This window comes from Nostoc sp. ChiQUE01b (genome assembly GCF_034531255.1).
Taxonomy (GTDB): Bacteria; Cyanobacteriota; Cyanobacteriia; order Cyanobacteriales; family Nostocaceae; genus Nostoc.
In genome coordinates this window covers 1-115,343 of sequence record NZ_JAVRBM010000016.1, presented here as the reverse complement: position 1 = coordinate 115,343, position 115,343 = coordinate 1, and the positions used below count along the sequence as shown (strand labels likewise).

The window sequence follows — 115,343 nt, the reverse complement described above, 5'->3', positions numbered from 1 at the left end:
GCAAACAGCTTTAGGAATTGTGCTATCCACCGCCACTAACAATAAACTTGCTGGTGCTTTTGGTTCCTTTGGCTGGAGTGGGGAAGCGGTCGATTTAATTGAGGGTAAATTAAAAGATGCTGGCTATCGGTTTGGTTTTGACACCATCCGCGTAAAATTCAAACCCGACGATGCTACCTTACAATTATGTGAAGAAGCTGGAACCGACTTTGCCCAAGCACTGAAGAAAGCGAGAAAAGTGCGATCGCCAAGTCAACCTGCAACAAATGTAGAACAAGCAGTTGGTCGGATTGTCGGTTCTCTTTGCGTTCTCACAGCCAAAGAAGGCGATCGTTCCAGTGCCATGTTAGCCTCGTGGGTGTCTCAAGCTAGCTTTAGTCCCCCTGGTTTAACCATTGCCGTTGCCAAAGACCGCGCAGTAGAAACACTGACGCATACAGGAAACAAATTTGTCCTCAATATTCTGAAAGAGGGGAATCACTTGGGATTGATGAAGCACTTCCTCAAACCTTTTGGCCCAGGACAAGACCGATTTGCTGATGTTGCCGCCGAAGAAGCTGAAAGCGGTTCTCCCATACTTACTGATGCTTTAGCATATCTTGAATGTTCCGTACAAAACCGGATGGAATCTGGCGACCACTGGCTAGTTTATGCAACTGTCGATAATGGCAAACTGTTAGATACTGATGGCGTCACAGCCGTGCATCATCGCAAAACGGCAACTCATTATTAATTAGGGACTGGGTACTGGGGATTGGGAAATTCTTCCCCAGTGTCTATTACGTACAGCTTTGTGCTTCCCGTAGACTATTAATAATTATGAATTAATATTAGACCTTTCTGGAAAATAACGTATCAGAAAATCTTGTGGTGTCAAAATGGAAATTCCATTAAACTCTATTAAAACCAATAAATCTAAATCACCAGTAATAATTGCTTCAGCATTTGCAGCAATAGCCGCAGCCAGAACTATAGTATCTTTTGGATCGCGTAATTGAGGAGCGCTGACAGAAACAGTTAGACAAAATTGGAGTACATCTTTTGTAGCATTAATTATATCTTCTACTCTTAAATTTAAAGACTCGATTTTAGACTGAAATTTTGGACGGCGCAAAGTAGTTTCTAACTCTAAAAGTAAAGCATCAGATGCAAATATAGTTATTTTCTGCTCCTCTGCCAGTAGCAAAACTATATCTGGCACTCCTCCCCAAAGTAATGCTGAAATCCAAACATTTACATCAACTACAACCCTCATGTTTCAGTCCAAAGTTCTTGCCTAACTTCCTTGACTATTTGATTAATTTCTTCGAGAGTTGGTTGATTTGGATCTGAACCAGCCTGCATCACTTGTTGCCTTAATTCTTTTAGTGTTAATCGGTTGTTTGTTTTTTTAAACACAATTTCATTTTCGGTAACAAATACTTCATATTCTGTACAAGGCTGAAGCTTTTCCAAAACCTCTGGAGGAATTTCTAGCTTTCCATCAGCTGTTACTTTGGCAATAATAGTTGTGTTCATAATCTCAATCTTCAGGTTTGATTCGATTTTATCCTTTTCTTGGTCTACATTTAGTGATTAAATAGGAACCTCAACTTCTGCCACAAAAGCTTCTCGAACTGGTGATTCCTTTTCTAAAACCTCTTGACCAAATGTCTCGATATGGCAGTGGATAGCAGATTTAACATCAGCTAGTGCTTGTTCATAGCTGTCACCTTCGCCAACTACAACCCCCTTGATACCCAAGGGATAGGCTACGTAACCGTCATTATGTTTTTCAACAATAATTTTGATTGCTCTCATTGTCATATAAAAGAACGGCTGAAAAGTTTAGGAGGACTGTAGGACTTACACACAATAAATCCTCCAATCCTTAAAAATTTAGTTGGGTTTTAGGGTTGTGACTATTTGCTAAAGCTGTAAATTTGTTGCGTCTCCAAGCGATCGCTAATTGATGAAGGTAGTGTACCATCGGCGAATGTCTGCCGATCTAGTTGGACTTGTAAATTACTCAAAGGATCGCAACCAGAAGAAATCAGAAATTCTAGTTTCTGGATGTATGGCACTGTTGCGAGGTTGTCCAGAATTTGGAAGATAGCTTGTATATAAGGATGACCACTTTGGCGATACCAATCACAGCTAGCAACTTTTGCCTGATCGAAACCCAAGTGTACTGTTAAAGATGGCTCGTCAAATAGAGCGATCGCCAAGGGACGCGCTTCTTCCTGTAACAACAGATCGTTACTTTTCGCTAAGTGTCGCAGTTTTTCTAAGCGTTCATAACGTTCCGTCACAGCTTCCGGGTCATCTTGCCAGTGGATTGCTACTGTCACCAGATAAGTCTGTAACAGCATGTGACCCAGCTTTTTCGCCTTTGTCGCTAGATAATAAGAATTGTAGTCGTTTGCCTCAATTAACAATGGCACGCGATCAACTACTTCCAACCCATAGCCCTTGACACCAGCAATTTTACGGGGATTATTCGTGATTAGGCGAATCTTTTTGATGCCCAAATCCATAAGCATTTGTGCCCCCATCCCGTAGTCTCGCAAGTCAGCAGGAAATCCCAAACGCTCATTTGCTTCTACTGTATCTAGTCCCATATCCTGCAACGAGTAGGCTTTCAGCTTGTTAATCAAGCCGATTCCCCGTCCTTCTTGACGCAGGTATACAACTACACCTTGACCAGCAGACTCAATCATTTTGAGTGCGGCTACAAGCTGCATCCGACAGTCACAGCGCAAAGAACCCAATGCATCACCAGTTAGGCATTCTGAGTGCATCCGCACCATCACTGGCTCATCTTTGAAATTAGCTGGATCGCCCTTGACAATTGCAACGTGTTCTGTATTATCCAGGGTATGGCGATAGGCGTAAATTTCAAACTGACCGAATTGACTAGGCAGTTTGGTAATAACCTCACGATACACTAGGCGATCGTGCTGTAGGCGATAACTGATTAAATCCGCAATACTAATAATTTTTAAATTGTGACGTTTAGCGTATTCAACTAACTGCTGCAACCGCGCCATTGAACCATCGGAATTTTGAATTTCACAAATTACCCCCGCCGGGTATAGCCCTGCTAGCCTAGCTAAGTCCACAGCCGCTTCCGTATGTCCTGCCCGTTTGAGTACGCCTCCAGCCTTAGCCCGAATCGGAAAAATATGACCAGGGCGACGTAAATCAGTAGGTTTTGTGGCTGGGTTGAGAGTAACCTGGATAGTGCGGGCGCGGTCTTCTGCTGAAATGCCAGTGGTTACACCTAATTCTGTCCCAGCATCAATACTGACAGTGAAGGCAGTTTGGTTAGTATCTGTAATGTTGCTTACCATCAAGGGTAAGTCTAGTTCGTCTAAGCGATCGCCTGTCATTGCCAAACAAATTAGTCCTCTTGCTTCCACCGCCATGAAATTAATCATGTCGGGTGTGGCAAATTGGGCAGCACAAATTAAGTCACCTTCATTTTCTCTATTTTCATCATCTACCACTACAATGACGCGACCAGCTTTTAGGTCTGCTAAAGCGGCATCAATCGAATCAAATTTAAAAGCTTGGGTAGGATTAGTCTGTGACACAGAAAGATTTCCAGCTATAAACGTAAATTTTTTTAACAATTTCTTCTTTTAGATTGTAGCTCCTTTATAAGGCAGAGAAGTAGACTAGCAATGATTTGATAACGGGGCAAAAATTTTTGCCATAAAAAGTGGGGATAAAGTGCAGCGACAGTAAAGGATGAAGGCGATGAAGAAGAATAATAATCGTTTGTTTGCTCCCCCATCTTCTCAGAACAAAGTAGAGGGGTTTAAGACCTTTTGTGCGCTGTGCGTCTGGTCGCTGATATTGTTGATAGCTGAGAACGAATTAACCATTCATGGGATAAGGATTTCAGATCATGGGCAAATTTAGACGCGTACCCGTTGGGATTGTTGGCGCGTCGGGCTATGGTGGAGTGCAGTTAGTACGACTACTGATGGATCACCCAGAAGTCGAAATGGTTTATTTAGGAGGTGAGACTAGTATCGGAAAATCTTTTGGGGATCTCTACCCGCATCTGGCTCATGCAACTAACCTGCTAATAGAAGCAGTAGAACCAGAAATAATTGCTCACCGCTGTGAAGTAGTTTTTCTGTCTTTACCAAATGGTCTGGCTTGCCAAATAGCGCCCAAATTGTTGGAAAAAGGATGTAAAGTACTAGATTTGAGTGCAGACTATCGGTTTCGTGATTTGACAACTTATACAAATTGGTATGGTACAGAGAGAAGCGATCGCACAATTGCAGCGACAGCAGTTTATGGATTACCAGAACTTTATCGCGATCGCATTGCCGAAGCTCAACTTATTGGCTGTCCTGGTTCCTATCCTACTGCCAGTCTCCTTGCACTTTCGCCACTTTTAAAGCAAGGCTTAATCAGACCAGAAACAGCTATTATCGATGCCAAGTCTGGCACATCTAGCAGTGGACGACAACCTCAAACTCATTTATTACTAGCTGAAGCAGACAACTCCATAACAGCTTTCAATGTTGGTCGTCATCGTCATACCCCAGAAATTGAGCAAATTTGCAGTGACTTAGCTGGTCACGAACTCACGATTCAATTTACACCACACCTTATCCCAATGGTACGCGGTATTTTGGCAACAGTATATGCCACAATGAGCGATCCCGGTCTAGTGCGAGATGATTTAATCACTATTTTCTCAGCCTTCTACCGTAACTCTCCTTGGGTGAAAGTGTGCGGTAGCGGCGTTTACCCCCAAACCAAATGGGCGAATGGTAGTAATCTTTGTTACATCGGTGTAGAAGTTGACCCACGCACAGGTCGCGTGATTGTCATGTCAGCAATTGACAATCTAATTAAAGGACAGGCGGGCCAAGCTATTCAGTGTTTGAACCTGATGATGGGCTGGGATGAAACCTTGGGGTTGCCCAAGTTGGGGTTTTATCCGTGATAAATGGGGAGTGGGGAGTGGGGAATGGGGAATGGGGAATGGGGAATGGGGAAAGACCTTACTCCCTACTCCCTATTCCCTACTCCCCCTATTCCCTACTTCGGCCCTAACCCCACAGCACCAGCATAAACGGCGCGATCGCCTAGTTGATCTTCAATTCGCAGCAAGCGATTATATTTTGCTACTCGTTCGCTGCGACACAGAGAACCTGTTTTGATTTGACCGGCACGGGTTGCTACGGCTAAATCAGCGATCGTTGTATCTTCTGTTTCACCAGAACGATGGCTAATTACTGAACGGATACTATTGCGAGTTGCCAAATCAATCGTTTCCAAGGTTTCGGTGAGTGAACCAATTTGATTGAGTTTAATCAAAATGGCATTGGCGGCTTTTTCCTGGATGCCTCTTTGCAAGCGAGTAGCGTTCGTTACAAACAAGTCATCCCCTACCAATTGCACCCGCGAACCTAACTTCTGGGTCAACAATTGCCAACTTTGCCAATCTTCTTCGTGTAAGCCATCCTCAATTGACACAATTGGGTATTGGTCAACTAGTTGTCCTAAATAATCAATAAACTCAGTCGGGGCGTGAGGTTTAGCATCATAAACATACTGCCCATTCTTGTAAAACTCGCTAGCCGCCACATCCAACGCCAAAGCTACTTGTTCCCCTGGCTTGTAACCAGCTTTCTTAATGGCAGCAACCAACAATTCCAAAGCCACCTGATTAGACTCTAGGTTAGGGGCAAAGCCGCCTTCATCGCCTACACCAGTCAGCAAACCCTTTTCATCTAACACCTGACTAAGGGTAGCAAACACCTCTGCACCCCAGCGCAACGCTTCCTGGAAGGAAGTTGCACCAATTGGGACAATCATAAACTCTTGAAAATCCACGTTATTTGATGCGTGTGCGCCACCGTTAATCACGTTCATCAACGGCACTGGGAGCAAATTCGCTAAAGGGCCACCCAAATAGCGATATAAAGGAATTTCTAGAGACTCAGCACCAGCTTTAGCAGCTGCTAAGGAAACCCCCAAAATCGCATTAGCCCCTAAATTGGATTTGTTAGCAGAACCATCTATCGCAATCATTGTGCGGTCTAGCAGTTCTTGATTAAGGACATCCAAGCCTAACAATTGTGGTGCGAGTGCTTCCTTGACGTTTTGTACTGCCTTGAGTACGCCTTTACCCCCATAACGGCTTTTATCACCATCACGCAGTTCGTGAGCCTCAAAACTGCCAGTAGAAGCACCACTGGGAACTTGCGCCAGTCCGACAACACCGTTAGCTAAATGCACTTCGGCTTCAATTGTCGGTCTACCGCGAGAATCAAGAATTTCACGGGCTGCGATCGCCTCAATGGCAGTATCTAGAAATTTACTCATCTGTACTTTATCCTTTATTCGAGTGTGTTACGCATCCAGTCCAGTTGCCTAACCCAATCGCTAGCATAGGCGGTTAAGAGACTTTCTCGGCTGAGATTAAAGAAGATTTTCATTATAGGGATAGTGAGCAATGCCAAGAATGGATAATTGTTTATGAAGAAAATTTAGGTTCAAAACCGAACTTCGTCCCGCTACGCTAACGCTTGCAAGTGGCGCGAAAGAATCCCTGTATCCCAAGGTAGGTAGAAACCCCCACCTGCAAGTGGCGTGACTGTATTTAATTTTGAATGCGTGAATTTTGAATTGATTCATCCTGTCCTTTCGGCTTTTAATTCTTTCTGTGACGGCATTTTTACCTTAAGACTTTGAGCTAGGTAAAATGTTTGCAGAGAATAACACTAAATCAATTACAGAGAAAAGGTCAATATGCGATTACTACACACAATGCTGCGGGTGGGCAACCTTGAAGAATCCTTAAAGTTCTACTGTGAAATTCTAGGGATGAAACTGCTGCGCCGAAAAGATTATCCAGGAGGAGAATTTACCCTGGCTTTTGTTGGCTATGGCGAGGAAAGCGACAACTCGGTGATCGAACTAACCTACAACTGGGGTGTGGAAAAGTACGAATTAGGTAATGCTTACGGTCACATTGCCCTTGGCGTTGATGATATTTACGCTACGTGTGAAGAAATTCGCAATCAGGGCGGTAAAGTCGTGCGCGAACCAGGGGCGATGAAACATGGTTCGACGGTAATTGCTTTTGTAGAAGATCCAGATGGGTATAAAATTGAACTGATTCAACTGGGAACTCAAGGTTCAGCAGTCAAACAGGAATCACAAGAGCAACTTGTGAGTCAATAATATTATCAGGGATTTCCAAAAAATTAATTATCCGGTAAGGTGGTATGTCATTTATAGGACTTACGCACACTCTACGAATTCTTCTCTTCGAGACGCTGCGCGAATGCGTTCTTGGCGTCTTCTCTACGAGATGCTGCGCGTTGGCGGAAGCCTCTCGTAGAGAAGGCGGTTCGATAAATTAAGCTTTTCGGCAATTTTTGCGTAAGTCCTGATTTATTTAAGCTAGATTCAGATCCTCGACTTCTTCAAAAAGCCGGTAATCTGGGCAGCAACTTGTGCTTAAGAGCCATAGGAAAATCCACACAGATGTCTTAAAAAGTTGAGCTAGAGAGAGATTGGATTTTTCCTGCACACTGTCGTCTCGTGTCAGTAAACCCAGAAGACGCGCGAGACTTTTCCCTTTTTAGGCGGGTTAGGGCATTTCCTCTACGTAAATCCTATTAGTATTACCCCAATACTGTCCTTGATGAGCAACACTAATAGCAAGTCCGCGAACGCGAGTGCGTCTCGTAGAGAGCGTCATAGCCCCTCGTAGACATCGCTCCAATAATACCATTGGGGAAAGTTCTGCTCATAACAGTATTTTCGTTTTAAATTAGGAAATAGGCAATGGATTAAACTATCATCAATTGCCAAGCCCAAATTGCCACCGGAGATACACGCGGATAAAACGCTCTTGAATGTTTGGATAATTAAGGACTGGAGATGGGGAAGATGAGGGGAGAATTCCTAACTCCTAACTCCTAACTCCTAACTCAGGACTCCCAATCTTCAATCCCTAAACTAAAAATCAAAATTTCAAAATTTTAAAGATGCAACCTACAGATCCAAATAAATTTACTGATAAAGCCTGGGAAGCAATTGTTAAATCTCAGGATATAGTCCGTGCTTATCAACAACAGCAACTAGATGTTGAACATTTAATTATTGCCCTGTTAGAAGAACCCACTAGTCTAGCAATACGTATCCTGGCTCGATCTGAGGTCGATCCAATCCGCTTGCAGCAGCAGCTAGAAGCTTTTACCCAACGCCAGCCGAAAGTTGGTAAAAGCGATCAGCTTTACCTTAGCCGCAATTTAGATATTTTACTAGACCGAGCCGAGGAAGCTAGAGCCAGGATGAAAGACTCCTACATTTCCGTGGAACACATACTTTTGGCCTTTGCTGAAGACGATCGCATTGGACGAAAGATACTCAAAGGCTTGAATGCAGATGCACCTAAACTCGAAGCTACTATCAAAACTATTCGTGGTAGCCAAAAGGTAACAGATCAAACCCCAGAATCCCGCTATGACGCCTTACAAAAATTCGGCAGAGATTTGACAGAACAGGCAAAAGCGGGAAAACTCGACCCAGTAATTGGGCGGGATGACGAAATTCGACGGGTAATTCAAGTATTGTCTCGTCGTAGCAAAAATAACCCCGTACTCATTGGTGAACCTGGGGTAGGTAAAACTGCGATCGCCGAAGCATTAGCACAACGGATGGTAAACGGTGATGTTCCTGAATCTTTAAAAAACCGCCAACTCATCTCTTTAGATATCGGTAGTTTAATTGCTGGGGCAAAATTGCGAGGAGAATTTGAAGAACGCCTGAAAGCTGTCCTCAAGGAAGTTACGGAATCTAACGGTCAAATTGTCTTATTTATTGACGAACTACATACTGTAGTCGGTACAGGTTCCAGCCAACAAGGGGCAATGGATGCGGGAAATCTGCTCAAACCAATGCTGGCGCGGGGAGAATTGCGTTGTATTGGTGCAACTACCCTAGATGAGTTCCGCAAACACATTGAGAAAGATGCCGCCCTAGAACGCCGCTTTCAGCAAGTATTTGTCGATCAGCCAACTGTAGAAAATACTATTTCGATTCTGCGGGGATTGAAAGAACGCTATGAAGTGCATCACAACGTCAAAATTTCTGATTCGGCTTTGGTAGCAGCAGCAACTCTGTCAGCCCGTTATATTAGCGATCGCTTTTTACCAGATAAAGCGATCGATTTGGTAGATGAAGCAGCAGCACAGTTGAAAATGGAGATTACCTCCAAACCAGCCGAATTGGAAACAATCGATCGCCGCCTCATGCAGTTAGAAATGGAAAAGCTGTCATTAGCTGGCGAAGAAAAGGGTACTCTCCAAACGAAAGAACGTTTGCAGCGCATTGAGCAAGAAATCGCCAATTTAACCGAAAAACAGCAAATATTTAATGAGCAATGGCAAGGTGAAAAGCAGATGTTGGAGGCGATAAGCGCCTTAAAGAAAGAAGAAGATGCGTTGCGAGTGCAAATTGAACAGGCGGAACGTGCTTATGACCTAAATAAAGCTGCCCAACTGAAATATGGCAAATTGGAAGGAGTACAGCACGAACGCGAAGCCAAAGAAGCCAGCCTTTTAGAAATTCAAAACCAAGGTTCCACATTGCTGCGAGAACAAGTCACCGAAGCCGATATTGCCGAAATCGTTGCCAAGTGGACAGGAATCCCCGTTAATCGCTTGTTGGAATCGGAACGACAAAAATTACTGCAATTAGAAAGTCATTTGCATCAACGAGTCATTGGGCAAGAAGAGGCTGTAGAAGCAGTAGCAGCCGCGATTCGCCGCGCCCGTGCGGGGATGAAAGATCCCTCTCGTCCCATTGGTTCATTTTTGTTCATGGGCCCCACAGGTGTGGGTAAAACCGAACTCGCCCGTGCTTTAGCTCAGTTTCTCTTTGATTCTGATGATGCATTGGTGCGCTTGGATATGTCTGAGTATATGGAAAAACACTCAGTTTCTCGCTTAGTGGGTGCGCCTCCAGGATACATAGGATATGAAGAAGGTGGTCAACTTTCCGAGGCGATTCGCCGCCGTCCTTACTCAGTGGTGCTGTTGGATGAAGTGGAAAAGGCGCACCCCGATGTGTTCAATATTTTATTGCAGGTGTTGGATGATGGGAGAGTTACTGACTCTCAAGGAAGGACGGTAGATTTTCGTAACACTGTCATTGTGATGACCAGTAACATTGGTAGCGAACATATCTTAGATATATCTGGTGATGATTCCAAGTATGAAATGATGCAAAAGCGGGTAATGGATGCTTTGCGATCGCATTTCCGCCCCGAATTTCTCACCCGCCTTGATGATATTATTCTCTTCCATACCTTAAATCGCACGGAAATGCGGCAGATCATCCGTATTCAACTCAAGCGAGTAGAAAATCTCCTCCGCGAGCAAAAAATCTTCTTTGAAATATCCCAATCAGCCTGCGATCACCTTGTTGAATCAGGCTATGACCCAGTTTATGGTGCCCGCCCACTGAAACGGGCAATTCAGCGAGAAGTAGAAAACCCCCTCGCCACCAAATTATTGGAAAATACTTTTATCTCTGGAGATACGATTATCATTGACAAAAATGAGAACGGTCTGTCTTTTAGCAAAAAAATGCCGGTGAAGGTGTCAGTACCACAAATTGCTACATAGCACCTGGCGTCTCCCCTTCACTCAACGGGAGGGGCTAGGGCGTGTTTTCAAAGTCTTAGATCCCCCCAACCCCCTTTAAAAAGCTATGCATTATAAACATCTTTCGTAACAGAAAAATTGACAAAAGCAAGCAGTTATCTAGGGGAGAATGGAGAAAAAAATCACCAGAGACTTGAGAAGATGGCTACGAGAATTAACAGAGCTTGAAAAAGTATCATTTTCTCATGACTACCTTGGTGTAAAAAACTAATGTAATTCCTGATGGGCAGAAAAAGCATTCTCAAACGGCAATTCCAACTCCATCAATCGCAAGAAAAATGCCTTCATCTGCATATTTAATTTCTAGAAATGTCTCAGGTGAGATGCTCCCTGCAAGATAAAAGCATATCTATGTTTATCATAAAATATGAACGAGTTAGTTACTACAATTAGTACAGGGTCACTTGCGTTCATTGCCACTAACATTGATGATATTGTTATTCTATTATTGTTTTTTTCTCAAATAAATGCTACCTTTCGCCGCAGGCATATAGTTGTCGGTCAGTTTCTAGGTTTTACAGTTTTGTTAATCCTTAGCCTTTCTGGTTTATTTGGTGGGTTAGTTTTATCAAAAAGCTGGATTGGATTACTTGGGTTACTACCAATTGCCATAGGTATTAGCAGCTTAGTCAATCAGGAAGAAGATGCATTAGAAGAAGTTGTAGCTACAACGGAAGAAACTGAAACATCAACAATTAGTAGTTTTCTATCTCCTCAAACTTACAGTGTGGCAGCCGTTACAGTTGCAAATGGTAGTGACAATATTAGTGTCTATGTGCCGTTATTTGCTAGTAGCAATTTAGAAAGTTTTTTAATAATTATCGGATTATTTTTTCTCTTGTTAGGAATTTGGTGCTATGCAGCATACAAATTAATTAAATACAGAGTAATAGCTGATGTATTGACTCGCTATGGTAATAATATTGTGCCTTTTGTTCTTATAGGATTAGGGGCTTTTATTGTGTTAAAAAGTGAAGCTTTGAGTCCAATAAAGTTAGCTGCTAGTTGTTGTTGTTTAACAGTTTTGGTGAAAAATAATAAAAGTGGCGTGTAAGGCTTAAAAGTTTGCTCAAATTCCCAACCTCAGGTCGATATACCAAACTCAGTACTATTGCTGCCATCACGGGTAGGGTTAGTACCCGCGATGCCGAAGGCGAGCTGCACCTACGCAAACGAGCTAAGTACAACTTTGCATAAAATCGTGGCGAATTGAGGGTTGAAATTTAAACGCATAGGCGCTTCTCTACGAGACGCTACGCGAACGCCTTCCCGTAGGGTAGGAGCGCAAAGGTACGCAAAGAATTCGGTACGAATTAAAGAAAGGCAATACCTTGCAATGCCAATGCATCCCGATACAATGTTAATGCGTCCCTCTGCAATGCCATTGCATCTCGATACAATGTTAATGCGTCCCTCTGCAATGCCATTGCATCTCGATACAATGTTAATGCGTGCCCTTACAATGCCATTGCATCCCCCTGCATTAAAAACGCTACGCTTTTACGCAAAATTGTACTAAGGCTATTTCGTTAAGTTAAACTTCTCAGTATCTAATAATGAGTGCCAGTTTTCCGATGGTTGATGGCAGTAACAGCATCAGGCTTGAGTAATTTCCCTTCGTCCACAGTTGCATACACAACCCAATGATCGCCACATTCCAGACGTTGGTTGACTGAGCATTCCAAATATGCTAATGAATCAGTGAGGATGGTACAGCCGTTATCTGCAACTGCTGTACTAAAGTTGGCAAATCGATCTTCCCCAGGCGCGAAAGATTTACGGAAATGCTTCATGTAATCTTGATGATTGCCTTCAGGTAAAATATTTAAGGCAAACTTACCGCCGGGATACATCAAAGATTCGATCGCTCGGTCTTTAGCGATCGCCACAGTTAATCCGGGTGGGTTGAAGGTGGCTTGAGAAACCCAAGCGCCTAACATTGCGGTAGACACTTCTCCTTGTCTAGCTGTCACCACGCAGACGGAACCAACAATCCGGCCAACAGCCTGTTCCACTGGAGTAGCAGCTTGTTGTGGTACGCGTACCTTTTTAGCCTTTTTCAGTGCTTGGGCAAAGTCTGTACCGAGTTCTTCACAGAACTTGAGAGTGACATCATCAGGTTTAAACTTCACCTTCAGGGTGTCAAAGCCAAAGCGATATCCCGCATCCCGGAGTTTACCTTCGATTAAATCAAATGCTTCGCCACTCCAGCCATAGGAACCAAATACGCCAGCGAGTTTGCTGTTGTCACCGCTTGATAACACAATCCCTAAAGCAGTATGAATGGGAGTTGGTGCATGACCACCGATGGTAGGAGAACCAATGATAAAACCCTCTGACTGTGCGAGGTTGATGCGAATTTCATCAGGGGTAGCAAATTCGCAGTTAATCGATTTGACTGCGACTCCACCTTTAGTTAGTCCCAGAGCGATCGCTTGTGCTAATGTCGCTGTATTTCCGTAAGCTGAAGCATAAAGTAAGGCAACGGAAATCTCGCGATCGTTGTGAGAACGGCTCCACTCTCCATAAGCTTTGGTAAGTTCAATTAAGCCGGTGCGTACCAAAGGCCCGTGACCCACAGCATACATTCTCACCTGCAAATCTGATATTTTCTCCAAAGCTGCTTGCACATGAGGAATTTGGGGAGCCATCAGGCAGTTAAAGTAGTAACGCTGGTCTTCTTTAAGCGCTTCCCAATTATCATCAAACACTTCATCACCACAGAGATGAGTAGCAAATAACTTATCTGTGTAGAGAATTTGGGTTTGGCGATCGTAGGTACAAAGTCCTTCCGGCCAACGCGGACTAGGAGTGGGTAAGAATTTCAAAACATGACCCTTGCCTAAATCCAGAGTTTCTTTCCCCCGCATTACCAAGACATTTAAATCTTGCTCTAAGAAAGCAGCACGCAAATTGTTCGCACCGGGAAGAGAACAGACAAAAGTTACCTGTGGTGCCAGTTCTAAAATTGCTTTGAGGGTTGCAACTCGATTGGGACTAAAATGACCCAGGATGATATAATCCAAACTTTGTAAATTTAAAGTCTGCCGCAACGCCTCTAAATAAATTTCAGTAAAGCTTTCTGGCGGTGGATCGATAAGTGCGGTTTTATCAGCTTCAATTAAATAGCAATTGGAGGTAGTACCTCTTTCAAGTGCGTATTCAATTTCAAACCGCAGACGTGACCAACTACGCGCTCTGATTGCCTTAGTATTTGTAGCAATTGGTAAAACTTGTACGTCGCGTGGCTTGGAATTGGTCATAGCTGTTGAAGAATGGGGAATAGGGAGTGGGGAGTGGGAAATGGGGAGTGGGGAGTGGGAAATGGGGAATAGGGAGTAGGGAGTGGGGAGTGGGGAGTGGGAGTGGGAAATGGGGAATAGGGAGTGGGGAACAGGCAAAGACTTGTACAAGTTCTCCTCTACTCATAAGCTCCTTTGCGTCTTTATTCCCTACTCCCTACTCCCTACTCCCCATTCCCTCTTTCTTAGTAGTAATTACCTACTTTGCGATGGCGAACGGCTGTCAATCCATCGTTTTTGGAGACACGACCTTCTTGGACGGTGCAGTATAAAATCCAGTGGTCGCTGCATTCCATGCTGGTCTGTATTTCACATTCCATGTATGCCAAAGCATCAGTTAGAATCGGGGAGCCGTTTTTCGCGGTTTGAGTTTTCACTCCTGCAAAGCGGTCAGCGCCAGGATGCAAGCGCTTGAGGAAGTGTTTCTTGAGTTCTTGATAATTGCCTTCTTCCAAAACGTTGAGGACGAAGCGATCGCCTATTTGCATTAAGGAATCAATGGCGCGGTCTTTAGCAACGGCAATTGTCAATCCTAATGGTTGCAAACTCGCTTGCGTTACCCAGGATGCCAGCATTGCACTTGAGACATTATCTTTTTTAGTAGTGACTATATATAGTCCACTGCTAATGCGACCCAATGCCTTTTCCATGTTGACATCAAGGGACTTGATTTGCTTGATGTTGCGATCGCGCACCAGCAATTGTCCGATGTCTTTACCCGCTTCTTCACACAACTGGAATGTTGATGCTGTGGGAGCCTCTTTAATCCGAATGGGTGGGAAAGCTTCTTTGATGCCAGAGTCAAGAAATTGTCTGCGGAGTGTATCAATGGGTTCATCATCCCCACCGTAACATTCAAACAGCCCAATCAGTTGCTTGTTCTTGGCGACAGCTAGCACCGAACTGATACTAGCTTGGGCGGCGGCGGAGGTAGTTGGGGGCATACCAATAATGATGCCTGCGGCTCTCCCGGCTAGTTCTTGAATTTCTTGGCTCTGGGCAGTACTCAGATCCAGTACTTCTACCCCAACGCCAGTTTTCAGTATACCTTCGGCAATTGCGTGACCAAGGCGCTCGCCATACCCATATTCTGAGACAAAAAACAAGCCAACTGTTGTTTCTGCTTTCGCTTGTTTTTGGCTCCAATTTTCGTAGCACCCGGTCAGAACATCTAAATGGTGGTATAATAAGGGGCCGTGACCATTGGCGATAATATTAATCTTTCCAAGCTCGCCCATCCGCTTCATCGCATTCAGCAGCGAACGAGCATTAGGGCCCATCAAGCAGTCGTAGTAAAATCTAAAGTCAGCTTCGATCGCTTCTAAATCTTCGTCGAAGGTGCGATCGTCACAAAAGTGCATCCCAAAAGCATCACAGGTGTAAAGAATTTGGGTTTTGCGGTCAAAACTAAAGATTGTATCCGGCCAGTGCAGGTTAGGCGCACTCACGAATTCCATTTCGTGTCCTTTGCCTATATCGATGCGATCGCCAGTTTTCACAACCCGCTTGGAAAAAGGATCGTGTACTAAGCCTTCCAAAAACTGAAGCGCAACTTTTGAGGCTAAAACGGTAGCTCTAGGAGCTAACTGGAGGACATCTTCTACTAAGCCGCTATGGTCTGGTTCTGTGTGGCTGACAATTATGTAATCAATTGTTTTGGGATTGACAAGACCTTTAAGGGTCTCTAAATACAGATCGCGAAACTTCTGGTGAGAAGTATCAATTAAAACTGTTTGTTCGCCCCTAATTAGATATGAATTGTAGGTTGTACCGTTTTGCAGTCCGAATTCGATATCGAAGCGATCGCGATCCCAATCAAGAGAGCGAATCGCCGTTGTGTTAGGGGCAATTTCTACAGTTTGTATAGTTAGCCGATGCTGAACGTTCTCTGCGATCGCTACCATTATTCGTCTCCGAGCGCAAATTAACAGGGTTTTTCTTCTACCCCCATTGTCTCTATTATTTTTATTTGAAGTTGTAATAAATATCAGTTTTTGACAAATCTAGCTTGTATCAATTATTGCTGTTTTTTAGCAAAAAATATAACTCAAACAATATCCTAAATATTAACTTATTCCTAAATTTTTTACTGAGTACTTGTTTTTGCTACTATTTTGCTTTGATCTTAATTCATAAATATCATAGTAATTATATTTTTTAACTAGACAAGTATAATTTAAATAATATTTAGATTCCTGGTCGAGCTACAAGTCTAAATGACTTTTAATACTTAATATTGTCAGAAAATATATTTATAAAGGAGAAAAATTTATGTTTTTCGTGTACTCCCTTAATTAGGAAAATTAGGAAAAGTAGGAAAGGTGGGAAAGGTAGGAAAAGTAGGAAAGGTAGGAAAGGTAGGACAAACCACATTAGACTTCCGCAAGTATCAAATAAGCTGTTAAAATTAGTTTATTCAATGAATATTGAATATATTGTTGTCTTAATCAAAAATATAGTGGCATGGAATATAAACTTTATGTAAAGTTGATAAAAGAGATATTTTTTTTGAGATAATCAAGGCAAATTTCCAGAGACTAGTTGAATAAAAAGGAACCAGGCTTGTAGATATATTTTTGCTCATCTAAATGGAAACTAGCATAAAAATAATTCTTAAAGTTTCGATAAACCTCCGTAAGCATAGGAATAATCTCAGGAATTTAATGATACAGTCCTTTATGATCTACTTTAAACATTAATCAAGACAACGCTAACAAATTCTTATTGTTATAGCTACAAGCTACAGCTTAAGGCTATCGGATAAATTTGCCTATATAGGTTAATGGTGTCATATTAATGTGCCTAACTTTTTATAAAAATTTATTGTTAATGAAAAATTGCAAACTTTGATAGTATTCTCAAGCCAATACTTATTGCGTAGTAGCTTTATAAACGCCGACATCCTTAATACTTGTAGTTCAGCTTTTTAGAATGTGTGATGAAATACCTAAGTAATTAAGTATACAGACGTAAATAGATACAAAAATGACAAAAATTGATTGTGTAAAAGGTTATTGTTTATGGGATGCCGATTAAAAGTGTTTCTCACAGAAGAAGAAAAGCTGACTTTAGAAGAGTTGAGAAAAGCCAAAGATGTTCCTCAACGTACTAAGGATCGTGCTCAAGTTTTACTGCTGAATACTCGCGGCTTAAAAAATGAGCAAATTGCAAAAGGCTTGAACTGGGCGATTTCAACAGTGCGTCAAACCCTTCATCGCTGGGAAAAGATGGGTTTAGCAGGTTTATGGGATGCTCCTGGTCGAGGAGGAAAACCTCGATATTCAGAATCAGATTTGGTTTATCTGGAAAATTGTTTAGCTCAAGAGTCAGAGACTTATAACTCTAAACAATTAGCAAAAAAGCTTGCATCTGAGCGTCAAGTAAACTTGAGTGCCGATCGACTACGACGGGTACTGAAAAAAAGGGGAAAGAGGTGTGGAAGCGCACGCAAACAAACCCAGAAACACAACATTAGTTAACGGAAGCTGCTTTGCATCTACCCTCACCAAATACTGAGACTGGAAAGCTACGTTGTTTATTCATTGAATCAGCGCGATCGCAACTGGGTCTAGATGTGCAGTAAACTATCAGATATGCGATCGCGCTTACGATTTTAAATCATCAGCAGTTTCTACCTACAATATACTTGTACGTAAGTGCGTCACTTACAACGTTGTTAAATTTGAAGAAGCTATAGAACTTAATATTATAAGGGGTATCACAGTTGCGGCTGTTCATCCTATCCCAGTGGCTACAATTAAGCAAGTACAGTAAAAATTTAGCCAGTTGCTTTATGACTCTCCAAGAACTAGAAAATCAAGTTCTAGCACTACCCCCAACAGAAAAAGCAGCAATTATCCAAAGTCTAACTCAAACTATCAATATTGGAGCTAAAGGTATTACTAAAACCCCTGGTGTCTGCGGTGGATAAGCTTGTATTGCTGGAACCCGGATTGGTATTTGGCTATTAGTTGAAGCGCGTTGTCTTGGCATTACTGAAGCACAACTTTTGCAAGATTATCCTCATATTAGTGCAGCCGATTTAGTTAACGCTTGGATATATGCAGATGCTTATCTTGAAGAAATTGAAGCTGCTATCCACGCTAATGAAGGTTGCTTAAATCATGGCGCGTTTATATGCTGATGAGCAGTTCCCACGGAAAGTGAGTGAACTGTTGCGAACAATGGGACATGATGTTTTAACAGTACAAGAAGCTGGAAATGCAAATCTGGGAATTCCTGATGAAGAGGTTTTAACCTTTGCAGTTTGTGACAATCGAGTTGTTATTACCCTCAATCGCCAAAATTTTATCCGATTACATAAAAGTTTACCAAACCATATAGGTATTATTGTTTGCACTAATGATACTAATAGATATCAAATGGCAACGCGGATTAACGAAGCAATAATTGCATCAGAACCCTTACAAGCAAAACTAATTCGTGTAGTGCGTTCTGCCAATTGAAAAAGGTTCTAGCAAAAACGTCTAAATTTAAGAAATGAATAGGTGTAAACAGAACCAGGTTCATCAGGGTCGCCTGTTTTCGATGATAATTTTCAGGTAGTTGGTATTCACCATAGCGGTGGGATGCTTCCAGAACCAAATACGCAACGAAGGCATTTACGTAATGCTGAACATGTGCGTAGTTTACTGCCGTAGGCATCGCTTTATTGAATGATCTCCAGAAAAATGCACCGGAGATTGACACCCATTTGTTGAGATAGTTAGACGATTGCGTAGCCACGATTTCTGCTAGTCAGGTGTATTTGCAAAATTCACCTATGAAAACAAAATCCACCAAAAACTTTAATGCTTAGGTGGATTTGTTAGTTATTTTTAGTGGATCCGAGCAGAGTCGAACTGCTGTCCAAATTGGGTATTGACCCCCCGCTCATTCACAGGTTTAGCCTATCTAACCCTCAAGGCGGGAATCGTTCATTATCCCGAACGTAGGATGCTCTGATTTAATCTTAGCCAGCAAGCCAACCAGAGAACGCTTGCTAGAGCATCCGTTGGGGTTTTGTCTTCAGTCCTTAACGGAGTCAAACTAAAGACGCTCGAACCTGTAAGAGGTGTTTTAGGCTGCTACTAGAGCTTCCCGACGAGCAAATTTTACGATGTTATTCGCATTTACTTTTGTTTTGAGCCTTTGATTTCCGAGAGGAGACTCACTCTCGACCTGAATCACAGAGCAGCGTTCGCCAACCTGTCGAAACCGTGACGGACCCATGTGCTATACATATTATAGCTTGTTGTTAGGGAAATGTGTTACAGGATGACAAAGAAATATTAAAAAGAGGAATTCAGAATTCAGCAATCTTTTAGTGTGGGATTTAGCGAGGCTTAACTGTCATGAGTCAGACTACAAGCAGAGTTCGGTGGATAATTCAAGATGTTGCAGCATTACCCGATAACGAATGGATTCGGTTCAGGGAGTCCAGGAGTATTGGATTATTGATCGCATCGCTCAAAGAATTGAAGTCTATCGACGGGACAATGCTCAGTTAAAACTGGTTATGAGATTGCTAGTAGATGATGTGATTACATCGCCATTGCTGCCTAACTTTGCCTGTGAAGTAGCACATCTTTTTGTGTCACGAGGTTAGAGGCGATCAGTGTTGTGGCGAAATTTTATTCTGTTAGTGCTGCTGAGAAACACAGGGTATCTTTGTAGGAGCTTGGCTGTAGACCGTCAGTATAGTTGGCACATAGAGTGATGTCTTTGTAGCCGTTTTCCTGCAAACACATGATGAATTCATCGCGCCCAAACCAATGTAGAGGAAAACGTTGTAGTTCGGTGGCCACAAGTTTGCCATCTTTCCACTTCTCGTAACGAGTTATAGTCATGTTGAGTTGATTGAACCAGTCTATCTCAGATGTGGATTGTAAGAGAATTATCGATCCATCAGGACAGGTAATTGGCAATCGCTGCTTAATAGTATTCTCTGTCTTAAAATCTTCGATGGGTAGCTGCAAATCAATAAAAATTCGTCCTTGCGGCTCAAGATGTCGAGCAAAAGCTTGTAAGGCAGCAATAGCAGCAGATCGTTTTTCTAGCAGCATAAATGAGCCGAAGGAAACTGCGATCGCGCTAAACTTACCAGGAAGGTCAAGATTTTCTATACTACCTTGATGGAGAATAGGGTTCAGCCCCCTTGCTGCACAGTATTTTCGGCAAACAGCAAGCATATCCGGTGAAGTATCAACACCTTCAATATTAATGCCAGCCTCTAGCAGCGGGATAAGTAGTCCTCCTGTCCCCACCATTGCTTCTAGAATTCTACCCTTGATTAAGGAAAGATGTTTGATGTAGTAGGGAATATCCGGATACGTTCCACCAATGCGCTTGGTGATATCATAAACCTCGGTACACAAGGGGCCATATGCCATCAATGTCATCTAGTTGAAGATTCCCAAATAAAAATAGCCAATTGCTAATCTCAAAACAGCTAGCAATTGGCTCTATATTACAACATACTACAAATAATAATTTCCTAAGTTAATGCTTCAGCACCACCAACAACCTCAAGCAGTTCTTGAGTAATTGCTGCTTGTCGGGCTTTGTTGTAAGACAGAGTAAGAGTGTTAATCAGTTCACCAGCATTGTCGCTGGCATTACTCATAGCTGTCATCCGGGCTGCTAGTTCGCTAGCTGCCGATTCTTGTAGCGCCCGCAATAGCTGGTTACTCAGATAGAGGGGCAATAGAGAATCGAGAATCTGCACGGGATCTTGCTCAAAAATCATGTCAGGAGCCAGCGTGCGGACTTGGTTAGTCACTTTTTCCCGTTCGACTTCAAATTTCCCGCCACGGGTTGTTAAGCGGAAGATTTCATCATCGCCTGCTTCTAGACCTTGGGGATCGAGGGGCAATAAGGTTTGCACCACAGGACGGGAGCTAACTAAGGAAAGGAATCTGGTATAAATTAATTCAATGCGATCGACTTCTTCTGAAAGGAACAAGGAAAGTAGTTGATCGGCGATCTGATTGGCTTCTGCTGCGGTGGGAATTTGCTCTAAGCCGCTGTAGGTGGCATCAATTGGCTGATCGCGGCGTTGAAAGTACTGTGTAGCTTTGCGTCCGACGAGCACAAATTGATAGTTTAAACCTTCTGCCTTGATTTCTTTGGCGCGATTTTCTGCACGGCGGATAACGTTACTATTGTAGCCGCCGCATAGACCGCGATCGCCTGAAATAACCAACAATCCGACTGACTTAACTTGGCGTTTTTTCAGTAGTGGTAGGTTTGCTTCTTCAAAGCGCAGACGGCTTTGCAAACCATATAATACTTGTGCCAAGCGATCGGCAAAGGGGCGAGTTGCTAGCACTTGTTCTTGCGCCCGACGCACTCTAGCTGCCGCAACTAGGCGCATGGCTTCTGTGATTTTTTTGGTATTTTTGACCGACTGAATGCGATCGCGTATTGCTTTTAGATTGGCCATAACTTTAAGTTCTGAGTCCTGAGTTCTGAGTCCTGAGTGGTAGAAAGTGCTGAATGCCAAGCTTCATAAAAATTGGAAATGTGAGAACTTGTAAGCATCATGCTCATGTATCTTCACTCTTGACTCCTCTTCTCACTCAGCAACGCCAGTTGCTACAACGGAGGGAACCTCCGCAACGCACTGGCTCCTCAGCATTCAGCACTCAACACTCTATTAAGCTGTAGCTTTGAAGGTCTTCTTGTATTCGGTAAGTGCTTCCTTCAAGGCAGCTTCTTCTGCATCACCTAATGCTTTAGATGCTTGTACTCCTTGGACATACTGGGTTTTTCCAGTCTTTAAGTACTCACGTAGACCTGCTGTGAAGCTGGTTACTTGATTTACAGGTACATCATCTAAGTAACCATTGATACCAGCATACAAAATTGCTACTTGCTCGTATACCGAGAGTGGGGAATTTTGTGGCTGCTTGAGGAGTTCGCGTAACCGTTGACCCCGTGCCAATTGGTCTTGAGTGGCTTTATCTAAGTCAGAAGCAAATTGTGCGAAGGCTTGCAGGTCGTCAAATTGGGCTAGTTCCAATTTAATCTTACCGGCAACTTTTTTCATTGCCTTGGTTTGAGCGGCAGAACCCACGCGGGATACTGAAATACCGGGGTTAACAGCCGGACGGATACCAGCGTTAAACAAGTCAGAAGAGAGGAATATCTGACCATCGGTAATAGAAATTACGTTGGTGGGGATGTACGCTGAAACGTCACCAGCTTGGGTTTCGATAATTGGTAGGGCGGTCATACTGCCTTTACCTAATTCGTCACTCAGCTTTGCGGCTCTTTCTAACAAGCGAGAGTGGATGTAGAATACATCTCCGGGGTAAGCTTCGCGTCCGGGTGGACGACGTAGCAGTAGTGACATTTGGCGATAAGCTTGGGCTTGCTTGGAGAGGTCATCATAAATTACCAGGGTAGCTTTGCCTTTGTACATGAAGTACTCAGCAATAGTTGCGCCTGTGTAGGGAGCGAGGAATTGTAGGGTTGCTGGGTCGCTGGCGTTAGCGGCGACGACGATGGTGTAATCCATCGCGCCTTTTTCTTGCAATGTTTGTACCACGTTGGCGACTGTGGAAGCCTTTTGACCGACTGCAACGTAAACACAAATTACATCTTCTTCTTTCTGGTTGATGATGGTGTCGATCGCGATCGCAGTTTTACCAGTTTGGCGGTCGCCAATAATCAATTCCCGTTGACCGCGACCAATGGGAATCATTGAGTCAATAGCTGTAATACCCGTTTGCATGGGTTCGTGTACAGACCGACGAGCAATGATACCGGGTGCTGGAGATTCAATCAAACGGCTGTCTGCGGACTTGATATCTCCCTTACCATCGAGAGGACGACCCAAGGCATCTACAACTCGTCCAACTAGGGCTTCTCCTACTGGGATTTGGGCAATTCTACCAGTGGCTGTTACAGAACTACCTTCTTGAATTTCTAGCCCTTCACCCATCAGCACCGCGCCCACGTTGTCTTCTTCTAAGTTCTGGGCAATGCCAATTGTACCATCTTCAAATTCCAAAAGTTCCCCAAACATAGCCTTTTCCAGACCATAAATCCGGGCAATACCGTCACCAACTTGGAGAACGGTACCAACGTTAGCAACTTTGACCTCTTGATCGTATTGCTCGATTTGTTGTTGGATAATGCTGCTAATTTCGTCAGGTCTAATTGATATGCTCATGTGTCTATCTTTTTTGCTTTCGAGACGGAAAAATTCAAGAGTTAGGAGTGATGAGTTAAGAGTGATGAGTTAAAAAGTAAAGCTTAAAAGTTAAAAGTCAAAATAAATTACTGTTTACTTAACTCCTAACTTCTAACTCCTAACTCCTAACTTTTAACTCCTAACTTTCTAGCTATTAGTTAAGCGCAATGAAAGGCGGCGCAACTGACCCCGGATACTAGCGTCAATTACCTGCGAGCCTACTTTAATGATCACACCACCAATTAACTCGCTGTCTACCCTGGTTTCTAGTTCTACCTGGCGAGCATTTGAGATGGCGATGACCTTTTGGATAATTGCCTGCTGTTGAGCTTCTGTGAGGGGAACGGCTGAAATTACTTCCGCTAATACGGTTTGATTCAACTGCCGCAACAGCGCCAGATACTGTTGAAAAATCTCTTCCAAGAATGCAATCCGCCGTTTATCTACCAGTACCAGCAAAAAATTGCGTAAGTAGGGATTAGAGCCTTCACCGAGTATTTGTTTGATCAGAGCTTTTTTGTTCTCAGACTGAATAAACGGGTTGCTGAAAAAGTTATGTAGCTGTTTGTCTGCTTTGAGCAATCCCAGGAAAGTACGCGCATCTTCCCCGAATTCTTCTGTCAAATTTTTTGATTTAGCTATTGACAAAAGTGCTTGTGCATAAGGTTGGGCTACTTCGATTGCCGCTACCTGACTTGTCATACATTGCCTCCCAGTTGTGCGATGCTGCGGTCAATTAAACTTTGTTGAGCATCGTCGGCAATCCCGCTTTTGAGTTGCGATTCGACTTTTTGCAATGCTAGTGTAGCAACTCGTTGTCGCAGTTGAGCGATCGCTCGATCGGTTTCGGTGTTTAAATCTGCTGCTGCTGTTTGTTTCAAGCGTTCTACGTCTTGCACTGCCTTCGCTAACAAGGCTTCTTTCGTCTTTTGGGCATTTTCTATGGCAGATTGGCGGATGCGTTCTGCCTCTGCCTGAGATTGCTTCAACTGCTCTTGCGCTTGGGAAAGGGCAGTCCTTGCCTCTTTTAAGCGCCCTTCTGCTTCCTGAATTGCGGTGGCAATATTGGATTGTCGCTCGTTCAGGATATTGCTTAAAACTTTACGTCCGAAGTAGAATAATATGCCAATCAGAATCGCTAGATTAATCAGATTGGTTTCAAAAATGTCTAGGTTTAGACCGAAACCACCTTCTGCTGCGCCTTCTGCCAATTCAGAGTGAACAGCGTTCGCTTCTGCGGCAAGTAATAAGAATGTCCCCATGATACCCATTTACAAGTGCGCTGCTCGCTTGCTAATATGTTGTATTTTCCCGAAGGAAATTTAAGTATCTTTTCCCCGTAAGGAAATTAAGTATCTTTCCCCATAAGGGGAAAAAGTGCCTTTTTTGACACTTAATTAAGCGCTCTGGACTAGGGGGCCAGTTGCACGTATGCTTTCACAGAACCATTCTAGTTAGTTTATCTAACTGGAGTTGGCCCCAATAGTTTTTCTAGAATCTGCCTGCTTAGAGCATCAACTTGTTGCTCTAAGGTGCGAAAAGCTTCCTGCTTTTGTTGTTCTATTTCAACAGCAGCTTGTTCTCGTTGAGTCTGAGCTTCCTTTTGGGCCTCAGCGATTTTCTCGGCAGTAATTTTCTTAGCTTCTAGTTGAGCTGTTTCTACAGTAGCTTGCGATTGTTTGCGAGCGTCTGCGAGTTGCTGCTCGTATTCGGTAGCCAAGCGCTCGGCTTTAGCCAAGCTCTCCCGCGCTTCCAAGGTATTTGTTCGGATATAATTATCGCGATCGTCTAGTACCTTGGTCAGTGGCTTATAGAAAATTGCATTCAACAAAGCTGCTAGTAGCAGGAATTGCAATGCCATGAAGGGCAAGGTAGCATCGAAATCAAACATTTGTCTCCTCTTTGGCTGGAGTAGCAGTTTTCGTGGCTAGCAACATCATCCAACCTTTCATATTTTAGAGACCCATAGCCAATAAGGGTCAGGTAATTTTGGATTTTAGATTGACGATTTTAGATTTTAGAGCAGCCATAGCTCAGAGGCATGTACCGAAAACTCTTGATAATCCAAAATCCAAGTTCCGCTGGAAGCGCACCAAAGGTGCGACCTAAAATCTAAAATTGTTAGTCAACTGAACATTAGAACTATTAAGATACCCAAAATTTTTCGATTGTAGAGGCGTGATGATTCACGTCTCCACACTCACAAAATTTTCAGGTATTAACCAAAGGGGTTAGCAAACAGCAATACCAGGGCAATTACTAGACCATAGATAGTCAAGGATTCCATGAATGCCAAGGTTAATAGCAGAGTACCGCGAATTTTTCCTTCTGCTTCAGGTTGACGAGCAATACCTTCTACTGCTTGTCCAGCAGCGTTTCCTTGACCAATACCAGGGCCAATTGCAGCTAAACCAATCGCTAAAGCAGCAGCGAGAACTGAAGCAGCCTGAACTAATGGATCCATGTTGATTTTCCTTGCTTTGATTACAAAACTAACAGACAATTACGTTAACGATTAGAAACGTGGTTTTCACGCTGCACATGAGTTCTTTGATCGCGCTTTGCGATGTTTTGAGCGAAAATGCTCTGGGAACTGTGCTATCAACTGAGAAGTTTAATGCTCCTCATGTTCATCTCCACCATGCCCCTCCATTGCCTCATGAATGTATGCTCCGGCGAGGGTGGCAAAAACCAGGGCTTGAATGGCACTGGTAAATAAACCCAAGGCCATTACAGGCAGAGGTACAAATAGAGGAACTAGCAGCACCAACACCGCCACTACCAATTCATCCGCCAAAATATTACCAAATAGCCGGAAGCTTAGTGAGAGGGGCTTGGTGAAATCTTCTAAAATTGCGATCGGCAACAAAACAGGTGTTGGCTCTATATATTTCTTAAAGTAGCCTAAACCCCGTTTGCTAAAACCTGCGTAAAAGTACGCTAAAGAGGTCAGCAGTGCTAATGCAACAGTCGTATTGATGTCATTAGTGGGAGCTGCCAATTCGCCCGAAGGTAGCTTGATGAGCTTCCAGGGAATTAGTGCGCCTGACCAGTTCGATACGAAAATAAACAAGAACAATGTACCAATAAATGGCACCCAAGGGCGGTACTCTTTCTCACCAAGTTGGTTTTTGGCCAAATCACGAATAAATTCTAGGGCGTATTCCATCAAATTCTGGATGCCCTTGGGAATTCTTTGTGCATTGCGAGTAGCAGCTATTGAAGCCACTACTAGAATACTAATCACAAACCATGAGGTGAGAAAAACTTGCCCATGAATTTTAAGATTGCCCAACTGCCAGTAGAAATGATGACCTACTTCTAATTCGGCGAGGGGAAAAGAATTAAAGGCGTTTAAGACACTAAGCATTTGCATTCTTCAAGCATTTTCCCCAACGAGCGAGGATGGGATTACTATCTTTGTGAGCCTGACTTTTTAAGAATCAGGAATGAACGCAATTTGCACCATATAGACGAGGAGCGTGGCTTTGTAAGTTAGAAATCCCAAAAAAATGGGCAGAATCTGTAGCTCACGCCATCGAGTTGCCACGATCATGACTCCAATAAATAGAGCAAAACGAGTTTTACTCAGACTGGTTTTTTCACTACCAAGCTGCTCAACATCTCTAGCCAGCATTTTTAAGTAAACCACACCTGTACACGCCCCAATTAAATAATTTAGGGCAATGTTTAAGGAATAAAAAATCCACACAGAGATAAAAATAACCCCCGTCAAGACAAGCGTGATTGCCAACAATCGCTGGAAGAGTTGATAGAACTCTTGCATGGAGTTACCTGATTCTGTGTCTTCAGAACCAGTTTTAGCATCTTGTTGCGTTGTCGGAGTGGGCGCAATTGATTCGTCAGACAAGCTCACGGGACTTGAAACCAGTACAGTTAAATATGATGACTGCACATTCAGTCAGCTGAATCATATCACGATGCGGTAACAATACTTTAGGAAAAAACAATTAACTTCTTGTCAACATCACAGAGTAAGTACCGACAGACTAAAGCCGACAACGCTTCTACCAAGTGCATCGAGGTAAACTTGGTGAAAAAGTGAGGATTTTATCGGATATTAATAAACTGAGGACAGGCAAGATGCCCGCCCCACAAGAGTCTTGGATTGAATATACTTCTCGATTAAATTATTTTGGCAGTCCGCAGACCGAACAGCAAACCTACAGATAAGCCAAAGAATAAACCCAAGAAGACGACATAAGATACAATTGCAAACATTTCTTGCTCTCCAGAATAGTTCCTAAATCTATTGAATCATTAGTTGTTGGGTATTGGGCATAGGGCAAAACAGTTCCGAGTTCCGAGTGCTGAGTAAAGAGTAAAGAAGTGAAATTCCCCACTCAGCACTCAGCACTCAGTACTCAGCACTCCTGAAAGGTGTGGGGCATGGGGCATGAGCGTAGAGGAGAAATAGTTACTGCAACTTCTCCCCCTGCTTCTTTGGTTCTTACCAATCCCCAATGCCCTATTCCCTATGCCCATTTTCTAGATTGCGATACAATACAGCCCACGGGCGCTTGTTTGGGGTTGGGCAATGACTTCTGTAATTAATGTAAATCTACCAGAGCAGTCTTATGAGATTGCGATCGCATGTTCGAGTTTAGATCAACTCGGTCAACAGATGGCCAGTCTGAAACTGGGCAAGAAGGTATTGCTGGTTTCTAATCCGACGATTTTTAAGCATTTTGGCGAAAGAGCAATTACATCCCTAATATCTGCTGGATTTGAAGTTGCTAGTTGCAATCTACTACCTGGTGAACGCTACAAAACCCTCAATTCTATCCAAAAACTCTACGATGTAGCCTTGGAAAACCGCCTAGAACGTTCTTCTACGATGGTAGCTTTGGGCGGAGGTGTAGTTGGGGATATGACTGGCTTTGCAGCCGCAACTTGGCTGCGCGGTATTAATGTTGTCCAAGTGCCTACCTCTTTGTTGGCGATGGTAGATTCAGCAATTGGCGGCAAAACTGGCGTGAATCATCCCCACGGTAAAAACTTAATTGGAGCATTCCATCAACCGCGCTTGGTTTTGATTGACCCAGATGTGTTAAAAACTCTACCTATGCGTGAGTTTCGAGCCGGGATGGCAGAAGTTATCAAGTACGGTGTGATTTGGGATGCCGAATTGTTTGCCCAGTTGGAAGCAAGTAAACGCCTCGACCAACTCCGCTATGTCAAACCTGACCTAATCAATTCCATATTAATGCGCTCTTGTCAAGCTAAAGCTGATGTTGTTGGCAAAGATGAGAAAGAAGGCGGATTACGCGCAATTCTTAACTATGGTCATACCATCGGTCACGCAGTGGAAAGTTTGACTGGTTATCGTTTAGTAAATCATGGTGAAGCGGTGGCTATTGGTATGGTAGCAGCCGGTCAAATTGCTGTGGATTTGGGACTGTGGCACAAGGAAGACACAGAACGTCAAAATGCTTTAATTCAAAAAGCGGGTTTACCTACTCAGTTACCAGATGGGTTAGATATTGAAGCAATTATTGAGGCGTTGCAGTTAGATAAGAAAGTCAAAGCCGGGAAAGTGCGGTTTGTTTTACCAACAGAGATTGGTGTAGTAACAATTACCGATGAAGTGCCATCAGATATTATTCGGCAAGTGTTGCGAGGAATGTGAACAATTTGAAAAAGAATTCAGGAGTCAGGATTCAGGAGTCAGAATAAAACTTATACCAATTTGAAAAAAGAATGCGACAGATACATACGGACATACCTTTGTTCTGTCTGGCTTTCTTAATGCGTGAATTTTGAATTTTGAATTGGTATTAGTTGCTTTGTCCTTCAATTACGAATTACGAATTAATGAGCCATGATACTCCAAGCCAAGAATCAATTAACCTTGCAAGAGTTCTTGAATCTTCCACCAGGCGAGGGAGATATCACCTACGAACTTGTTGATGGTCAAGCAATTCCTAAGATGTCACCAAAATTTTTTCACGCAAAACTTACCCGCGTCCTTCTCAATTTGATTGAGCAATCGTGTGAGGGAAAAGGAGAAGTTTGCCCTGAATGGTCTGTTGCATTGACCCGTCGGGGGCAAGATTGGATGCCAATTCCAGATATTTTGTATATTTCTTATGAACATTTACCCGCAGACTGGGATGAAAACGAAGCTTGTCCTGTTCCTCCTGATTTGGTGATTGAGATTATTTCACCCTTCGGGTTCGAGAGTGACGCTCCTAACGTCGCTAGCGCTGCGCTAACGCAATCGACGGAAACCGCCAAGACTGCGACTCTCTCACCGAGACAAACCTTTGGACAAATGGCGGCTAAAGCCAAAGACTATTTAGATGCTAAGGTACTGCGGGTGTGGGTATTAGATAGCAAGGCCAGAAGTATTACTGTTTTTTATTCAGATGCAGCACCACAAACTTATATGGGAGAAGAATTACTCACAGATTCTTTATTTGAAGGACTGCAATTTACTGTTGAGCAGGTGTTTCAAAAGGCGAAAATACCATTCACTACTGAATAGCACTTTACATCTAGCACAATTCTCTTGCTTTCAACATCCATCGAAATTTCAAGTGGCAGAAGGTTTGTCTAACTTTAACCAGTTGCTTGAGCAACTTATTTAGTTAATTTAGATGGTAGCTGTATTGTACTAATAGTTGATTTGATTAATTCATCCATTTGTAGGAGGTAATTAGCAAGGAAATAAGTATAATTTGTTTATAATTAGACCAACACTAATATGGTTGGAAACTGTATTTATACAACAGATGTATCAATCATGTCAAACCTAATATTTACCGGATGTACAAAAATCAAACCATTGGTGGTTTCAATAGCTTTTTTAATAGCTGTACAGACTTCTGCCAATGCTGAACAAGCAGTTCCTAGTTTGACGCCAGCACAAGCTCAACATTTATCCCGTGACTTGGTGCCTTATAATTCTCAAGACTTTTTTAGACAAGGAAAAGATTCAATTGAGAAAGAAATTCAAATTCTTAATCAAAGGCAACAGCGCCCAATTAAACCTATTCTTAAGATTGATTCAGTACCGCAAAGCAAAAGACCACATACTCAGCAAAAACCCCAACGTCTTATCTAAGTAAGAATCATCACCCTTCTACGGCTCCTTCTTGTTCTGTTAATTCTTCAGCTATAGCACATAACCTATATCCCCAGGTATCAAAATTACTATATTCTGTTTTTGATTAACAGAGATTTTGTATTGTGAATCAAGTTTGCAATATAAATTTACAATTTCAATCGTCTAGCAAACTCATCAACGCTTGAATTTCAAGGTCTTGCTCTTGTGGCTCTGATAATTGAGACTGTAGCTTTAATAATTGACTCTGCAATTCTTCTGCTACATGAAGCATCTCAGACTCTTGTGCAATTTTTAGCTGATTTTCTTTAATTTTGATTTGTTTAAGCAAGTTATTTTCAACATGAATTGAGTTGTAATGTTGAGCAATCATAGCTTTACATTTATTATCAATCTATGGAGTGCGATGAAACTTTTCACCTATGTATTATTCCATACTTTTGTTATTTTTTAAATATATAGCAATCCTTGCAGGAGTCGTGAAAAATATAGATAAGGAAACGAACCGCCTTTCCTTCGGAACGCTACACGAACGCGCAGCGTCTCGTCAGAGAAGAACGCCAATAAGAGAGATTAAATTATTTAGTGCAAGTTTGTTTATAAAGAATTGGTATAAGTCCCCAGCTTCTATCAAGCCGCAAGTGTTGTGGCTCTTGTCTTTATTCCCGTTACAACACGGAAAAAGCGAATTGCGAATGGGCGAAAAAGCGAATTGGTTTAAGCAGTGGTTAGGATGGGGTAAAACCCAGATTCTTGAGCAACTTCAGACTTGTGTATACACCGTAGCTTACCGAAGCGGGAAGGGGGTTAGGGGGCTAGGTCTATTTGCATACTTGTACCTCACCTGATTGAAAATGCCTATATAATTTTCACAAATGATTTAGGACTGCTACAGCTATTCTTAGTGAGTTACAAAAAACCTACCCCTAACCCCTGCAAGCAAGGAAGGGACTATGATGTACCTGATAGGATTAGAAAACCTTATATAAGATTGATTGACTTAGGGCGGATTTTTAGGTAGACACATTAATTTGTCTGTTAATTTCCCAAGTCTTGTATATATGTTAAATATTATTTTTATAAACAGTATGGACTTAAAGTTTATCAAGAAAAAGATTTATACCTTTGTAAAGATTATATCTACAATGCTCATAACAAGCGCAATTGGATTGGAATCGTGGAATATTTATGCAGTAATAACTAATATTAATGTATCAAGCAGCCTTAATCCAATTTTTTGGATTGAGCGTTTTGCCATAATGAGCCATTTTATTGAGAGCATCATAGCAGCTTTTTATGCACCTTCAAGACAAAAAATGCCAATAAAATATGCTACTTATACTTTTTTTGTAGGTACAATTGGGTTGTTAGAACTGTTTGATCGGCAGGATGAGTATTGACGCTTCTACGCCTTGAAGGTATGGGTTTTTGGATTAGGTTTGTTGGTAGGGTGCGATCGCATAACGCACTCTACGTACAAAGATTATAAGTTATTAAATATACCCTAGCAAGCAAAACTCATCTGTGGGGTTTCTCAATGAATGTAGGTAACTAATGAATCTGACACTCAGAAGGGAGTATAGTTTCTATAGGTTAGCTTTTTGCTGAAATTTTAGTTTGACACTAAGGAATTAAAAAATGTCTACTGATACTGACATAGTTGCTTACGTTGAAGAAAGTGAATTTGATGTTGTTTTAAATGGAAGTGAAGAGAAAGTTGTTGTTGTTGATTTTACTGCTACTTGGTGTGGCCCTTGTCGCTTAGTCAGTCCGTTAATGGATCAACTTGCCCAAGAATACAAAGGTCGCGCTAAAGTTGTTAAGGTAGACGTTGACAACAATAAGCCAATTTTCAAAAAATTTGGTCTTCGTAGTATTCCAGCTGTTTTAATTTTTAAAGATGGTATTTTAGCAGAAACTATAGTGGGGGTTTCTCCTTACGAAGACTTTAGCAACGCTGTTCAAAAGCTTGTTTAGCTAATTCGTAATTCGTAATTCGTAGAGAATATCATTAAGGATTACGAATTATTTTAATTATTTACTTTTCGCCTATAATGTGCTTGAAGTAAACCACTTGGATATTGTTGTGAGTTAATCAGCTCCAACTTTTCTTGATGGTTAGATGGTGGAAAAAGATGTATACCGCCACCTAAGATAATTGGAATCGTTGAAATAATATATTCGTCAATCAAGCTATGCTGAAGAAACGAATTAATTAATTCTCCGCCACCAACTAGCCAGATATTTTTAAAGCCTTGAGCCTCTATATTCGCTAATACCTGTTTTACTGGGTCAGAAACAAACACAATGTCCTCACGATCGGATTGAAAATTACGTTGGGTGAATACGAAGGATTTTTTTTCTGGATAAGGCCATCGATCAAAACCTAGCCCTACTTCATACGTCTTGCTACCTAAGACGATCGCATCAATCGATTCGTAGAAAGCAGTGTAACCGTAGTCTTCACCTTCTGTATCAAGGATTGATAGCCACTCAATTGTGCCATCCCTGCGAGCAATGTAGCCATCCAAACTAGCTGCAATGTAGAGTGTAACTTTCGTCATTGTGCTTGTGAATTGGAAAATAAAAAAGAATTCAGTATGAATTCTATATTATTAGCCGACGATAAGTAAATTTAACAAAGTGTAGGGGTTTAAATCCCCGGTTTCTATCAAGCCGCAAGTGTTGTGGCTCTTTCTAAATCCCCGTTATAACACCTAATTGCGAATTGCGAATTGCGAATTGGTTTAAATACCTACCCTTGAAAACCACCATTCATTCCCCTTTCCTTAAGAAATGCATCAAATGTAAACCTATCCGGTAGCGAAGTTTGTGCGCCTGGTTTTGTCGCTGTCAAAGCACCTGCTGCTGCACCCCAAATAACTGCTTGATGTAAGGAAAGTCCTTCAAAAAGTGCCGCCGCTAAACCACCATTGAAAGCATCGCCTGCGGCTACTGTGTCAACTGCATGAACTGAAAACGCGGGTAAAAAAAACTTTTCTTCAGCAGTGGCACAAAAAACACCCTTAGCACCCAGTTTGACGATCGCACATTTCACACCTCTTTCCAACAAAACCATAGCGGCTTTGGCTGCTTGTTCCTCTCCATTTACAAGAAAACCAACCAACTGCGCTGCTTCAACTTCATTTGGTGTAATAATGTCTACCAATGGATAGAGTTCATCTGGTAAATTAGATTGTGCGGGTGCAGGGTCAAAAATCACTTTTATGTTTGCAACTTGTGCCATTTTAGCAGCAGCAACCACGGCATTAATAGGAATTTCTAGTTGTAAAAGTAGTGCTTTAGCTTCTGGTAAAAAGTGGGATAATCGTTCTACATCTTCTTGATTGACGCGCCCATTTGCACCAGGAATAACGACGATTTGATTTTCACCAGTCTGACTCACGGTGATAATAGCGACTCCAGAACTAACAGTTTCATCCACAAAAATGTTATCAGTCTGTACACCAGATGCTTGCAAATTGTTAACAAGTTCCGTACCAAAATCGTCTGCGCCTACACGCCCCACTATTTGGGTAGGAATGCCCAATTTTGCTAATGCTACAGCTTGATTGGCTCCTTTACCTCCCGAAACTTTAAAAAAGTCTTCTCCTAGCAACGTTTCTCCTGCAACTGGCAACCGGGGTGTTGTTGCTACCAAGTCTATATTTATGCTGCCGAAGACGATAATACTCATGATGCTGATTTCTATTGATCTTAAAGTTATTCAGATTGATATTACAGGAGGCCAGCAACACAATATATCACACCTTGCATATTGACAACTACTCAACCCAGTTTTCTAATAGGAGGGTAGGAATACGAGAAAACTCTCGTACATTATTAGTAACGAGGATAACTCCTAAACTCAGCGCATGAGAAGCAATGAGCATATCCATTGCACCAATAATAAGTCCTCTACTTTCGAGATCACTTCTGATGCTGCCGTAAATCGTTGCAGATGATTGATTGAATTCAACAATTTCTAGAGGTAGCAGAAATTGCATCAGGGCGATGCGGTTTTTCTCTTGCTGTTGGACGCTAGTTGCTTCAAGTCGGCAAAGCCGCCCAACGCACTAGCTCCTTTTAGCAACTCCGTATTCGAGTTCAGCAACGGTGATGGAGGAGATACCAACATCAGAAATGCTAAGGGTTTGGAATTTATCCAGTACTTTTTGGGGTTTTTGCTTGATGAGGTAAATACAGATGTTGGTATCAAGCAGGTATCGCATTTAAAAGGTTTCTCTGGTGTCGACGAGTGGCTGATTTCTGGTAGTCATGAAGTCATCAGAAAAATTGTCTAGACTATCAATGAGGGATTGCCAGGGGTTATCTTTGGCAATGAGGACAATAGCGTTACCAATTTTTTTGATATAAACTTCAGTGCCAGGGAGTTGGAAATCTTCGGGCAAAATGACCATTTGGTGAGTGCCATCAGTGGTGAGTTTAGCAGTGTTCATGATGTTTTTGTCCTTCTTATAAGAGTGGCAATCGTACCAATTAGATGATCAGAATTAATTCAAAGATAGTTTAAGAAACCATTCATATTTTCGATCCATGAATTAATCGCAATTTTCCCTGAGCTAATCTCTTTTGCTTCAATTATATCGTGAGGATATTTAGCTTTGAGATAACATAGTCCTCAAGTGTATCTTTGATAAACCACTTAAAATCACCTTGATATGAGGCATGTCTTTTCTCCGCATCTTTAAGAGGCAAAGTATATGAATTTATCCTCCTAAATATTTTTAAAATCTCTTCTTCTGTAGCCGAAATTATGGTGTCTGTTGACACTTCATAACCTAAAAATTTAGATTGCACATCATCTTCTAGTCCTGTAAAATATAAACCTTGATAGTTTTTACTTACATTTGATAACTTAAACTTATCTTCTATATAATCCTTAATAGTCGTTAATCTTTGCTGGCCATCAATTATTTCCCTTTTCGTCTTTCTCGTTTTTATATCTACCACTTGCCTGATCACAACTTTGGGAAATGGAAATTCATTTAAGACAATATCAATGAAGTACGATCTAGCATTTTGTGGCCAAAGACCTGAACTTCTTTGATAACTCCTATTGACAGTAAGCTCACCGCTTAACATCTGATTAAATAAATCTGAAATTGGCATTGTGTTTCTTATGATTTTCATGAGTTAAGTAGGTCGGTGTAAATATCTATTGTTGCAATGAGGGTAGAGGTGCAAAGAAAGGGAGTTTTAGCATTGTTTATCTTTTTTGACTTAGTTTTTTAATTTGTGCCTTTCTACTTAAGGTTTAACTCATCTAGCATGATTGCATAGGAGATAGACTAAAAAATTTTACATAAACCTATCCCACTACTCTAAAAATCCCTATTTGTTTTCATAAAATGTGCTTGAAAACCTTGATTTTTAGTTTTAAGCTCTTAATAAGCTTAGGCTTTATAGCACAAATATTATTAGTAAGATAGACTCATGGTTTAAAGAACTGGTTTGACGCTTTCAACAGCCCTGATACAAAGAGCTAATATCACCCATAACAGCAGCACAAAAACAATGAGCAACATTTGAAATACTAACATTTTTGCCAATCATTTAACGCTTAACTAAAGATAAATCCGGTGTTAGCCTTTGCAAAACTTGCTTCAACACCATTACCGTCCAATCTATATCAGCTTCAGTCGTATCACGTCCCAATGTGATGCGAATTCCCCCCAAAGCAGCTTTTTCAGAATAGCCCATCGCTAATAATATTGGGCTAGGACTAAGTTTACCACTGTGACAGGCAGCACCAGCACTGATGCCGATACCTGCAAGGTTTAGCTGTCGTACCAAGGTTTTACCGCTAAGTTTTTCCCCATCGGCGTGTTGTAGGCACATACTGACATGGTGAGGTAAACGATCGCAAGCATCCCCTGTAGGGATTAAACCAGGAATCTCAGCTAATTGGGCAAAGGCGCGATCGCGTAAAAAATAGAAGTTAGGAGTTTTAATTCCTCACTCCTCACTTTTAACTCCTAACTTTTATTCCACTAAACCATGCTTCATCGCAAAACGGACTAATTCCGCGCGGTTGCTGGTTGAGGTTTTTCTCAATAAACTGCTAACGTATTTTTCCACTGTTCGAGGACTCAGGTGTAGTTGATGACCCATTTCGGCATTAGAAAGACCATGAGTCAATAACTCTAAGACTTCCTGTTCTCTATGAGTTAGGGCTGAGTGCAGATGGGATTTCTGAATTTGAGTGGACAGAGAATTATGGGCATCCTCCGCTTTTGTCAAGCCGGAAATGCTCAAACCGTCTTTATGAGAAAAACGATATTCTGATTGGATAATTTGCGATCGCTCCAAAAGATTGCGGATTGCTGCTGCTAACTCTTCCAGTTCAAAAGGTTTGGGTAAATATAAATCGCATCCTGACTGGTAGCCCAGAATTCTTTCTTGAGTTTTAATGCGTGCCGTTAATAAAATTACAGGCAATAAACGAAACACTGGTTGTTGACGCACTCGGCGCACCAGCTCATAGCCATTCATCTGTGGCATAACAATATCCGTGACAATCAAATCAGGATGATACTCATCCACCATAAACAAAGCCTCTTGACCGTCATTAGCCGTGATCACTGAGTAGCCAGACAGTTCAAGATAGTCGCTAACAGACAGACGAGTGCCCAAATCATCATCCACTACAAGGATCGTCAAGGGCATGGATAATACACCCCTAGCATTTTTTTACTCAGAAATTTGTTTTTATGTACTCCGTTAGTGAACACAGCCAATAATAGTGTTCTTATGTTTCATACTATGACAGGATTACCAGCTAATGACTGCTCTGAGGGTTTATTTATAAAGAAAATCTTAAATCATTAGGAAGGTTAAGGAAGTGTAACCACCTAGACTCCCTGTGCTTAGGTGTCATAAAGAGCTTTGTAATTTGTAACAAATCATCATCATCATTAGCGTCAGATCAATTCTTTGTCAGGACTTATGCAAAAAGGGAGTGAAAATCTTGATTTTCTGTAGGGGCAATTTTATGTAAACGCAAACAAGCAAATTACGCGGAGTTTTTCGTAGAGAAGCGGCTTTCCACAGGGTATTGCCCCTACTTGATGTGTAAGTCCTATTTATAAGCTTACAAGAAAGCTGAAAGCGCGGGGGCAAATGCCCCCGCGCTCCAGAATCAGGGATTTTCAGTAGCCCTGAGCCAAGTATCCCTTCACATCGCTGTGGAACTGATACAAAGTTCGAGCCTCCAGGCTGGCTTACACGCGCCCTACCCCTACTCCTAAACATCCAAAGATACTCGTTTGGCTAGATAGAGTCTGTTTCTACAACCCAGGCAATTCTGGGACAGCCCCCTTGCTACGGTTTGCGTGTTACTCGTCAACACTCGTCTACTGGCGAAGCCGTTTCTGCGTAGCGAACAGTGCCCTAGCAACATTTCGACGTCGAATAATTTTAGCACAATAACAGCTACATTATGTCCCGCGATAAATTGTTACGAGTTCGATTGCCCGAGGCTGAATTTGAGCGTTTGAAAAATTATGCAGACTCAACATTTCGACAGATTTCAGAAGTTATTCACGACTACATCAAGCGACTGCCCCGTTAGACTGACGGCGGTTTTAACCGCCCGTTGTTTGTTCCTTTGCGATCTGAAGATGCGCGGCTTCCCAAACTATCAGGAGGTTGTGTGAAACTGCATAAAATCAGGCTTGGTGAGACAAGTTGCTCAAGCAACTTGTTCTATGAAACCTCAGAGGTAATCGGTATCAGTTAACTTAAAGTTGCCAGAAAACCTTAATTGTGAACTTAGAAAAGCTAAATTAGTGATATACAGTTCACCATTTATAGCGGTTCTAAGATACACCCTATAATTTACAAGCCAATCCAAATAATTTTTTAGGTACATTTAAAGCACACAAAATTATCAATGAGCGACAAGAACGAAGGTTACAAAGTTATTTGCGACAACCGTCAAGCCCGTTATTTGTATGAAATTCTAGAAACTTACGAAGCTGGAATTGAGTTGACAGGAACAGAGGTGAAGTCGATTCGTGCGGGGAAAGTCAATCTCCAAGATGGCTATGCTTTGCTTCGCAATGGCGAAGCATGGTTGATCAATGTGCATATCTCGCCTTACAACGCTAGTGGACAATATTTCAATCATGAACCACGGCGTACACGCAAGCTACTATTGCATCGCCAAGAACTCCGTAAGCTAATTGGTAAAGTCGAACAACAGGGTTTAACTTTAATCCCTTTGAAAATGTATCTTAAACGAGGCTGGCTAAAAGTGAGTATAGCCCTTGGCAAAGGTAAAAAGCTCCACGATAAACGAGAAGACCTGAAACGACGCCAAGACCAGCGTGACATTCAACGAGCAATGAAAAGCTATTAAGGATCGGTGTTGCTAAACTACCACAAAGAGTGAGAAAGGGATTGCTGTGAAAACCATGTTGTATATCTACAGTGTGAGTTATGAAAATGTCTAGTTTATAGCCGCAGATTGATTTTGTTAAAGTTGAGACTCGATACATTGGTGAGTAAATTCAGATATCATCAGGAATTTTCACAACCTATGAAAAGTAATTTCATTACAGCTGTTGGCGCTGGTGTTCTCACCTTGAGTATGGGAATTTTACCTTTAACTCTATCTGCACAAGCTCAGACAAATAATGACCCCGGAGCCACTACTGCTCCAACAACGACCACTAACGATCGCAACGATTTTGATTGGGGTTGGCTAGGATTGCTTGGTTTATTCGGTCTAGCTGGGTTGACTGGTAATAAGCGCAATCACGAACCTGTAGCTTATCGCGACCCTAATGCCCCAAGTGCCACTACCTACAGAGACTAGACAATTCAAAATTTATTTATGCAAAATTCAAAAGTTGTCAGTTATTCGGTAAGAAAACAATTGACAACTTATTTATCAACAAAGAATTCAGGAGTCAGGAGTTAGAATTCAGCATGAATTCTGTACGACTGGCAGATGAATAAGTGGGTTTAAGATCCCCACCAAATTGAGAATTTGGTGGTTTACAATTAGTGGCGGGTCTGAATCCTCCACTTTCTTGTTCTGACTCCTGGATTCTGACTTCTGAATTCTTTTTTATATTAGTTTGTTGCTGGTTCTGAATTAGTTGAATTCGTCTGGTTTTGAGCTAAAGGTGTCCAGTAACTGGCAATTAAGGCAACGATCAGCCACCAGAGGGTATTGACTTCAGGACGATACCAGACAGTATCTACAGTGCCGTGAGCTAGCATACCCAACAAAATAGCGATCGCTCCGATTAACCAAAATCCCTCTAAACTTCTGATTTGCCGCAATCGTCGCACTTGCAAAAGTGCCGTATTAAATGTGACAATTAGTAGCCAGAGAAAGCAGGCTAAACCTACAAAGCCTGTTTCTACAGTCACTTCAAACAATATCGAATAGGCGCTCAAAGCAGTATAACGAGGGCGTTGGTAGAGGGGATAAACTTTATTAAAAGAGTTGTGACCAGGCCCAATGCCGAAAATCGGGCGATCGCGAATCATTTCAAAAACAGCATCCCACACATTTCGGCGAAAATTATTACTGCTATCCTTACGGTCGGCAAAAATACTGAACACTCGCAGCCGCACTGGCTCTACAAATATCACTGCTAGCACCAATATGCCAATCAAACCTCCCAAGACAATCGGTAGTGACCAAGTACGCCAAAAACGAGGCATTTCCACGCTTTTCCAATAAACTAGCAATGCCATCACAGCTAAAACTGCCACCACTAGTCCAATCCAACCGCCACGACTAAAAGTTAGAATTAGGCAAGAACTATTGACAATTAGCATCGTTAATGCAAGAGCTTTCTTAGGCCAGCTTTGCCATGCAAAAATTGCCACTAAGCTAAAAATTACTGCTGGTAAGAGGTATCCAGCCAATAAGTTGGGATTGCCTAAATAACTGTAGACTCTTGTAGTCTTATACAGAGGAGATTCTGGATCAACCCAAGTCGCCAGTGCTGTGGCTCCAAAAAACCATTGCCGCAACCCGTATACACTAACAATTAACGATACGTGCAGATAAAGGATGATAATCCAAGAACGGAGACGAGGCGACCTTAATACCCTGGCACAAAGGGTAAATAATAGCAAATACAAGGTCAAGGTTCCCAAGTCGTTAAGTGCCGCCTTTTTCACTGGTGATAATGCTGTTGCAACTGCGGCAACTCCCCAGTAAAGCAATACCAGCAAGTGAATGGGAGTGACTGATGAGACATTTGCTGGTGTTACTTGATCGGATAAAGTCAACAACAGCCAAAATCCGACACAAGCCACCAGCAAAAAACCCACCAACGCACTCGAAGCAAAAGGTGCTAGAGCATATATTAAGCTAAGTAAAGCCGCTGCGATCGCATCTCCCCACTGGAGTAAGACGCTAGTTTGCCGCCAAGAACTTAGCAACCCCACCAGAGAGCGGTGTACATAACTGGTAGCAAGATATTCTTTGAGCGGTAAAGTTGATAGAGTAAATCGTTGCCAGACTAAATTCATAAAAAACATTGCGATCGATTAGCCTGCCGACGCAGAACTTGGAATTGATCATAATGCCTATAGCTATAAAAAGGTATTGACTAGAGATTACACATCATGTGATGGCATTCTTATTCCTAGCCATCAGCCAATAGGAAGTTAAGATAGTTCTTCATATACTTAGTACAGCTTGACGTAAAATGGTGGCGAATTCAGGGTTGAAATTTAAAGGCATAGGTAAGTGCAGAAGCACACAGAGAATTCGCTACGAACTAATGAAATATAAATAGAAAATACGTCTTTCCCAATCTCCATTACCCCTTATCCCCTTCAAGGGCCCCACCTTCCCCAATCCCCACAATCAGACATCGCTAATTGCTGGTGAGGAAGTCGCCAGTTGCAACGGCAAAGAAAGCACATAACGATATCCTGATTCTGGTGAACCTTGAATCAAAATATGTCCGCCATGCAATTCTGCCAGTTGACAACTTAGTAATAAACCCAAGCTTTCACGAGAAAGACTTCCATGTGATTTAGCTAAATTTATACCTGAACTAGTAGCAAATAAATTTGAGTGGGAATCACTCAGGTTTTTGGAATTCTCCACTGCTACTGATGAAGTATCTAGTTGCTCTTGTCTTTCTGTATAAGTATTGTAAGTTGCTACCTCACCTGTAAGCTCCAGCAGCGACAAAGAATTGAGACGGAAGTAAGGATCTACCTCTGTTATGCCGTCCCCTAACCAGGGATGGGAAACCCAAATAGTAACGTTGAGCGTATCTTCTTTGTAAGAAACATGAATGCGAACAATACTACCTGTAGCCGAAAGTTGAATCACACTGAAAACCAGGTGATAAAGCATTTGCCGCACCTTGTCTTTATCTAAAGGCCAAATGCGACTGCGTCCCGGTTCTATAGACAGGCGAATATCTTGCTCGCGGCGATTAGCTACTTCTTCTAGGGTATTGATAGCTTGTTGGCATAGCATTTCAATATCCACAGGAGCTAGATTTAGCACAGTTGAGTTTTCATCCATAGCTCCAAGTTCGGTAATTTCGTTTACTAGGGAAAGTAAGTACCGACCACTGTGTTGGATAATTTCCAAATATTCTCTCTGTTTAGTCGTCAAAGGCCCATAAATCTCACGTCCTAAAACACTAGCCATACCGAGTACAGATGTTAAGGGCGTGCGTAACTCCTGAGTTAGCTGACTCAAAAGTTCTAGCTTCAGTTGCTTAGTAGAAACAGAGTTGCTATCTTGAGTGGATGCAGTGATTTTAATCTCTGTGTTACGTTCCTCATTAAGTGAAAATATCGGAACGTTCTTGGAAGCGTTTGATTCAAGTTTCCCTTGCAGAAGTCGGTTACGTTCAAATTCACTCATGCTCCAACGAGCGATGATTTGTAAAAACTCAATGTCTCGGGTTGTAAAATTGCGCGGGACTAAATCCATCACCGCTAATGCACCCAAACAATGTCCCTCAGCATCAATTAATGGCGCTCCTAAGTAAGCACGAATACCATAATCTTGCACTAACTTGCTGCCAGCAAGTACTGGGTCAGTAAGTTTATGCGTATCATTAATTACAAATATTTGAAAGCTGTCTACTACCTGAGTGCAAAATGATTCCCGGCGTAGTAGTTGGCGGCTTTGTGCCAAATGATTCATTAGTCCCAGTCTAGATAAGCCTATCGCCGATTTGAACCAATGGCGTTCCTGATCCACAAATCCCAATATGGAAATTGGTGCTTCCAAAAAGTGGGCAGCAGTCTGTGTGGCTTCTTCAAAAACCGGAATCGTTTCTGGTTGCCGCAAACCTAAATCGGACAAAGCTTTGAGGCGTTGTTGTTCTCTTGATTCATGAGAATCCCAACCATCCTTTAGGGCAAATAATTTGTTTTCAGGCTCTATCATTGCCACTGCTACCTTAATAATTTCTCAATCGTGTAATTGATCCAAGTCCTATTTCTAGGTTATCAATTGCTATTTTTAAGCATTCCCTAATTTTGCCTCTGACAAACAAATTTAGGGCAAAAATTTTTTCTCCCTTCCATTAAGCCAAGATGTGGTGTCTGCTAGTTACTAGTTACTGGTGCTGAATGTTCTTTATTTAGCACTGGTGTAGTCTTTCTTGCTTGAGATTTGGCAATCAGACTGCGTTAGATTTGGATTCAGCCAGGGTAAGCTAATGCTAAGGATACAATACAAAGGGGCTGTTATTCTTTATGTATATAAGGGAAAATTTTTACTGGAACATTCAAAGTAAATTTACTTAAAAAAAATCGATGTTAGTGTAATTAAATATAGACATTTTACTGATAACAGCTAGCACCCAGACATGATAATCCTAGTGCAGGATGATCTAAATAGGTCAACCATATCCCTACGGATTAGCAAGCTACCAAATTATTGAAAAGCCCAGTTTCTAAACTTTTGGAATTTTGAGAGAAGTTGGAGTGGCGGCTTCAGAGAACTCTGATGGCAACTTCGGGCGCTCAAATTAAGAGGGCGTGATTTTGAATTAACTATAACCGACTAAATAGTTGATCTAAGCCTTGATCCAATAGATTAAATCTATTACAATTTCATGCCGAAAATTGTACAATATTTTCTATTTTTTCCAGGCGAGAAAATATTTTTTGAGGACGAATGGTAATGAAGAAAATGACTATTAGAGTTCCTTTTGTAGACCTAAAGTTACAACACGAACCAATTCAAACGCAATTACAAGATGCAATCCAATCTGTATTGGAACGGGGAGATTTTATTTTAGGGCAAGCACTTTCAGATTTTGAAGCAGCATTTGCGGCAGTGTCTGGGGCAGCTTATGGAGTTGGTGTGGCATCAGGAACAGATGCGATCGCTCTGGGATTACAAGCGTGTAATATTGGTGCTGGCGATGAAGTAATTTTACCAGCAAATACTTTTATCGCCACCTTAATTGGGGTGCTACGTGCTGGGGCCAAGCCAATTTTGGTAGATTGCGATCGCCAAACTGCTTTAATTGACTTAGAAGCCGCTGCAAAGGCAATTACGCCTCATACTAAAGCAATTATCCCTGTGCATCTCTATGGTCAGATGGTATCACCACGCGATTTAGTAAACTTTGCCGATACCTACAAACTCCTAATTTTTGAAGATGCCGCCCAAGCACATCTTGCCCAAAGAGACGGATATTACGCTGGTTCAATAGGAATAGCAGCAGCTTTTAGTTTCTATCCCAGCAAAAATTTGGGAGCATTTGGGGATGGCGGAATGCTGCTAACACGAGATTCAGATGTAGCCCAGAAGATGGTACGCTTGCGAAATTATGGTGCATCGCAAAAGTATTTTCATACTGAACTAGGTACGAATAGCCGCTTGGATACTTTGCAAGCAGCGATTTTGCACAAAAAACTCCCATATTTACCCCAGTGGAATCGCGATCGCCTGACTATTGCCCAGCAGTATGATAGTGAACTAGCACCCTTGGCAACTGCTGGAATTATCCCTATAGAAAATCAAAGTGATACAGGACACGTGTATCATCTTTATGTGATTAAAGTAGATGATTCTTGCCCAATAGAACGCCAGCAACTCCAGGAAAAACTCACAGCAGCAGGAATTCAAACTGGTATTCACTATCCAATTCCTTGTCATCTCCAGCCAGCATTCACCAACTTAGGCTATCAACCGGGAGATTTTCCCCAAGCAGAGAAATTGTCAAAGCAAATATTATCATTACCGATGTATCCTGGTTTGAGTAGTAGCCAAGTTAAAGAAGTTGTAGCAGCGATCGCCAATGCAGTCTCAACAAGTTATCAGGCAGATAATCTATCTCCTGCTGACCTTGGCAGCGTGGTAGCCTGAAGTTAATTCATACTTAATTTGTCCTTTGTCCTTTGTCATTTGTCCTTTGCAAATGACCAATGACTAATGACCAATGACCATTGTACAGACGCGATTAATCGCGTCTCTACTGACTAATGACCAATGACCAATGACTAATACTTAAAATCATGGCACTCCAGCAACAGGTTAAAAATATAAACGCATCAGGCTTGTTAAATCTAGCTATTTTAGGCGTTTTGCTGCTGCTTTATGCTCCAATATTGCTACATTGGTTGGATGGTTGGTTGCACAAAAATATCAGTACAGAACACGAATATTTCAGCCACGGGATTATTGGTCTACCATTTGCGGCTTATCTGGGCTGGATGAACCGGAAAAAGTGGAGGCGTTTGCCAGATACCATCAATCCTTTGGGCGCTGTTTTATTGTTATTAGGGGCAGTTTTTTATCTTAGCGGTGTTACAGAGTGGGTTAACCTTTCATTGCCCGTGATATTAGTCGGATTATGCTTGTGGTTTAAGGGAATAGCAGGTTTGCGATTACAAGGATTCCCTCTACTACTAGTATTTTTAGCCACCCCAACAGCATTACCCTATCTCATTGCTCCCTATACCATGCCTCTGCAAAGCTTCATCGCTGGTACAGCAGGCTTCATACTGAATCAATTTGGTATGGAAGTAACCGTAGATGAAATCAATCTTTACGTGGGAGGGCGGATTGTAGAAGTTGCTCCCTATTGTGCAGGGCTGAAAATGTTGTTTACGACTCTCTACGTGGGCTTGATGCTGCTTTATTGGACAGATGCTTTATCTTCACGGCGGACAACTATATCGTTTTTATCTCTTGCTGCGATCGTTAGTATTACTGCCAATATCATTCGTAATACTTTACTGACTTTCTTTCACGGCACGGGTCAAGAAGCGGCTTTTAAATGGCTGCATGAGGGTTGGGGTGGCGATCTCTACTCTGCTTGTATGCTAGTGTCACTAGTGCCCTTACTGAATTGGATTAATAGCTATTTTTCAGCATCTCTAGAAACTGAGCAAGAAGCAGAAAGTTAGAGGCATTGGGCATTGGGCAGAGGAGCAGAGGGGCAGAGGGGACAATTTTCTTCAACTTCTCCACTCTCCCCTTGCAACTCTCTTAATCTTTCATCGCTTATACGTAAGTAGGTCGGCAGAATAAAACTAAACTATGTTAACAAAAATCAATGAGGCTAAAACCCTCTTTCCTCCTGCCTCCTGCCTACTGCCTCCTGCCTTATCCCAACGACAAATATTTATGTCCACCTACTTAAGTCCTAAATATTACTGAACTCACAATGTGATTTTATAAAGTAAAATTTTGCCTAAGTATTGCAAATTTTACTGATGATTTCCTTCTCTAAATTTTTCAAGGAAAACCAATTGACTCAGCTAGCAGCACTTTTGTTATTGCTACTGCTGCTAGCAATGGCAGGGGTTCCCGGATATCTGACAGGACACTGGCAATGGAAACAGCCGCCTGCTGTTCCTACCCTCCACGAATTAAAACAGATCCGCAAGACTGGGTTAACCCTTCCTGGTTGGCAAACCATTGAACAAGCCGAACAGCAAATTGGCGAACATAATTGGTCTTTGCAGGTAATTAAAAAAGAAGGTTCCGAATCCCAAGCAATCCTGCTTTTGTTGCCGCAAAATGGGCCTATGGATCAACCAGAGGTAGAGTGGACAGACGTTAATGGCTGGGGAAGGTCACGCTGGGGAAAGTGGGATATAGCTCAATCTCGTTCTGCGGAATTTACTGTCAAACCATCTGCAAAGTTGGCTTCCAATGTCGAAACTAAAGTAGAAGCTAGGTTTTTTCGCGCCTCCACACCACAGCAAACCTTCGCTGTTTTGCAATGGTATGCTATGCCAGACGGTGGAAATCCATCACCTTTTCACTGGTTCTTGGCAGATCAACTGGCACAGTGGCGCAAGCAACGCACTCCTTGGGTTGGTGTGAGCATTCTGATTCCAATGGAACCTTTGGGGCAGGTAGAAACATCTTGGTCTTTAGCTCAGTCTATTGGGGAAACAGTACAAGCTACATTAATGGCAGGCCCTTTGTAGAGTCTGTTATAGATGCGCTTGTGCTGAGATTTATCAAGACTATCTCTATAAATTGTGTTCAGGCTGAAACTCACCTAAAATCATGTTAACAACATGAAGTTAGAAATTAAATTTAGCAAAATTATTCTCTTTTTATTGGTAAATACTTGTAGAGAAAAGAGACATTGAAGGCATTTTTAGAGTAAAATAACCACTCGGCGCGACTAATTTCTATATCAATATTTTCTGCACCAATGTTCATAGATCCCAGTTATTATATGCGTGGATTCAGCGCCTTGTGTTTTGTTAGTCTTCAAGTAGGAGTTTTCTTAACAACACCTATCCAACTTGTTGTTGCCCAGCCTTTTCCATCTCAAGGACAATCACCAGGGCTATTCCCTTCGCCTTTGCCAGGTACTGAAGTTGTACCTCCAGGTACGAATGAAGAAATTTCTCCGCAACTCAGTCGCTACCTCTTGGGGCCAGGAGATGCAATTGGTGTTGTGCTTCAGCGTCCTCCCGGCCCATACCGCTTAGGCATAGGAGATGGAATTAGCGTTTCGGTTCAGCGCTTTCCAGATTTGAGCTTTCAAGCTTTAATCAACCCAGAAGGTAATATTGCAGTGCCGTTATTGGGAACAGTTTCTTTACAAGGTTTAACTTTGGAAGAAGCTCAAGAAAAAATTCGCTTGGGTTTAAATCGTTATGTAGTTGATCCAATAATAGTTTTAGCATTAGCAGGGCAGCGTCCAGACCTGAGTTTTCAAGCTGTAATTAGTCCAGAAGGCAACATCATCGTGCCGCAAGTGGGAACGGTGTCATTAAAAGGTTTAACCTTGGAAGAAGCTCAAGAAAAAATTCGCTTGGGCTTAAGTCGCTTTTTCCCAGATCCAATCGTGGTAGTATCCTTGGCCGGAACGCGACCAGTTCAAGTTACCATTAGCGGGGAAATATTTCGACCAGGAATTTATCCAATTAATTCACCAACACCCCGTGTTGCCGATGCTTTGCTAACATCTGGTGGTTCAACGTTGAATGCAGACCTGCGACAGGTGCAAGTACGCCGAAAGTTAATCGATGGTTCTGTGATTTCACAAACTATTGACTTATATGCAGCATTGCAAAATGGCGGTTCAATCCCGAATTTACGCTTACAAGACGGAGATGCGATACTCGTGCCCCGTCGTGAAGTCGGTAATGAGGATGGTTATGACCGCAATTTAGTAGCACGTTCATCCTTGGCCACACCACAGATTAGAGTCCGAGTTTTAAACTACGCTGCGGGTGGTCTTTCCATTCAAGCACTGCCTAACGGCAGTACATTTGTAGATGCTTTGGGAGGTGTAAATCTAGACACTGCTAATTTGAGAGATATCGCTCTGGTTCGCTTTGATTCGGAACGAGGCAGAGCTGTTACCCAAAAACTTGATGCTAAAAAAGCTTTAGGCGGTGATGCGTCTCAAAATGTGGCACTTCAAGATAACGATGTTATTGTTGTTGGTCGGAACCTCATTGGTAGAATTACTAATTTCCTGACCACTATTACCCAGCCTTTCTTCAATGTTCAATCCTTTCTCCGGTTTTTTGACAACGTCGGTGGTGGATCGAATTAGTAATATTAAAAGAAGTATACAGGCTGGAAATAGTTTGGAGTGTAGGAAGCCAGATCTCCAACCAATCTTTGAATTCATTAATGGAAAAATCTTAAAGATATCAACCGATATATACAGTAGGAAGTTGATAGCGTCCTTGTATCAAAGCCACTATCTTTGTTTGGTGCTTCCTAAATTTTGAATTTTGTATTTTAAATTTTGAATTGGAGCGAAGCGACCATGACCCCACCAATTGTTAAACGCTATCTTATTGCTTTTGATAAATATAAATGGATTGGACTAGCTAGTTTTGCTTTAGTTGTCGCCGGGTCAACTGTGGTGGCTATGCAACCAGAGCCACCTACTAGTTATATAGGATCTGGGGCACTTAGTTATAGTGGGCCGCCAGTTTCTTTCTCTACAACTGGTAATGAAATCCAACAGCAAGGAAAGGAACTGAATGAGGATGTTTTACTATCAAACCAGATAATTGCAACCGTGGCAGAGAAAGTCGGCATCAAACCGAAACAACTCGGCACAAGTGTTGCCCTTTCTCTACCTAAAAAAAATGCTAAGAGTGGAGAATTAGAATCTCCTCTGTTTGAACTTAAATATGTAGATAGTGATGCCAAACGAGCCATACAGGTATTGACGGAATTGATGCAAGCAATGATCAAGTTGAGTAGTGACATCAATACTGGGCGATTACAAGCAATTATTCAAAAGATTAACGATCGCACACCACAAGCTAAACGGGAATTGCAAATTGCTGAAAAGAAACTAGAACAGTACGATCGCGTAGAGCGAACAGCAATATTAGCAGCAGAGAATGGCAGCTTGTTAAGCGCCATTACTGCCAGCCAAAATCTCCAACGGCAAATTCAATTAACTATTTCTGGGGTTGATGGTCAAGCTCGCAGTTTACAAAATAAGTTAGGCTTAACAGTCGGACAAGCTTATGTTTCTTCTGCTTTGAGTGCCGATCCAATTATTGGTAACTTACGATCGCAAATTTATCAAAGTGAATCGCAAATCGCTGTACTCAGAAAAGATTTGCGGCCGGAACATCCAACGATGGTGCAGTTAATGCGTCAGAAACAAGCTGCTGAGGAATTACTACAACAACGTGCTGCTGAAGTTTTAGGTGGTGGTGGGACGGCGGCTCCGCTTCAGGGTAGCGTTGCAGGCATTCGCACTCAAAGTAGCTTAGATCCAACACGCCAGCAATTGGCAAACCAAATGGTGGCTTTACAAACCCAACGGGAGACACTGCAACAACAACTAGCTCAAGAAATCCAACTAGAAGCGCGACTCCGGCGAGAGTATTCTTTGATACCCAATAAACAATTAGAGCGATCGCGTTTAGAACAGGAGGTTGGACTCAAAAAAGCTATCTATGACCAAATGCAGGTGAAGCTAACCGATGCGAAAACCGCAGAGGCAGAAACTACTAGCAGCCTCAGCATTGCCAGACGCCCCGCAGTCACTCTCGACCCCAAACCTCCGAAGAGTGTGCCTATTACCCTTGCTGTGGGTGGTTTTTTAGGTGTATTGATTGGTGGCGGAGTGATATTTTTATTAGGAGCGCTGGAAGGGACTTTCAAAACCAGGGAGGATATCCGCGAGAGCCTCAAGCAACGAGAAGTGGCACTGTTGGGAGAATTGCCTTTAATGCCAGTTGATGATTTGGAGCCAGATGCTGTGCCAGTAGTATTTTCCCAAGATTCTCCTTATTTAGAATTTTATGAAAAATTCCGTAGTAATATGCGCCGAATTGGTGGTAAAAACTTAAAGGTAGTATTGATTACTAGCACCGGGAGCCTAGAGGGTAAAACAGCAAGTGCTTATAATTTGGGTGTCGCTTCCGCCCGTGCTGGTAAAAGAACCTTAATTATCGAAACAGATTTGCGATCGCCTTCCCGTTGTGTATCCTTGAAAGTAATTCCTGACCCTGAAGCCACTATTGAACCCTTGCGTTATTACGCTAATTTGAGTGAATGTATTCGTTTAGTTCCTGATGTTGAAAATTTATACATTCTTCCCAGCCCCGGCCCAGTACGGCAATCCGCTGCTATTCTTGAATCCAGCGAAATGCGGCGGCTGATAGAAGATGTCCGCGAGCGTTTTGATTTAGTTATTTTAGATACTAGTCCTCTCAGCATATCCAATGACCCTTTATTAATTCAACCCTACAGCGATGGAATCGTACTAGTAGCACGACCACACTATACACAAGAGAATATGTTAGGTGAAGCTATCGATCAATTGGTTGAATCTGAACTGGGGTTATTGGGAGCAATTATCAATGGTGCTGATATCATCGTTTCTGTACCTGAAGAAGTTGCAAAATCATCAACATTTACATCCTCAGTAGAAGAATCTGAAGAAGTTTCAGCAAGTGCTAACAAAAACTAATAGTTTCCAAATAATGAATTGCTTGTACAGCTTTGGGTAAAACCTTGGTAAATTAAGGGTGAAATTTAAACGTAAGAGGATGTCTGAAAAGTTTTTGGACGGTATATTTTGTCATTCTGAGCCTAACGAAGTGGAGCGAAGAATCCCAATTTTCCGTTGTGATTGGAGATGCTTCACTACGCTGTCGCTCCGTTCAGCATGACATTTTTGACTTCTCAGACATCCTCTTAGAACACCGATTCAGTATTCAGAATCATGACTAAAAACCCGATTTTTTGGTGCTGTAACAAGGAATGTTTGGTTGTATAAGACGTAAAAACAGGGTTTCTCAGTCTCGTATTTTATTAGTGAATCGGTGTTTTAGGAGCGAGTAATATAATATGTTAAGTTTTAAAATAGAATTAGAAAAAAATGAGTTTGAAGAAAAATTGGATAGTTATAGTAGAGGTCATATTACTATTCAAGGAAGATATGGAATTATTTCCTCAAAAAACTCAAATAAGAATTATTCAATGATGATTTTTATATCTTTATGCGAACTTCTTGATGGCATTCGTTTATTTTTAATTAATCCGATTAACAATAGATATAATTTTGTGGGAGTTGGCAGCTCTTTTCAGTTTTATCTATTAAAAAAAGAAACTAATAGTCTAATATTAAGTAGTGTAAAAAATGAGGTAATGCTGAAATCACACAGTTAGAACTGATTAAAAGCGTTTGGAATGAAATAAAATCATTTATGTTAAAGTATTATTTACTTGATGAAAACGAAATTATTAAAAATGATTTGGCAATTTCCATAGAAGAATTTAAAAAGCAATTTAGTTTAGAAAAATAATGTCTCATTTAGGAGATGTTACGTCAGCTCGACTTTATCCAAAATTAAGAACTCGGTTTTCTTTATCCGGCAAAAACCCTGGCTTTTTGGCAAATACTTTTTCCATCTCACAGATTATGGATGAAGTTAAAAAAGTAAAACTACTGTCCCACAAAGGTTTCAGCTTAAGCTATCGCATTGCGAAAAAAATGGATAAAGTCGAGCTTAGAGGGCACGGGAGCAGGGGGAAAGAGGCTTTTGGGATTTTTGCACAGATACAGTAATCATAAGTGATTAGCCGGACATGATATAACAGGTTAAAAAAATTGAGCTTTAGGTATTTAGTCGCGCCGAAACAAACCAAATAGGGGAGCAAGAATTACGCCAAAAATAAAACCACCGATGTGGGCCCAGTAGGCAACTCCACCAGTTTCCACGCTCATGTTAGCGGCTGTTTGCAGGGTAGCAAGACCGGAAATTACATTTTGCACAATGAAAAGTCCAATTATTACTAGTGCTGGAACTCTGATTGTGGTGATGAAAAACCCCAAAAATATTAAAGTCATGACTTGAGCCTGGGGAAAGCGGATAATGTACGCACCCAAAATCCCAGAAATTGCACCACTTGCCCCCAAGGAAGGAATGTCAGAATTCATACCAATAAACCATTGGCACAAGGCAGCTAAAGCACCACACGCTAAATAAAAAATCAGATATTTGGCATGACCTAATCGATCTTCAATATTGTTGCCAAAAACCCAGAGAAACACCATATTTGAGATTAAGTGCCACCAACCACCGTGTAAGAATTGTGACGAAAATAACGTTATCCACTCTCCACTCAAATTGGTGGTTAACTCTTGAGGCACTACCGCATACTCACCTAAAAACTGACTCAATTGTGCATGTGACAGACTCACCTCGTGAATAAAAACTAAAATATTCATGCCAATTAACCCGTAGGTGAAATACGGGGTGATTCGCGTCGGATTTTCATCGTAGAGGGGAAACACAGGTGTTTTTCCTAAATTATTGACTAACTGCAATATAGCTTGTAAGGCTAGCAGTTGCGAAAGTTAAACAATTTCACCTATTAAATCAATCAGCATAATTGAGGGTAACAACCATACTATGAAAATTACTTGTACCAAGATTCTTCCTGGGATTTATCGCTAAATAAACCCAACAGTGGGCCGAGAATTGCCCCAAAGATAAACCCGCCTGCATGGGCCCAGTAGGCAATACCGCCGTTTTCCATACCGATGTTGGTACGTGTTTCGAGGCTGGCAAGTCCGTAAAAGGCTTGTTCGAGAAACCAGAATCCTAAAAAGAAATATGCGGGGACACGGAAAGTTGGGAAGAAAAACCCTAAAGGTACAACGCCAAGAACTTCGGCGTTGGGAAAGCGAAGAATGTATGCACCTAGAATGCCTGCGATCGCACCACTCGCACCCAAAGAAGGAATGCTAGAATCTTGAGCGAAGAACCACTGGGTCAAGGATGCCAAAACACCGCAAGATAAATAAAACAGCAAATATTTGGCATGACCTAACTTATCTTCAACATTATTGCCAAAAATCCACAGAAACAACATATTGCCAGCTAAGTGCAAAAAACCACCGTGCAAAAATTGTGAGGTAATCAAAGTTGCCCATTCTGGCACTGGTTGATGTAAAGAGATGCCTCCAAAGCTTAAAGTAAGTTCTCGTGGAACTACAGCCGCAAGGTGTAAAAACCCATTTAATGTTTGTGGAGGAAGACTTGCTTCATAAAGAAAAGCGAGGACATTGGCAGCAATCAGTCCATAAGTTACATAAGGCGTGATTTTTGTCGGATTATTATCTCTAATGGGAACCACAAGCGTTTTTTCCTGATTTTAAGACAGCAACTCTACAATACGGAATTTTGTAAGTAGTTTCTTCTACCTCGTGGATGGATCTCAGTTTAATATTTGAGATTTATTTTTGACACAGCAGAGCAATTGAATGTCCTTGCTGCTATATTTAGTGACAAAATTGTGATTTTAGATGGTCAGCCAATCGAATTGCCAAGGCAACAATAGTGAGCGTAGGATTAGCATAGCCTCCTGTAGGGAAAACAGAGCTACCTGCCATAAATAAATTAGAGATGCCATGAACTTGACAATTTGCATCGACTACTCCTTGTTTTGGGTCGTGATGCATACGTGTTGTTCCCATATTATGATGGGTACTCAGCGAAGCGACTGGACGATCTCCATCCAATTCAATCTGCAACTCACCTAGTCCGGCACTAGCAAACTCTTCTGCAAATACTAGCTGCGATCGCTTCACACTGCAAATATCTATTTCGCTCCAACGATTAGTTAATTTTGCTTGAGGACAGCCCAGCTTATCTAGTTGATTACTGAGTGTCACTCGATTATCTGGATTTGGGGTTTGTTCAGTCTGGCTAAGAACTTCAAACTTTGTATATTTCTGTTCATTACCTTCATGGTCAGACCATCCTCCATGACTCAAATCAGGGAATAAATATTCTTTTTTGACATTATATTTATACCAATCAGCTACTAAATCATCAATATTCGTAATCACATTTTGCAAATGCTGAAAAATATTTTTAGGTAACTGTTTTTGTCGAACTGAAGAGAACAAAATTTTTGCAGAAGCCTTTGCCGCCGATCTATACCTTTCATCTCTGGGATATAACAACGCGGTCATATTTAGTAATTTATCGCGGCGCATAACTTGTTCTGTTAGGGCAAATTTTCCCATCACTGTGACATTATTAACCCGGCGTAAGTCATACAAAGCCATCGAATTGAAGATTTTGCGATTTTGCGGAACAAGCATACCACAACGGATAAAAGGATGATCCATAAAGAACCTACCCACTAAATCATGTTGATTGCCTAATCCATTCTTTTGAATCCGGTTTGACAATAACAATAAACGCGCGTTTTCAATACCACCTGCGGCTAAAATAAATACTTTTGCCGCAACCCAAAATTTATTACCAGATAAACAAGCAACTTGCACACATTTCACTGTTTGGGCTGTTTCGTCTGCCTCAATTTCTACCACATTGGCGTTGAGGAATGTAGTTATATTAGGAGATTGATTAATTTGATGCCGATATTCATTGGTGAAAATATCGCGTGGGCCAAACTGAAACATATTAGTAGTAACTCGGTCACTTGTGAAATGTGTCCGAGGAGATTGAGCATTTTCCCAAGCCTCAGCTTCATAAGCAAAAGAACCGAGTTTACAGACTGCTTGAGCGCGCTCATAAAATGGATTCAGGTGAGATTTACTAAAAGGCCAGCCACTGTATGGCACCCAATCTCGTTTTTCAAAATCTATTGCGTCTAACGGCACGTGCCTCAGACCAAGTTGATTTTTATTAATTTCAATATTCCAGACATTAGCTAATCCACCAAATTGACGATGACGCATATCTTGCAGTGGTGGAAAAGGATCTCCAACAGTTTCGCCTTCACCAAGAGATGCAGTTTCTTGATTAAATTCTAAATCACCACTTTCTAGTAAGCACACTCGAAAGTCTTGCCCAATTAATTCTCGTGCAAGTGTAATTCCTGCTGGGCCAGCACCAACTATACAAACTTCAGTATTGATAACTTCATCTATTGGCAATTTGCGGCTATCAATCAACATTAATTAATTCCTTTTAATCTAATTTATGATTTTTAACCACAGATTTACATAGATAATTAATCGATGTAAATCCGTAGTTTGATTTTCATAAAATTGGCTTTTGTAAGAAGTTTACTGTTTCATTCAGCCGATGAAACACTCGGTATTGCAGAACGAATTGCATTAATAAAATTTTGCGCATAATTCTGCGTTGAAAAATCGAGGGCGCGTTGTCTGGCAGCTACTCCCGCACTTCGGGCAAATTCTTGCTCGTCAAGATAGCGGAGAATTGCGATCGCTAATTTATCCGCATCGCCGTAAGGTGTTAATAATCCATTCATGCCATCAGTAATAATCTCTGTCGGGCCGCCTGCACTGCCAGCAATTACAGGTTTACCCAGTGCCATTGCCTCAATAATCACAATCCCAAAGGGTTCTTTATCTGATGCATGAACGAATACATCCATTGCCTGCACCCACTCCGGGATATTACGCTGTAGCCCAGCCATAATCACTTGGTCTTTCAAGCCGAAAGCGGTGATTTCGGCTTTTAAGAAGTCTTCATAATCCGGTTCTAAATCGTGCTTACCGCCAACCACCACACAATGGGCATCAGGATACTTCTGTAAAATTTTGGGCATTGCTTGCACCAATACGTGCATTCCCTTCCATCGTTGCAATCGTCCCACAATTCCAATCAACGGCCCGTGTAAAGGTAAGCCTAACTTCCGCCGTGCTTCTTCAGGAGAAGGTAAAGTATTAGGCTCAAATCGGTCTAAGGCGACACCAGGATAAACCAAAGGTGTTGGTCTGTGGGGCCAAATCTCTGCCTGTGCTTGCTTGCCATCTTGCGAAAGAGTGATAATTGCCCGCGCTGGAATTAAAGTTGCAAGTCGTACCAACCAAGTTTTATCACTAGGTACTTCTAGTTGATACCACACAGCAGGCAACCCTGCTAGCATCGCCGCCATACCTCCAGATATATGCGTAATCCACATCCAATTGACAATTATATCTGCACGTTCGCGGCGAGCGATCGCAGCTATCCGCAAAACAGCGCCAATAAAACGGTGGATTTGGCGTAAACGTCCACTTTCTACAACTCGCGCATCAATACCCAGAGACTTTACTTGTGCGACCATCGGGCCGGATTCTAAAAATATCACCAGCCACTCAACACCAGCATTACGTCCCTGCTGCACCAAATCCCAAAGCATCATTTCACCACCGCCTCGTTGCTCGGCTAGTGGCATAACAATAATTGCTTTCATAATCTATAAAAGTCCTATTTAAGTTGTAAGATTTATCAGATCCCCGACTTCTTAGAGAAGTCGGGGATCTTGGGATTGCTATAGTACTTATGTCCTGCCATAGCCATAGCTAAAAATCCCCAAAGAATCATCCCTGACACACTCAACATACCGCTACCGATAACTAACTGTGAAGCAGAACTGATCCCAATGGCGCGGGCAGCACTGACAAAACTATCGAAACGACCTTCACCATAACTGCTAACATTAATAATTAAGAAGATTAATCCACCCATATAAAATATGCCTCCAAACCAACCAAGGGTGAAAAACATATCTAAAATGCCACTATCAATTACCACTACTTCAATTTGACCAGTTTTTTCGTTGACCTTCCAAATATTTCCTAAACCGTTACCTAGACCATTAGAAAGGGCTAAACCAAGATTTCTATCATAAGTTCCCGATCTATCTTTAAAGCTGCCATCTTCTTGAATATTAGAAAAAGTTTCAAAACGTGCTGCTACCACTCCAGCAATTGGTTCAATAGTTGTCAATGGCACAACACAAATAGCCATGACCAAAATTATGGTAATTAAGCGCATTTGAATTCTGGCTTTGACTGAACCCATAATCATAATTATTCCAAATAACCAGCCTCCCCAATTTGTACGTGCTTGTGTTAATAGAAAAGATAAGTAACCAACGGCTGAAGCAGGAAAAATTAAGCTTCCTGAACTGGTCAATAATAACAGTAACCCAGCCTGCATAACAGAACCAAAGGGGCCGACTGAGTGTAATGTACTCCAGACACGCATCCCGAAAGGTACAGGGTTTCCAGAACTCATGAATAATTTTGATTGGATGAGCCAGTACCTATCCCACTCAGGAGCTACCACAAATTGATATACGCCATAAGTTCCTAAAATCAACACAGACCAGAGAAATGTTCGCTGAATGTTCTGGCGATAGCTGGGATAATCTCGCCAGTTGATAAATAAGTGAAAAGCGAAAATAACAGGACTGAGCCAATCCATCAATCCGCGTGCTACAGGAATAGGTGGGTTGTAAATTAGACCTACAAGAAAGCCATAGAACACTCCGATAAAAGCCAAAACAAACGGCAAACCCCCTTGGCGAGAGGCACGGGGAAAGTGTCGTAAGAATGTTGCTATAGTTATAAACACCACTAAATAAGGTGCTATGAGCATTTGACGGCTAGCATCCCAGCCTACCCGATAGTCAACTAAGCGAGTCGCTAAGGGTGTGAGAAACCAAATCCACCAGGTAAAGCCAATGTAGAGAATGGGATGCCGCAAGTATAAAAATACGGCTACTACTAAAGCTGTCGCCGGGTAAATTAGGCGCAATGCGGCAGTAACACCACCAAAATAGCAAACTACAGTTAGTAATATAAAGCCTGCGATCGCCATCCAACCCTGTAGCGATCGCTCTTCGGGAGAATAGTTTTCTTGTAAAAAACTATTGAAAAGTATCTGCTTAGAATTCATTCAATTTTAGATGTACATATAAATCAATTTGGCAAATTGAAAGTAATTCACAATTTAGTTATTCAATTACGAATTACGAATTACGAATTGTTTATATCCTTGCCAACGTCCACGCCAAGATGCTAATAACTTTTTCCCCGCCAACTGCCCTTGGCTAGGTAAAAATCTCAGCCATTGTACTAAGCCCAAACTATCGCATGTACCCACGAATACTGCCCACAACAAAAATGCAATCCGGCGGATAAATGGTAAATGCTCTAGTAAAACTAAGGTTTCATTATGGACTAAATTAATAAAGGCAATTTCATTAAAGTTATTCCGCTGATCTTCGTCAAAACGTTGTGCTGGATAATGATCTACAGCAACATGAGGATCGTAAATTATCTTCCAACCAGCCCGCTTTAATGCCAGGGTGAATGCCATTTCAAAGTGTACTTGCGCTCCAGTACCGCGCATCCGCTCGTCAAAGCGCAGTTGTCCGATTGCTTGGGTACGAAAACTCATGTTCACACCCTTGAGAATATCCACTTCGCGGGCTTCTCCTACTCCCAGGTGATGGTTGCCAATCACTCGCCCAAACCACTGCAACTGTCCCACTACTGGGCGGGATTCGTCTTCTAATTTGCTGCCGTGGTATATCCAATCGCGCCCTCCCAGTCCGCCGAGGCGACTATCGCAGGTAAAGTAAGCCGCAATCCGCTCTAACCAATCGGGGTGGGGTGCGGCATCATCATCAGTAATGGAAACAATATCGCCCTCCACTGCTGCTAGTCCGGCGTTGAGAGCTGCTACTACTCCTGATTGTGTCACTTTTACGGTATGCAGTGGCAAGTTGTGCGCTGTGTATTGAGCCAGAAATTGCCAAGTTTCTGCATCCGTATCGCGGACAACCACTATCATTTGATCGACTGGTTTAGTTTGCTCCTGTAGCGCCAAAAGGCAGCGTGAGAGGTCTTGTGGACGGCGATAAGTCGGTATCAGAACTGTGTTCCGCATTCTTGCTTAACTCCTCGAATAGATCCACATAAGTTTGTGCCATAGCAGTCCAGCTGTGTTGTTCTGCCACAGAACGAGCAGCTGGACTCATTTGCTGCATATCTACACTTATCAAGGACATCATCGCCACAGCTAAAGCATCGATATCATTTGAGTCAGTTAAAACGATGCCACATTCTGGTGTCACCAACTCTGCACCTCCCGTAGCTGTGGCAGTAATTACTGGTAGTCCTGAAGAAAGTGCTTCTAACAATACGAGGCTGCAAGCTTCATATCGGGAAGGAAAAATAAATAAATCTACTGACCGCATAATTTCGGGGATATCACGGCGAAATCCCACAAAATGCACGCGATCGCTTAACCCCAAGGATGCTGCTAGTTGTGGGAAGGGACTACCTTCGATATGACCTACCACCGCCAAATGTAAATCGGGTACTTTCACCAAGGCGTGCAGTATTGTATCTAAATTCTTTCTGGGTGTGCGGATATCTCCAGCAAACAAGGCTAAAGTGACATTCTCCGGTAAACCTAATTTTTGGCGGTCGCTTTGGCCAGGGGTAAACTCTTCTAAGTCAACACCATTGACAATTACCCGAATTCGAGAACGCGGTACACCAATATTGACTAATTCTTGAGCTACTTTTTCAGATACAGCCACCACAACCTGCGCTTTTTGGAAAGCCTGTTTTTCCCAACGGGCATTAAACGCCGTAAATAGCCACTGGTAAAAACCATATAAATCGCGGCGGTTGCGAGAAATATGAACAGGCGATCGCAACCATGAACTGTGGACAAAATGTACAGCATTCACATCAGCCGCAGCCAGATTAATTGCTCCATTGACTTTAACTAAATCAATGTCAGAGCGATGTTTACGTAACCAATCTGCACTTTTTTGAGCAAAGATGAAATTACGTACAAATTCTGTAGGATAGCCTTTGACTAGAATTTTAATCCAATTAACTTGGCTATTGTCTTCTAGTTCTGGTGCAACTTCACTAGCTAATAATGTCAAGTGATGACCACGACGAATTGCTTCCTTAGCAACCTCATAGTTTACCCGGCCTTGACCATCACCTTTTTTAATTTTATGAGTAACAATACAAAGTTTCATACACCACTTCCTTCAGAATAAAGAGCTTCACGCAGAGGCAGAGGCACAGAGAAATAATTTAAAAATAATCTTCTTCTCTTTGCACTATTTGCGGTAGCCTGGGGCAAGGCGCTCTGCATCTACGTTTAATAAATTCTCAAATTAAGAGATATTGAGATATTATTTCGATACTCCGATTAACTTACTTGCTAAAAATCGCGGAGTGAAACTAAGACTAAGTGCTGCCATAGTTCGCACATTAAATTTTTGTTGATTCAGCGCCTGCAAAAAATAAGGACGTGCTGCGGCTATCTGTTCGCTTCGTAGCAAACCAATTCCCAAAGTAGTATTAGCTTCTAACCATTTCTGTTGAAAATGAGTTCTAAATTCCTGTAACTGAGGGTCTTCCATAAATACTTGATAACAAAACATTTCGCTTTTAGCTTTGCGAATTTTTGCTTGCACATCTCGACTACCACTGAGCATAGTATCAGTTTGCTCATGGGCACGATATCGCGTCAATCTTTCTGGACAATAGTAAGCGCCATAACCAGATATACAGAATAGATAGGTTAAATATAAATCCCACATCCCACCAACTTCTGAGGGAATACTATACCAATCCACCAAATTATTCCGAATCACGCAAGATGCAGCAGTAGGTATACTTTTATCTATTAATCCAATTTTGGAAAAAGGTTTATGAATTCCTTTTGCTAGTTTGTCTCGCTTGTAAGCGCGTGTATTTTCTTCAGTACCAGCATGATTAATTATGCCATTGGCATCTATAATATATTGGTCGCAAAAAGCGAGAATTAAATCAGAATTTGCTTCTAGTGGTGGTACAAGCTTTACTAAAAAGTCTTCATGCCAAATATCATCGTCATGTAGACTAGCAACATATTTACCTTGCGCCATTTTAAAACCATACTGTTGATTAGCTAACATCCCCACATTTTGGGGATGCTGCCAAAATTTGATGCGTGAATCACCAAAAGATGCGACAATTGCTTGAGGATTTTCTGAACTACAATTATCAGAAATAATAATTTCAATATTTTGATAAGTTTGTTTTATCGCACTTGCGATCGCTTGCTTGAGATAGTCTGGTCGATTATAGGTGGGAATAACAACGCTGACTAAAGGTTGTTGACATTCTTGATGTAATGACATACTTTTCTCCCTTTATATTTTCTAAGTAAAAGATGTACTATTTGATGTTTTTAGTAAATTCAGCTTATTTAGCTTGAGAAATACTATATAGTTTGTTGGCTTGGGAAGAAAATTCAGCTATTGTTTTTGCATAAATTGTTTGAAGATTATTGACATGAGCAGCCATTGTAAATTCCTTCATCAATAAAGTATGACCTTGCTCACCCATGTAGCGGCTTTTTTGATAATCTCTATACAATTCATTAATAGCATTAGCCAGCTTTTGAATATTATTGCTGGGAACAAGAATACCCGTTTCTCCATCTCGTAAATGTTCTGGAATTCCTCCGACTGCACTACCAATCACAGGTCGAGAACGAGAGTATGCTTCTAGAGTTACAAGACCAGCAGGTTCAGGCCAAACACTGGGAAAGATGACTGCAAAACACTGTTGATAAAGTTTATCTAATTTATCCGAATCGCACCAACCATGCCAAGTGATTCGCTTATTCAATCCGAGTGTAGTTGCTAACTTTTCTAACCGTGGTCGTTCCCAACCTTCACCTGCAATATCAAGTTGAATTTTCGGGTCTGTATGTATTAAGGTTTTGAGTAACCATTCCAGACCTTTATCAGAAACAATTCGTCCAGCGAACAAAATTCTCTGATTTTGATGTACTTCCAAACTTAGAGAGGAAGTTGCTGTTTCTGGTATAGAGATTCCACAGTGTAGCGTTATAGTTTGTTCTGGAGGTACACCGTTTTGAATTAACTCTTGCCGCACATATTCGCTATTAGCAATGAAAGTAATTTTTAGCCTTTTCAAGACATCTAAGAACTGATGAGTAGTTTGAAGTTCTCTAAGAGTTCTTAAAGGTCTACGGCTACCACATTTATCTACTAATTTACCCCAGGTACATCCTAAGTAAGAGAAGTTGCGATCGCAGATTGTCCGTTGCTCTGCTAAATACTTTGTGCCACTAGGACAGTAAAATGAGTGATTATGAACGCTGAAGATAGCAGGACATTCCCCTGTAAGCTGCAATAGCAAATCTGGACTGTGGATGTGCAGCAGTTTGAACTGACTTTGATCAATATTTTTCAGTGATTTTATCACGCGATCGCTAACATCAGGTGGTCGATGTTCAAACAGAGAAGCTAAATAAGTTTCAACACCTCCGCTCCCACCGACACCGAAACTTGAGCATTGATAGATTAGGTCTTTGTCAAAAATTTCCTGGGACATATTTTCTATGAACTTTAAGTATATAGGACTAATTTTAATAACTTATTTATAGAGATAATAAGTGTTTAAAATCTTATTATTTTACTATTTTGCAAAATTATTGCTACATATTTAGGAATTTACGGCTGTAGAGATTTACAGCCGATGAATATGTTGTAAGTACTTTGGTAATTAAATGTTGTTTCTAATCTTGTTGCCTTACTTCATATTGCATTTGATGATATTTCCAAAGCTTGCCTTTTAGTTCCAATAGTTCTTGATACTTACCTTGCTCTACTATCCGTCCCTGTTCTAAAACTACAACTTTATCTGCTTTAGAAATAGTAGAAAGACGGTGAGCGATCGCAATTACTGTTTTACCAACAGATAGCTTTTCTAATGAATCTTGAATTAAGCGTTCAGATAGCGAATCTAAGGCACTGGTTGCTTCATCCAAAATTAAAATTTCTGGGTTCCGTAGTAAAGCTCGTGCAATAGCAATTCGCTGTCTTTGTCCTCCAGATAACCTGACACCCCGATCTCCTAATTGGGTATAAAAACCTTCGGGCATTTCCAAAATAAATTCTAGTGCATTCGCTAGTTTAGCGGCTTCTTGAATTTCTTCATTCGTCGCCTCTGGAGTTCCGTAAGAAATATTTTGCCAAACATTAGTATTGAAAATGAAAGTATCCTGACTGACAACAGCTATTTTCCGACGTAGAGAGTTAATTTCAAACTGTCGGATATCGATTTCATCAATGTAAATATATCCATCTGTAGCATTATAAAATCGGGGAATCAAATCAGCCAGAGTTGTTTTACCAGCACCAGATGCTCCGACTAACGCTGTCATCTTTCCCTTTTCAATCGTCAGGGTAATATTATGCAGTACTAAATTTTCATCATCATAGCCAAAATCCACAGATACTAAATCTATTGACCTGTTTAATCCCTTAAACTTAACTCTGCCATTTTGAAAGTAATATTTTTTATCACTTGTCAACAGATTTTTAATATTCTCTGCTGAACCATGTAAAGTGCTAAGATATGCTCTCGTACCATTAATATCTTGAACAAATGGGATAAAGCGAAATAGTACAAAGAAAAAGGTTAGTAAAGAAGCAACTTGTAGCGTTCCATTGGTGACAAGACTAGTGAATGCCAAAATAATCATGCCGATCAATACCGTAGTCGCTACCCCTTCAGCAATTGGCTTCACTAATGTCCAGGTAAATACAACTTTTGTTGTAGTACTTATTACCTTATCGCTAGCTTTATAATAACGTTGACGCTCAAAATCTTGAGTACCACAAGAATGAACAGTGCGAATACCATTAATAAATTCTACGGCTGTTGATGTAAAATTAGCATTAGCAGTTGTCATACCAAAACTTGATTCTCTGACTCTAGCATTCAGATTTGACAACCCCACACCTAAAAGTGTAAATAGCAATGCTGATATTATTGTCAATTGCCATGATATCAAAAACATTGATATTAAGTAGACAAAGGTTGTTAGTCCTCTAGTTACTAAAAAAGCTCCGCCACTAAAACCTTGTCTGATTCTTTCAATCTCTGTAGTAATTGTGTTAATTAGTTCACCAGAACGTGTTTTACTAAAGTAACTTAGCGATAAGGATTGTAACTGTTCAAAAATTTGCTTACGTAAACGATCGGCAAGATGTAGTTGAGATAATTCAGTATAGACTTGAGAAAAATAATTGAAGGTGGCACGTAACCAAGTACTCAATAGAATTAGCAAAGATACGCGATATAAACGATTAATTGCTGATGTCTTGGCTCCCAAAATCCAAAGATCAAACCATTCTATTCCTGTTTGGACAGGTTGAGCATTGGGGCTAGTTAAGCTTTGCAAAAAAGAAAGTAAGAAACCAATACTTACACCTTCAAAGGTTGCTGCCAAAATTGAAAAAATCAGAGCTAAAATGGCAATTTTGCGAAAGTGTTTAAATTCTTGCAATATCAAATAGTTGTCCTGCCAAAAGCTGCTAGCTCTAAGCAGATTACTGAGTGGTTGAGGAAGCTGGAAATTCATGGATTTTATCATAATAGTTTGGCAAGGAAGATAGACATCTATAGATTGATCCGGTTCAGAATGAGCAACAAAACCTTGATGTAGAGATGTGATTTATCGCGTCTTGAAAAACCAATTATCTAGAACCGAATTACTCTATAGATGCTACTTTTTGTTTGAGCCTCGGTGCGGCAATACGCTTGGGTGAAGCATTTCTTTCTTCGTAGATGAAATCATCAATTACCGCACAGATAAATTACAGAGTTTGGCTATCCAGATGTAATAGATGAGACTGTGCCTCTACTTCCCAGTCATCTGTAATTTCTGGTAATTTATTTAGCTGTACTGCATCTTCCAAAGTCCAACAACGAGATGCGGTTAAACTCATGTCACCCCGTAGCACGTTAAATAACTGTGGCAGATTGTCGAGATTGTATTTACCCAGCCAACGCGCTAGTGGTGTGGTATTGTGGGTGCAAAAGCTCATCGCTTGAAAGAGTTTACCCCGTTCCCCAACACGCCATTCATGACAAAAAAGTGACCCTGGCGAGTAAACCTGCATTAATAGAATTAATCCCAAAATGACTGGACTTACTAATAGCAGCAATACGAAAGCAGCAATCCAATCAATTACTCGCTGCAATTGTCTCAAGGGTTGGTTAGGAAGTTTTTTGCCAGCAGGTATGCTTAGGAATATTGGTTTTTGAGCTGCTTCACATGCATCTGCCCAAAATTTGAGCAAAGCCTCACCCAATTTTGGATCTATGCTGACCAAACTTACTGGAGAATGTTGTAAGCATTCGACTAGCGATCGCTTATTATCTAATGAAGCCAGATATGGTTGTTTAACTCGTCCAGGCACTTTCACCAAAAGCTTACCCCGTCGCCACTGAAGTGTGCAGTACCCACGATTATCTTGGTGTGACTGGGTTACATCATACAAATTCTCTAGAGTTGGAATTATTGAAGTTGTCATAATGTCTTTGGGTTTATACAGGAGTGAATTAGTGAGGCGTTATCAAAGGCTATTAATGCCAAAGACCCAAATCCGAATCTTGTTGTAAGTCCAAAAAGTTGGAGATAATTGAGGGCAAAAATATGCTATAGTATTTGCCACTCAGCCAAGCACGTATTGCGTAGAATTCTGCTGGTGTAGAGATGTAAAAATTAGACAAATACTAATTACATAGGTAGCAATCACCGCTACTATTAACATTCATGGGCAAATCATGATTTTCCGGAAACTACTGACAGTAGAGAAGCGTAGAGAGAAATTACCCATGAATCTATATCTACGTTTAATTACGCTGAGGTGTTCATTATCTCAAGAGATTTAAAAAACCAGTCTGCTCTTGTCTTCTAGCCTTTATGAACGTGCTTTAATCTCTAGAATATAAGACTATGTAGAAATAGCGATCGCTCAAATAACTTCTTTATTTATTCTTTAAAGAGTCAGTGATTTCTCTGAAAAACCATAAAGATAGCATAAATATACTAAATTTTTCCTGACAGCAACAAAATTAAATTTTGATTATATAATGCAAAACGCAAGATCCCCGACTTCTTAAAGAAGTCGGGGATCTATCATCTAGCCGTACTAGCTACTTTTCTACAGCTTGACGTAGAGCTAATTGCTGTTGTTTGATATTAGGTACGTAATTATTACTAGAGTTTGATACCCCATTAGCTACAACCCCAATTAGATTTAACTTACTCAACATAGCTGTCGCTTGATTAAGCTGACTTCGCGTCACAATACCAATGCTTGCCACCATAACCACACTACGACAAGATGATGCGGTAAGCATGGCATCCACCAAACCGAGAACTGGGGGAGCATCTATCAGTACCAAATCATAATTTTCCTCAAATGCTGCCATTAATTGCATCATCCGAGGGGAACTCAACAGATTAGCTGGGTCGGTAGGTTTGGGGCCAGCAGTCAAAATATCGATGTAGGCGGAGCCTGAGTATTGAAGACTAATTTGGTTGGGTAGAGTTGTATCACTCGCCAATAAAGTTGAAAGCCCCTGCTCATTAGGAAGATTCAGTTGATGGTGCAAACTGGGATCGCGTAAGTTGGCATCAATCAGCAGTACCCTTTTGTGTAAACGAGCAGCACTCATTGCCAAACCCAACGCCAAAGCTGATTTACCCTCATCGGCTAAAGCCGAGGTAATCATCAAAGATTTTAAATTAGTAACAGTATTTAAAAGTTCAATGTTTTTGTAAATCAGATCCAGCGATTCCCAACGTGGTGGAGATTGCAATACCTGAATCGTCCAGGGAGCGAGAACTTCTGGCTTGCCAAAAGGCAACTTGATCATTGATTCTCTGGGTTTGGCTGGCGGTAACTTGGGAGTTGTTCCCAACAACGGCATGGCCATTTGCTTCTCTAACTCAGCAGTGGTGTGAACTGCATCATCAGCCGATTCGCGAATAAAGGCAACAATACCTCCTAACATTAAGCCAACCACAGCACCTAACAGCAAATTCTGTTGGAGATTGGGGCCTAATTGTGCGCCTTTTTGAGGATCTTCTACCACTTCCCAATTAAATCCACCCTTGGAAAGTTCTTGCCGTAATTGTTGTTCTGCTCTTAAAAGCTGCTCTAATCTTTCACGACTAAATTGCAACTGCGGTAACATTCGATTGTAATAAGCCAACAGAGGCGGGAAGCGTTTGATTTCAAAACGCAACTCGTTTTCTTTCTGGGCCAAAGTTTGATCGCGAGCAGTTAAAGCAACTATAGTTGTCTGCGTTTCTACTAACTGACCAGCAAGGCTGAGATCAATTTCGCCCAGCTGTCCTTTTTCGAGAAGAGAGTCTCCGGAAGTGAAGGCACTAGCAGACTTTCCGCCTAAAGTTCTTCCTACCTCTTGTTGCAATAATTCCTTCTGGCCCTGAAGCTGTTCTTTGAGCTTTTGCACACTCGGAGTTTGATCTGTAAAGCGTAAGCGTTCTTGTGCTAGTGCCAATTCGCTTTTTTGGATTTCGTTTAGTAAGCCTTGATAGCGAGTAGACTGACTCAAACGAGAAGCAACTAGAGCATTTTGGGGAGAACGGTTAAGTTGTTCTTCTAAAGATTTTTGGCGTGCTAAAGCTTCCCCATACTGAGCACGAGTTGTTTGTCTTTCTTGAGAAAGATTGTTCAAAGCTGTTTCAATCGCTTTGGCCTGTGACTCTGGATCGATTAAATTCTGATTTCTACGAAATCTTTGTAAATTTGTCTCAGCCGCGTTTACTTCTTCACTGGCTTTACTTAACTGTTCCCTGATAATTTGCAGACCTTTTTGTAAACGCGAACTCTGTTGTTGTTTGTTATATTCTAGATAAACTTGTCGAATTGCATCCAGGACTTTTTGGGTTTTTTCAGGATCTCCAGCAGTATATTCAACTTGAAAGATTTTAGTAGCGACATTATCTTCTTTGCTCCTAATTTGAGTTAAGACCAAAGAAGCTTTAATTTCAGCTGAAGTTATATCTGGATAATTAGACTGGAGTTTATCAACTGCTTTTTGGATGAGTCCCGAACTTTGCATCAAGTTAAGCTGGGTGGCAGTATCTATGACCACGTTAGAGTCAGTAAACTGATTGTCTACCGCCGCACCACCTTCCGTTTTACCTTGATAGTTAGGTTCTACTAGCAGTTGCATAGAACTTTTATAAGTAGGCTTTGTTTTTACAGTTACTATGCTGGCAATAACAAGAGAACTAATTAATACTGCTAAGAACCAAGGAAATCTCCGCACAAATACGGCAAACATTTGCCCGTAACTTGGTTCATTTTCAGAAGCTGGAGCTAGATGAGGATTTAGACTAGTTTGAACCACTTTTATTATCCTTGTCTTCAAGACTTACGCTAAGAGATTCTCCGAAGAATACCTATTTTTTTACAAACCGCCAATGAGGAGATATCAAATAAATAGGTAATCTGATAGTGGAAAGAGATTCAGAAATCAAATGAATAATTGATGCACGCCACAAGCTTGATTGATAATTTGCTCAACCTTGCTAAAGAATGCATTTTCGGAAAAGTTTGCTACTGCATGATTACGGATGCGATCGTAATTCCAAGAAATGCCATTGGCTTCTAGTAAGGCAACTTGTAAAGATTCGGGTGTTTGTCTTTTGAAAAAGACTCCTGTTTCACCTGGAATTTGAGTATCTAATACTCCACCCGCTCCATAAGCGATGACTGGTGTACCGCTAGCGTTAGCCTCTACTGGAACTAACCCGTAATCTTCTAAGGCTGCGACAATAATAGACTTGGCTTTGGAAAACAAGTCTTTGCGGGTTCTATCACTTACGTGTCCCAAGAACACAATATTTTGTAATGCTTTGGATTTTAACCGTGCTAGTTCTGGCCCGTCACCAGATATTAATAGCCGCCACCCTAACCAATTAAAAGCTTCGACTATTATATCAAGTCGCTTATAACTGATCATCCGGGCGGAGGCCAGATAATATTCATCTTTTATATCTGAAAAAACAAATTTACTAGTATCAATTGGATAGTTCACCATCATTGCCTTTTTGCCATAAATATTTTCAATTCGGCGGGCAACAACACTGGAATTAGCAATGTAAAGGTCAGGCTCCTGTGCATATTTCAAATCTAGCTTTCTCATTACTTGAAATACTTGTTCGATTAAAGGAGCAAAATATCTATAGTCCCCGTACTCTCTTAAATAAGTTGCTGTATCCCATAAGAAGCGGGTGACGTTATGGCAAAAACAAATGTGGTGGGCATTGGGATTTTTTCGCACTGCTTTGGCGAAGCTGGTGCTACTACTAATAATTAAATCGTATTCTTGCAGATCCAAAGCACGAAAGGCAGGAAAATATAGAGGAGCCATCGACCTAAAATATTTTGCTGCACCAGGAATCTTTTGTAAGAAGGTTGTATTAACTATGCGATCGCCTAGATCGATCGTTTTTTGGGGATCGTACAAAGATGTGAAAATATCTGCTTCGGGATAGCGCTTACAAAGCAGTTCAAACACACGCTCTGCCCCACCTCGCTGGGTTAAATAATCATGGACGAGAGCAATTTTCATGAAATTTGACCTAAAGTTTCGATCGAGTTTGTTGAAACGCTCCCCAGCAAGTTACTATCATGTCCGCTTGGTTACTTATTAAACCTCAAGAACCCCACCCCGCCAAAGCTACACTTTGTCTCCCCTAAGAGCCTGCGGAGAGGGGTGCAATGACTGTGGAAATCATAACTAATTAGCAGGACTTGATATTACTATCAACAACTTTAGTGTTCAGTAGTATACTTTCCTATCCTCTTGATGAAATTCTGGCGACAAATATATAGGGGCGTACAGCTGTACGCCCCTACAGCTAATTCATTTGTGGCAAATATTTTTGGAACCGATATTATCCAACTGCTACTAAGATTTTTTCTGGAGCGAAATAAGTATTTTGTTCAGCTCGTAGTTGGTCGCAGAGTCTGCCTTCAGGTAATTCTATATCCTCATAAGTAAGGACTTGATCTTTAGAAATATCTCGTTTGAGGCGGCACCCTTCAGCTAAACCCATTGGTAGAAGATTTTGCTGTTGGACGATATCGGAATTTTCACATTGTCCGTAGGTCATGTAGTGGCCGATGCCATCTAAGGTTTCTCCTGCTTTCAAGTCGATTTTGGCGGTGGTGACAACATCTACTAGCGGGCCTGCTAGCGGAGACATCACAGCATCACCAAATAAAACAGCACGCGCTACGGACAAGGGAACTTCAAAATGACAGAGGTGATAAGGAGTATAGAAGCTGTAAAGTGGGCCTTCGCCTAATTTGTATAAGTTGAGATAGTGGCGTTGCTTGGGGTCGTCGTGAGTGGCAAATACATATACACCTGGGCCTGGTTTTGCTCCAACTACATAATCGACAATGCCGCCCAGTTCTTTGAGTTGTTCAACATCATATAACTGGGTCATTTCATCGACATGACCGCTGAAGTCATATCCCAACATTCCCCGTTTGGCGACTTTCATGCCTGTGGCATTGGCAACGATCGCTTGCTCGAAGGAAATTTTGCTTCCGTCGGCGAAGCTAGTTACCATGTGGGGCTTTTGACCCCAACGTTTAGCAAATCCTTCCTGGGTGGTGGGATTGCGATAAGGGTCTTGGAGTCCTTTAATGTTACCGCACAATAAGGGAGTTAAACCAATGCTTTTGACAAAGCGATAAAGGTTCATTTGTACTCCTGGCTGATCGCCATCACAAGCGCTGAGAATCACGCCTGCTTTGTCGGCATACACTTTCAGAATGGGGCCAATGGTGCCATCGAGTTCAGCATTCATCATGATCACATGTTTGCGGTGGGCGATCGCTTCCATGACGATCCCTGCGCCAAATTCCACCGCACCTGTGACTTCGATTAATGCATCGATGCCTTCAGCCCGACACAGTAACTTAGCGTCTTCTGTGACTGCATACTTATTGTTAGCGATCGCATCTTCTAATTCGCTGACAGTTGCAACAACTTGAATATCTTCAATTCCTGCTTCCGAATAAGCTTGTTTAGCTGCACCAATCTGACGATTAGAGATAGCAACTAACTCCATTCCTGGCACTGAATTGACAATTTGGTTGGCAATTCCTCGACCCATAAAACCAGCACCAATCATTCCCACCTTGATAGGATTTCCTGCTGCTGCACGGGCTTGTAAGGCGCGATCGATAATAATCATGAACTAAACTCCTTTTTGGAACTGTTTGTTGTGTTACAAATTCTCGATAATTTTGCACTTAATAATTCGTTACGGCTAAATATTAAGTACATTTTCATTAATGATAGCTACTAACTGGTTATTTGCTAGATGCTATACGCCAACAGTCATCATTCTCAACAAAGGCCAATTTAAATCTTTCTCAGAGATTTCAGTCACATCTAGAGGCCAATCAATGTTAAAGAATGGGTCGTCATAGCGTAAACCTCTTTCATATCCTGGAGTGTAAAATTCACCCACTTGATATACAACTTCAGTCTCATCTGTGAGTGCTTGATAGCCATGAGCAAACATTTCTGGAACATATAAAGCGCGGCGGTTTTCTGGGGTTAGCTCTACACCAATGTGTGATAAAAAGCTAGGAGATTCAGGACGCATATCAATAATTACGTCGTAGATTGCGCCTTTAGTACAGCGAATTAATTTTGTTTCTGCTGCTGGCAGAATTTGATAGTGCATTCCCCGGATAGTGCCTTTTTTGTAATTAAAAGATAGGTTACATTGAGCAACTGTTGGCTTTAATCCGTGTGCTTCAAATTCTTGAGCGCAGAAAGACCGAGCGAAAAAACCACGGTGATCTGGCTTTTCTTCTAAATCAATGATGAATGCGTCTTTGAGTGCAGTTTGAGTGAAGATCATGAATGAATAACCTTGAGAAGAATATTGAAGACAACAAAACTTGGCAAGTTTGAAAAATTAACTTGTTACAAACCTGAACAAAAATAGTTTGGAGCGGGTTTTTCTACTAATAAGTAGGTTGTTTTGACTGAACTATATGGCGCTATTAATGACTGGTTCAGTTAACTTTGGTTGGGGAAAAGTATTGTCTCGATATTGAGTACAAACTTCTGGGCGATCGGGAGAAGTAGAAGTGTAGCAAGAGAATAGAGTTAACCTATCTTCTGTGCGTAATGTACCGTGATGTATGGCTTTTTTGGGATCTACAATAATCACTGTTCCTGCTGATCCTGTACAAGATTTCCAAGCCTGTTTCGGGATAATTTCATTTAGTTCTTCATCTGTGATGCCTAAATGACCAGATTGCCAAAGCTTGTAGTAAGTACGGTAATAGTTTAATCTCAACAAAGAGGTTAAAGAGGCTGGAATATATTCAAAGGGGCCGTGCTTTTGTTCTACATCATTTAAGTAAATAATGATTTTGATCATGCGGCGGTCTTCTGCATCTTTGTGCCATAGTTGTGTACCAAACTGATTTTTATTGGGGAAATCCTTGCGGAGATGTACACCATGAAAAATGATCGGCAGACCAATGTAGTTTTCAATGATGTTTAGAAGCCTTTTTTCACTTCCCCAAGTAGCAAATTCAGGTAAATATGTAACTGTGTAAATTTGGGGAAATTTTTCATTTGAATCGTCGTTATTGACAGATGCCATTTGGGACGAATAACTATAAGCTGCTTTGAGCAATTCTGATGTTGAATCAAATCCCAATTCCGTAAGTGTGGTGATATGAATACCATCACATTTAAGATCGTCAAGAATTTGGCGATCGCCTTCTTCTAGTGCAGGCAAATTAGTAGCATGTTTTAAAAGTGCTAATCTGTAAACTAACTCAGATCCCACTGAAGATATTTTGCGTTTAATCTTGAGCAGCATGGCATGATTACCTTTAATAGACTATCGGCTATTTTCTATTTGTTGCCTTAACTCTGCTCTGGGATAAGTATCATCCCAGTATTGGGTGCAGAGGTCTGGTCTTTCAGGAGGATTGGCGGTGTAACACAAGAATAGTGTTGACCGGTCTTCTGTACGGACTGTGCCGTGATGCAAAGCATTTTTCGTATCTACAAGAATGACAGTACCTGCTGGGCCTGGGCAGGATTTCCAAGCTGATTTGGGGATGACTGGTTTTACTTGTTCATCGTCAATGCCCATATAGCCTGATTTCCAAAGTTTGTAGTAAAGTTGAATATAATTCCAACTAAATAAGGAAGTTAAAGACCGAGGAATGTATTCAAAAGGCCCAGTTTTTTCTTCTACATCATTCAAGTAAATAATAATTTTGATAATCCGACGGTCTTCTGCATCGCTATGCCATAACAGCGTCCCAAACTGGTGTTTATTATTAAAATCTATGCGTAAATGTACACCATGAAAAGCAATAGGCAGACCAATATAGTTTTCGATGATATTGAGCAGTCTTTTCTCAATTCCCCAGGCATAAAATTCTGGTAAACCTGAAACTGTTAAAATTTGTGGTAACTTTTGCTCTAGATGGTCGTTGTTGGGATTTTCCATCTGAGATAATTGCTGGTAAGCAGCTTTGAGCAGTTCCGAGCTAGAATTAAACCCTAAATCTGCAAGTGTTGTGACGTAAACACCATCTTTTTTGAGAGCCTTAAGAATGTGGCGATCGCGCCCTTCCAATGCTGGCAGATTTCTGCTATGCTTCCAACGAGCTACATAATATTGAAAGTCAGCAAACAGTGTAGATATTTTGCGTTTAATTACACTAAACATGTGGTAAATTATTTCTAGTTTCAATGTCAATTTATTAGTAATTTAGTAGTTTATGGCTTATAACTTTGGATTTCTTGAGCAGATATTTCACTTGATTCTGCTAAACTAAAATCTTTAGAAACCATCACGTCAAAAGCACATAAACCGACTAAAGCCAAAAATGGGACTACTGTCTTAATAGCAGACATAGGCCATCTTCTTAAAGCACCTAAGAAAACTTTCAAGTTGACTTCTTTACCGTTTTGCAAAAGCATCCGCCGACAAAACTGTTTAGAATATCCACTTTGCTCCAATTTCAAAATTACTTCAGGTATGTGTTTGTATTGCATTAACAGTGCAGATTTTGGTTCTTTCTGCCAATAACTCACACCAACAACACATTCCAAATAAGTCTCTTTCGTGACAATTACACGACCATTAGAAGCACAATATCCGGCTAAATATGCTAAAGATATCCAATTATTCTCAGCATCTTGCCAATTTTGTAGAGCACATTTCACTAAATCAGTGCGGTAGATTGTAGCAGTCAGAAAAATGACTGCACCGACACTTTTAGAGAAACAATGCTCAAATATAGCTTTACCATCACCATCACCATCTTCACTATCTATATCAAACCAGCGATTACCAACAATTGTTGGTGGATGAACTGGTTCACCAGTAATTTGGTTTCGACCGGAAAAGTTGAGAAACAATAATGATAAATCTTCATATTGCTTAAGTTTGTTAATCACATAAGCAATAGCTCTATCTTGAATTGGGTCATCGTCACCAATTGTCCAAACATATTTTGTTGTCGTCGAATTCAGGCAATACATAATATTTTTGACAACACCTAAATTCTGAGAATTTTTATTTGATTTAAATGGGATACTGCTAAGTATTATTTGCCATTTTTTAATCACATCCTGAGTATTGTCTGTTGAACAATTATCAGAAACTAAAATTTCACAATCATCTTCAAAACCTTTAATAGCTTGAGCTAGCCATGCTAACTGTTTATCCAGCAATTCAGCACGATTATAAGTCGGTATAGCAATGGTCAGTAATTTCTGCATGGTAAGAAATAGTAGTTAAGAAATTGATATATGAATGGTTACAGGCTAGTCTCTAGCTATTTGGGTGGAAAAATAATTGCCCAAGCTGATATGCTTAACAAACGTAGGTAAGGAATAAATATCTTGATTGTCAAGAAAGGCCAACGTTTTAAAGCACCTAATAAGATTTTTAAGTCAGTTTTTTGATGAAAATTCTGCCAAATCATTTCCTGACAAAATTTATGAGGATATCCTACCTTTAGTAGTTTTATATAAACTTCAGGTATGTATGCATATCGCATTTTAAAGTTCCATGTTGGGTCAAGATCTAAAAGACTAGCGCCCATAGTACATTCTAAATAAGTGTCTTTAGTGACGATGACACTTCCATGAGCAGCGCAAAATGCAGTCCAATATGCTTGAGACGCCCAATTATTAGTAGCAGATGGCCATTTTTGTAAAGCGCGTTGTACTAAATCTGTGCGATAAATTGCTGCCGATATAAAAAGTACACCACCAAAATTTTCATTCAGGTAACTTTGAAATACAGCTTTACCATCAACTCTTAGTTCGTCGTTATCACTATTTAACCAGCGTTCGACAACAAGTTGACCTGTTTGTTTTTGACGACCAGAGAAGTTTAAAAACACTAGTGCTAAATCTGAATATGTTTTTAGTGTTTTTAATACATAATCTAAGGTTCTCTCTTGAATTGGATCGTCATCACCAATTGTCCAAACATATTTACTAATTGGGGCTTTTAAGCAACAAGCAATATTACCCATGACCCCGATATTTTCACTATTCCTGTTTGATGTAAATGTTACGTTACTAAGAATTATTTGCCACTTTTTAATAACTTCTTGGGTATTATCTGTAGAACAATTATCAGAAATAAAGATTTCACAGTCAGACTCAAACCCTTTAATGGATTTAGCTAACCAAGTAAGTTGTTTATCTAAAATTTTGGCACGATTGAATGTAGGAATTGCGATAGTCAGCAATTTATTCATATAGCGATTTGTAAATAATTTGATGGATGGAATAAGCCCGAATCAAATAGTGTTGATTCGGAAGCTTAGATTATTTGTTCGTTGCTGCTAGACGACTTGAGCTATTTTTTATTCCAGAAGAAATCTTTGTCAATCTGCTCTGTCCGAATTAGATACTCTAGCTGTTTTAAGCGAGTAAATCCTCTAAACAAGAAAGTATCTTCAGCCATGTGTATTTGACTGAATAAATCAAATAGCTGCTGGGCACCAAGTTGGGCATTCCAATCACACTTAAATCCGGGTAGAATTGTGTTGATTTTCTCGAAGGATACGCGATAGCTGCGGTTATCTGCGCCGTTGTCACCAAAGGATAGTTTACAATCTGGGAAAACATCAGCAATAATTTCCGCGATTTCTTTAACGCGATAGTTATTCGCTGTATCTCCCACGTTGAAGATTTGGTTATGTACAATGTCTCGTGGTGCTTCTAAGGTGCAAACTATTGCTTTGCAAATATCCAATGCGTGGACTAATGGCCGCCAAGGTGTGCCATCACTAATCATTTTGATTTCTTTACTTGTCCATGCCAACCCTGCTAAGTTGTTTAAAACAATATCAAAGCGCATTCTAGGAGAAGCACCAAAGGCTGTTGCATTCCGCATAAAGGTGGGAGAGAAGTCATCGTCAGCGAGTGGTGCGACATCTCTTTCTACAAAAGTTTTACATTCTGCGTAGGCTGTTTGGGGATTAACTGCGGATTCTTCTGTAACATCACCTGCGGTAGCAACACCGTAGACACTGCACGAAGACATATATACAAAGCGACGCACATTCATAGCCTTAGCCAGACTAGCCAGACGAACTGAACCTACATGATTAATTTCATAGGTAATATTGGGTGCTAATTGTCCGGCTGGGTCGTTGGAGAGTTCCGCCATGTGAACTATGGCTTCAATACCTTCCAAATCATCAGGGGTGATGTTGCGGATATCTTTATTAAGGGTTTTAGGTGTCACTCCACTAGGGTTGTACAGCCAACCAACTTTATAGAAGCCGGTATCTAGACCAATAACTTCATGTCCTCGTTCGATTAACAGAGGCGGTAATAATGAACCTAGATAACCTTCTGTTCCAGTTACTAATATTTTCATTGTGGTTAATTCCTTTGTATTGTGTTGATGAGTTAAATTCTTCGTTTAGCTAGACGCATAGATGTACGCCTTAGTACCGCAAGGCGGAAGTCAAAAGGAGCCAGTGTGTTGGGGAGACATCGCCGTGGTGAGGCAGTCCGGTCTTGGGGGTTTCCCCCATGAGGAACTGCCGAAAGGGTTTCCCGACTTGAGGCGACTGTCGTCGGCTCTGCCGACTTGTTCGCGCAGCGTCTTTGACAGGAGAAGCAACTGGCTCTCAAAAGTCAAAAGAATTGTATTCTGGGTTTTTACGCCATTTGAAAGGTTCTTAATTGATGCATGACACTTTTTTCTTGTGGGATGGGTGTCTTATACCAATTCAATTAATGATTGCAACACATCCTTGGGTGAAGTGAAGACGCGATGAATCGCGTCTCTACAAATGGTGTATTTATCGCATTCTTTTTTCCAATTGGTATTACCTGTTTCTTGTATTTTCAGGCAGGTAAAGATGCCCACTATACTAGATTCATCCCTTAATTCAGCAGTCCCGGAAATAACAACTATGCTATCTATGCAGTTACTACACTCTCTAGATGCGAAAGTTGGGGAATTTCTGCCACAAGCGCTTTGCCGATTTCTAGAGAAGAAGTGGCAGCAGGAGAAGGAGCATTGCAAACATGAATGGAGTTTTGACCGGAAACAATCAAAAAGTCGTCTACAAGCTTGCCATCGTTCATTAAGGCTTGAGCGCGGACTCCTGCATGGGTAGGGACTAAATCTTCTGCTTGGACTTCGGGAATTAGTTTTTGCAAACTTTTAACGAAGGCTGCTTTACTAAACGAACGAATAATTTCTTGGATGCCTTCAGGCGCATGTTTGGCTGCCAATTTCCAGAAACCGGGATAAGTCATCACTTCCAGAAAATCGCCCAAATCAAAGTCGGTTTTTTTGTAACCTTCGCGTTTGAGAGACAAAACTGCGTTTGGCCCTGCATGGACGCTACCATCAATCATCCGGGTAAAGTGGACACCCAGAAAGGGGAAATCTGGATTGGGAACTGGGTAAATTAGTGTCTTGACCAGATAGCGTTTTTCTGGGGTGAGTTCGTAGTATTCTCCCCGGAATGGCACAATTTTGGCTTGGGGTTCAACTTGACCTATTTTGGCGATGCGATCGCTATGCAATCCAGTACAATTAATTACAAAGCGGGTTTCAAAGTTACCGTTGTTTGTTTGCAGTACCTGATTTTTACCACTTGGAGAGATTTTTAGGACTTTTGTATTCAGGTGTAAATCTCCACCCTGCTGTTGAATAAGCTGGGCATATTTTAAACAAACTTGCTTGTAATTAACAATACCAGTTGAGGATACCCGAATTCCACCTACACATCTTACGTGAGGTTCAATTTCCTTAACTTCTTCGGGGCTAATTCTCTGGACTTCTATGCCATTGTTTAAGCCGCGTTGGTAGAGATTTTCTAAGCGTGGTAGCTCTTGTTCTTCAGTTGCAACAATTACCTTACCACAAACTTCATGGTCAATTCCATGCTCTTGGCAGAATTCTACCATTGAACGAGAACCATCACGACAAAATTTAGCTTTGAAACTCCCTGGCTTGTAGTAAATACCAGAATGAATTACCCCGCTATTATTGCCAGTTTGGTGAAATGCCCATTGACTCTCTTTTTCTAGTACTAAAATACGGGCATTGGGATAGCGTTTTCCTAAAGCCAACGCTGTTGAGAGTCCAACTATTCCCCCACCTATAATCGCAAAATCATACATTAGTATTATCGCACTTCAAATTACAGTAAATCTATAAAGTCATTTGTCATTTGTCATTTGTCATTTGTCATTTAACCCTAACTCCTAACTCCTAACTCCTAACTCCCAACTCCTCTTTTACCATACCTTCCAAGGAGCCTGATTGTTTTTCCACAGCCCTTCGAGATAGTTTTTATCACGTAAAGTATCCATCGGTTGCCAAAACCCATGATGTTTAAAAGCAGATAGCTGTTCCATATCAGCTAGCTTTTCTAATGGCTCTTGCTCCCATACCGTAGAGTCATCAGCAATTAAGTTGATTACTTCTGGTTCTAACACAAAATAACCACCATTAATCCAAGCTCCATCACCTTCCGGTTTTTCCCGAAAGCTGGTGATTTTGGTTTGCTCATATCCTAAAGAAATAGCACCAAAACGTCCGGCTGGTTGAACAGCGGTAAGTGTTCCTAAGCTATTTTGTTCTTTGTGAAACTTAATTAGCTCGGTGATATTAATATTACTGACACCATCACCATAAGTAAAGCAAAAAGTTTCGTTACCAAGATGTTCGCTGATTTGCTTTAAGCGTCCGCCTGTCATTGTATTATCACCCGTATTTACTAAGGTGACACGCCAGGGTTCTGCATAACCAGAATGCACGTTCATCTGGTTAAAGCGCATGTCAAAGGTAACATTTGACATGTGTAAGAAGTAGTTAGCAAAATACTCTTTAATGATGTAACCTTTATAACCGCAACAAATGATGAAATCATTAATGCCGTGGGCAGAGTATGTTTTCATTATATGCCAAAGAATTGGCTTACCACCAATCTCAACCATCGGCTTGGGTCTAATACTGGTTTCTTCACTGAGGCGTGTACCAAGACCTCCAGCCAAAATCACCGCTTTCATGCAATTACCTCGGAGATTTGTAGGGATATGATTATTTGACTTTTTCGAGATGAAGAGGATGCACTTCAAGGGAGAGAAATGTGTTTCTGATTTCTGTTTCTCCGTCAATAATCTAACTATAATTTGCGATGAAATTATAAAGGTAAGATAAATTAAAATCTTTTCTATATAAAAGCTCTATGAATATCTATAAATACAGAAATATAGCAAGGGACTGGGGACTGGGTGAAAAGTCTTTTTGTATCTAAGTTTTATCATCTGTTGATGTCCTAATCACCAAGGCTTGTGCTATAAATTACTCAATTAAATAAAAATATCACTTATAAAATAACTAGGATTAGCTGGTGCTAACCCTAGTCAGGCTTGATTTTTTCAATCAAAACCAATAATATGCTAGTAACAAAACTTACTTGTTTCTAGTTAGTTTTTTCCATGTTACTTGAACCTTGGAATAAAGGGTCACATTTGTTTTCTACAACTACGCACATATTGCTAAGTGCTTGTTGATAATTATCCATGTCATCTTGCTCAAGAAATATTTTCGCAGATGCCTGTATATCTTCGACAGCTTTTGTCTGGTTTTTGTTAGCTTCACTACCGCCATATTGTGCCAGTTCATAGCGAACCATACCTCGTTTGAGATATGCTTTTGCTAGTTTAGGGCTGAGAGTTAATGCTTGGTTAAAGTCAGCGATCGCTTGATTATATTCTTGCTGATAATTGCTGCTATATTGAGCAATTTGATAATAGACAACACCCCGCTGAAAGTAACCTTCTGCTTTGGAGAGATTAAGTTTTATTGCCTGAGTAAAATCTGCGATCGCTTTTTTGTAAATTTGTTGAGATTCACCGCTGTATTTAGCCATTTGGGCGCGGACAATTCCCCGTCTGATATAAGCTTCAATTTCATTATTATCCAGACCAATGGCTCGATTATAATCAGCGATCGCTAGATTATATTCTTTATCAGGATCGTTGCTATATTCGGCGAGCATATAGCGGGCATTACCCCGATTTACCAGAGCTTTGATTTGATTGGGATGGATTTTCAGAGCTTGGCTATAATCTGTAACTGCTCCTTCATAGTCTTTCAGGTTATAGCGGGCATTACCACGATTTACAATTGCTCTAGCATGTGTCGGTTCTTGTTCAATTGCTTGGCTAAAGTTGACAATTGCTTTCTCATAGTCTCGCTCTTTGTAAGCAATATAACCTTGCTGATAAGAATCAGCGAAGCTGAGTTTATTATTTGTCTTAGGAGACTTGATTGCTTGTTGGGTGTAAGCATTTTGGTAAACCAACGGCTGAGTAAATTTAATCATTACGTCTGCATATCCCAATAAACCAAAACCCAGCAAACAACAAATAATCGGGTACAACTTTGACTTTTTAGAAGGTTTATATGAACCGCTGGGAGTCATTGGCTGCCAGTAATTAACTAGCTGCTGCGGTGACATGGCTCGCTGGGGAAAATGCGGTGTCTGACCGTAGCGTTTTCTCGCTTTGATGCGCGGTTGGAGATGTTCTCTAGCTTCTATAGCCCGATGTGATGGAAATGGGTCGCGTCCACCTAATCGTACAGTACGTTCACACCACGGACAGCTACGCATGTGGTTGTTGTAGCGATGCTGAGGATTTGTTGTGCAGGTAATTAGGGAATCTTCGGCTTCCGCGATTGCTGAGAGCCAAGTCTGGGCACTGGGGCGCAGTTGGGGATTGTTGTGACCCTCTTCAAAACAACGGACAAATAGTTCCTGTAAGCTGGGATGGAGAATTTCCCAAGGGGGGGCAATGGGTGTCGGCAGGTAGGGTACGTAACGCTTTTGGCTGTAAGTGAAATGGCCCGATGCAATGCGTGCTTCGTAAGGCGGTGGCTCAATCGCACCTTGAAAAATCCCCGAAAATGGGTGAGTGCCTTCCATTAAGAGTTGAAATACTAGCACCGCTAACCCAAATAAATCGTGAGAGATTTCGCGATCGTGCTGGGCAAAAGTTTTATTCTGTAGTTCTGGTGGAGTAAACTCTGGTTTACCTACTGGACAGCGATAAACAACATTGTTATTTGGGTCGATTACTTGGAAAGAGTCTGTGTCTATCAAAGTCACCAGTGCTGTATCACTGACGAGAATATTAGACTCGTTCACATCACCAATGCAATATCCACTAGCGTGCAAAGCTGCAAAAGCTGCCGCCAGGTTACGAGCCGTGCGGAGCAGGTACTGATAGTTGAATAGCGGGCAGTGTTGCCGACGGGTTCTGGGGTTGTAAAAGTCGATGATTGGACGCATCCCCTGAATACGTGGCATTAAAAAGCCCAGGATGCTATTTTTGCCATTTGCCGCCCGTAATAAATCTTCTGGCCAAGCGATAGAGATATGCCCTAAACTCGCCGTAGGGTTTTCTGGCGGGTTGGCAAGCATCGCCTGGAGTTTATCAGCATGGGCAGTGGTTGGCTTGTGGTAAATCTTCGCCACCAAGTCGTTATCGGATGGCACTGCATAAACACAAGCTTCACCGCCACGTCCCAAACTGACATTGAGACTGAGGATTTCTTTTTTAGGGGAACAACGTAGTACCTGCATAATGAAATTACCGCTAACGGGAGTTATTGTAAGATGTGAAACCTGTAAATTGATTGCTCACGAGTCGTTGAATGCTGCTATAATGAGTGTTAAGTCATCATCAGTGCGTTGCGTAATCCGCTCTGAGCGTAAAAATTTTACTAATTGCTCCTTCGCTTCTGTCTTATCCTCGATGTTGGCGACAAATTCAAACAGTGGAAAAAAGAACGGTTTGTGAGGTTCGCCAACAACCATATTCAAAGCCAGCATTTGTAATCCATCGGTAATGATACCAACATTTACAATGTCTGTACGCCATAATCTCATTTGTGCTGTATCTAAGGCATTAGGCGAAGTTAAAAAAGTGGTTTCGTTGATATATTGACCGCTGTCAGGCATCGTCAGTGCCAACAGGTTGCCCATACAATCTTTTGCCACTGCCAAACCATCACCTATTTGCACCACAGCTACAACTTCTGGTGTGGCAACCAGCATAATTAAAGTAGTTGCTAAATCTTGAGGCTGTTTGTCACAAGTAGCCGCCTCATCCTCCACAGCTTTTTTGGCGGCGAATATGGCATCATTTAAGAGCGATCGCACCAATGTATCATCAGTCAAACTTTTTCGGGTCAGCCCTTTAGTAGAAATGTTTTCTATTGCTGTCTCCACAGCAACCATCGCTCCCACTTTCCCAAGGCTAGCAGAACCCGCGCCATCTGCTGCGGCCGCCACTAAAACATTATCTGACAATATCTGCCAGTGATGAGCATCCTGACATAATTGATTGTTTTTTAAGTGACTTGTACCACATACAGACGCAGCCACAATCCGCCATTGAGCAATCTGTTTTGATATGTTCATAATTTTTTTTCTAGCAGCTAGCTGTGTAAACATCAAGCTGCAATTTTTAATTAAACAGTCCCCCAACCAATCGGCGGTAGTGCTACCTGTTCGTCTATTTGTGAATGAGAAACAGCCGACATACTAGTTGACAGCCAGACAAACATTTCGATAAAATTTAATCCTTTAAGCTTTAAGGGAGTACGTACAGTTATTTGATTTAAACGCGTCATATTCGCATTTTCTACTCCAACTGTAAAGAATGCTACCCGCTTGTTCGCCTCATCTCCCTGTAGGCGGTGTGATGCTTGCTCTACCACTTGCTCTAACTCACCTTGGGGTTCTCCATCGGTAATCATAAATACCCAAGGACGATAGTAAGCAATCCCGTTGGCACGATACTGAGATTTCCGCTCTTGAATTATGTCCAAAGCTTTATGAATTCCCGCACCCATTGTAGTCAAGCCCTGCGCTGTCAAAATAGGCGGATTGAATTGATCGGCAGTCACAAAGTCTTGTACTACATTGATATTACTATCAAAAGTGACGATCGCCACTTCCACCCGTCTGGCAGCTAAGGAATTTTTGACTAATTCATCCTTTAAGCTTAGTAAACCTTGATTTAAAGCCTCAATCGGCTCTCCTTGCATCGAGCCAGATGTGTCTAATAAAAGTACACAAGGACAACGTGGTTCTGGGTTCTCAGCAAATTCTACTACTTCATCAAGTTGTAATGTATCATGCATAACTTTTTGTGTTATGTTAAAGTCCAAAGCTTTATTTCCCTTTGTTCAGAGTATATAGTTTCAATCGCCGAGGCGACTACAGAATATAGTATCTATTGGTAGATGCTCTAATCTTTATTAAACAAATTATTTTCATAAAGTTCTCTATATATTTAAGATGAACTTGACCACAGCTTAGTTTAGCAAAAAAGAGTTTATCAAAACCCAGCATTACCTGTTGTAATGTATCTACCAAAAAGTTATATCCATTAAACCTACAGTACAATAAATACGTAAACTTTACTAGATAAGTTTTTAAAGATTTTATGTAGAAGAATCGTTTCTTTAAGGAAAAGTAATTAACCATAATTAAGCTCGTTAACTCTAGAAGTATACCAGTGTAACTGCCCGAACTTGGAATCAAATTTGCCTCTGGAGTGAGTGGGCATAAATAAACGTCATTGTTAAGGTCTTCACTCAAGAGTTGTCATTAGTTATTAAAATTCAAAATTAACCAACATCTACTGATAATTTAGCTATGATAGATGCTTACCTTTATTTATACCTCGTTGTTGTTTGAGAGAAATTAAGTAAAATGTGCCAAATGTAACAAACAACTTAGAAAACTTACAATTTTTAATATATGTACATATTTTCAAATAAATAATTTGTGGGTAGAAAAATATTACAAAGAAGAGAATACTTTATAGCTCATATTTTCAATCTACAAATGTTTGGTTGTTGATTCCGCAAAAAACTTGAAAAATATGAATAACTCAGGTACATTTACCAAACTACGTCCTCTAAGTTTGTTAAGACAATTATCCAACTGTTCCGACAGTACTTGTTTACAAGTATTGAGTAACTCAGTTTCTTGGTCGATTTACTTAGAACAGGGCAAAATAACTTACGCTACCCATTCCGTGGAACCCTTTGACCGACTAGAACGCCATTTGCGACGCCTTAGCCAGCAAATTCCACTCCTGACTAATGAGGTTCGCTCTCAAGTACGGCTGATGTTTGAACCTGACTCACACAGTCAGTTAATCAAAGATGACAGTAATTCCAGAAGCCACCCTCCTGAGTATCAGGCTATATCCTGGCTTGTTAGTCAACAACATCTACATTCTACACAAGCAGCAGTGCTGGTTCAAGAATTAGTTAAAGAGGTAATTGAATCATTTTTGCTCATCAAAGAAGGTACTTATGAATTAACAGAACCACTTAATAGAATGCCAAAAATTTGCAGGTTAGGTGTAGAAAAAATTCTAGAATATTGCCAAATAAGATTACAGAATTGGCAGGATTTTGTCCCGAAAATTTCTTCTCAATATCAACGTCCATATCTGTTGATTAACAGCAAATTTGATAACCAAGATTTACCAAATCTACAGCCAGATTTAATTAATTGGATGAAGGGTTTTAGCCTGTGTCATCTGGCTGTAATTTTAAATCAAGATGAAATTCAACTAGCTCGCAATTTATACCCTTACATCCTTAAGGGTGCGATTATCCTCCATGAACCCGATCCACCTTATGATAAATTACCAAAGATTTTTGAGGAGCGATGTCTAGGGCAGGCTACGCCTACGCTTTTCTCAAAATTGATTCTGGGGTTAGTTGACACCAAAAAAGAACTAAGTACCACTATCGATTCTTACCAAAATATTCCTGAAGATAAAATAGTTCCTGTTCAGCGATTACCAGAGATTTCTACTCCTTCAAAAGAAAACTTTCAGAAACCAACAATATCAAATAACATAAATTCTACTTCCCAAAGAGTAACGGCTGCTACTGTAACGGTACAAAAAGTTCACAAAATCGTTTCTGTAGATGATAGTCCCACAATTCTTAAAGAAATTAGTTATTTCTTAGAAAATGAAAATTTTTCTGTAGTGACTATTAACGATCCAGTGAAAGCCGTTTTGTCAATTATCAGGCACAAACCGGATTTAATTTTGTTAGATTTAAACATGCTAGGAATCGATGGCTATGAGTTGTGCCGGATTATACGAAACAATTCACTATTTCAAAATACTCCTATTATTTTTGTCACTGGAAATAAAGGAATTGTAGACAAAGTAAAAGCTAAATTAGTTGGGGCTTCTGGATATCTGACTAAACCGTTTACTCGCGCCGAATTACTAAAAATAGTCTTTATGCATTTGACTTAAATTAACCACCTTATCCACTACATTTCAGAGAGTAATACTTCTGGGTTAATTACAGATAGGACTTACGCAAAAAGTGCTAAAAAGCTTAATTTATTGAACTGCCAAGAACGCCAAGAATCGTAGAGTTTGCTTAAGTCCTAACAGATTAAAATTCTTGAAGTGCTAAAAGGTTGATTCTTGCGCCGCTCAATGAGAGCAATGTCAACTGCAAAGCTTAACCCAGAAGTATTGTATTCAAAATGTAATCAACTGAAGTTGGCAAAAAGGGCGATTGCCATAATAGGCAGGCTTACCGATGCAAAACTGGCTCCTGTCTGCTACAAACTTTTAGGCTATGCTAGAGAAATCATAATTTGGGTTGTTGTAGCCTGGATTTGATATGGCGGATGTTACAAGGTCAGAACTACTGAGTAAACTGCTGACATCAGTTCCTATATTTTGGCTAGGCTTAGTACTACCTAGCGATATCAGTTCGCCATTAACAGAGAAATTCCAGCCTTCATTACCAATGAGTGTTTTGTCATCACCACTGGCTTCAATCCGGTTTCCAAGGAGATTGCTGTTAGTTACATTGGCAGTGTTGCCACTACCAAGAACGTCGTTTTTACTACCAGGTAGTATATTGGCATTACCAAGGATGTCGTTGTTATTGCCTAAGTTCCAGTTACCGTTACCGTTGGTTGTGCTCTCGTTACCAAAGCCCCAGTTGCCATTACCTTCGGTTTTGCCGCCATCACCGTAGTTCCAGTTACCGTTACCGTTGGTTGTGTTACCGCTACCAAAATTCCAGTTACCATTACCGTCGGTTGTGTTGTTACTACCATATAGCCAGTTACCGTTACCTTGGCCACTGTTACCGATTGCATTTGCACCATCTAATTTTTGAATATCAGATATCCAGCTGTCGCTCTTATAAGGTACAGGTTGACCGTTGCTAGTTTCAGGTAGGTTGCTACCACTTTCCTTTGAAGGCGGAGTGCTGCTAAATGGTAAGTTACCAGGGAGGTTGCTACCACCACCAGATGCACCACTACCAGATGCGTTAGTAGCACTAACGGGGTTGCTACCACCACCAGATGCGCCACTACCAGATGCGTTAGCACCACCAAAGGGGTTGCTACCACCACCAGATGCGCCACCACCAGATGCGTTAGCACCACCAAAGGGGTTGCTACCACCACCTAACGCACTAATATCACCGCCAACAACTCCGATGAGTTGATTGAACGGATTATTGGTATCAGTTAAAGCCCGCTCGTCAAGTGGTCGCTCGTAATTATATTTGTACTTTCCATCTTCACTGGTTGTGGATGAGTTACCACCACCGATGAAGGAAGCGAAAGTATTACTACCACTAGCAGCGCCACCAAAGCCACTGCCACTATCTAGACTGCTGCCATCGGTAGACTGCCATTTGCCATCACTGAAAGAAAAATTGCCATTACCAGTTAAATTGTTGCTAGTACTTTGTGACCCAGTAGTTTGATTGCTATTGCCAGAAGTTGCCATTAGAATTAAACTCCTATTACTCAAGTGAAAACTGCTATATCGAAAGGAAGATGAACGACATGAATGAAAGCTTTTTTTACTTTCATTTTCAATAAAAAATACTAATAAAAACAGCAATCACCACATTTAGTAAAAGTATATAAAATCAGATTTACATTTAAAATGAACAAAATTTCGATTGTATTGCCGATTTTTTAGATTGGATTGTCTATTCTTTCGGTATTGTTGAGGTAGATTTCAGAAAAATATCCAAAAATCCTTATAGTGAAGGCTTTAGAGGCAGTTTTTACAGTGATTTTTCGGTACAAACAGAGCAAATTTACCTCTTTGGAGTTCTAGAATACAATGCAATGTAATTACACTACAAAAAAGAGTGAAGTGTGATTTTTGTAGTCTATTGAGTGAGAAAATATTACTTGTGAGATTTTATCGAGTTTTAAAGATTCAAGTTATGCGATCGCCAGAGCAAACGCATCTAAATTACTCTCGATCACAACCAATGTTAAGAACCAACGAAAAAATCAGCATTTCTCATTTGATTTATTTTCCTAGTCTCAAAGCCATGTCTACGACGGGCTACGCCTTGTGAAATCGTGGTCATTGCTCATCGCAAAAAGCTGGGCTTGTTGAGAACAGAGAAAAAATAATGTCCCTTTTACATAATGTAATAATTGCTAAAATATGGACTAATAATGCTAGAAGTAAAACTAGAGTGAATCTTCCAAGATAAATTAAGCAACAAATTCTTTGAAAAGCGCTGTTGAAGTTTTTGAAATCAGAAAAAAGCTTGTGTATTTAGATTCCTGGTTTTATGGTATTTTAGCTGAAGCGAGAGAAACCAAACGGCTCTCACTTGTAATGGTTATGCAAAAAGCGATGTCTACGACGGGCTGCGCCTACGCACAAAAGTTAGCTAATTGCGTTTTATCTTTTAAAGCTTCACTTTAGCAAAAAACAGAAGAATTTATAAGTCTGCTTTCTGGCTCAACTAATAATAAAATTCCTGACTATGGAGTATAAAAAATGAAAAGTGTAGTAAGTGCAGCAGTTATATTAACATTTATTGGTGGAACAAATTGCCTTCCTAGCTATGGACTCTTATCAAATATTAAGCCTTCAAACATAGAAGTTCAATCAATTGCTCAAAGTAATCATCAACAATTGATTGCTAGAGTTGGAACTACTTTAGATACTCCATTTTATCTGAGATATGGAAAGACAGCTTACCTCCCCACTGAAAATATTGAAATTAAGTTTTCACAAGTTATCCAGGATTCTCGCTGCCCTTCTGATGTAACTTGTATTTGGCAAGGGCAAGTTATTATTGGATTAGACATCATAAAAAATGGTCAGCAAGTTTCAACATTAACGCTAACCCTTATACCAGGTCGTGATCCTTTACCAATTCAATTTTTAGATAAATATTCAGTGAGATTCATAGGGCTTTCCCCGTACCCAAAGAGCACAAAGGCGATCGCGCTTAAAGATTATATTGCTAAAATTGTTGTTAGTAGAAATTAGATGACCAACCTTTGACACGCTTTTTTTCTGAAACAAAACACCCGGATTTTTCACAAGTGAAAAATCTGGGTGTATGTAGTTTAATGTCAAAATCAACCAAGTAAAAAATCGTGTCTGTTTTCATGCACTCTCGATATTTAAATATTTTAAGATTATCATAACTGAGAGAAGATGATTTTTCTAAATTTAATATATTTAAATTAAGGCAATATTAAATTGTGATATTATCATCACCTTGCTGATTAATAGTTAATCGCAAAATTGACAATCCTAAAATTATCAAAAATAGCACTAGTCCAATAGTGCAAGCATAGCTAATTTCCAAGTTATTGAAGGCTTGCTCATATAAATAATAAACAATCGTTTTCGAGCTACTGAGTGGGCCTCCTTGAGTCATAATGTAGACTTCTTCAAACACTTTGGTCGCAGAAATAGCCGAAATTACCGCTACTAGTGCTAGATATGGCTTCATTAAAGGTATGGTGATATCCCAATGTTTGCTAATACCATCAGAGCCATCAATAGCTGCGGCTTCGTACACATCAGCAGGAATTGATTGCAAACCTGCTAAATAAATCACCATGTAGTAGCCTAATCCTTTCCACACGGTAACAGCCATGACGCTGGCAAGAGAAATTGGTACAATGCCAAAAATTTTTGCTGGGCTAGTTAGCCAAGGAATACCTTCTGGAAAAAGACCTAAAGCTTTAAATAACTGATTCAGTAATCCGTTTTCTGCATACAGCCATTTCCAAGCTATTCCCGCAACCACCATTGAAATTACCACTGGAGTGTAGTACGCTGCTCTAAACCAATTCATTCCCCGCAGTTTCTGATTTACCAAAATTGCCAGTACTAAGGGAGCAATTACTAAAATTGGTACTACACCTACAAGATATAAAAAAGTGTTTTCTAAGGTTTTCCAAAAAACTGCATCTTTCCAAAGCTTGAGGAAGTTAGCGAAACCTATCCATTGTGGCGGCTGGGCAATGTCTTCATAGCTAGTAAAGCTGAGGTAAAACGCTTGCAGTGCAGGCCAAAAGACAGTTAAGCCTAAAAGAACTAAGGCGGGTAGTAAAAATAAATAAGGGGTAAGCCGCTGTTTGATGAACATCCAATTTTTAGGTATCAATTGATTCATAAGAAGTTTAATAGTTGTTTTTGCTTTGTCAGAACAAGGATTTGGAGATGTGAGTAGATTTAAGCTTCAATATTTTAAGGGCATATATTTGCTTGTGTAAGTATTGGTGTAGCCTCTGGTAGAGAAGCTCGTCGTAGACATCACTAATTAATGACTCGGAGATCAACTGTAATGGAAACTCAGCACAATCCGCCAATTGAACATCAAAATGTCCCCATTAACCACCGTGGACTGCATGATTTTTTGTATAGTTCTGACAACGAACACGCCGCCATTGAGGTGAGTATAACTCCTGAACTGGCAAACAATGGTACTGAAATCATTGACTTTGAGGCTTGGAGTGTAGCTGCTCAGAACGCTAAAATTGCCGGAGTTTACGCAGTATTAGATGCAGAACGCCGTACGCAGTACATTGGCTATTCTCGGAATGTGTTGCTTTCCCTAAACAGCCATCTTCGCCAAAATGGTGAGCAAAAGTGTGCTTTTGTACGTGTGCAAGCATTCAAGTTTCCCAAACGTCAAGAAATGGAAGATTTGCGAGATGCGTGGATAGCAGAACTCGAAAGTACGCCACCTGGTAATGGAACCGATTGCGGAATGTGGGCTAGTACTGTAGGTGAAGCGACTAAGGCGGTAATGTCAGAAGCCCAACTTCAAGCCTACGAAGAGAAAAAGCTAAAACTGCGGAAAGCAATGGCTGATACAACCCTTTCTAAAGAGTCAGAAACAATAGATGCGAGTGAAGCCGAACGTCAGCGTCAACTTGAAGCTGCTGTGAAAAACGATGATTGGAGTGTAATTATCGACGCACAGACACAGGAAACTAATATAATTCCTCTGACCTGATGCTAAACTGTTCCACATTTAAGTCGCATAAAATAACAACAAGATAAACCAAGGGTGTGTGCATCATGCCAGTCAAAGGATTCCTCAAAGCAAAACAGAGAGAAAACTTACAAAAAGCAGTGAGAAAAAGTGATTGTGCGTTGGTCAGAGAAAGAGCATTAATGTTGCTGCTGATGAACGACTAACACTAATAGACATAGGAGTGAAAATTAATTCTGCGTTGCCCGAAATCCTTGGTAGGCACAATTCATGAATTGTGCCTACGTCATTTCACCAGATGTCTAATCAGGAATCAGGACTTTTATAGAGAAGAAACCACCACAACTCTAGTCCAATTAAAGCTAAACCAGCGATCGCAACCCCAATTTTCAAGCCCAAAGGTTGCTCGATACGGTGAAATTGGCTGTTTTGCTCTGACAAGTGATTTGGCATTTCTGCTAATGCTACGCCTGATGTTCCAGTGAGAAGCACTAAAGCTGTAAGGCTTCCCCAAAGCGTTTTTTGACTGAACATTTCCTAAATTCCCCTGCAATTATGAGCTAATTTTTGGTTGAAAGTTACGCAATCTGAGGGCATTGCTAACAACAGACAGCGAAGAAAGAGCCATCGCCGCGCCAGCGATAATTGGATTGAGTAACCAACCAAAGATAGGGAACAAAATTCCCGCCGCAATAGGAATACCAATGACGTTGTAAATAAAGGCAAAGAAGAGATTTTGCTTAATATTGTTGATGGTGGCGCGGCTTAGTTGAATAGCCGTGACAATTAAGAGCAAATCTCCAGAAATTAGGGTGATATCGCTAGCTGCGATCGCTACATCTGTTCCCGTACCAATAGCAATTCCCACATCAGCCTGTGCTAGGGCTGGGGCATCATTTATCCCATCACCTACCATTGCGACAATTTTAGATTTTGGATTTTGGATTTTGGATTGAGAATTAGCAACTCTCCCTTTCTCCCGTTGCAGAGATTGAATAATCGCCGCCTTTTGATCTGGACGCACTTCGGCAAAGATTCGCGAGATACCAACTTGTCTTGCGATCGCTTCAGCAGTTTTACGATTATCTCCGGTAAGCATTACTACTTCTAAACCTAACTTTTGTAAAGCTTTCACTACTGCTGCTGATGAAGGTTTGAGGGCATCGGCAATACCCATTATTCCTTGTAGTTCGCCATCTACAGCAATCAAAATGACTGTTTTACCAGCAGCTTCCCAAGCACCTTTATATTGCTGGATACTCATGGTGTTAATTCCAAGTTCTGTTAACCAGCGTTGTGTACCAATTTGTACAAGCTGATTTGAAACAATTGCTTGGACACCACTACCTGCATTAGCCTGAAAGTTCTTTACCTCTGTTAAACTCACTTCTTGAGACTGGGCATATTTCACCACAGCTTCAGCTAAAGGATGCTCAGAATTTTGTTCCACCGTTGCTGCTAACTGTAAAAGCTTGATTTCATTACCATTAGCTGTGCCGTTGACAGTTACAAAGTCTGTAACGGTGGGTTTACCTTGAGTCAAAGTGCCAGTTTTATCTAGAACGATGGTTTGAATTTTGTGTGCTAGTTCTAAGCTGTCAGCGCCTTTAATCAAGATGCCGTTTTCCGCACCTTTGCCCGTCCCTACCATTACAGATGTGGGGGTAGCTAAACCCAAAGCACAAGGACAAGCGATAATCAATACACCCACCGTTGTCATTGTTGCTAGGGTGAGGTTGCCAGTGAAATTAAACCAAATGATGAAAGTGGCGATCGCAACGGCAATCACAGCTGGTACAAACCATCCTGTCACTTGATCTGCCAAGCGCTGAATTGGTGCTTTAGAACCTTGGGCTTGTTGCACCAGTTTGACAATTTGAGCCAAAAATGTATCATTTCCGACTCGTGTCACCCGAAACTGAAATGCACCTGCACCGTTAATCGTCGCCCCAATCACCTCATCTCCTGGCTGCTTTTTGACTGGCAAACTTTCACCCGTCACCATCGCTTCATCTACTGTCGAAGCGCCTGCAATCACCTCACCATCTACCGGAATCTTTTCACCAGGACGCACTAAAATCACATCGTTGATTCTGACTTCGGCGATGGGAACATCAATTTCTATTCCATCACGGATAACTCTGGCATCTCTAGCTTGCAGTCCGATGAGTTTGCGGATAGCTTCAGAAGTTTGTCCCCTAGCGCGATTTTCTAACAACCGCCCCAACAAAATTAAGGTAATGACAATGGCGGCAACTTCATAATAAATATGAGGTATCAAGCCCTGAGCAATAAAAAATTTCGGAAAAATGGTGACAAACAAAGAATATAGATAGGCTGCACTTGTACCTAAAGCAATTAACGTGTCCATCGTTGCTGTATGGCGCTTGAGGGATTTCCAGCCATTGCGGTAAAAAGATCCACCACACCAGAACACGACGGGTGTTGTCAGAACTAACTGCATCCAAGAATTTTGCAGGAAGTTTGGAATTAGAGGCAAGTTCAACCCAGTCATCATCGGCAACGACCCCAAAAGCAGGAAAATGCTAATTACACCTCCTACCGCTACCTTGAGGGAGAGTTGGCGTTGTAATGCTTGCCTACTCGCTTTCTCAGCATCATCTTCAAAGAGCAATTCTTCCTGGAGTGAGTCAGAAGAGTATCCCGCAGATGCGATCGCCGCTTGAATTTTCTCTAAATTCGCTAGAGAGCGATCGTATTTGATGATAGCTTGCTCTGCTCCAAAATTAACGTTGCAGTCAATTACCCCAGAAACAGAGCGAATTGCCTTTTCGATATTGTTGGCGCAAGCAGCACAACTCATGCCTCGAAGTTTGAGTGTGAGAGTATCCATAACTAGATGAATCCCTTTGGTGTGGCAGAATCTTGAATAGGGGAGATGAGGAAGCAGGGGGAGATGAGGAAGCAGGGGAAGCAAGCAAACAATTATTATTCCCCCTCATCCCCCTCATCCCCCTCATCCTCTACGTTAGGTAACTGGATAACCCGCAGCAGCTAACGCTTCCTTAATTGCTGTTTCTGATGCTTGAGTTTCTACACTGACAAGCTTGGTTGTTGGATCAGCCTCAACGCTAGCATTGGCATCGACTGCCTGAAGTGTTTTGGTGATGGTGCTTGCACAAGCAGAACAAGCCATGTTGGGAACTGTGAGTTGGAGAGTCATAGATTTACGGGATAAAATGAACAACTTAGCCAGACCAAGCTGGATTACTGGGGGACATCCATCAACAGTCAGAAATTCCTGGTTGAGAGTCGCCTTAAATTTATCCTAGACTCTCTAGCCGGCTGGAGAGTCTAGAGATTTTTAAAAGTTTTTCGCTAAACTTCAAATTTCTTTACAACTTTGGTTTGACTGAGTAACCTTGCCCATCAAAAATACAACGTACTACAACCCGACTGTCATCCAGAGTTTCCTAGTTATATAGCAATCCTATTTGATTTGTGAAAATGCACGGTGTTTAGATCCCCGACTTCTTTGAGAAGTCGGGGATCTAATTTTTTACCAATGATTTAGGATTGCTATACCTGTGGAAGATGTCGGAATTATTGACGGGAATGTTGAAGAATACGGATGAATAAAATTTCTAATTTTTGAATTGACTCAATCGCTTCCTGATGGACTTTGTGCTTATCCTGTTGCTGAAAGGATGAAGTTAGTTGTTGACATTTGAAAAATCTCACTGGAGTTGCTTGAATTTATTATTTGCTGATAGCAATAACTCTTGAGCTTTTAAATAAACAGTTGTACCTTTTTCTACTTTTTCTAATTGGTTGATAATGCTGTGTAACTGACTAATTACACGATTGCGATCCAAATTTTTGGGGTCAGTGGGAATTGAACCCACCAAACTTTCTATTTCTCCTTGTGCCATAAATAAAGCTTGTACAGAACTGGACTCAGCTTGTCGTCTTACTTTAACTTGACCCAAATTAGTCTCATAAGTTGCTAATAACTTTTGTGCTTCCACATAACCCACTACATCTGACGAAGAAATCTGTTTTAACCGGTTAATGGCTTCTGACCATAAATTTTCTATTTGTTCCCATTCGGTAACAGTGTGTGGTGGATTTTGACCAGCTTTTGCAGCTTGCCAAGAAAATTGCTGTGCTGCGGTAATTAAAGCACTGACGCGTTCATTTCCCGCTGCTAATCCTACAACTTCTTTAAAATCACGTTTGTAGGCATCTAGTTGATTTTGAGCAGTTTTTCCGGCTAAGGTTTGTCCGGGAATCTCTTCTAACTTATCCAGTGCTGAACGCCAAGCTGCGATCGCCAACTTTTTATCGGTTACTGTTGTAGCAATTTGATACTGCTGTTTTGCGTTCAATAATGCTTGACTATTATCAGTGAGCAAGGTTTGAGCGTTTTTTTCCTGAAAAACCTTGGCTGAAAGCTCTCCTACTTGACGACGCGCTGCATTCAGACCGTAAACGCTAAATCGCCAGTCGTACCACCAATATTTGTATTCGGGCCAATCGTCAACCAACCCAACTGGTAAGTTATCCAAATGTGTTTTTGTTTGTTGCAGTTGCTGTTCACCCAACACTAAATCTGCTGCACTAGTGGGTTTTTCAATCAAGTATTCAGCTTGCTCAAGTGATGCCAACGCCTGGCGATAGTTTTGTTCCACGCTCATGTAACTGGGTAGCAATAAAAAAGGCGCATTTTGCACCACACTCCGGCGAATTATTGGGTAAGGCAGATTCGCCACCCAAACCACACCTGCGGGAATGCCGATAAGTATTGCTATCCATATCAACTTAGTACCTATACCTCTGTTGGCTTTACTAGGTTTTTTTTGATGGGATATACTGCTAACCTGCCCTTGTGCTGCTATTTCCTGTTCTAATTCAGCTAGAGTTTTTGATTTTGATGGTTTTACTGGTTGCTTCAGCACTACAGGTTGTTGGCTGATTACAGATGGATTTATCCCAGAAAGATTTTGAGAGTTATTACGGGAAAATTTTTTAGTAATTTTGTGTAAAAAGGTCATAGATAGATTCTGTGCTTAGTTTAGTATTCCCTAACTAAGCTCGAAATAAAAACAATACGTGGCTTTTCACAAAAGCTCCAAGGGTGCGATCGCTATCATATAGTATTTTTGTACTATATAGATGGGGTATCCACGGGCGATATTGATGTGTAAGTTAAAGCAGAAATGGTAGACGTTGTGGCGCGGTTGAGTCCAGTATTGACGTTTAAGGCGTAGCTGTTAAATAAAAAGCCCCTAGTGTTGACCAGGGGTTATCCATCTTTATTCCCTCATTTAGAATGGCATCTATGAAGCTATTGTAAATCCGTATCGATGCAATAACTGCATATTTATGATGATTATTTTGCAATCAAGAAAGGAAATAGGGCTGGGAGGTTAGGCTTGAGTAAAAGTTGCACGCAGCGTTACAGATCCATTTTTATCTGATTCCAAGACTGTTAACATATTTTGTCAAATTAAGTAATTGTTCCAATTGCTTGTATATCTTATGACTGCAATCTCCATTCAAAACATGGGATTGTGTTCATTATCCCAACACTTGCGATCGCTCCAATTTCTCCCAGTATGTTCGCATTCAGATGCATTATCTATCCAAGGAATCGATGTTGAGTGGTACGAGCTTCCAATGGAAGCAAATAAGCTAGGACTGAATAAGGATAAAATTATCAATGTACAAATTGGTAGAGTGATTAAATATCCAGTAAGTAGTACAATATTGCTATGAGTCAAAATAAGTTTACCTATTTGATTGTTTTTTTGACGAGTTTTTAAGCTGGTTATTGAATTCGAAAAATGCATAATGCAACCCTATTAGTACCAGTTTATATAACAATCAAATTTGATTTTTAAAAGCCAAGCTAACTGAGAACAAGCTGGATCGCGCGTTTTGTTTTCAGTCTATTTAGCAAAAATCAAATATAAGTCTTATACAAGTATGGATTTTTACGTAATAATATTATTCAAGCTATACACTCTGATGTCAAAGGTATAAGTGATGACTTTTTATAACTTTTAATCTTTGGGCGCTAAAAAATGTTTTTAATGAAAAAATATTGAAGTTGTGGCGATCCCTCTTGCGTAAATTCTGGCAAATTTCACTCACAGCCTTATTTCGCCGATACAGCAAAAATACTGTCATGACGCTGGATACTTGTATACAGCAGGTTCAAGTTGGTGAGGTACACAAGCTAAGTCTATTACCCAGGTAGAAAGAGTGTTTTACTTCTCTGTATCTGATACCAAAATTTGGTGTGATACTGGCAGAATAGAAATAGCACTAATTCTTTTTTATGACTAGAGACGATAAATCCGAAACTTCACAAAAGAGTGCATCTGCGATCGTTGGTTATGAAGATTTTTTAACTGAACTAAAAACACGAATTTCTAGCGCTCAGTTACGGGCCGCAGTTGCAGTCAATAAAGAATTACTATTACTCTACTGGCAAATTGGACGAGATATTTTGAATCGCCAACAGCAGCAAGGTTGGGGTGCAAAAGTTATTAATCGTCTGGCGGCTGACTTACAGAAAGCTTTTCCAGAAATGAAAGGCTTTTCGCTTCGCAACCTCAAGTATATGCGGGCATTTGCGCGAAGCTTATCCAGATGAGCAATTAGTGCAACAAGTTGTTGCACTAATTCCCTGGAGTCATAATGTTCGGATTTTGGATACTATTAAAAACCAAACAGAACGCTTGTGGTACGTACAACAAACTATCCAGCATGGATGGAGTCGGAATATTTTAGTTCACCAGATTGAAAGCAAGTTGTATCACCGTCAGGGTAAAGCGACTACCAACTTTAATCACACTTTACCTCAAGCACAATCAGAATTAGCACAGCAATTATTAAAAGACCCCTACACTTTTGATTTTATCAATTTAGGGGAAGATTTTCTAGAACGCGATTTGGAACGTGCTTTAATCAACCACATCCGCGATTTTTTACTAGAGTTAGGGGTTGGTTTTGCTTTTGTAGGTAGTCAATACCATCTTGAAGTTGGGGGTGAAGATTTTTATATAGATTTATTGTTTTACCACTTGCGTTTACGCTGCTATATAGTGATTGACCTGAAAATTGAAGAGTTCAAACCAGAGTATTCCGGCAAGATGAATTTCTATGTTAGTGCGGTGGATGATTTGTTGAGACACCCAGACGATCAGCCTACTATTGGAATGATTCTATGCAAGAGTAAAAATAAGGTAATTGCCGAATATTCTTTGCGAGATATGCATAAGCCAATTGGTGTTTCTGTGTATCAGCTACAAGATATTTTGCCAGAGGCTTTGCAAGGTAATTTGCCAACGATTGAGCAGTTAGAAGCTGAATTAGAAACGATTACTAAATTAAATTAGGACTCGGTTTAGGTGCAAAATTTGAGGGAAAAATAATTCATCCGCTTGCAGAAACAGTAGATAAGCAAAACGAAATATAGCAAGTTATCAATACTAAATTAGAGCGAGAGACACAAAGAAACGGAGAAAGTATTTGATCACTTCTCCGTCTCTCTGCATCTTCAATAAACAACTACCACCAAACTCGATTTCCATTTTCGTCAACTCGCGCTTCCCGAATTACGTCGGAAATTTCCTCAGCATCTTTAACGTGGTGGAGTGCCTTTTTTTCACCGTCGGGTTCATCTACAACGAAGTAAGTCGGGACTGTGATTTTATCGCCTGTAATGTCTGGTACATCATCAACAGCTGCCTGTTTAGCCTTCTCTTCAACTGATTGAGGCTTATCAGCAATTCTATCTCCTGGATTCGCGGTTAAGTTTCTTTCGTTCACATCTAGCTCACGAGAATCCCGATCTTCGCTTACTGGTTGATTAATTTGATTTTCTTGATTTTTATCACTCATGGTTTTCAGTTCTTAAAACTTGGAACTCGACTATCAACAGCTTAAAAAATCAAAGTCATAAAGAGTTCTTTCTCTGGAGAGAGTTTGAGAATATATTTTGAAGAGATTTTGTGAGGAACATATCTTAGGTTATAGTCTAGCTCTGAGGTTTATAAATAACCTCATACTCCAGGAATAAATAATAATTAAAAATTCAAGTTCAGGCGCAACTATTAAAAAGCCAATTTTATGAAAATCAACCCACAGCAAATACAAATGTAGATTAATCCTAATGCGATCGCACCGTAGTATATTAGTAGACCTTTCTTGGTAAATCGAATCATCATGGAACATTAGACCTGTCTTGTAAAGTCTACTTTCATCCTTGGTTGTGAGCCGAAGGCTCATGGAGGTCTCTTGCAAAAGTCCCTAATACCCCACCTCCATTGGTGAGGAATTCCGATTCTGATAAAAGGCTTGCCAGCTCGTAGCGTTGATTATCTGATTATTCAAGACGGGCCACAGATTGCTGAGTACGCTATCAGTCCAATCTGCACCCATTTAGGATGTACAGTTGAGTGGGATCTTCAGAAGAATCACTTTATTTGTCCAAGTCATGGATCTCAATACGATTCTCAGGTCGAGTTGTTCTTGCCCCAGCTAAACGTTCTTTACCACTAATCACCGTAGTAGTCAAGCAAAACCAAATACGTTTAGTCGATCGCAAACCTGCTGTAGATCCTCGTTAACCTATTAATAACCAATCAAATGTCACAATTTCACCATACTTTTCCCGCAAGTTATGAATTATAAAAGACTAACAAAAATTACTGCATGATTTAAATTTGTCGGATAAGCTGACAACAGCAGTTTTATTCTCAAACCAATGACCGCAAGTAGTCCCAAAATTTTAGCCCTGGACTTTGATGGAGTGATTTGCGACGGATTAATTGAATATTTTGAGGTAGCATGGCGTACTTACTGTGAAATTTGGTCTTCTGCTAACGACACACCGCCAGATGATTTAGCTTTGAGATTCTATCGCCTAAGACCTGTTATTGAAACAGGTTGGGAAATGCCCATTTTAATTAAAGCCTTGATAGATGGAATTCCTGACGAAAAGATTCTTCATGAATGGATAAGCATTGCCCCACAAATTTTGTTAAATGACAAGCTACAAGCAAGAGAAATTGGTGCGAAACTAGATAAGCAGCGAGATGAATGGATTACGACAGATTTAGATGGTTGGCTAAGTCTGCATAGATTTTATCCGGCTGTAGTAGAAAAAATCAAATTAACTATTGACAGTGGAGTTAAGCTATACATTGTGACAACTAAAGAAGGGCGTTTTGTACAACAGTTGTTGCAACAAGAAGGAGTGAGTTTACCACCAGAAGCAATCTTCGGGAAACAAGTCAAGCGTCCCAAATATGAAATTTTGCGAGAATTAATCCAATCAGCAGAAGACAAGCCGATTAGTCTCTGGTTTGTAGAAGATAGACTCAAGACATTACAGTTAGTCCAACAGCAAGCAGACCTTGAGGATGTAAAACTTTTCCTTGCAGACTGGGGCTATAATACCCAAGCAGAAAGGGAATCTGCTCAAAACGATCCGCGAATTCAGTTGTTATCACTTTCTCAGTTTGCCAAAGATTTCTCAGCTTGGCTTTAACTAATTCGTAATTCGTAATTCGTAATTCGTAATTATTGGCGAAACACTCGCGCGTAATTGTCTTTCTTGGTAGTATTTAACTGTTGGGGTCTAAATCCCCAACTTTCTTACTATTACGAATTACCTTAGCAAGTATGAGAGCGTCATTATCAATTACGAATTATTTTAATTTTTGATCAAAATGGCAACAAAGCGAGATATTTAAAAGATGTATGAAAATAATAAAGAATTAAGAAAACTCTTAACTCCTAACTCCTAACTCAGCACTTACTTTTATGCTTAACCTAACAAAACTGGCGCGACAAATGCAGGGTTTAAGTCAGCATCTGACCTTAGAAGCTGCTGCTAGTCGTCAGAGTTTAGAACTGGCACAACAACATTTAAAAAATGCTTACGAGTGTCAACAAGATTTAATCGATCGCCAGGAAAAATGGCGCGATCGCATTCTCTTTGCTAATGCTACCCCAATAGAACCACTAGAAACCTGCATCAATATCCCAGTTCCTCCAAAAATTCATACTGTCATCGCTACCGATGGTTCTCAAATTGCCCCCAACCATCATGAAATTGCTTACTGTTATCTGCTAAATATTGGCAGAGTCGTCTTGCACTACGGACAAAATCGCCATCCCCTACTCGATAGTTTGCCAGAAGTATTTTACCGCCCAGAAGATTTATATATGTCTCGGCAGTGGGGAATTAGAACTGAGGAATGGATGAGTTTTCGCCGCACTGCTTCAGAAACAACGGTGTTGGCAGAACTGGCGTGTGATGCAGCCCAAGAGGAAACGCCAGCGCTAGCGATGGTAGATGGTTCGCTAATTTACTGGTTTTTAGAACAATTGCCGATGGATGCACGCGATCGCATTTTACCCCCCATCCTAGAAGCTTGGCAGCAGATGCGTGATGCTCGAATTCCGTTGATGGGCTATCTTAGCGCCTCTCGTAGCATCGAAACAATGAACTTTTTACGGTTATTAGCTTGTCCCCATCCAGTGCCAGATTGTAAAAGTCATTGCCCAAATCAGCTAGAAAAAGTAGCTTGTAAAATTTTTGAACAGTTGCGAGATACTTCTGTTTGGGCAACTCGACTCAAACCAGGACAACGTAGTACCTTGTGGCGCAGTAATTCTCCCATTTTGGAACTCTACGGCGATCAAACTATTTACTTTTGCTACGTTCACGTTGGTACTGAAATCGCCCGAATTGAAGTTCCGGCATGGGTAGCAGAGAATGCAACCATGTTAGACCAAGCATTGGGACTGATGTTAGCACAAGTTCAAAAAGGGTATGGTTATCCTGTAGCGATCGCCGAAGCGCATAATCAAGCAGTAGTAAAAGGTGGCGATCGAGCGCGTTTCTTTGCGCTTCTCGAACAACAAATGATTAAAGCTGGTTTGAAAAACGTGGGAACTTCCTACAAAGAAGCTAGAAAGCGCGGGAGTATTGCTTAAAATAATTCGTAATTCGTAATTGGTAATTCTTAACTACGAATTACGTCTTACGGTCTTAATACCTTAGCTACTTAAGGAAAATGAGAGAGAGAAAATTACGTAACACTTCTTATCTTAAATTTAAAATCTAAATGTTTACTTTACAGCTTTTTAGGGAAACCTTTATTTAGTAGAGAATTAAGTCAACAGCTAGCTTACTCAGTAAAAACTAGTAGATACTTATTGGCTTTACTATCAAGTTGATTACGTTTATATTCGTAAGTAACCAGTCTTAGTCATAATTTACATTAGACAAGTCTCTAGATTGAAACATTTTATTGCAATGATTCTTCAATGTTAACGATAAACGTATTAACTTTTCTCCAAAAATATTTATACCTAAAAAGTTGATGAAACTAGTTAAATCTGAGTACAAACAATCTGAAGAAAAATACTCTCGATTTTTCTCCATTTCTATAGATTTATTATGTATTGCTAATTTTGATGGTTATTTTAAGTATTTAAATCCAGTATGGACAAAAACACTAGGTTGGTCAACTCAGGAACTTGTTGCTAAACCCTTTATCGAATTTATTCATCCTGAAGACCGTGAATCCACTATTGCAGCAGCCCAAAAAATTACACAATCTGTAGATGCAATCAGCTTTGAAAACCGCTATCTTTGTCGGGATGGTTCTTACAAATGGCTGTCATGGAATGCGACTGGTTTTACTGAAGAAAAATTGATTTATGCAGTAGCTCGTGATATCACTCTTAATAAACAGAATGAAATAGCACTAAAAAAATCTATCCAAGAATTAGAAGCTTTTAGATTTGCCTTAAATGCCCATTCACTGGTAGCTATTACTGATAGATATGGAAAAATAACTTATGTAAATGACTTATTTTGTGAAGTTTCTAAATATTCTCCAGAAGAACTTTTAGGACAAGATCATCGAATTATCAATTCTGGATACCACACAAAAGAATTTTTTACAAATTTATGGAAAACTATTGCCCAAGGGAAAATCTGGAAAGGAGAAATTCAAAATAAAGCTAAGGATGGTACTTTTTATTGGGTGGATACTTTGATCGCTCCAATGTTAGGACAAGATGGAAAGCCCTATCAATATGTCTCAATTCGGACAGATATTACACAGCGTAAGCTTTCAGAGTTAGCTTTGTTGGAGCGATCGCGCTTGTCAGTTTTGAGTGCAGAAGTCAGTTTAGCTTTATCTCAAAGTGGCACACTTCCAGAAATTCTGCAAAATTGTACAAATACTATTTCCCAATATCTTGATATCGGCTTTGTTTGTATCTGGACATTTGAACGACAGACAAACCAGCTACAATTGCAAGCTGGTGTTCATTGCACAGATATTACTTGTAGTGCTTTGAGCGATACCCAAGATTTTCCAGATCATATCGCTTTAGTCAATAATACTATTGGCTTAATGATTCAAAACCATCAAGCTATTTTTAACGAAGAACTATCAATTAATCATTCAGAAAAACTTATCGAGTCTACATTTTCAATTTCTCGATTTTCTGCTTATCCTTTGATAGTAGAGCAGCAATTAATCGGCATAATTGCTTTATTCAGCAAGCAATTATTTACCGAACCAACTCATAACCTATTAAATTGGATTGCTAATAATATTGCTGTAGCTATTGACCGAATCTGGGCCCGAGAAGAACTCTTCAGCCGTCGGGAAGCCTTATTACTGCGTTTAGCTAGTCAAATCCGCAGTTCTCTTAACCTAGATATGATCTTAGAAACAGCTGTGAATGAAATTCGTAGCTTATTACAAATTGACCGTTGCTACTTTCTTTGTTACTTACCGAATCCATCCCAACCAAGCTTAACTATTACCTATGAAGCGCGAAACCCTAACTTGGCAAGTATGTTAGGCAATATTCCACTGCAAAAAAGTACTTTTTTGACCCAAACCCTTCTCTCTCAAGAGCTAATTTGTATAGAAAATATTAATAGGAAATCACAACTTGATTATCATACGCAAGAACTTTTAACTGAGTTTGGGATTACATCTCAACTAATGCTACCAGTTAAGAGTAATTCTGGAGAGATTGGGGCAATTGTGTGCAGTCATTGTAGTGGCGATCGCATTTGGACTAACAGTGAAATTAACCTGTTACAAGCTGTTTGCGATCAACTAGCGATCGCCATCGATCATGCACAACTTTATACCCAAAGTCGCGCTGCTACTTTAAAGGCTCAAACTCAAGCTGAAAAACTTACCGAAACCTTGCATAAATTGCAACAAACTCAATCTCAACTGATCCAAAATGAAAAAATGTCTAGCTTAGGACAATTAGTCGCTGGAGTTGCCCATGAAATTAACAATCCAGTTAGTTTTATTCATGGTAACTTAACCTATGCTAACGAATACTTTCAAGAGATGTTAACTCTCTTGCACCTTTATCAACAACATTATCCCCAACCGACAGTAGAAATTGAAGATTTCGCTGCAAAAATCGATTTGGAATTCATTACTAGCGATCTTTCTAAACTTCTATCCTCGATGAATATGGGTACTAATCGTATTCGTGAAATTGTTTTGGGATTACGAAACTTTTCTCGTCATGATGAAGCAGAAAAAAAACTAGTTGACATTCATGAAGGAATTGAAAATACGTTATTAATTTTGCATCATCGCTGGAAAAATAATGGAATTGGCTCACATATATCTATAGTTAAACAATATGGTAATTTACCTTTAGTTGATTGCTATCCTGGGCAGCTTAATCAAGTATTTATGAATGTTTTAACTAATGCGATCGATGCTTTAGAAGAATCAATGGATAGTATAAAAATAAATCATAAACCGCAAATTATAATTCGTACTGAAATTTCAGAGGGTAAATTTGTTGTTATCCAAATTGCTGACAACGGATTAGGAATGGTAGAAGACATTAAAAAGCGGTTATTTGATCCATTTTTCACCACAAAAGAGGTAGGAAAGGGAACAGGTCTAGGACTGTCAATTAGCTACCAAATTGTAGTAGAAAAACATGGTGGAATTTTGAATTGTGTATCCGAACCAGGAAAAGGCACAGAATTCTGGATTCACATTCCAATTTAAAATACTCTACGTTTAAAAACGCCTAACTTAGGATAGATTTTGATAGCACTAGGAATTGTAGTCATAGCTTTTACTGGTAATGTGTTCGCGTCAGTTCATCTTTTAGTTGTTGTGGCGTCATTTGCTTTATTTATTATCGGATATCAACTTTTGAATACTGGAAAAATCTTAAATTATGATTTGCGATCACTCCACAAATTAACTAAAAAATAACTCATTTTAATCATTCCGAATTATTTCCATCCCGCTTCTCTGCGAATGGCATGATTCATCGAGTTTATTTGCGATGCGTGAAACGATGGCGGCATTAAGCTATGAATTATATGGTCAAGTCCATCATGCATTACATCCGTTGGTAGTGCAGAATGATCAAGTCCTAATGTATGTCCAATTTCATGGGCTATGGTATTGGCAATTAAGTTAGACAATTGATTAATATGAAGATTGGCATTGTGAGAAGCATAGAATACTTGATCGATGCGGATAATCGCACGATTTGTAACCATTCCTAATTTAAAAGTAGCTACTCCTAGATAGTCAACTGGTTGGTTATCAGCAAATACATAGATATGAGTAAAATTGTCTCCCCATTCTTTCGGTTCAGGCGGATCTGATGTCAAAAATACTTCAACGCTTCTAAATGCACCGTAGAGCTTAGAAAAGGCATCACTGAGAATACTATTGATTGCTTCTCTATTTTCCTCTTCAATGTCCATTCCCGAAACATCTACCCAGATGCAACGGCGAAACTCGCTATTTCTCTCTATGAGAATTCTTCCACAGGAAGGGCAAAACTCCCACCGAAACTGAATGCGGGAACGACATACCTGACAACGGAGTTTTACAGGTCTAGTCAAGTCTATGCGTTCCCAAATCGGGACTTTTAGCTTGCGATTGGGTTTAGTTAAATTTAGGCGATGGTACAGAGACATTTATTTAGAGTCAGGAGTTATTATGTCATAGATTTTTTATTTAAGATAATTTTATTAACTGCGGATAATATAGAGCATAAAATCCTCAATCTATTGATCCGATATTTGCTTCATAAGTTTAACTTAAAATACCTCTTGCTGTTGCCTGTTTCATCCAACTAGGAAATTCATTCAGCAATCTTTCATACAACTGCTCATCAGTTATTTTTCCTAAATCATCTAAATGAAAAAAATCAGCATTATCAACGATGCGACCATCCATTGTATCTAATCTTTCCAAAATTCCATAGTTAGAACCAGCCAAGCCAACAAATTGCCAAAATATAGGATATTTTGCTGCATCAATAACACTTTTTTTAATCTCTTGCTCATCAGTTACACCTCCATCACTGAGAAATACAATCAATGTAGGAAGTTTACTAGGTTGTTCTTGAGTATACTTTTTTATTACATCTTTTATTACTGAAGCTTCATTGTTTCCACCACCTAACTCTATCATAAGAGAGGGCATTTTAAAAACAAAGAAAGCTCTCTTTACTTGACCACATTCTTTATTAATATAACCATCAAGGTTGATCTCTGTGACTGATTTTGTCCTTTTGTATTTTGATCCAAAAAACCAAACATCTAATGTTTTATTATCATCTAGCCTACTAGCTACAGGTACTATTCTTTCAAGAAATGCTTGTACTGCACCAGAATTATATTGATGGCTCATAGAACCAGAAATATCTAAAACCAAAGCAACTCTTGCTAGATTTTTATCAATACCTTTCTTTTTGAGTACAATATCAACTTTGGCTTTTAACAGGTTAATCTCAGCTCTTTTTGTTATATCAATATAAGAAGTTACTAGAGGAATTTCGACTTTAGACTCTACTTTCTTTTCTTCCTGTTTAGTTTTGGCAACATATTTATCTACAAAACTTTGTAGTCCAGAACTATAGCCTTCTCCTACTGCTTGAAATCTCCATTCATTCTCTTTTTTATACAAGCGTCCAAATTCCAAAGCTGTCTCTTGAGAAAAAGCCTCTCTTAAATTGTATCGAGCTAGAGAATTTTTGCTTTCGTGATTGTAAATCTTGATAAAGGCATTTTTGATTTGGCTAAAATTTTGATTTTTTTCTTGCCCTTGATGAATAGTGACAACAAAAACTATCTCCTGAATAGCTGGATTGACTTTTGCCAAATCAACGTAAATTGTTTCATCATCTCCATTACCTTCCCCAGTTCTATTATCTCCTGAGTGTTTTAAAGATCCATCAAGTGAGTGAAGGTTATTGTAAAAGATAAAATATTTATCATTGGGAATTTTACCATCTGCATCTAACATAAACACAGAAGCATCAATATCATAGCTTTGTCCAGCTTGATTTACTTGCCAACCCAAGCCAATAGCTACTTTCTTTAAATTTGGAGCTTCTTTAGAAAGATTAAACCTGCTACCTTTGCTTAATTCAATTTCCATTTCATACACATCTTATCAATTAAAAATTTGTTAATTTTTTATGCAAAAAAAGGGAATAACAACAATGAATACCCCCTTTGTATTAACTTATGAGATATATACTAAGCAGCGTATCGATCTACAAAACTTTGCAGCCCTGATTTATAACCAGCACCGACAGCTTGGAATCTCCATTCTCCATCTTTTCGATAAAGTTTACCAAACTCAATTGCAGTTTCTGCAGAAGCATCTTCATCTAATTCATACTTAGCAATTTGTTTTTCTGTGGCGTTGTCATAAATTCTGATAAACGAGTTTCTGACTTGCCCAAAGTTTTGCTTTCTTTGTTCTGCTTCATGGATAGTGACGACAAAAACTATTTCTTGAACTGAAGCATCCACTTTGCTCAAATCAATTTGAATAGTTTCATCATCCCCTACACCCTCTCCAGTTCTGCTATCTCCCTCGTGTTTTACAGAACCATCTGGTGATTGTGAATTGTTATAAAATACAACATATTTTTCATTAGGAGTTTTTCCGTTACTACCTAACATAAATATAGAAGCATCTAAATCAAAAGCTGAACCTGTATCTGTAACATTGATATCCCATCCTAAACCAATTCCAGCCTTTTTTAAGCTTGGTGCTTCTTTTGAAAGATTGATTCTTTCACCTTTACTGAGGTTAATTGACATAATTATTACCTATTTTTGTAAATGAATTTGATTCTGAATTGCTATGGATTTGAGTAACCTAATATGTACTTAAGCATAAGCTTTCACAAGTCCCTCTAAACCATTAACGTTAATGCCGTTGCCAATAGCTGCCAATTTCCACTCATTATTATGATTGTAAATTTCAGCCATAATCATTCCGGTCATTCCTTTATATTCAGAACCCGATAGATGATACTTAGCGAGTTCTTGATTATTAGATGTATTAACTAGGCGTACAAAGGCATTTTTTACCTGTGCAAATTCTTGCTTGCGAGTAATACAATCATAAATATTAACTGTAAAAACCAATTTTACAATATCTTTTGGTAGTCGAGCTAAATCTACAAGAACCTGTTCGTCATCACCTTCTCCTGCACCTGTGAGATTATCACCCAGATGGGTAATAGCTCCTGATTTGTGAGATAGATTACCAAAATAAACAATATTGCCTATATCTGTTATTTTGCCATTTTTATCTAAACATATTACAGAGGCATCTAAATCAAAGTCTGAAGCGTTGCTAAAAGCACCAAAAAAACCGCCACCTGAACGTTTTGTTATATCCCAGCCCAGTCCGCACATCAGTTTTGTTAGCCCAGGAGCTTCTTTAGAAAGTGAAATGCGTTGTCCTTTTTGTAGGTTAATTCCCATGTAATTTATTTCAAGGTATATTGAATTGACAAGATTGCATCTAAGCTTTGCTCTGTATATTTAATGTTGTAAGCCTTCAACATTAAATTCTTAACAAGTATCAAATATAAAGTAATAGAGGTTTATAAATCCAATTTTGCATGAATATTAGAAAAAATATTATAACTCTCTAATATCTTTCTTAGCTATAACGTTCAAGTAGTGATTTCAAGCCACCTTGATAGCCTGAGCCTACAGCATTAAGACGCCATTCACCGTCTTTGCGGTAAAGTTCTGCCATGATTAATGCTGTCTCTACAGAGTAGTCTTCAACAAGGTCATAGCGGACTGCTTCTTGTTTTGTTTGAGCATTGACAATACGCACAAAGGCATTTTTAACTTGACCAAAATTCTGATTACGTTGCTGTGCTTCATGAATAGTTACAGTAATAACTATTTTTTGAACATCTGCTGGTACTTGTTTGAGATTAACTTTGATAACTTCATCATCTCCTTCGCCTGCACCCGTAAGATTATCTCCCATGTGCTGAAGCGATTTATCAGTATCAGGACTTGTCAGGTTATTGTAAAAAATAAAGTGGTTGTCAGAAATAAGTTTTTCGTTAATACCCAACATGAAAACTGAAGAGTCGAGATCAAAGTCATAACCTGTATCTGTAGCTTTAATGTCCCATCCAAGTCCAATAAAGACATCTGTTAAGCCAGGAGCAACTTTTTCAAGTGAAACTCTTTGTCCTTTTGTTAGTGAAACTGCCATAATTTTTTATTCCTATTTATAGCAAACTGATGCACAAAGTAAGTATTTTTTGTTGCTTTCAAACAATTAAAAAGCTTTTAAATAGCAACAAAAAAATATTAATCAGTTATAGCGTTGACTTTCTAGAAAAAACTTCACGAGTAATTATTTAGTTTTTGAATTGGCTAGTTTTTAAAGTTGATTGTGTCAACCTAGTTTTCTATCAGAATTAACCAATACTTAACCATTTACAGTTGAGTCATAACACGCCACAGAAATGTAATGTATGTCGTATTTGTTATGCGCTCTATCGTAGTCACCTTCAATAAGCACTGAAATCCGGGAAAATACGTAAACTCAAAAACAAAGTTTTTGGGTTCTTAATAAATTAGGGAGATGCTGCGTCTGCGTGAGCAGGGAATGCAGACACATAGAGATTTAAGCGAATAATCATTCAAATTGAATCCTGACGTCTCCCTTCTCTGTATAAGAACATCTTTCTGAGGCTAAGGATTATGCAACTTAAAGGCAGATTAGTTTATTTTCTCCATAATGCCACTTGTTGCTTGAGTTCCCTCATATCCAAATAATCGTTAGCAAAAGCTTTCCGTAAAAGTGAATGAGGAATAAAACCATCATATTTTTGAATTTTTGGCGCTTCTGAAGTACTGACTAAATCTTCTGGGATAATTCTTTGTTCGCACAATGAAGCAATTTCACGATAAAGGGATTTAAATTTGTTCTTACCTAATTTAATTGTCAAATAATAGGGATTTACTCCACCAATACTTGTAATTTCTAACGATTCCCGACAGTATGAGTTGATTAATCTTTCTAAGGTGCGATAAGCAACCGTACCCATCCAAGGAAAAATACAGCATTTACCTTTTTCTAATTGCAAAATATTCTGCTTATCTAATCCAACCTGCTGCACCAATTGACGAACTTGATGCAAACGTTGCAAAGCATTTTTTTGTAAGTAACTGTACTCGATATTCTCAAATAAGACTTGCTGCATTCGTTGCAAAACTTTGGTATGAATAGTCCCACCACCACCACGCCAATAAATACTAGCTTTACCCTCAGCTTGTTTAACAAAAATGGTCTTCTTTTGAAAGTCAACTTCTACGACTTCCCAACTTCTACCAGCTAAAGCAAATTGATTACCAACAGGAAGTGGTATAACAATACTGCCAATTTCTGTTGAACCTTGCTTAACAATATATTCTTGTTGTTCAGCAAAGACAGCATAAAATTGAAATTTTCTTACCACTTTTTCTCCTGCTAAACCCAAAATTAATTTACCTTGTTCAGTATGCTGAATATGACCAATATCAATTAAATAGCGTAACAAGAGTTGAAAATCTTCTTTTAAAAGAGCAGCAAAGGGCGGCAGATTAAAAATCTGTTTAGCTAAAACATTAGCTGAAATTTCCCCTGTTGCTGTTAAAATACTCATGGTTTGGTGATAAAGCAAACTCAAAGGATATTTAATTGGTCTAATTGGTTCAATCCATTGTTCCTCTAAATAAAGTTGAATTATTGCAATACACTGTAAAAGTTGCCAGGGGATTTGCTCTGGTAGAAAAGCCTCTGGTAAAGGCTTATCTTCAGCGCATACGAAGCGCATATCAGCAGCTTCACCTCTTCTACCACTGCGTCCCAAGCGTTGTAAAAAGCTAGCTACAGACAAGGGTGATTCTAACTGAATCACTCGCTCTAAATGACCGATATCTATGCCTAATTCTAGAGTCAAAGTGGCGGCGGTGACGGCTGGATTGTTGTGTTCACGCATCGCATTTTCAGCAGCTTGCCGCAAACTAGCAGATATACTCCCATGATGCACATGATATATATCTGGTAGTCCTTGTTTTGTGGCAATTTGTCGCAAAGATGCAATTACAGATTCGGTACGCGTGCGATTATTAGCAAATATCAGGCATTTGCGAGACTTACTGAGGTTGAAAATATATTGTTCATCAGCTGTCGCCTCTAATTCATCTACTTCATCAGTAATATAAAAATGTTCTACAGCTATTTTGATTTGGCGTTTTATACCGTCAATTTTTGGTGTAATTACTGCCTTATCTGTTCCCGATCGCAGCCAATTTTCAGCTATTGAGTAATCACCAAGAGTTGCCGATAAACCAATACGACGCGGTTGTTTTTGCGTCAACTTCGCTAAACGTTGTAATTGGCAAATAATTTGACAACCGCGTTCTGAACCCATAAAGGCGTGAATTTCATCAATGATGACAAACCTTAAATCACCAAATAAGCGAAGTAGGTCGTTATTTTTATTAATTAACAAACTTTCTAGAGATTCTGGGGTAATTTGAAGAATGCCTTGCGGATTTTTTAACAGTTTGTTTTTTCGAGTTTGCGAAACATCGCCGTGCCAGTGCCAAACTGGAATATCTGCTTCTTTGAGTAAGTCATTGAGACGCTCAAATTGATCGTTAATTAAAGCTTTGATTGGACTAATATATAATGCGCCAATTGTGGCAGAAGGGTTGGTATGTAATAAAGTCAAAACTGGTAGAAAAGCTGCTTCTGTTTTACCAGCAGCAGTTGCAGCAGTAACTAGCAAGTGAGCATCAGTGTCAAATATAACTTGACAAGCGGCAATTTGAACTGGACGTAATTCAGTCCACTGGTGATGATATATATATTCTTGGATAAAGGGTGCAAGTCGGCTAAAGGCATCACTCATATTTTTTATGGATAAAAGTGTTAAACCAATTCGCAATTCGCAATTCGCAATTCGCAATTACGTTTTGTAACAGGGATTTAACCCTGACACAAAACAAAAGTGTCTATAGAGACAGGGGACTTAAACCCCCAAACTTTGTTAAGCTGTTCCACATTTAATATTAAGTCCGGCCAATTAGTTATGATTCCCGAATCTATGCAGAAACCCAAAAACCCTTCCCTTCAGCGATCGCGGTTACTCATGCCATGACTTCGCTCTCTGACATGAAAAGCTGTAATCCTTATTCCGCAAGTTTTACAGCTTTTCTTAGTGCCATTCGTTTAGTCAAAAATGTGTACAAATGTTAAGACCAATTGGACTTAAGTGATCAACGCCTGACGGCATCTAAGGTTTGGTCAGCCGTCAAAGACTACGGACAGAAAGAACTTAGATCGTGATCAACGCCTAACGGCATCTAAGGTTTGGTCAGGTTTTAGCTGGTCTAGGATTTCTGAATTAGTTTTAGTGTGATCAACGCCTAACGGCATCTAAGGTTTGGTCAGACAAGGGTACTCCAATTACATTTAAAAGCCCGTTAATGTGATCAACGCCTAACGGCATCTAAGGTTTGGTCAGTGGTACTCTTTCTAAATATGATTAGGTCTTCTGTAAGTGATCAACGCCTAACGGCATCTAAGGTTTGGTCAGAATCGGAACTGGTTATAAACGAATCCCCCTGGCATGTGATCAACGCCTAACGGCATCTAAGGTTTGGTCAGTATCTCAGCACAAAGTCAGCTGTGATTTAGGAATTGTGATCAACGCCTAACGGCATCTAAGGTTTGGTCAGCGCAAACAGAAGCGTTACTTCATAGCCAAGTGCAAGTGATCAACGCCTAACGGCATCTAAGGTTTGGTCAGAACAAAATATCTAAAGAATTATGCTCAGGAGCAGTAGAGTGATCAACGCCTAACGGCATCTAAGGTTTGGTCAGTTAATAATGGGCAAGGTTACAGCATCTTCAACTAGTGATCAACGCCTAACGGCATCTAAGGTTTGGTCAGTCCCAAAATGCTGCTCTTGTTTCTGGGTTTGGGTGGTGATCAACGCCTAACGGCATCTAAGGTTTGGTCAGGTTAAATTATGGATTCAGTTCAATCGCAAACTGAGGTGATCAACGCCTAACGGCATCTAAGGTTTGGTCAGCAATCATGCCATTGAGCGCTAATTCAGTAATTTCTAGTGATCAACGCCTAACGGCATCTAAGGTTTGGTCAGAGCGATCGCCAAAACCCCTATCAGAACACCACTCATTTGCTATTTTGCAAGCACTTGGCTTAGAAAAGCAATGAAGCGGTCAATTCTTTACTAAAATTCTAACTCTAAAGTTTCCGCCTGAGCTTTAAAAGCTTACCTGAACTAGCTTTTCACCTCACGAAAGAAAATGCAAGCACCTCCTGTTAGTCTAAAAACGCTCAAAACTAAGCGTAGCAACAGTTTTCCACTTATTGAGTCTATTGCAGGCTCCACAAGTAAAGATCCATGCATTAGACAATCCGATAGGGTTCTTCTTGAGATGACCAAGCACCAGGGCGATTGTAAGCTGGAATAGAAGTAACGCACTGATTTGACAGACGAATTAGTAACAAACTGTCTTCTGGAGCTAGTATTTTTTCAAGTTCCCAGCGTAGTTTTTCTCGCGATCGCATAGTCAACCAAGAGCGAAAAATAGAGTATTGCATCCTTTCGCCATATCCAAGGAGTAAGTTGTAAGCCTTTCTCCAACGTTTAGGATCGCGAATGTCATAGCAAATCAGGTAGCAGTTTTGTGATTCACCCATTGCTATACCTCACCGCAATATTAATTGACCAAACAAACCACCCTCACCAGACCATTCTTTTTCTAGCAGCCGCACCTCTAACTCAAATAAACGACGATAAGTAAGAGAGTAACCAGTAGCTGGATGTTTCCAACTTTCTTGTTTTCGGCACTCATACAATTCAACAAATTTGCGCCGCCCAACTTCACTTAACCAAACCTGCTTTCCTCGAATCTCAAAATCTGCTTTGGTATCCCATTGACCCCGGTTAACTGAAGCCATCACTGTCATATCTACTAAAGGCACTCGAAATATTTCTAGTAAATCTAATGCTAAAGGTGCAGCTTGCGATCGCGGCTGATGGTAAAAACCTAAAGCAGGTTCCAACCCAACGGTTAAAATGGCGTTCATCACATCTTTGAGTAATAAGGCATAACCAAAGCCCAGCATTGCATTGAATCGGTCTAGTGGTGGACGGCGATTTCTGCCAGCAAAATGTAATTCTTTTGATACTTCTTGTGAAATCAAATCGGGTAAAGCACCGAAATATAGAGCAGCAAGATTACCCTCAAATCCTAATAAGGACTCTAGAGATTTTGCTTGGGGAACTTGTTTGAGTACAGCTTTCATTTGAGCGATCGCTTTGTCTAAATTGTCTGTTTTAGCTTTACCTCTTGTACCTCGCATTAAAAATTTGCGTTGTCCCTGACCGCGACAAATTACCAATTTCCGGGCTAATTCTAGGCAAGCATCAGGATTGCTCAGTGCTGCATACTGACGAATTCGCCGTTGAATGCTGCCAGAGCGAGTATCAAAACTACCAAGATAGCGACCACCTCCTGAAATAAAATGTACTCCGATACCTTGGTCGGTGCAAAAGTGAAGTGCTTGAGTCGAGATTTGCGAGAAACTGTGCAAAACAAGCTGTCCTATTTGACGAGCCGGAACAGTCTCAATAGGTTGATTGCGACGGGTAATTTTAATTTGCTCTCCAGTTTTGCCAACTGATGTCCCAGGTTCTAAAATGTGAATTATTTGCCGTTCATCATCTTCAGGAAATAAGCGAATTGGTTGCCATTCCTGATTATGGGCAAGTCTCGCTTCTTCTGGTAAACAGACGGGAGCCAAAGAGCAACGGGCGCACAATCGTTCGTTATCAATTACAGGTGGTCGGTAAGCGGATTGTCTGAGAGTACGTGCTTGTCGAATTGCTTCTTTTACTTTTAAACGTCCTGCCTCATCTAACGGGACATGAACGATTACATTATCAGCGTGATAGCGAATCCGACCTTCCTTAACTGTAATTCCATGCGCGGATTCTAATAAGTAAGCATAAGCGAGAATTTGTAAGCGATCGCTCTCCCAAGCTTGGGGTTGCTTATTCTCATCGCGGTGACAGCGACCGCGTTTATGTTCATAGGGAATTGTTTGCCCATCACGAGTCCGCAGGGCATCCAGACGACCACGCAAACCCAGTTCTTCATACCATTTCACGAAAAATTTGATGCAAATAAAGCATCAAGAATAAAATCCCA

Annotated in this window: 99 protein-coding genes, 1 other RNA gene, 3 pseudogenes and 1 CRISPR repeat array (1 of these 104 running past the window's edge); of the genes and pseudogenes, 35 read left to right on the top strand and 68 right to left on the bottom strand. The window is 40.5% G+C overall.

The genetic code is table 11. From position 1 onward, the window contains the following. A protein-coding gene (locus RMY63_RS13515; protein ID WP_322729190.1) for a diflavin flavoprotein crosses the window boundary here: on the top strand, nt 1–733 show its 3' portion. It extends 980 nt beyond the left edge of the window; only the last 733 of its 1,713 coding nucleotides appear in the window; its start codon lies beyond the left edge, outside the window; its stop codon occupies nt 731–733. A gap of 84 nt (nt 734–817) precedes the next feature. Here RMY63_RS13515 and RMY63_RS13510 read toward each other — a convergent pair whose 3' ends face one another. The 4 genes from RMY63_RS13510 to ribBA all read right to left on the bottom strand — a co-directional run bounded on the left by RMY63_RS13510 (nt 818) and on the right by ribBA (nt 3,575). Further along, nucleotides 818–1,255, bottom strand: coding sequence for a putative toxin-antitoxin system toxin component, PIN family (locus RMY63_RS13510; RefSeq protein WP_322729189.1), 438 nt, complete (start codon nt 1,253–1,255; stop codon nt 818–820). Next, the gene (locus RMY63_RS13505; RefSeq protein ID WP_322729188.1) at nt 1,252–1,518 is read right to left on the bottom strand and encodes a hypothetical protein; all 267 of its coding nucleotides are present in this window, start codon (nt 1,516–1,518) and stop codon (nt 1,252–1,254) included. The genes RMY63_RS13510 and RMY63_RS13505 overlap by 4 nt, the downstream gene beginning before the upstream one ends. Before the next feature lie 57 nt (nt 1,519–1,575). Beyond that, on the bottom strand, nt 1,576–1,800 hold the full coding sequence (locus RMY63_RS13500; RefSeq protein ID WP_322729187.1) for a hypothetical protein: 225 nt from the start codon (nt 1,798–1,800) through the stop codon (nt 1,576–1,578). A gap of 101 nt (nt 1,801–1,901) precedes the next feature. Continuing rightward, complete coding sequence (gene ribBA, locus RMY63_RS13495; protein ID WP_322729186.1) at nt 1,902–3,575, bottom strand: bifunctional 3,4-dihydroxy-2-butanone-4-phosphate synthase/GTP cyclohydrolase II; 1,674 nt, start codon at nt 3,573–3,575, stop codon at nt 1,902–1,904. Between the two features lie 317 nt (nt 3,576–3,892). On the opposite strand from ribBA, the gene argC reads away from it, so the two are divergent. Beyond that, nucleotides 3,893–4,951 (top strand): N-acetyl-gamma-glutamyl-phosphate reductase, encoded by a 1,059-nt coding sequence (argC, locus tag RMY63_RS13490; RefSeq protein ID WP_322729185.1) that lies wholly within the window; start codon nt 3,893–3,895, stop codon nt 4,949–4,951. A gap of 95 nt (nt 4,952–5,046) precedes the next feature. Here argC and eno read toward each other — a convergent pair whose 3' ends face one another. Then, nucleotides 5,047–6,336 carry a phosphopyruvate hydratase gene (eno, locus tag RMY63_RS13485; RefSeq protein WP_322729184.1) on the bottom strand — a complete coding sequence of 430 codons (1,290 nt, stop codon included), beginning with the start codon at nt 6,334–6,336 and terminating at the stop codon, nt 5,047–5,049. 426 nt (nt 6,337–6,762) lie between these two features. On the opposite strand from eno, the gene gloA reads away from it, so the two are divergent. From gloA to RMY63_RS13470, 3 genes are all read left to right on the top strand, one after another. Then, the gene (gloA, locus tag RMY63_RS13480; RefSeq protein WP_322729183.1) at nt 6,763–7,197 is read left to right on the top strand and encodes a lactoylglutathione lyase; all 435 of its coding nucleotides are present in this window, start codon (nt 6,763–6,765) and stop codon (nt 7,195–7,197) included. A gap of 812 nt (nt 7,198–8,009) precedes the next feature. Further along, entirely contained in the window at nt 8,010–10,652 is a 2,643-nt protein-coding gene (clpB, locus tag RMY63_RS13475) for an ATP-dependent chaperone ClpB (protein ID WP_322729182.1), read from the top strand. Between the two features lie 406 nt (nt 10,653–11,058). Next, nucleotides 11,059–11,745 (top strand): cadmium resistance transporter, encoded by a 687-nt coding sequence (locus RMY63_RS13470; protein WP_322729181.1) that lies wholly within the window; start codon nt 11,059–11,061, stop codon nt 11,743–11,745. Between the two features lie 496 nt (nt 11,746–12,241). On the opposite strand, the gene RMY63_RS13465 is transcribed toward RMY63_RS13470, so the two are convergent. Continuing rightward, entirely contained in the window at nt 12,242–13,954 is a 1,713-nt protein-coding gene (locus RMY63_RS13465; RefSeq protein ID WP_322729180.1) for a diflavin flavoprotein, read from the bottom strand. Nucleotides 13,955–14,178: 224 nt separating this feature from the next. Next, nucleotides 14,179–15,897, bottom strand: a complete 1,719-nt coding sequence (locus RMY63_RS13460; RefSeq protein WP_322729179.1) for a diflavin flavoprotein — start codon at nt 15,895–15,897, stop codon at nt 14,179–14,181. 1,116 nt (nt 15,898–17,013) lie between these two features. Here RMY63_RS13460 and RMY63_RS13455 point away from each other — a divergent pair. From RMY63_RS13455 to RMY63_RS13445, 3 genes and pseudogenes are all read left to right on the top strand, one after another. After that, nucleotides 17,014–17,472, top strand: coding sequence for a helix-turn-helix domain-containing protein (locus RMY63_RS13455; protein ID WP_322729178.1), 459 nt, complete (start codon nt 17,014–17,016; stop codon nt 17,470–17,472). A gap of 314 nt (nt 17,473–17,786) precedes the next feature. Beyond that, a pseudogene (locus RMY63_RS13450) lies at nt 17,787–18,137 on the top strand (DUF433 domain-containing protein). Then, complete coding sequence (locus tag RMY63_RS13445; RefSeq protein ID WP_322729177.1) at nt 18,118–18,459, top strand: DUF5615 family PIN-like protein; 342 nt, start codon at nt 18,118–18,120, stop codon at nt 18,457–18,459. Before RMY63_RS13450 ends, RMY63_RS13445 begins: the two are co-directional and overlap by 20 nt. Before the next feature lie 373 nt (nt 18,460–18,832). On the opposite strand, the gene ssrA is transcribed toward RMY63_RS13445, so the two are convergent. Beyond that, nucleotides 18,833–19,223: a transfer-messenger RNA gene (ssrA, locus tag RMY63_RS13440) on the bottom strand. A gap of 189 nt (nt 19,224–19,412) precedes the next feature. On the opposite strand from ssrA, the gene RMY63_RS13435 reads away from it, so the two are divergent. Then, a complete protein-coding gene (locus RMY63_RS13435; RefSeq protein ID WP_322729176.1) occupies nt 19,413–19,601 on the top strand; it encodes a Uma2 family endonuclease in 189 nt (62 codons plus the stop codon). Between the two features lie 25 nt (nt 19,602–19,626). On the opposite strand, the gene RMY63_RS13430 is transcribed toward RMY63_RS13435, so the two are convergent. From RMY63_RS13430 to petL, 10 genes are all read right to left on the bottom strand, one after another. Further along, complete coding sequence (locus tag RMY63_RS13430) at nt 19,627–20,394, bottom strand: class I SAM-dependent methyltransferase (protein WP_322729175.1); 768 nt, start codon at nt 20,392–20,394, stop codon at nt 19,627–19,629. 95 nt (nt 20,395–20,489) lie between these two features. Next, on the bottom strand, nt 20,490–21,437 hold the full coding sequence (locus tag RMY63_RS13425; protein WP_322729174.1) for a F0F1 ATP synthase subunit gamma: 948 nt from the start codon (nt 21,435–21,437) through the stop codon (nt 20,490–20,492). A gap of 213 nt (nt 21,438–21,650) precedes the next feature. Beyond that, nucleotides 21,651–23,171, bottom strand: coding sequence for a F0F1 ATP synthase subunit alpha (gene atpA / locus RMY63_RS13420; protein ID WP_322729173.1), 1,521 nt, complete (start codon nt 23,169–23,171; stop codon nt 21,651–21,653). 168 nt (nt 23,172–23,339) lie between these two features. Further along, nucleotides 23,340–23,894: an ATP synthase F1 subunit delta gene (gene atpH, locus RMY63_RS13415; protein WP_322729172.1), complete on the bottom strand. Its 555-nt coding sequence runs from the start codon at nt 23,892–23,894 to the stop codon at nt 23,340–23,342. After that, nucleotides 23,891–24,463, bottom strand: a complete 573-nt coding sequence (locus tag RMY63_RS13410; RefSeq protein WP_322729171.1) for a F0F1 ATP synthase subunit B — start codon at nt 24,461–24,463, stop codon at nt 23,891–23,893. The genes atpH and RMY63_RS13410 overlap by 4 nt, the downstream gene beginning before the upstream one ends. A 188-nt stretch (nt 24,464–24,651) precedes the next feature. Continuing rightward, nucleotides 24,652–25,083, bottom strand: coding sequence for a F0F1 ATP synthase subunit B' (locus RMY63_RS13405; protein WP_322729170.1), 432 nt, complete (start codon nt 25,081–25,083; stop codon nt 24,652–24,654). 327 nt (nt 25,084–25,410) lie between these two features. Then, the gene (atpE, locus tag RMY63_RS13400; RefSeq protein WP_012411162.1) at nt 25,411–25,656 is read right to left on the bottom strand and encodes an ATP synthase F0 subunit C; all 246 of its coding nucleotides are present in this window, start codon (nt 25,654–25,656) and stop codon (nt 25,411–25,413) included. 150 nt (nt 25,657–25,806) lie between these two features. Next, the gene (gene atpB, locus RMY63_RS13395) at nt 25,807–26,568 is read right to left on the bottom strand and encodes a F0F1 ATP synthase subunit A (RefSeq protein WP_175586935.1); all 762 of its coding nucleotides are present in this window, start codon (nt 26,566–26,568) and stop codon (nt 25,807–25,809) included. A gap of 60 nt (nt 26,569–26,628) precedes the next feature. Further along, nucleotides 26,629–27,069, bottom strand: coding sequence for an ATP synthase subunit I (locus tag RMY63_RS13390; protein ID WP_322729169.1), 441 nt, complete (start codon nt 27,067–27,069; stop codon nt 26,629–26,631). Between the two features lie 269 nt (nt 27,070–27,338). Next, nucleotides 27,339–27,434 (bottom strand): cytochrome b6-f complex subunit PetL, encoded by a 96-nt coding sequence (gene petL / locus RMY63_RS13385; RefSeq protein ID WP_084227316.1) that lies wholly within the window; start codon nt 27,432–27,434, stop codon nt 27,339–27,341. A 316-nt stretch (nt 27,435–27,750) separates the two neighbouring features. Here petL and aroB point away from each other — a divergent pair, with 316 nt between their 5' ends. The 3 genes from aroB to RMY63_RS13370 all read left to right on the top strand — a co-directional run bounded on the left by aroB (nt 27,751) and on the right by RMY63_RS13370 (nt 30,279). Then, nucleotides 27,751–28,842, top strand: a complete 1,092-nt coding sequence (gene aroB, locus RMY63_RS13380) for a 3-dehydroquinate synthase (protein ID WP_322729168.1) — start codon at nt 27,751–27,753, stop codon at nt 28,840–28,842. Nucleotides 28,843–29,034: 192 nt separating this feature from the next. Next, nucleotides 29,035–29,700 (top strand): Uma2 family endonuclease, encoded by a 666-nt coding sequence (locus RMY63_RS13375; protein WP_322729167.1) that lies wholly within the window; start codon nt 29,035–29,037, stop codon nt 29,698–29,700. 258 nt (nt 29,701–29,958) lie between these two features. Further along, nucleotides 29,959–30,279 carry a hypothetical protein gene (locus tag RMY63_RS13370; protein ID WP_322729166.1) on the top strand — a complete coding sequence of 107 codons (321 nt, stop codon included), beginning with the start codon at nt 29,959–29,961 and terminating at the stop codon, nt 30,277–30,279. Between the two features lie 157 nt (nt 30,280–30,436). Here the strand turns inward: RMY63_RS13370 and RMY63_RS13365 are convergent, their stop codons facing one another. Next, nucleotides 30,437–30,652, bottom strand: a complete 216-nt coding sequence (locus tag RMY63_RS13365) for a hypothetical protein (protein WP_322729165.1) — start codon at nt 30,650–30,652, stop codon at nt 30,437–30,439. 715 nt (nt 30,653–31,367) lie between these two features. Here RMY63_RS13365 and RMY63_RS13360 point away from each other — a divergent pair. Together RMY63_RS13360 and trxA are read left to right on the top strand one after the other, a co-directional pair. Then, nucleotides 31,368–31,679 carry a hypothetical protein gene (locus RMY63_RS13360; protein ID WP_416212514.1) on the top strand — a complete coding sequence of 104 codons (312 nt, stop codon included), beginning with the start codon at nt 31,368–31,370 and terminating at the stop codon, nt 31,677–31,679. Between the two features lie 238 nt (nt 31,680–31,917). Continuing rightward, a complete protein-coding gene (trxA, locus tag RMY63_RS13355) occupies nt 31,918–32,256 on the top strand; it encodes a thioredoxin (protein ID WP_322729163.1) in 339 nt (112 codons plus the stop codon). Nucleotides 32,257–32,309: 53 nt separating this feature from the next. On the opposite strand, the gene RMY63_RS13350 is transcribed toward trxA, so the two are convergent. From RMY63_RS13350 to RMY63_RS13320, 7 genes and pseudogenes are all read right to left on the bottom strand, one after another. Beyond that, nucleotides 32,310–32,843 carry a dihydrofolate reductase family protein gene (locus RMY63_RS13350; protein ID WP_322729162.1) on the bottom strand — a complete coding sequence of 178 codons (534 nt, stop codon included), beginning with the start codon at nt 32,841–32,843 and terminating at the stop codon, nt 32,310–32,312. Between the two features lie 191 nt (nt 32,844–33,034). Beyond that, nucleotides 33,035–33,976, bottom strand: a complete 942-nt coding sequence (gene rbsK / locus RMY63_RS13345) for a ribokinase (RefSeq protein WP_322729161.1) — start codon at nt 33,974–33,976, stop codon at nt 33,035–33,037. An 88-nt stretch (nt 33,977–34,064) separates the two neighbouring features. Next, nucleotides 34,065–34,511, bottom strand: a pseudogene (gene vapC, locus RMY63_RS13340) (type II toxin-antitoxin system tRNA(fMet)-specific endonuclease VapC). Next, on the bottom strand, nt 34,512–34,739 hold the full coding sequence (locus RMY63_RS13335) for a type II toxin-antitoxin system VapB family antitoxin (protein WP_322729160.1): 228 nt from the start codon (nt 34,737–34,739) through the stop codon (nt 34,512–34,514). It lies immediately after the preceding pseudogene. Nucleotides 34,740–34,881: 142 nt separating this feature from the next. Then, a complete protein-coding gene (locus tag RMY63_RS13330; protein WP_322729159.1) occupies nt 34,882–35,412 on the bottom strand; it encodes a DUF262 domain-containing protein in 531 nt (176 codons plus the stop codon). Between the two features lie 444 nt (nt 35,413–35,856). After that, nucleotides 35,857–36,240, bottom strand: a pseudogene (locus RMY63_RS13325) (cysteine desulfurase); the annotation flags it as partial. Between the two features lie 45 nt (nt 36,241–36,285). Beyond that, nucleotides 36,286–36,969 (bottom strand): response regulator transcription factor, encoded by a 684-nt coding sequence (locus RMY63_RS13320; RefSeq protein WP_322729158.1) that lies wholly within the window; start codon nt 36,967–36,969, stop codon nt 36,286–36,288. Nucleotides 36,970–38,194: 1,225 nt separating this feature from the next. On the opposite strand from RMY63_RS13320, the gene smpB reads away from it, so the two are divergent. Then, complete coding sequence (gene smpB / locus RMY63_RS13315) at nt 38,195–38,662, top strand: SsrA-binding protein SmpB (protein WP_094349892.1); 468 nt, start codon at nt 38,195–38,197, stop codon at nt 38,660–38,662. Between the two features lie 180 nt (nt 38,663–38,842). After that, nucleotides 38,843–39,121, top strand: a complete 279-nt coding sequence (locus tag RMY63_RS13310; RefSeq protein WP_322729157.1) for a WGxxGxxG family protein — start codon at nt 38,843–38,845, stop codon at nt 39,119–39,121. A gap of 260 nt (nt 39,122–39,381) precedes the next feature. On the opposite strand, the gene RMY63_RS13305 is transcribed toward RMY63_RS13310, so the two are convergent. Together RMY63_RS13305 and RMY63_RS13300 are read right to left on the bottom strand one after the other, a co-directional pair. Continuing rightward, complete coding sequence (locus tag RMY63_RS13305; protein ID WP_322729156.1) at nt 39,382–40,800, bottom strand: IctB family putative bicarbonate transporter; 1,419 nt, start codon at nt 40,798–40,800, stop codon at nt 39,382–39,384. Between the two features lie 340 nt (nt 40,801–41,140). Continuing rightward, nucleotides 41,141–42,694: a GAF domain-containing sensor histidine kinase gene (locus tag RMY63_RS13300; RefSeq protein WP_322729155.1), complete on the bottom strand. Its 1,554-nt coding sequence runs from the start codon at nt 42,692–42,694 to the stop codon at nt 41,141–41,143. A 741-nt stretch (nt 42,695–43,435) separates the two neighbouring features. Between RMY63_RS13300 and RMY63_RS13295 the strand changes: the two genes are divergently transcribed. The 7 genes from RMY63_RS13295 to RMY63_RS13265 all read left to right on the top strand — a co-directional run bounded on the left by RMY63_RS13295 (nt 43,436) and on the right by RMY63_RS13265 (nt 51,791). After that, nucleotides 43,436–44,629: a DegT/DnrJ/EryC1/StrS family aminotransferase gene (locus RMY63_RS13295; protein ID WP_416212513.1), complete on the top strand. Its 1,194-nt coding sequence runs from the start codon at nt 43,436–43,438 to the stop codon at nt 44,627–44,629. Between the two features lie 149 nt (nt 44,630–44,778). Next, nucleotides 44,779–45,672, top strand: a complete 894-nt coding sequence (gene crtB, locus RMY63_RS13290) for a cyanoexosortase B (protein WP_322729154.1) — start codon at nt 44,779–44,781, stop codon at nt 45,670–45,672. Between the two features lie 309 nt (nt 45,673–45,981). Beyond that, nucleotides 45,982–46,704 carry a cyanoexosortase B system-associated protein gene (locus RMY63_RS13285; RefSeq protein WP_322729153.1) on the top strand — a complete coding sequence of 241 codons (723 nt, stop codon included), beginning with the start codon at nt 45,982–45,984 and terminating at the stop codon, nt 46,702–46,704. Nucleotides 46,705–46,937: 233 nt separating this feature from the next. Next, nucleotides 46,938–48,296: a polysaccharide biosynthesis/export family protein gene (locus RMY63_RS13280; RefSeq protein WP_322729152.1), complete on the top strand. Its 1,359-nt coding sequence runs from the start codon at nt 46,938–46,940 to the stop codon at nt 48,294–48,296. A 219-nt stretch (nt 48,297–48,515) separates the two neighbouring features. Next, entirely contained in the window at nt 48,516–50,690 is a 2,175-nt protein-coding gene (locus tag RMY63_RS13275; RefSeq protein WP_322729151.1) for a polysaccharide biosynthesis tyrosine autokinase, read from the top strand. Between the two features lie 380 nt (nt 50,691–51,070). After that, nucleotides 51,071–51,391 (top strand): hypothetical protein, encoded by a 321-nt coding sequence (locus tag RMY63_RS13270; RefSeq protein WP_322729150.1) that lies wholly within the window; start codon nt 51,071–51,073, stop codon nt 51,389–51,391. Between the two features lie 136 nt (nt 51,392–51,527). Further along, a complete protein-coding gene (locus tag RMY63_RS13265; protein WP_322729149.1) occupies nt 51,528–51,791 on the top strand; it encodes a hypothetical protein in 264 nt (87 codons plus the stop codon). A 57-nt stretch (nt 51,792–51,848) separates the two neighbouring features. Here the strand turns inward: RMY63_RS13265 and RMY63_RS13260 are convergent, their stop codons facing one another. The 25 genes from RMY63_RS13260 to RMY63_RS13140 form a co-directional block, all read right to left on the bottom strand. Further along, nucleotides 51,849–52,520, bottom strand: a complete 672-nt coding sequence (locus RMY63_RS13260; RefSeq protein WP_322729148.1) for a rhomboid family intramembrane serine protease — start codon at nt 52,518–52,520, stop codon at nt 51,849–51,851. 125 nt (nt 52,521–52,645) lie between these two features. Further along, nucleotides 52,646–53,365, bottom strand: a complete 720-nt coding sequence (locus RMY63_RS13255; RefSeq protein ID WP_322729147.1) for a rhomboid family intramembrane serine protease — start codon at nt 53,363–53,365, stop codon at nt 52,646–52,648. 145 nt (nt 53,366–53,510) lie between these two features. Then, nucleotides 53,511–55,160, bottom strand: coding sequence for a GMC family oxidoreductase (locus RMY63_RS13250; protein WP_322729146.1), 1,650 nt, complete (start codon nt 55,158–55,160; stop codon nt 53,511–53,513). Nucleotides 55,161–55,279: 119 nt separating this feature from the next. Then, on the bottom strand, nt 55,280–56,410 hold the full coding sequence (locus RMY63_RS13245; protein WP_322729145.1) for a glycosyltransferase family 4 protein: 1,131 nt from the start codon (nt 56,408–56,410) through the stop codon (nt 55,280–55,282). Between the two features lie 35 nt (nt 56,411–56,445). Further along, complete coding sequence (locus RMY63_RS13240) at nt 56,446–57,900, bottom strand: O-antigen ligase domain-containing protein (protein WP_322729144.1); 1,455 nt, start codon at nt 57,898–57,900, stop codon at nt 56,446–56,448. A gap of 66 nt (nt 57,901–57,966) precedes the next feature. After that, nucleotides 57,967–58,896: a glycosyltransferase family 2 protein gene (locus RMY63_RS13235; protein ID WP_322729143.1), complete on the bottom strand. Its 930-nt coding sequence runs from the start codon at nt 58,894–58,896 to the stop codon at nt 57,967–57,969. Beyond that, a complete protein-coding gene (locus tag RMY63_RS13230; protein ID WP_322729142.1) occupies nt 58,814–60,010 on the bottom strand; it encodes a glycosyltransferase family 4 protein in 1,197 nt (398 codons plus the stop codon). The genes RMY63_RS13235 and RMY63_RS13230 overlap by 83 nt, the downstream gene beginning before the upstream one ends. Nucleotides 60,011–60,169: 159 nt before the next feature. Continuing rightward, complete coding sequence (locus RMY63_RS13225; RefSeq protein WP_322729141.1) at nt 60,170–61,162, bottom strand: glycosyltransferase family 2 protein; 993 nt, start codon at nt 61,160–61,162, stop codon at nt 60,170–60,172. A gap of 64 nt (nt 61,163–61,226) precedes the next feature. Continuing rightward, nucleotides 61,227–62,387, bottom strand: a complete 1,161-nt coding sequence (locus tag RMY63_RS13220) for a glycosyltransferase family 4 protein (protein ID WP_322729140.1) — start codon at nt 62,385–62,387, stop codon at nt 61,227–61,229. A 184-nt stretch (nt 62,388–62,571) separates the two neighbouring features. Continuing rightward, a complete protein-coding gene (hepA, locus tag RMY63_RS13215) occupies nt 62,572–64,422 on the bottom strand; it encodes a heterocyst formation ABC transporter subunit HepA (protein ID WP_322729139.1) in 1,851 nt (616 codons plus the stop codon). A 235-nt stretch (nt 64,423–64,657) separates the two neighbouring features. Next, the gene (hepC, locus tag RMY63_RS13210; protein ID WP_322729138.1) at nt 64,658–65,377 is read right to left on the bottom strand and encodes a heterocyst development glycosyltransferase HepC; all 720 of its coding nucleotides are present in this window, start codon (nt 65,375–65,377) and stop codon (nt 64,658–64,660) included. Between the two features lie 625 nt (nt 65,378–66,002). Further along, on the bottom strand, nt 66,003–68,234 hold the full coding sequence (locus tag RMY63_RS13205) for a polysaccharide biosynthesis tyrosine autokinase (protein ID WP_322729137.1): 2,232 nt from the start codon (nt 68,232–68,234) through the stop codon (nt 66,003–66,005). Between the two features lie 126 nt (nt 68,235–68,360). Then, the gene (locus tag RMY63_RS13200; RefSeq protein WP_322729136.1) at nt 68,361–69,461 is read right to left on the bottom strand and encodes a glycosyltransferase; all 1,101 of its coding nucleotides are present in this window, start codon (nt 69,459–69,461) and stop codon (nt 68,361–68,363) included. A 325-nt stretch (nt 69,462–69,786) separates the two neighbouring features. After that, on the bottom strand, nt 69,787–71,100 hold the full coding sequence (locus tag RMY63_RS13195) for an NAD(P)H-dependent oxidoreductase (RefSeq protein WP_322729135.1): 1,314 nt from the start codon (nt 71,098–71,100) through the stop codon (nt 69,787–69,789). A 132-nt stretch (nt 71,101–71,232) separates the two neighbouring features. Further along, on the bottom strand, nt 71,233–71,778 hold the full coding sequence (gene rfbC, locus RMY63_RS13190; RefSeq protein ID WP_322660926.1) for a dTDP-4-dehydrorhamnose 3,5-epimerase: 546 nt from the start codon (nt 71,776–71,778) through the stop codon (nt 71,233–71,235). A gap of 132 nt (nt 71,779–71,910) precedes the next feature. Then, nucleotides 71,911–72,756 (bottom strand): phytanoyl-CoA dioxygenase, encoded by an 846-nt coding sequence (locus RMY63_RS13185; protein ID WP_322729134.1) that lies wholly within the window; start codon nt 72,754–72,756, stop codon nt 71,911–71,913. 21 nt (nt 72,757–72,777) lie between these two features. Then, entirely contained in the window at nt 72,778–73,620 is an 843-nt protein-coding gene (locus RMY63_RS13180) for a phytanoyl-CoA dioxygenase (RefSeq protein ID WP_322729207.1), read from the bottom strand. 50 nt (nt 73,621–73,670) lie between these two features. Beyond that, nucleotides 73,671–74,678 (bottom strand): glycosyltransferase family 2 protein, encoded by a 1,008-nt coding sequence (locus RMY63_RS13175; protein WP_322729133.1) that lies wholly within the window; start codon nt 74,676–74,678, stop codon nt 73,671–73,673. A 56-nt stretch (nt 74,679–74,734) separates the two neighbouring features. Beyond that, the gene (locus tag RMY63_RS13170) at nt 74,735–75,670 is read right to left on the bottom strand and encodes a glycosyltransferase family 2 protein (RefSeq protein WP_322729132.1); all 936 of its coding nucleotides are present in this window, start codon (nt 75,668–75,670) and stop codon (nt 74,735–74,737) included. Between the two features lie 101 nt (nt 75,671–75,771). Beyond that, the gene (locus tag RMY63_RS13165) at nt 75,772–76,800 is read right to left on the bottom strand and encodes an SDR family oxidoreductase (RefSeq protein WP_322729131.1); all 1,029 of its coding nucleotides are present in this window, start codon (nt 76,798–76,800) and stop codon (nt 75,772–75,774) included. A gap of 551 nt (nt 76,801–77,351) precedes the next feature. After that, complete coding sequence (gene lhgO, locus RMY63_RS13160) at nt 77,352–78,566, bottom strand: L-2-hydroxyglutarate oxidase (RefSeq protein ID WP_322729130.1); 1,215 nt, start codon at nt 78,564–78,566, stop codon at nt 77,352–77,354. 117 nt (nt 78,567–78,683) lie between these two features. Next, a complete protein-coding gene (gene rfbF / locus RMY63_RS13155; RefSeq protein WP_322729129.1) occupies nt 78,684–79,457 on the bottom strand; it encodes a glucose-1-phosphate cytidylyltransferase in 774 nt (257 codons plus the stop codon). 416 nt (nt 79,458–79,873) lie between these two features. Continuing rightward, nucleotides 79,874–82,039, bottom strand: coding sequence for a tetratricopeptide repeat protein (locus RMY63_RS13150; protein WP_322729128.1), 2,166 nt, complete (start codon nt 82,037–82,039; stop codon nt 79,874–79,876). A 57-nt stretch (nt 82,040–82,096) separates the two neighbouring features. Continuing rightward, on the bottom strand, nt 82,097–82,879 hold the full coding sequence (locus tag RMY63_RS13145; RefSeq protein WP_322729127.1) for a PP2C family serine/threonine-protein phosphatase: 783 nt from the start codon (nt 82,877–82,879) through the stop codon (nt 82,097–82,099). Between the two features lie 50 nt (nt 82,880–82,929). Continuing rightward, nucleotides 82,930–83,604, bottom strand: coding sequence for a vWA domain-containing protein (locus RMY63_RS13140; protein ID WP_322729126.1), 675 nt, complete (start codon nt 83,602–83,604; stop codon nt 82,930–82,932). A 746-nt stretch (nt 83,605–84,350) separates the two neighbouring features. Between RMY63_RS13140 and RMY63_RS13135 the strand changes: the two genes are divergently transcribed. Next, the gene (locus RMY63_RS13135; RefSeq protein WP_322729125.1) at nt 84,351–85,757 is read left to right on the top strand and encodes a response regulator; all 1,407 of its coding nucleotides are present in this window, start codon (nt 84,351–84,353) and stop codon (nt 85,755–85,757) included. 327 nt (nt 85,758–86,084) lie between these two features. Here the strand turns inward: RMY63_RS13135 and RMY63_RS13130 are convergent, their stop codons facing one another. After that, on the bottom strand, nt 86,085–87,266 hold the full coding sequence (locus RMY63_RS13130; RefSeq protein WP_322729124.1) for a hypothetical protein: 1,182 nt from the start codon (nt 87,264–87,266) through the stop codon (nt 86,085–86,087). A 418-nt stretch (nt 87,267–87,684) separates the two neighbouring features. On the opposite strand from RMY63_RS13130, the gene RMY63_RS13125 reads away from it, so the two are divergent. The 3 genes from RMY63_RS13125 (at nt 87,685) to RMY63_RS13115 (ending at nt 88,787) form a co-directional block, all read left to right on the top strand. Continuing rightward, complete coding sequence (locus RMY63_RS13125) at nt 87,685–87,855, top strand: hypothetical protein (protein WP_322729123.1); 171 nt, start codon at nt 87,685–87,687, stop codon at nt 87,853–87,855. A gap of 158 nt (nt 87,856–88,013) precedes the next feature. Then, nucleotides 88,014–88,214, top strand: coding sequence for a hypothetical protein (locus tag RMY63_RS13120; protein ID WP_322729122.1), 201 nt, complete (start codon nt 88,014–88,016; stop codon nt 88,212–88,214). A gap of 75 nt (nt 88,215–88,289) precedes the next feature. Continuing rightward, nucleotides 88,290–88,787: a hypothetical protein gene (locus RMY63_RS13115; protein WP_322729121.1), complete on the top strand. Its 498-nt coding sequence runs from the start codon at nt 88,290–88,292 to the stop codon at nt 88,785–88,787. A 211-nt stretch (nt 88,788–88,998) separates the two neighbouring features. Here the strand turns inward: RMY63_RS13115 and RMY63_RS13110 are convergent, their stop codons facing one another. Next, entirely contained in the window at nt 88,999–89,928 is a 930-nt protein-coding gene (locus RMY63_RS13110; protein ID WP_322729120.1) for a sugar ABC transporter permease, read from the bottom strand. A 171-nt stretch (nt 89,929–90,099) separates the two neighbouring features. Between RMY63_RS13110 and RMY63_RS13105 the strand changes: the two genes are divergently transcribed. After that, the gene (locus tag RMY63_RS13105; protein ID WP_322729119.1) at nt 90,100–90,774 is read left to right on the top strand and encodes a GIY-YIG nuclease family protein; all 675 of its coding nucleotides are present in this window, start codon (nt 90,100–90,102) and stop codon (nt 90,772–90,774) included. A 285-nt stretch (nt 90,775–91,059) separates the two neighbouring features. Here the strand turns inward: RMY63_RS13105 and RMY63_RS13100 are convergent, their stop codons facing one another. The 4 genes from RMY63_RS13100 to RMY63_RS13085 form a co-directional block, all read right to left on the bottom strand. Further along, complete coding sequence (locus RMY63_RS13100; RefSeq protein ID WP_322729118.1) at nt 91,060–91,287, bottom strand: hypothetical protein; 228 nt, start codon at nt 91,285–91,287, stop codon at nt 91,060–91,062. 19 nt (nt 91,288–91,306) lie between these two features. Continuing rightward, on the bottom strand, nt 91,307–93,607 hold the full coding sequence (locus tag RMY63_RS13095; protein ID WP_322729117.1) for a heavy metal translocating P-type ATPase: 2,301 nt from the start codon (nt 93,605–93,607) through the stop codon (nt 91,307–91,309). A 135-nt stretch (nt 93,608–93,742) separates the two neighbouring features. Further along, the gene (locus RMY63_RS13090) at nt 93,743–93,937 is read right to left on the bottom strand and encodes a heavy-metal-associated domain-containing protein (RefSeq protein ID WP_322729116.1); all 195 of its coding nucleotides are present in this window, start codon (nt 93,935–93,937) and stop codon (nt 93,743–93,745) included. 514 nt (nt 93,938–94,451) lie between these two features. Further along, nucleotides 94,452–95,768 (bottom strand): hypothetical protein, encoded by a 1,317-nt coding sequence (locus RMY63_RS13085; RefSeq protein WP_322729115.1) that lies wholly within the window; start codon nt 95,766–95,768, stop codon nt 94,452–94,454. 487 nt (nt 95,769–96,255) lie between these two features. Between RMY63_RS13085 and RMY63_RS13080 the strand changes: the two genes are divergently transcribed. The 3 genes from RMY63_RS13080 to RMY63_RS13070 all read left to right on the top strand — a co-directional run bounded on the left by RMY63_RS13080 (nt 96,256) and on the right by RMY63_RS13070 (nt 98,120). Beyond that, nucleotides 96,256–96,492, top strand: a complete 237-nt coding sequence (locus tag RMY63_RS13080) for a hypothetical protein (RefSeq protein WP_322729114.1) — start codon at nt 96,256–96,258, stop codon at nt 96,490–96,492. Between the two features lie 565 nt (nt 96,493–97,057). Then, the gene (locus tag RMY63_RS13075; protein WP_322729113.1) at nt 97,058–97,375 is read left to right on the top strand and encodes a DUF1016 N-terminal domain-containing protein; all 318 of its coding nucleotides are present in this window, start codon (nt 97,058–97,060) and stop codon (nt 97,373–97,375) included. 7 nt (nt 97,376–97,382) lie between these two features. Beyond that, a complete protein-coding gene (locus RMY63_RS13070) occupies nt 97,383–98,120 on the top strand; it encodes a PDDEXK nuclease domain-containing protein (RefSeq protein ID WP_322729112.1) in 738 nt (245 codons plus the stop codon). Between the two features lie 172 nt (nt 98,121–98,292). Here the strand turns inward: RMY63_RS13070 and RMY63_RS13065 are convergent, their stop codons facing one another. Beyond that, nucleotides 98,293–98,625, bottom strand: a complete 333-nt coding sequence (locus RMY63_RS13065) for a hypothetical protein (RefSeq protein WP_322729111.1) — start codon at nt 98,623–98,625, stop codon at nt 98,293–98,295. A 456-nt stretch (nt 98,626–99,081) separates the two neighbouring features. On the opposite strand from RMY63_RS13065, the gene RMY63_RS13060 reads away from it, so the two are divergent. From RMY63_RS13060 to RMY63_RS13045, 4 genes are all read left to right on the top strand, one after another. After that, a complete protein-coding gene (locus RMY63_RS13060) occupies nt 99,082–99,285 on the top strand; it encodes a Rieske 2Fe-2S domain-containing protein (protein WP_322729110.1) in 204 nt (67 codons plus the stop codon). A 205-nt stretch (nt 99,286–99,490) separates the two neighbouring features. Beyond that, entirely contained in the window at nt 99,491–100,276 is a 786-nt protein-coding gene (locus tag RMY63_RS13055) for an HAD family hydrolase (protein WP_322729109.1), read from the top strand. Nucleotides 100,277–100,551: 275 nt separating this feature from the next. Next, on the top strand, nt 100,552–101,730 hold the full coding sequence (locus RMY63_RS13050; RefSeq protein WP_322729108.1) for a DNA double-strand break repair nuclease NurA: 1,179 nt from the start codon (nt 100,552–100,554) through the stop codon (nt 101,728–101,730). Between the two features lie 389 nt (nt 101,731–102,119). Then, a complete protein-coding gene (locus RMY63_RS13045; protein WP_322729107.1) occupies nt 102,120–104,813 on the top strand; it encodes a PAS domain S-box protein in 2,694 nt (897 codons plus the stop codon). 233 nt (nt 104,814–105,046) lie between these two features. Here RMY63_RS13045 and RMY63_RS13040 read toward each other — a convergent pair whose 3' ends face one another. From RMY63_RS13040 to cas1, 8 genes are all read right to left on the bottom strand, one after another. Continuing rightward, nucleotides 105,047–105,745 carry a matrixin family metalloprotease gene (locus RMY63_RS13040; RefSeq protein ID WP_322729106.1) on the bottom strand — a complete coding sequence of 233 codons (699 nt, stop codon included), beginning with the start codon at nt 105,743–105,745 and terminating at the stop codon, nt 105,047–105,049. 118 nt (nt 105,746–105,863) lie between these two features. Beyond that, complete coding sequence (locus tag RMY63_RS13035; protein ID WP_322729105.1) at nt 105,864–107,213, bottom strand: TerD family protein; 1,350 nt, start codon at nt 107,211–107,213, stop codon at nt 105,864–105,866. A gap of 101 nt (nt 107,214–107,314) precedes the next feature. Beyond that, complete coding sequence (locus RMY63_RS13030; RefSeq protein ID WP_322729104.1) at nt 107,315–107,887, bottom strand: TerD family protein; 573 nt, start codon at nt 107,885–107,887, stop codon at nt 107,315–107,317. Nucleotides 107,888–107,956: 69 nt separating this feature from the next. Further along, on the bottom strand, nt 107,957–108,559 hold the full coding sequence (locus RMY63_RS13025) for a TerD family protein (RefSeq protein ID WP_322729103.1): 603 nt from the start codon (nt 108,557–108,559) through the stop codon (nt 107,957–107,959). 181 nt (nt 108,560–108,740) lie between these two features. Next, entirely contained in the window at nt 108,741–109,316 is a 576-nt protein-coding gene (locus tag RMY63_RS13020; protein WP_322729102.1) for a TerD family protein, read from the bottom strand. Between the two features lie 517 nt (nt 109,317–109,833). Then, nucleotides 109,834–112,008 (bottom strand): DEAD/DEAH box helicase, encoded by a 2,175-nt coding sequence (locus tag RMY63_RS13015; RefSeq protein WP_322729101.1) that lies wholly within the window; start codon nt 112,006–112,008, stop codon nt 109,834–109,836. Nucleotides 112,009–112,371: 363 nt separating this feature from the next. After that, nucleotides 112,372–113,266: a CRISPR direct-repeat array (repeat unit 36 nt; unit sequence GTGATCAACGCCTAACGGCATCTAAGGTTTGGTCAG). A gap of 269 nt (nt 113,267–113,535) precedes the next feature. Continuing rightward, nucleotides 113,536–113,829: a CRISPR-associated endonuclease Cas2 gene (gene cas2, locus RMY63_RS13010; RefSeq protein WP_322729100.1), complete on the bottom strand. Its 294-nt coding sequence runs from the start codon at nt 113,827–113,829 to the stop codon at nt 113,536–113,538. Nucleotides 113,830–113,838: 9 nt separating this feature from the next. Next, nucleotides 113,839–115,302: a type I-MYXAN CRISPR-associated endonuclease Cas1 gene (cas1, locus tag RMY63_RS13005; protein ID WP_322729099.1), complete on the bottom strand. Its 1,464-nt coding sequence runs from the start codon at nt 115,300–115,302 to the stop codon at nt 113,839–113,841. Nucleotides 115,303–115,343: the final 41 nt, after the last annotated feature.

What these genes read in the sequence shown, in the direction of transcription:
- hepA (WP_322729139.1), bottom strand. Translation starts at nt 64,422, where the DNA reads ATGAATTTCCAGCTTCCTCAACCACTCAGTAATCTGCTTAGAGCTAGC.
- RMY63_RS13295 (WP_416212513.1), top strand. Translation starts at nt 43,436, where the DNA reads ATGAAGAAAATGACTATTAGAGTTCCTTTTGTAGACCTAAAGTTACAA.
- RMY63_RS13445 (WP_322729177.1), top strand. Translation starts at nt 18,118, where the DNA reads ATGGCGCGTTTATATGCTGATGAGCAGTTCCCACGGAAAGTGAGTGAA.
- RMY63_RS13505 (WP_322729188.1), bottom strand. Translation starts at nt 1,518, where the DNA reads ATGAACACAACTATTATTGCCAAAGTAACAGCTGATGGAAAGCTAGAA.
- RMY63_RS13350 (WP_322729162.1), bottom strand. Translation starts at nt 32,843, where the DNA reads ATGACGAAAGTTACACTCTACATTGCAGCTAGTTTGGATGGCTACATT.
- aroB (WP_322729168.1), top strand. Translation starts at nt 27,751, where the DNA reads ATGACTTCTGTAATTAATGTAAATCTACCAGAGCAGTCTTATGAGATT.
- RMY63_RS13090 (WP_322729116.1), bottom strand. Translation starts at nt 93,937, where the DNA reads ATGACTCTCCAACTCACAGTTCCCAACATGGCTTGTTCTGCTTGTGCA.
- RMY63_RS13410 (WP_322729171.1), bottom strand. Translation starts at nt 24,463, where the DNA reads ATGGGTATCATGGGGACATTCTTATTACTTGCCGCAGAAGCGAACGCT.
- RMY63_RS13080 (WP_322729114.1), top strand. Translation starts at nt 96,256, where the DNA reads ATGACTGCAATCTCCATTCAAAACATGGGATTGTGTTCATTATCCCAA.
- RMY63_RS13280 (WP_322729152.1), top strand. Translation starts at nt 46,938, where the DNA reads ATGTTCATAGATCCCAGTTATTATATGCGTGGATTCAGCGCCTTGTGT.
- RMY63_RS13430 (WP_322729175.1), bottom strand. Translation starts at nt 20,394, where the DNA reads ATGACATTGATGGCATATGGCCCCTTGTGTACCGAGGTTTATGATATC.
- RMY63_RS13195 (WP_322729135.1), bottom strand. Translation starts at nt 71,100, where the DNA reads ATGATTATTATCGATCGCGCCTTACAAGCCCGTGCAGCAGCAGGAAAT.
- RMY63_RS13105 (WP_322729119.1), top strand. Translation starts at nt 90,100, where the DNA reads ATGGAAACTCAGCACAATCCGCCAATTGAACATCAAAATGTCCCCATT.
- RMY63_RS13035 (WP_322729105.1), bottom strand. Translation starts at nt 107,213, where the DNA reads ATGGAAATTGAATTAAGCAAAGGTAGCAGGTTTAATCTTTCTAAAGAA.
- RMY63_RS13015 (WP_322729101.1), bottom strand. Translation starts at nt 112,008, where the DNA reads ATGAGTGATGCCTTTAGCCGACTTGCACCCTTTATCCAAGAATATATA.
- RMY63_RS13240 (WP_322729144.1), bottom strand. Translation starts at nt 57,900, where the DNA reads ATGAATTCTAAGCAGATACTTTTCAATAGTTTTTTACAAGAAAACTAT.
- RMY63_RS13185 (WP_322729134.1), bottom strand. Translation starts at nt 72,756, where the DNA reads ATGCTGCTCAAGATTAAACGCAAAATATCTTCAGTGGGATCTGAGTTA.
- RMY63_RS13180 (WP_322729207.1), bottom strand. Translation starts at nt 73,620, where the DNA reads ATGTTTAGTGTAATTAAACGCAAAATATCTACACTGTTTGCTGACTTT.
- RMY63_RS13460 (WP_322729179.1), bottom strand. Translation starts at nt 15,897, where the DNA reads ATGGTAGCGATCGCAGAGAACGTTCAGCATCGGCTAACTATACAAACT.
- RMY63_RS13270 (WP_322729150.1), top strand. Translation starts at nt 51,071, where the DNA reads ATGTTAAGTTTTAAAATAGAATTAGAAAAAAATGAGTTTGAAGAAAAA.
- RMY63_RS13300 (WP_322729155.1), bottom strand. Translation starts at nt 42,694, where the DNA reads ATGATAGAGCCTGAAAACAAATTATTTGCCCTAAAGGATGGTTGGGAT.
- RMY63_RS13020 (WP_322729102.1), bottom strand. Translation starts at nt 109,316, where the DNA reads ATGGCAGTTTCACTAACAAAAGGACAAAGAGTTTCACTTGAAAAAGTT.
- argC (WP_322729185.1), top strand. Translation starts at nt 3,893, where the DNA reads ATGGGCAAATTTAGACGCGTACCCGTTGGGATTGTTGGCGCGTCGGGC.
- RMY63_RS13275 (WP_322729151.1), top strand. Translation starts at nt 48,516, where the DNA reads ATGACCCCACCAATTGTTAAACGCTATCTTATTGCTTTTGATAAATAT.
- petL (WP_084227316.1), bottom strand. Translation starts at nt 27,434, where the DNA reads ATGTTTGCAATTGTATCTTATGTCGTCTTCTTGGGTTTATTCTTTGGC.
- RMY63_RS13425 (WP_322729174.1), bottom strand. Translation starts at nt 21,437, where the DNA reads ATGGCCAATCTAAAAGCAATACGCGATCGCATTCAGTCGGTCAAAAAT.
- RMY63_RS13230 (WP_322729142.1), bottom strand. Translation starts at nt 60,010, where the DNA reads ATGAAACTTTGTATTGTTACTCATAAAATTAAAAAAGGTGATGGTCAA.
- RMY63_RS13330 (WP_322729159.1), bottom strand. Translation starts at nt 35,412, where the DNA reads ATGCCAATTTCAGATTTATTTAATCAGATGTTAAGCGGTGAGCTTACT.
- atpH (WP_322729172.1), bottom strand. Translation starts at nt 23,894, where the DNA reads ATGACAAGTCAGGTAGCGGCAATCGAAGTAGCCCAACCTTATGCACAA.
- RMY63_RS13235 (WP_322729143.1), bottom strand. Translation starts at nt 58,896, where the DNA reads ATGCGGAACACAGTTCTGATACCGACTTATCGCCGTCCACAAGACCTC.
- rbsK (WP_322729161.1), bottom strand. Translation starts at nt 33,976, where the DNA reads ATGAGTATTATCGTCTTCGGCAGCATAAATATAGACTTGGTAGCAACA.
- RMY63_RS13320 (WP_322729158.1), bottom strand. Translation starts at nt 36,969, where the DNA reads ATGCCCTTGACGATCCTTGTAGTGGATGATGATTTGGGCACTCGTCTG.
- RMY63_RS13335 (WP_322729160.1), bottom strand. Translation starts at nt 34,739, where the DNA reads ATGAACACTGCTAAACTCACCACTGATGGCACTCACCAAATGGTCATT.
- gloA (WP_322729183.1), top strand. Translation starts at nt 6,763, where the DNA reads ATGCGATTACTACACACAATGCTGCGGGTGGGCAACCTTGAAGAATCC.
- RMY63_RS13150 (WP_322729128.1), bottom strand. Translation starts at nt 82,039, where the DNA reads ATGCAGGTACTACGTTGTTCCCCTAAAAAAGAAATCCTCAGTCTCAAT.
- RMY63_RS13220 (WP_322729140.1), bottom strand. Translation starts at nt 62,387, where the DNA reads ATGTCCCAGGAAATTTTTGACAAAGACCTAATCTATCAATGCTCAAGT.
- RMY63_RS13095 (WP_322729117.1), bottom strand. Translation starts at nt 93,607, where the DNA reads ATGGATACTCTCACACTCAAACTTCGAGGCATGAGTTGTGCTGCTTGC.
- RMY63_RS13140 (WP_322729126.1), bottom strand. Translation starts at nt 83,604, where the DNA reads ATGCATGATACATTACAACTTGATGAAGTAGTAGAATTTGCTGAGAAC.
- RMY63_RS13435 (WP_322729176.1), top strand. Translation starts at nt 19,413, where the DNA reads ATGGATTCGGTTCAGGGAGTCCAGGAGTATTGGATTATTGATCGCATC.
- RMY63_RS13500 (WP_322729187.1), bottom strand. Translation starts at nt 1,800, where the DNA reads ATGAGAGCAATCAAAATTATTGTTGAAAAACATAATGACGGTTACGTA.
- RMY63_RS13265 (WP_322729149.1), top strand. Translation starts at nt 51,528, where the DNA reads ATGTCTCATTTAGGAGATGTTACGTCAGCTCGACTTTATCCAAAATTA.
- RMY63_RS13115 (WP_322729121.1), top strand. Translation starts at nt 88,290, where the DNA reads ATGAAAAGTGTAGTAAGTGCAGCAGTTATATTAACATTTATTGGTGGA.
- RMY63_RS13065 (WP_322729111.1), bottom strand. Translation starts at nt 98,625, where the DNA reads ATGAGTGATAAAAATCAAGAAAATCAAATTAATCAACCAGTAAGCGAA.
- RMY63_RS13405 (WP_322729170.1), bottom strand. Translation starts at nt 25,083, where the DNA reads ATGTTTGATTTCGATGCTACCTTGCCCTTCATGGCATTGCAATTCCTG.
- RMY63_RS13510 (WP_322729189.1), bottom strand. Translation starts at nt 1,255, where the DNA reads ATGAGGGTTGTAGTTGATGTAAATGTTTGGATTTCAGCATTACTTTGG.
- RMY63_RS13310 (WP_322729157.1), top strand. Translation starts at nt 38,843, where the DNA reads ATGAAAAGTAATTTCATTACAGCTGTTGGCGCTGGTGTTCTCACCTTG.
- RMY63_RS13200 (WP_322729136.1), bottom strand. Translation starts at nt 69,461, where the DNA reads ATGAAAATTGCTCTCGTCCATGATTATTTAACCCAGCGAGGTGGGGCA.
- RMY63_RS13250 (WP_322729146.1), bottom strand. Translation starts at nt 55,160, where the DNA reads ATGTTGATTGATAGCCGCAAATTGCCAATAGATGAAGTTATCAATACT.
- smpB (WP_094349892.1), top strand. Translation starts at nt 38,195, where the DNA reads ATGAGCGACAAGAACGAAGGTTACAAAGTTATTTGCGACAACCGTCAA.
- RMY63_RS13130 (WP_322729124.1), bottom strand. Translation starts at nt 87,266, where the DNA reads ATGGCAACTTCTGGCAATAGCAATCAAACTACTGGGTCACAAAGTACT.
- RMY63_RS13360 (WP_416212514.1), top strand. Translation starts at nt 31,368, where the DNA reads ATGGACTTAAAGTTTATCAAGAAAAAGATTTATACCTTTGTAAAGATT.
- RMY63_RS13075 (WP_322729113.1), top strand. Translation starts at nt 97,058, where the DNA reads ATGACTAGAGACGATAAATCCGAAACTTCACAAAAGAGTGCATCTGCG.
- hepC (WP_322729138.1), bottom strand. Translation starts at nt 65,377, where the DNA reads ATGACAACTTCAATAATTCCAACTCTAGAGAATTTGTATGATGTAACC.
- rfbC (WP_322660926.1), bottom strand. Translation starts at nt 71,778, where the DNA reads ATGATCTTCACTCAAACTGCACTCAAAGACGCATTCATCATTGATTTA.
- RMY63_RS13365 (WP_322729165.1), bottom strand. Translation starts at nt 30,652, where the DNA reads ATGATTGCTCAACATTACAACTCAATTCATGTTGAAAATAACTTGCTT.
- RMY63_RS13225 (WP_322729141.1), bottom strand. Translation starts at nt 61,162, where the DNA reads ATGTCATTACATCAAGAATGTCAACAACCTTTAGTCAGCGTTGTTATT.
- atpE (WP_012411162.1), bottom strand. Translation starts at nt 25,656, where the DNA reads ATGGATCCATTAGTTCAGGCTGCTTCAGTTCTCGCTGCTGCTTTAGCG.
- trxA (WP_322729163.1), top strand. Translation starts at nt 31,918, where the DNA reads ATGTCTACTGATACTGACATAGTTGCTTACGTTGAAGAAAGTGAATTT.
- RMY63_RS13050 (WP_322729108.1), top strand. Translation starts at nt 100,552, where the DNA reads ATGCTTAACCTAACAAAACTGGCGCGACAAATGCAGGGTTTAAGTCAG.
- RMY63_RS13100 (WP_322729118.1), bottom strand. Translation starts at nt 91,287, where the DNA reads ATGTTCAGTCAAAAAACGCTTTGGGGAAGCCTTACAGCTTTAGTGCTT.
- RMY63_RS13245 (WP_322729145.1), bottom strand. Translation starts at nt 56,410, where the DNA reads ATGAAAGCAATTATTGTTATGCCACTAGCCGAGCAACGAGGCGGTGGT.
- RMY63_RS13175 (WP_322729133.1), bottom strand. Translation starts at nt 74,678, where the DNA reads ATGCAGAAATTACTGACCATTGCTATACCGACTTATAATCGTGCTGAA.
- cas2 (WP_322729100.1), bottom strand. Translation starts at nt 113,829, where the DNA reads ATGGGTGAATCACAAAACTGCTACCTGATTTGCTATGACATTCGCGAT.
- RMY63_RS13470 (WP_322729181.1), top strand. Translation starts at nt 11,059, where the DNA reads ATGAACGAGTTAGTTACTACAATTAGTACAGGGTCACTTGCGTTCATT.
- RMY63_RS13055 (WP_322729109.1), top strand. Translation starts at nt 99,491, where the DNA reads ATGACCGCAAGTAGTCCCAAAATTTTAGCCCTGGACTTTGATGGAGTG.
- eno (WP_322729184.1), bottom strand. Translation starts at nt 6,336, where the DNA reads ATGAGTAAATTTCTAGATACTGCCATTGAGGCGATCGCAGCCCGTGAA.
- RMY63_RS13170 (WP_322729132.1), bottom strand. Translation starts at nt 75,670, where the DNA reads ATGAATAAATTGCTGACTATCGCAATTCCTACATTCAATCGTGCCAAA.
- RMY63_RS13465 (WP_322729180.1), bottom strand. Translation starts at nt 13,954, where the DNA reads ATGACCAATTCCAAGCCACGCGACGTACAAGTTTTACCAATTGCTACA.
- RMY63_RS13110 (WP_322729120.1), bottom strand. Translation starts at nt 89,928, where the DNA reads ATGAATCAATTGATACCTAAAAATTGGATGTTCATCAAACAGCGGCTT.
- atpB (WP_175586935.1), bottom strand. Translation starts at nt 26,568, where the DNA reads ATGCAAATGCTTAGTGTCTTAAACGCCTTTAATTCTTTTCCCCTCGCC.
- crtB (WP_322729154.1), top strand. Translation starts at nt 44,779, where the DNA reads ATGGCACTCCAGCAACAGGTTAAAAATATAAACGCATCAGGCTTGTTA.
- RMY63_RS13030 (WP_322729104.1), bottom strand. Translation starts at nt 107,887, where the DNA reads ATGTCAATTAACCTCAGTAAAGGTGAAAGAATCAATCTTTCAAAAGAA.
- lhgO (WP_322729130.1), bottom strand. Translation starts at nt 78,566, where the DNA reads ATGTATGATTTTGCGATTATAGGTGGGGGAATAGTTGGACTCTCAACA.
- RMY63_RS13375 (WP_322729167.1), top strand. Translation starts at nt 29,035, where the DNA reads ATGATACTCCAAGCCAAGAATCAATTAACCTTGCAAGAGTTCTTGAAT.
- clpB (WP_322729182.1), top strand. Translation starts at nt 8,010, where the DNA reads ATGCAACCTACAGATCCAAATAAATTTACTGATAAAGCCTGGGAAGCA.
- RMY63_RS13025 (WP_322729103.1), bottom strand. Translation starts at nt 108,559, where the DNA reads ATGGGAATTAACCTACAAAAAGGACAACGCATTTCACTTTCTAAAGAA.
- RMY63_RS13040 (WP_322729106.1), bottom strand. Translation starts at nt 105,745, where the DNA reads ATGTCTCTGTACCATCGCCTAAATTTAACTAAACCCAATCGCAAGCTA.
- RMY63_RS13285 (WP_322729153.1), top strand. Translation starts at nt 45,982, where the DNA reads ATGATTTCCTTCTCTAAATTTTTCAAGGAAAACCAATTGACTCAGCTA.
- RMY63_RS13085 (WP_322729115.1), bottom strand. Translation starts at nt 95,768, where the DNA reads ATGACCTTTTTACACAAAATTACTAAAAAATTTTCCCGTAATAACTCT.
- RMY63_RS13165 (WP_322729131.1), bottom strand. Translation starts at nt 76,800, where the DNA reads ATGAAAATATTAGTAACTGGAACAGAAGGTTATCTAGGTTCATTATTA.
- RMY63_RS13045 (WP_322729107.1), top strand. Translation starts at nt 102,120, where the DNA reads ATGAAACTAGTTAAATCTGAGTACAAACAATCTGAAGAAAAATACTCT.
- RMY63_RS13135 (WP_322729125.1), top strand. Translation starts at nt 84,351, where the DNA reads ATGAATAACTCAGGTACATTTACCAAACTACGTCCTCTAAGTTTGTTA.
- RMY63_RS13370 (WP_322729166.1), top strand. Translation starts at nt 29,959, where the DNA reads ATGTCAAACCTAATATTTACCGGATGTACAAAAATCAAACCATTGGTG.
- RMY63_RS13145 (WP_322729127.1), bottom strand. Translation starts at nt 82,879, where the DNA reads ATGAACATATCAAAACAGATTGCTCAATGGCGGATTGTGGCTGCGTCT.
- RMY63_RS13455 (WP_322729178.1), top strand. Translation starts at nt 17,014, where the DNA reads ATGGGATGCCGATTAAAAGTGTTTCTCACAGAAGAAGAAAAGCTGACT.
- rfbF (WP_322729129.1), bottom strand. Translation starts at nt 79,457, where the DNA reads ATGAAAGCGGTGATTTTGGCTGGAGGTCTTGGTACACGCCTCAGTGAA.
- atpA (WP_322729173.1), bottom strand. Translation starts at nt 23,171, where the DNA reads ATGAGCATATCAATTAGACCTGACGAAATTAGCAGCATTATCCAACAA.
- RMY63_RS13305 (WP_322729156.1), bottom strand. Translation starts at nt 40,800, where the DNA reads ATGAATTTAGTCTGGCAACGATTTACTCTATCAACTTTACCGCTCAAA.